General features: G+C 64.1%; 112 protein-coding genes and 4 tRNA genes (2 of these 116 only partly in view). 67 read left to right on the top strand and 49 right to left on the bottom strand.

Annotated features, from left to right (window positions below; all coding sequences use genetic code 11):
- The 3 genes from A6E15_RS07635 to A6E15_RS07625 form a co-directional block, all read left to right on the top strand.
- A protein-coding gene (locus A6E15_RS07635; protein ID WP_076145193.1) for an HAD family hydrolase crosses the window boundary here: on the top strand, positions 1-849 show its 3' portion. Its footprint begins 450 nt before the window's first position; the window shows 849 of its 1,299 coding nt (coding positions 451-1,299); its start codon lies off the left edge, out of view; its stop codon occupies positions 847-849.
- Positions 850-1,148: 299 nt separating this feature from the next.
- Positions 1,149-1,829, top strand: coding sequence for a helix-turn-helix domain-containing protein (locus A6E15_RS07630; protein WP_076145191.1), 681 nt, complete (start codon positions 1,149-1,151; stop codon positions 1,827-1,829).
- 127 nt (positions 1,830-1,956) lie between these two features.
- Positions 1,957-2,874, top strand: a complete 918-nt coding sequence (locus A6E15_RS07625) for a dihydrodipicolinate synthase family protein (protein ID WP_076145189.1) — start codon at positions 1,957-1,959, stop codon at positions 2,872-2,874.
- A gap of 34 nt (positions 2,875-2,908) precedes the next feature.
- On the opposite strand, the gene A6E15_RS07620 is transcribed toward A6E15_RS07625, so the two are convergent.
- Together A6E15_RS07620 and A6E15_RS07615 are read right to left on the bottom strand one after the other, a co-directional pair.
- Positions 2,909-3,124 carry a hypothetical protein gene (locus A6E15_RS07620; RefSeq protein ID WP_076145188.1) on the bottom strand — a complete coding sequence of 72 codons (216 nt, stop codon included), beginning with the start codon at positions 3,122-3,124 and terminating at the stop codon, positions 2,909-2,911.
- Positions 3,125-3,374: 250 nt separating this feature from the next.
- Positions 3,375-3,695 carry a hypothetical protein gene (locus A6E15_RS07615; protein ID WP_076145186.1) on the bottom strand — a complete coding sequence of 107 codons (321 nt, stop codon included), beginning with the start codon at positions 3,693-3,695 and terminating at the stop codon, positions 3,375-3,377.
- 233 nt (positions 3,696-3,928) lie between these two features.
- Between A6E15_RS07615 and A6E15_RS07610 the strand changes: the two genes are divergently transcribed.
- On the top strand, positions 3,929-4,468 hold the full coding sequence (locus A6E15_RS07610) for an HAD family hydrolase (RefSeq protein WP_076148250.1): 540 nt from the start codon (positions 3,929-3,931) through the stop codon (positions 4,466-4,468).
- A gap of 28 nt (positions 4,469-4,496) precedes the next feature.
- Here A6E15_RS07610 and A6E15_RS07605 read toward each other — a convergent pair whose 3' ends face one another.
- Entirely contained in the window at positions 4,497-4,730 is a 234-nt protein-coding gene (locus A6E15_RS07605; protein WP_076145185.1) for a DUF5822 domain-containing protein, read from the bottom strand.
- Between the two features lie 98 nt (positions 4,731-4,828).
- On the opposite strand from A6E15_RS07605, the gene panB reads away from it, so the two are divergent.
- Together panB and A6E15_RS07595 are read left to right on the top strand one after the other, a co-directional pair.
- Positions 4,829-5,641: a 3-methyl-2-oxobutanoate hydroxymethyltransferase gene (gene panB, locus A6E15_RS07600; RefSeq protein ID WP_076148248.1), complete on the top strand. Its 813-nt coding sequence runs from the start codon at positions 4,829-4,831 to the stop codon at positions 5,639-5,641.
- A gap of 170 nt (positions 5,642-5,811) precedes the next feature.
- Positions 5,812-6,012: a DUF7511 domain-containing protein gene (locus tag A6E15_RS07595; protein ID WP_076145183.1), complete on the top strand. Its 201-nt coding sequence runs from the start codon at positions 5,812-5,814 to the stop codon at positions 6,010-6,012.
- 63 nt (positions 6,013-6,075) lie between these two features.
- Here the strand turns inward: A6E15_RS07595 and A6E15_RS07590 are convergent, their stop codons facing one another.
- Positions 6,076-6,852 (bottom strand): alpha/beta fold hydrolase, encoded by a 777-nt coding sequence (locus tag A6E15_RS07590; protein ID WP_076145181.1) that lies wholly within the window; start codon positions 6,850-6,852, stop codon positions 6,076-6,078.
- Positions 6,853-7,079: 227 nt separating this feature from the next.
- Between A6E15_RS07590 and A6E15_RS07585 the strand changes: the two genes are divergently transcribed.
- Both A6E15_RS07585 and A6E15_RS07580 read left to right on the top strand, forming a co-directional pair.
- Complete coding sequence (locus A6E15_RS07585) at positions 7,080-7,382, top strand: DUF7127 family protein (RefSeq protein WP_076145180.1); 303 nt, start codon at positions 7,080-7,082, stop codon at positions 7,380-7,382.
- Positions 7,379-9,643: a CDC48 family AAA ATPase gene (locus A6E15_RS07580; RefSeq protein ID WP_076145178.1), complete on the top strand. Its 2,265-nt coding sequence runs from the start codon at positions 7,379-7,381 to the stop codon at positions 9,641-9,643. The genes A6E15_RS07585 and A6E15_RS07580 overlap by 4 nt, the downstream gene beginning before the upstream one ends.
- Before the next feature lie 77 nt (positions 9,644-9,720).
- On the opposite strand, the gene A6E15_RS07575 is transcribed toward A6E15_RS07580, so the two are convergent.
- From A6E15_RS07575 to A6E15_RS07555, 5 genes are all read right to left on the bottom strand, one after another.
- The gene (locus tag A6E15_RS07575; RefSeq protein WP_076145176.1) at positions 9,721-10,992 is read right to left on the bottom strand and encodes an MFS transporter; all 1,272 of its coding nucleotides are present in this window, start codon (positions 10,990-10,992) and stop codon (positions 9,721-9,723) included.
- 102 nt (positions 10,993-11,094) lie between these two features.
- Complete coding sequence (locus A6E15_RS07570; protein ID WP_076145175.1) at positions 11,095-11,574, bottom strand: peroxiredoxin; 480 nt, start codon at positions 11,572-11,574, stop codon at positions 11,095-11,097.
- A 112-nt stretch (positions 11,575-11,686) separates the two neighbouring features.
- On the bottom strand, positions 11,687-12,706 hold the full coding sequence (locus A6E15_RS07565; protein ID WP_076145173.1) for a DNA replication complex subunit Gins51: 1,020 nt from the start codon (positions 12,704-12,706) through the stop codon (positions 11,687-11,689).
- A complete protein-coding gene (gene priS / locus A6E15_RS07560; protein ID WP_076145171.1) occupies positions 12,703-13,878 on the bottom strand; it encodes a DNA primase small subunit PriS in 1,176 nt (391 codons plus the stop codon). Before priS ends, A6E15_RS07565 begins: the two co-directional genes overlap by 4 nt.
- A 203-nt stretch (positions 13,879-14,081) precedes the next feature.
- On the bottom strand, positions 14,082-14,558 hold the full coding sequence (locus tag A6E15_RS07555; RefSeq protein WP_066295983.1) for a GNAT family N-acetyltransferase: 477 nt from the start codon (positions 14,556-14,558) through the stop codon (positions 14,082-14,084).
- Positions 14,559-14,717: 159 nt separating this feature from the next.
- Between A6E15_RS07555 and A6E15_RS07550 the strand changes: the two genes are divergently transcribed.
- Both A6E15_RS07550 and A6E15_RS07545 read left to right on the top strand, forming a co-directional pair.
- Entirely contained in the window at positions 14,718-15,161 is a 444-nt protein-coding gene (locus A6E15_RS07550) for an archease (protein WP_076148246.1), read from the top strand.
- 109 nt (positions 15,162-15,270) lie between these two features.
- Positions 15,271-18,168 carry an RtcB family protein gene (locus tag A6E15_RS07545; RefSeq protein ID WP_139326572.1) on the top strand — a complete coding sequence of 966 codons (2,898 nt, stop codon included), beginning with the start codon at positions 15,271-15,273 and terminating at the stop codon, positions 18,166-18,168.
- 75 nt (positions 18,169-18,243) lie between these two features.
- On the opposite strand, the gene A6E15_RS07540 is transcribed toward A6E15_RS07545, so the two are convergent.
- Positions 18,244-18,459 (bottom strand): hypothetical protein, encoded by a 216-nt coding sequence (locus tag A6E15_RS07540; protein ID WP_076145170.1) that lies wholly within the window; start codon positions 18,457-18,459, stop codon positions 18,244-18,246.
- Between the two features lie 151 nt (positions 18,460-18,610).
- On the opposite strand from A6E15_RS07540, the gene moaA reads away from it, so the two are divergent.
- The 15 genes from moaA (at position 18,611) to A6E15_RS07465 (ending at position 26,917) form a co-directional block, all read left to right on the top strand.
- Complete coding sequence (gene moaA, locus A6E15_RS07535) at positions 18,611-19,627, top strand: GTP 3',8-cyclase MoaA (RefSeq protein WP_076145168.1); 1,017 nt, start codon at positions 18,611-18,613, stop codon at positions 19,625-19,627.
- A gap of 427 nt (positions 19,628-20,054) precedes the next feature.
- A tRNA-Ser gene (locus tag A6E15_RS07530) sits at positions 20,055-20,137 on the top strand.
- Between the two features lie 72 nt (positions 20,138-20,209).
- Positions 20,210-20,734 (top strand): 30S ribosomal protein S13, encoded by a 525-nt coding sequence (locus A6E15_RS07525; protein WP_076145166.1) that lies wholly within the window; start codon positions 20,210-20,212, stop codon positions 20,732-20,734.
- Positions 20,734-21,258 carry a 30S ribosomal protein S4 gene (locus tag A6E15_RS07520; RefSeq protein WP_076145164.1) on the top strand — a complete coding sequence of 175 codons (525 nt, stop codon included), beginning with the start codon at positions 20,734-20,736 and terminating at the stop codon, positions 21,256-21,258. The genes A6E15_RS07525 and A6E15_RS07520 overlap by 1 nt, the downstream gene beginning before the upstream one ends.
- A complete protein-coding gene (locus A6E15_RS07515; RefSeq protein WP_066295959.1) occupies positions 21,255-21,644 on the top strand; it encodes a 30S ribosomal protein S11 in 390 nt (129 codons plus the stop codon). Before A6E15_RS07520 ends, A6E15_RS07515 begins: the two co-directional genes overlap by 4 nt.
- Positions 21,645-21,647: 3 nt before the next feature.
- Positions 21,648-22,397 (top strand): DNA-directed RNA polymerase subunit D, encoded by a 750-nt coding sequence (locus tag A6E15_RS07510; protein WP_076145163.1) that lies wholly within the window; start codon positions 21,648-21,650, stop codon positions 22,395-22,397.
- A 129-nt stretch (positions 22,398-22,526) separates the two neighbouring features.
- Positions 22,527-22,611 (top strand) — tRNA-Leu (locus tag A6E15_RS07505).
- 128 nt (positions 22,612-22,739) lie between these two features.
- Entirely contained in the window at positions 22,740-23,093 is a 354-nt protein-coding gene (locus A6E15_RS07500; protein WP_006182147.1) for a 50S ribosomal protein L18e, read from the top strand.
- Complete coding sequence (locus A6E15_RS07495) at positions 23,090-23,539, top strand: 50S ribosomal protein L13 (RefSeq protein WP_076145161.1); 450 nt, start codon at positions 23,090-23,092, stop codon at positions 23,537-23,539. Before A6E15_RS07500 ends, A6E15_RS07495 begins: the two co-directional genes overlap by 4 nt.
- Positions 23,533-23,931: a 30S ribosomal protein S9 gene (locus A6E15_RS07490; RefSeq protein ID WP_076145159.1), complete on the top strand. Its 399-nt coding sequence runs from the start codon at positions 23,533-23,535 to the stop codon at positions 23,929-23,931. The genes A6E15_RS07495 and A6E15_RS07490 overlap by 7 nt, the downstream gene beginning before the upstream one ends.
- Before the next feature lie 12 nt (positions 23,932-23,943).
- The gene (locus A6E15_RS07485; RefSeq protein ID WP_006182150.1) at positions 23,944-24,138 is read left to right on the top strand and encodes a DNA-directed RNA polymerase subunit N; all 195 of its coding nucleotides are present in this window, start codon (positions 23,944-23,946) and stop codon (positions 24,136-24,138) included.
- Positions 24,139-24,141: 3 nt separating this feature from the next.
- A complete protein-coding gene (locus tag A6E15_RS07480; RefSeq protein WP_076145157.1) occupies positions 24,142-24,324 on the top strand; it encodes a DNA-directed RNA polymerase subunit K in 183 nt (60 codons plus the stop codon).
- Positions 24,321-25,526, top strand: a complete 1,206-nt coding sequence (gene eno, locus A6E15_RS07475) for a phosphopyruvate hydratase (RefSeq protein ID WP_076145155.1) — start codon at positions 24,321-24,323, stop codon at positions 25,524-25,526. The genes A6E15_RS07480 and eno overlap by 4 nt, the downstream gene beginning before the upstream one ends.
- Entirely contained in the window at positions 25,523-26,329 is an 807-nt protein-coding gene (rpsB, locus tag A6E15_RS07470; RefSeq protein WP_076145153.1) for a 30S ribosomal protein S2, read from the top strand. The genes eno and rpsB overlap by 4 nt, the downstream gene beginning before the upstream one ends.
- Positions 26,330-26,488: 159 nt before the next feature.
- Positions 26,489-26,917, top strand: a complete 429-nt coding sequence (locus A6E15_RS07465) for a hypothetical protein (protein WP_076145151.1) — start codon at positions 26,489-26,491, stop codon at positions 26,915-26,917.
- 53 nt (positions 26,918-26,970) lie between these two features.
- Here A6E15_RS07465 and A6E15_RS07460 read toward each other — a convergent pair whose 3' ends face one another.
- Positions 26,971-27,918: a thiamine-phosphate synthase family protein gene (locus A6E15_RS07460; RefSeq protein ID WP_076145149.1), complete on the bottom strand. Its 948-nt coding sequence runs from the start codon at positions 27,916-27,918 to the stop codon at positions 26,971-26,973.
- Positions 27,919-28,013: 95 nt separating this feature from the next.
- Between A6E15_RS07460 and mvk the strand changes: the two genes are divergently transcribed.
- Complete coding sequence (mvk, locus tag A6E15_RS07455; protein ID WP_076145147.1) at positions 28,014-29,000, top strand: mevalonate kinase; 987 nt, start codon at positions 28,014-28,016, stop codon at positions 28,998-29,000.
- A complete protein-coding gene (locus tag A6E15_RS07450) occupies positions 28,997-29,731 on the top strand; it encodes an isopentenyl phosphate kinase (protein WP_076145145.1) in 735 nt (244 codons plus the stop codon). Before mvk ends, A6E15_RS07450 begins: the two co-directional genes overlap by 4 nt.
- A gap of 120 nt (positions 29,732-29,851) precedes the next feature.
- On the opposite strand, the gene A6E15_RS07445 is transcribed toward A6E15_RS07450, so the two are convergent.
- Entirely contained in the window at positions 29,852-31,396 is a 1,545-nt protein-coding gene (locus A6E15_RS07445) for a TrkH family potassium uptake protein (RefSeq protein WP_076145143.1), read from the bottom strand.
- Positions 31,397-31,582: 186 nt separating this feature from the next.
- Between A6E15_RS07445 and A6E15_RS07440 the strand changes: the two genes are divergently transcribed.
- The 4 genes from A6E15_RS07440 to A6E15_RS07425 all read left to right on the top strand — a co-directional run bounded on the left by A6E15_RS07440 (position 31,583) and on the right by A6E15_RS07425 (position 34,518).
- Positions 31,583-31,828 (top strand): hypothetical protein, encoded by a 246-nt coding sequence (locus A6E15_RS07440; protein WP_076145140.1) that lies wholly within the window; start codon positions 31,583-31,585, stop codon positions 31,826-31,828.
- A gap of 124 nt (positions 31,829-31,952) precedes the next feature.
- Positions 31,953-32,639: a potassium channel family protein gene (locus A6E15_RS07435; protein WP_076145138.1), complete on the top strand. Its 687-nt coding sequence runs from the start codon at positions 31,953-31,955 to the stop codon at positions 32,637-32,639.
- Positions 32,640-32,767: 128 nt separating this feature from the next.
- Positions 32,768-34,318, top strand: coding sequence for a TrkH family potassium uptake protein (locus A6E15_RS07430; protein WP_076145136.1), 1,551 nt, complete (start codon positions 32,768-32,770; stop codon positions 34,316-34,318).
- Positions 34,315-34,518 (top strand): hypothetical protein, encoded by a 204-nt coding sequence (locus A6E15_RS07425; protein ID WP_076145135.1) that lies wholly within the window; start codon positions 34,315-34,317, stop codon positions 34,516-34,518. Before A6E15_RS07430 ends, A6E15_RS07425 begins: the two co-directional genes overlap by 4 nt.
- A 156-nt stretch (positions 34,519-34,674) precedes the next feature.
- Here the strand turns inward: A6E15_RS07425 and trkA are convergent, their stop codons facing one another.
- Positions 34,675-36,006: a Trk system potassium transporter TrkA gene (trkA, locus tag A6E15_RS07420; RefSeq protein ID WP_076145133.1), complete on the bottom strand. Its 1,332-nt coding sequence runs from the start codon at positions 36,004-36,006 to the stop codon at positions 34,675-34,677.
- Between the two features lie 344 nt (positions 36,007-36,350).
- On the opposite strand from trkA, the gene A6E15_RS07415 reads away from it, so the two are divergent.
- From A6E15_RS07415 to A6E15_RS07400, 4 genes are all read left to right on the top strand, one after another.
- The gene (locus A6E15_RS07415) at positions 36,351-37,697 is read left to right on the top strand and encodes a ribonuclease J (RefSeq protein ID WP_076145131.1); all 1,347 of its coding nucleotides are present in this window, start codon (positions 36,351-36,353) and stop codon (positions 37,695-37,697) included.
- Between the two features lies 1 nt (position 37,698).
- Positions 37,699-38,751 (top strand): geranylfarnesyl diphosphate synthase, encoded by a 1,053-nt coding sequence (gene idsA3 / locus A6E15_RS07410; protein WP_076145129.1) that lies wholly within the window; start codon positions 37,699-37,701, stop codon positions 38,749-38,751.
- A gap of 108 nt (positions 38,752-38,859) precedes the next feature.
- Positions 38,860-39,507, top strand: coding sequence for a hypothetical protein (locus tag A6E15_RS07405; protein WP_076145127.1), 648 nt, complete (start codon positions 38,860-38,862; stop codon positions 39,505-39,507).
- A 166-nt stretch (positions 39,508-39,673) separates the two neighbouring features.
- A complete protein-coding gene (locus A6E15_RS07400; protein ID WP_076145125.1) occupies positions 39,674-41,413 on the top strand; it encodes a glutamate--tRNA ligase in 1,740 nt (579 codons plus the stop codon).
- 59 nt (positions 41,414-41,472) lie between these two features.
- Here the strand turns inward: A6E15_RS07400 and A6E15_RS20865 are convergent, their stop codons facing one another.
- The 3 genes from A6E15_RS20865 to A6E15_RS07390 form a co-directional block, all read right to left on the bottom strand.
- Positions 41,473-41,637: a hypothetical protein gene (locus A6E15_RS20865; protein ID WP_175607223.1), complete on the bottom strand. Its 165-nt coding sequence runs from the start codon at positions 41,635-41,637 to the stop codon at positions 41,473-41,475.
- A 44-nt stretch (positions 41,638-41,681) separates the two neighbouring features.
- Positions 41,682-42,167, bottom strand: a complete 486-nt coding sequence (locus A6E15_RS07395) for a DUF456 domain-containing protein (protein ID WP_076145123.1) — start codon at positions 42,165-42,167, stop codon at positions 41,682-41,684.
- Positions 42,168-42,241: 74 nt separating this feature from the next.
- Positions 42,242-44,041: an SLC13 family permease gene (locus tag A6E15_RS07390; protein ID WP_076145121.1), complete on the bottom strand. Its 1,800-nt coding sequence runs from the start codon at positions 44,039-44,041 to the stop codon at positions 42,242-42,244.
- Positions 44,042-44,180: 139 nt separating this feature from the next.
- On the opposite strand from A6E15_RS07390, the gene A6E15_RS07385 reads away from it, so the two are divergent.
- Positions 44,181-44,915 carry an SDR family NAD(P)-dependent oxidoreductase gene (locus A6E15_RS07385; RefSeq protein WP_076145119.1) on the top strand — a complete coding sequence of 245 codons (735 nt, stop codon included), beginning with the start codon at positions 44,181-44,183 and terminating at the stop codon, positions 44,913-44,915.
- Positions 44,916-45,050: 135 nt separating this feature from the next.
- Here the strand turns inward: A6E15_RS07385 and tmcA are convergent, their stop codons facing one another.
- Positions 45,051-47,312: a tRNA(Met) cytidine acetyltransferase TmcA gene (gene tmcA / locus A6E15_RS07380; RefSeq protein ID WP_076145117.1), complete on the bottom strand. Its 2,262-nt coding sequence runs from the start codon at positions 47,310-47,312 to the stop codon at positions 45,051-45,053.
- A gap of 334 nt (positions 47,313-47,646) precedes the next feature.
- On the opposite strand from tmcA, the gene A6E15_RS07375 reads away from it, so the two are divergent.
- The 10 genes from A6E15_RS07375 (at position 47,647) to A6E15_RS07325 (ending at position 57,199) form a co-directional block, all read left to right on the top strand.
- Positions 47,647-49,245, top strand: coding sequence for an oleate hydratase (locus A6E15_RS07375; protein ID WP_076145115.1), 1,599 nt, complete (start codon positions 47,647-47,649; stop codon positions 49,243-49,245).
- A gap of 289 nt (positions 49,246-49,534) precedes the next feature.
- On the top strand, positions 49,535-49,897 hold the full coding sequence (gene rpl7ae / locus A6E15_RS07365) for a 50S ribosomal protein L7Ae (RefSeq protein WP_066295911.1): 363 nt from the start codon (positions 49,535-49,537) through the stop codon (positions 49,895-49,897).
- Positions 49,898-49,908: 11 nt separating this feature from the next.
- Complete coding sequence (locus A6E15_RS07360; RefSeq protein ID WP_006064297.1) at positions 49,909-50,133, top strand: 30S ribosomal protein S28e; 225 nt, start codon at positions 49,909-49,911, stop codon at positions 50,131-50,133.
- On the top strand, positions 50,133-50,489 hold the full coding sequence (locus tag A6E15_RS07355; RefSeq protein WP_076145111.1) for a 50S ribosomal protein L24e: 357 nt from the start codon (positions 50,133-50,135) through the stop codon (positions 50,487-50,489). The genes A6E15_RS07360 and A6E15_RS07355 overlap by 1 nt, the downstream gene beginning before the upstream one ends.
- Positions 50,486-50,950, top strand: a complete 465-nt coding sequence (gene ndk, locus A6E15_RS07350) for a nucleoside-diphosphate kinase (protein ID WP_076145109.1) — start codon at positions 50,486-50,488, stop codon at positions 50,948-50,950. The genes A6E15_RS07355 and ndk overlap by 4 nt, the downstream gene beginning before the upstream one ends.
- Before the next feature lie 257 nt (positions 50,951-51,207).
- Positions 51,208-51,615 (top strand): DUF7344 domain-containing protein, encoded by a 408-nt coding sequence (locus tag A6E15_RS07345; RefSeq protein ID WP_076145107.1) that lies wholly within the window; start codon positions 51,208-51,210, stop codon positions 51,613-51,615.
- A gap of 211 nt (positions 51,616-51,826) precedes the next feature.
- The gene (gene sod, locus A6E15_RS07340) at positions 51,827-52,429 is read left to right on the top strand and encodes a superoxide dismutase (protein ID WP_076145105.1); all 603 of its coding nucleotides are present in this window, start codon (positions 51,827-51,829) and stop codon (positions 52,427-52,429) included.
- A 172-nt stretch (positions 52,430-52,601) separates the two neighbouring features.
- On the top strand, positions 52,602-55,643 hold the full coding sequence (locus tag A6E15_RS07335; RefSeq protein ID WP_076145103.1) for an FAD-binding and (Fe-S)-binding domain-containing protein: 3,042 nt from the start codon (positions 52,602-52,604) through the stop codon (positions 55,641-55,643).
- Between the two features lie 462 nt (positions 55,644-56,105).
- On the top strand, positions 56,106-56,372 hold the full coding sequence (locus A6E15_RS07330; RefSeq protein WP_066295899.1) for a DUF5827 family protein: 267 nt from the start codon (positions 56,106-56,108) through the stop codon (positions 56,370-56,372).
- Positions 56,369-57,199 carry an ATPase gene (locus A6E15_RS07325; RefSeq protein ID WP_076145101.1) on the top strand — a complete coding sequence of 277 codons (831 nt, stop codon included), beginning with the start codon at positions 56,369-56,371 and terminating at the stop codon, positions 57,197-57,199. The genes A6E15_RS07330 and A6E15_RS07325 overlap by 4 nt, the downstream gene beginning before the upstream one ends.
- Positions 57,200-57,220: 21 nt before the next feature.
- On the opposite strand, the gene A6E15_RS07320 is transcribed toward A6E15_RS07325, so the two are convergent.
- Entirely contained in the window at positions 57,221-57,799 is a 579-nt protein-coding gene (locus tag A6E15_RS07320; protein ID WP_076145099.1) for an MBL fold metallo-hydrolase, read from the bottom strand.
- A gap of 171 nt (positions 57,800-57,970) precedes the next feature.
- On the opposite strand from A6E15_RS07320, the gene A6E15_RS07315 reads away from it, so the two are divergent.
- Both A6E15_RS07315 and A6E15_RS07310 read left to right on the top strand, forming a co-directional pair.
- On the top strand, positions 57,971-59,197 hold the full coding sequence (locus A6E15_RS07315) for a helix-turn-helix transcriptional regulator (protein ID WP_076145097.1): 1,227 nt from the start codon (positions 57,971-57,973) through the stop codon (positions 59,195-59,197).
- Positions 59,198-59,317: 120 nt separating this feature from the next.
- A tRNA-Glu gene (locus A6E15_RS07310) sits at positions 59,318-59,392 on the top strand.
- Positions 59,393-59,509: 117 nt separating this feature from the next.
- Here A6E15_RS07310 and A6E15_RS07305 read toward each other — a convergent pair.
- The 9 genes from A6E15_RS07305 to A6E15_RS07265 all read right to left on the bottom strand — a co-directional run bounded on the left by A6E15_RS07305 (position 59,510) and on the right by A6E15_RS07265 (position 66,424).
- Entirely contained in the window at positions 59,510-60,583 is a 1,074-nt protein-coding gene (locus A6E15_RS07305) for a CNNM domain-containing protein (RefSeq protein WP_076145096.1), read from the bottom strand.
- A 196-nt stretch (positions 60,584-60,779) separates the two neighbouring features.
- Positions 60,780-61,208 (bottom strand): universal stress protein, encoded by a 429-nt coding sequence (locus A6E15_RS07300; protein WP_076145094.1) that lies wholly within the window; start codon positions 61,206-61,208, stop codon positions 60,780-60,782.
- Between the two features lie 73 nt (positions 61,209-61,281).
- Positions 61,282-62,196: a universal stress protein gene (locus tag A6E15_RS07295; RefSeq protein ID WP_076145092.1), complete on the bottom strand. Its 915-nt coding sequence runs from the start codon at positions 62,194-62,196 to the stop codon at positions 61,282-61,284.
- A gap of 61 nt (positions 62,197-62,257) precedes the next feature.
- Positions 62,258-62,659 (bottom strand): universal stress protein, encoded by a 402-nt coding sequence (locus A6E15_RS07290; protein ID WP_076145090.1) that lies wholly within the window; start codon positions 62,657-62,659, stop codon positions 62,258-62,260.
- A 91-nt stretch (positions 62,660-62,750) separates the two neighbouring features.
- Complete coding sequence (locus A6E15_RS07285) at positions 62,751-63,212, bottom strand: DUF2267 domain-containing protein (protein ID WP_076145089.1); 462 nt, start codon at positions 63,210-63,212, stop codon at positions 62,751-62,753.
- Positions 63,213-63,312: 100 nt separating this feature from the next.
- On the bottom strand, positions 63,313-63,807 hold the full coding sequence (locus A6E15_RS07280) for an adenine nucleotide alpha hydrolase family protein (RefSeq protein WP_076145087.1): 495 nt from the start codon (positions 63,805-63,807) through the stop codon (positions 63,313-63,315).
- 228 nt (positions 63,808-64,035) lie between these two features.
- Positions 64,036-64,560, bottom strand: a complete 525-nt coding sequence (locus tag A6E15_RS07275; RefSeq protein WP_076145085.1) for a carboxymuconolactone decarboxylase family protein — start codon at positions 64,558-64,560, stop codon at positions 64,036-64,038.
- A gap of 2 nt (positions 64,561-64,562) precedes the next feature.
- Entirely contained in the window at positions 64,563-65,018 is a 456-nt protein-coding gene (locus A6E15_RS07270) for a MaoC family dehydratase (RefSeq protein WP_076145083.1), read from the bottom strand.
- A gap of 83 nt (positions 65,019-65,101) precedes the next feature.
- The gene (locus A6E15_RS07265; protein WP_076145082.1) at positions 65,102-66,424 is read right to left on the bottom strand and encodes an MFS transporter; all 1,323 of its coding nucleotides are present in this window, start codon (positions 66,422-66,424) and stop codon (positions 65,102-65,104) included.
- 182 nt (positions 66,425-66,606) lie between these two features.
- Here A6E15_RS07265 and A6E15_RS07260 point away from each other — a divergent pair, with 182 nt between their 5' ends.
- On the top strand, positions 66,607-67,536 hold the full coding sequence (locus A6E15_RS07260; protein WP_076145080.1) for an NAD-dependent epimerase/dehydratase family protein: 930 nt from the start codon (positions 66,607-66,609) through the stop codon (positions 67,534-67,536).
- Positions 67,537-68,203: 667 nt separating this feature from the next.
- On the opposite strand, the gene A6E15_RS07255 is transcribed toward A6E15_RS07260, so the two are convergent.
- Together A6E15_RS07255 and A6E15_RS07250 are read right to left on the bottom strand one after the other, a co-directional pair.
- Entirely contained in the window at positions 68,204-68,893 is a 690-nt protein-coding gene (locus tag A6E15_RS07255; protein WP_076145079.1) for a hypothetical protein, read from the bottom strand.
- Between the two features lie 2 nt (positions 68,894-68,895).
- Positions 68,896-69,756, bottom strand: a complete 861-nt coding sequence (locus tag A6E15_RS07250) for a DUF4330 family protein (RefSeq protein ID WP_076145077.1) — start codon at positions 69,754-69,756, stop codon at positions 68,896-68,898.
- A 525-nt stretch (positions 69,757-70,281) separates the two neighbouring features.
- Between A6E15_RS07250 and A6E15_RS07245 the strand changes: the two genes are divergently transcribed.
- Together A6E15_RS07245 and A6E15_RS07240 are read left to right on the top strand one after the other, a co-directional pair.
- Positions 70,282-71,355, top strand: coding sequence for an NAD-dependent epimerase/dehydratase family protein (locus A6E15_RS07245; RefSeq protein ID WP_076145075.1), 1,074 nt, complete (start codon positions 70,282-70,284; stop codon positions 71,353-71,355).
- A gap of 196 nt (positions 71,356-71,551) precedes the next feature.
- A complete protein-coding gene (locus tag A6E15_RS07240; protein WP_076145074.1) occupies positions 71,552-72,988 on the top strand; it encodes a sugar transferase in 1,437 nt (478 codons plus the stop codon).
- On the opposite strand, the gene A6E15_RS07235 is transcribed toward A6E15_RS07240, so the two are convergent.
- Positions 72,937-74,304 carry a nucleotide sugar dehydrogenase gene (locus A6E15_RS07235; protein WP_076145072.1) on the bottom strand — a complete coding sequence of 456 codons (1,368 nt, stop codon included), beginning with the start codon at positions 74,302-74,304 and terminating at the stop codon, positions 72,937-72,939. The genes A6E15_RS07240 and A6E15_RS07235 overlap by 52 nt on opposite strands.
- Positions 74,301-75,281, bottom strand: a complete 981-nt coding sequence (locus A6E15_RS07230; RefSeq protein WP_076145070.1) for an NAD-dependent epimerase/dehydratase family protein — start codon at positions 75,279-75,281, stop codon at positions 74,301-74,303. The genes A6E15_RS07235 and A6E15_RS07230 overlap by 4 nt, the downstream gene beginning before the upstream one ends.
- A gap of 155 nt (positions 75,282-75,436) precedes the next feature.
- Between A6E15_RS07230 and A6E15_RS07225 the strand changes: the two genes are divergently transcribed.
- Both A6E15_RS07225 and A6E15_RS07220 read left to right on the top strand, forming a co-directional pair.
- On the top strand, positions 75,437-76,528 hold the full coding sequence (locus tag A6E15_RS07225) for a glycosyltransferase family 4 protein (protein WP_076145069.1): 1,092 nt from the start codon (positions 75,437-75,439) through the stop codon (positions 76,526-76,528).
- Positions 76,529-76,660: 132 nt separating this feature from the next.
- Positions 76,661-78,079 (top strand): AMP-binding protein, encoded by a 1,419-nt coding sequence (locus A6E15_RS07220; protein WP_084177346.1) that lies wholly within the window; start codon positions 76,661-76,663, stop codon positions 78,077-78,079.
- 14 nt (positions 78,080-78,093) lie between these two features.
- Here the strand turns inward: A6E15_RS07220 and A6E15_RS07215 are convergent, their stop codons facing one another.
- The 3 genes from A6E15_RS07215 to A6E15_RS07210 all read right to left on the bottom strand — a co-directional run bounded on the left by A6E15_RS07215 (position 78,094) and on the right by A6E15_RS07210 (position 81,867).
- Positions 78,094-79,554 (bottom strand): sulfatase, encoded by a 1,461-nt coding sequence (locus A6E15_RS07215; protein WP_076145065.1) that lies wholly within the window; start codon positions 79,552-79,554, stop codon positions 78,094-78,096.
- Positions 79,551-80,639, bottom strand: a complete 1,089-nt coding sequence (locus A6E15_RS20285) for a hypothetical protein (protein WP_139326571.1) — start codon at positions 80,637-80,639, stop codon at positions 79,551-79,553. The genes A6E15_RS07215 and A6E15_RS20285 overlap by 4 nt, the downstream gene beginning before the upstream one ends.
- A 115-nt stretch (positions 80,640-80,754) precedes the next feature.
- Positions 80,755-81,867: a glycosyltransferase gene (locus A6E15_RS07210; protein ID WP_076145064.1), complete on the bottom strand. Its 1,113-nt coding sequence runs from the start codon at positions 81,865-81,867 to the stop codon at positions 80,755-80,757.
- Between the two features lie 61 nt (positions 81,868-81,928).
- On the opposite strand from A6E15_RS07210, the gene A6E15_RS07205 reads away from it, so the two are divergent.
- From A6E15_RS07205 to A6E15_RS20855, 6 genes are all read left to right on the top strand, one after another.
- Entirely contained in the window at positions 81,929-82,849 is a 921-nt protein-coding gene (locus A6E15_RS07205; RefSeq protein WP_076145062.1) for an alkaline phosphatase family protein, read from the top strand.
- Complete coding sequence (locus A6E15_RS07200; RefSeq protein WP_076145060.1) at positions 82,846-84,000, top strand: glycosyltransferase; 1,155 nt, start codon at positions 82,846-82,848, stop codon at positions 83,998-84,000. Before A6E15_RS07205 ends, A6E15_RS07200 begins: the two co-directional genes overlap by 4 nt.
- Positions 84,001-84,253: 253 nt before the next feature.
- Positions 84,254-85,075, top strand: coding sequence for an FkbM family methyltransferase (locus A6E15_RS07195; protein WP_245800544.1), 822 nt, complete (start codon positions 84,254-84,256; stop codon positions 85,073-85,075).
- A 9-nt stretch (positions 85,076-85,084) separates the two neighbouring features.
- On the top strand, positions 85,085-86,596 hold the full coding sequence (locus A6E15_RS07190; RefSeq protein ID WP_076145057.1) for an oligosaccharide flippase family protein: 1,512 nt from the start codon (positions 85,085-85,087) through the stop codon (positions 86,594-86,596).
- A 196-nt stretch (positions 86,597-86,792) separates the two neighbouring features.
- Positions 86,793-86,966 carry a hypothetical protein gene (locus A6E15_RS20860; RefSeq protein WP_175607221.1) on the top strand — a complete coding sequence of 58 codons (174 nt, stop codon included), beginning with the start codon at positions 86,793-86,795 and terminating at the stop codon, positions 86,964-86,966.
- On the top strand, positions 86,954-87,175 hold the full coding sequence (locus A6E15_RS20855) for a hypothetical protein (RefSeq protein WP_175607175.1): 222 nt from the start codon (positions 86,954-86,956) through the stop codon (positions 87,173-87,175). Before A6E15_RS20860 ends, A6E15_RS20855 begins: the two co-directional genes overlap by 13 nt.
- Here the strand turns inward: A6E15_RS20855 and A6E15_RS07180 are convergent.
- From A6E15_RS07180 to A6E15_RS07160, 6 genes are all read right to left on the bottom strand, one after another.
- Positions 87,078-87,518 (bottom strand): AbrB/MazE/SpoVT family DNA-binding domain-containing protein, encoded by a 441-nt coding sequence (locus tag A6E15_RS07180; RefSeq protein WP_076145055.1) that lies wholly within the window; start codon positions 87,516-87,518, stop codon positions 87,078-87,080. The two genes, A6E15_RS20855 and A6E15_RS07180, sit on opposite strands and share 98 nt — an antisense overlap.
- Positions 87,519-87,618: 100 nt before the next feature.
- Positions 87,619-90,147 carry an MFS transporter gene (locus A6E15_RS07175; protein ID WP_076148242.1) on the bottom strand — a complete coding sequence of 843 codons (2,529 nt, stop codon included), beginning with the start codon at positions 90,145-90,147 and terminating at the stop codon, positions 87,619-87,621.
- A 51-nt stretch (positions 90,148-90,198) separates the two neighbouring features.
- Positions 90,199-90,363, bottom strand: coding sequence for an HVO_A0556 family zinc finger protein (locus A6E15_RS20850; protein WP_175607220.1), 165 nt, complete (start codon positions 90,361-90,363; stop codon positions 90,199-90,201).
- Between the two features lie 266 nt (positions 90,364-90,629).
- Positions 90,630-91,457 (bottom strand): undecaprenyl-diphosphate phosphatase, encoded by an 828-nt coding sequence (locus tag A6E15_RS07170; RefSeq protein WP_076145053.1) that lies wholly within the window; start codon positions 91,455-91,457, stop codon positions 90,630-90,632.
- 81 nt (positions 91,458-91,538) lie between these two features.
- A complete protein-coding gene (gene glmS, locus A6E15_RS07165) occupies positions 91,539-93,341 on the bottom strand; it encodes a glutamine--fructose-6-phosphate transaminase (isomerizing) (RefSeq protein ID WP_076145051.1) in 1,803 nt (600 codons plus the stop codon).
- A 1-nt stretch (position 93,342) separates the two neighbouring features.
- Positions 93,343-94,521 carry a sugar phosphate nucleotidyltransferase gene (locus A6E15_RS07160; protein ID WP_076145050.1) on the bottom strand — a complete coding sequence of 393 codons (1,179 nt, stop codon included), beginning with the start codon at positions 94,519-94,521 and terminating at the stop codon, positions 93,343-93,345.
- Between the two features lie 215 nt (positions 94,522-94,736).
- Here A6E15_RS07160 and ppc point away from each other — a divergent pair, with 215 nt between their 5' ends.
- The 4 genes from ppc (at position 94,737) to A6E15_RS07140 (ending at position 100,049) form a co-directional block, all read left to right on the top strand.
- On the top strand, positions 94,737-97,427 hold the full coding sequence (ppc, locus tag A6E15_RS07155) for a phosphoenolpyruvate carboxylase (RefSeq protein WP_076145048.1): 2,691 nt from the start codon (positions 94,737-94,739) through the stop codon (positions 97,425-97,427).
- Between the two features lie 109 nt (positions 97,428-97,536).
- Positions 97,537-97,621: transfer RNA gene (locus A6E15_RS07150), tRNA-Ser, on the top strand.
- A 340-nt stretch (positions 97,622-97,961) separates the two neighbouring features.
- On the top strand, positions 97,962-99,620 hold the full coding sequence (locus tag A6E15_RS07145) for a 4Fe-4S ferredoxin N-terminal domain-containing protein (RefSeq protein WP_076145047.1): 1,659 nt from the start codon (positions 97,962-97,964) through the stop codon (positions 99,618-99,620).
- Positions 99,621-99,848: 228 nt separating this feature from the next.
- Positions 99,849-100,049, top strand: coding sequence for a hypothetical protein (locus A6E15_RS07140; protein WP_076145045.1), 201 nt, complete (start codon positions 99,849-99,851; stop codon positions 100,047-100,049).
- A 67-nt stretch (positions 100,050-100,116) separates the two neighbouring features.
- Here A6E15_RS07140 and A6E15_RS07135 read toward each other — a convergent pair whose 3' ends face one another.
- The 3 genes from A6E15_RS07135 to A6E15_RS07125 form a co-directional block, all read right to left on the bottom strand.
- Complete coding sequence (locus A6E15_RS07135; protein ID WP_394329268.1) at positions 100,117-101,718, bottom strand: (R)-citramalate synthase; 1,602 nt, start codon at positions 101,716-101,718, stop codon at positions 100,117-100,119.
- Positions 101,719-101,834: 116 nt separating this feature from the next.
- Positions 101,835-102,215, bottom strand: a complete 381-nt coding sequence (locus A6E15_RS07130) for a DUF192 domain-containing protein (protein ID WP_076145041.1) — start codon at positions 102,213-102,215, stop codon at positions 101,835-101,837.
- Positions 102,216-102,256: 41 nt separating this feature from the next.
- Entirely contained in the window at positions 102,257-102,607 is a 351-nt protein-coding gene (locus A6E15_RS07125; RefSeq protein ID WP_076145040.1) for a transcriptional regulator, read from the bottom strand.
- 117 nt (positions 102,608-102,724) lie between these two features.
- On the opposite strand from A6E15_RS07125, the gene A6E15_RS07120 reads away from it, so the two are divergent.
- Complete coding sequence (locus A6E15_RS07120; protein WP_076145038.1) at positions 102,725-103,306, top strand: DUF7097 family protein; 582 nt, start codon at positions 102,725-102,727, stop codon at positions 103,304-103,306.
- Between the two features lie 28 nt (positions 103,307-103,334).
- Here the strand turns inward: A6E15_RS07120 and A6E15_RS07115 are convergent, their stop codons facing one another.
- The 3 genes from A6E15_RS07115 to A6E15_RS07105 form a co-directional block, all read right to left on the bottom strand.
- Positions 103,335-104,291, bottom strand: a complete 957-nt coding sequence (locus tag A6E15_RS07115; protein ID WP_076148240.1) for an SDR family oxidoreductase — start codon at positions 104,289-104,291, stop codon at positions 103,335-103,337.
- 285 nt (positions 104,292-104,576) lie between these two features.
- Positions 104,577-105,368 carry an endonuclease V gene (locus A6E15_RS07110; RefSeq protein ID WP_076145037.1) on the bottom strand — a complete coding sequence of 264 codons (792 nt, stop codon included), beginning with the start codon at positions 105,366-105,368 and terminating at the stop codon, positions 104,577-104,579.
- Positions 105,369-105,428: 60 nt separating this feature from the next.
- On the bottom strand, positions 105,429-106,373 hold the full coding sequence (locus tag A6E15_RS07105) for a rhomboid family intramembrane serine protease (protein WP_076145035.1): 945 nt from the start codon (positions 106,371-106,373) through the stop codon (positions 105,429-105,431).
- Positions 106,374-106,518: 145 nt separating this feature from the next.
- On the opposite strand from A6E15_RS07105, the gene A6E15_RS07100 reads away from it, so the two are divergent.
- The 3 genes from A6E15_RS07100 to A6E15_RS07090 are packed head-to-tail and all read left to right on the top strand — an operon-like array spanning position 106,519 to position 109,234.
- The gene (locus A6E15_RS07100) at positions 106,519-106,959 is read left to right on the top strand and encodes a DUF5788 family protein (RefSeq protein ID WP_076145034.1); all 441 of its coding nucleotides are present in this window, start codon (positions 106,519-106,521) and stop codon (positions 106,957-106,959) included.
- Positions 106,956-108,752: a DNA polymerase/3'-5' exonuclease PolX gene (polX, locus tag A6E15_RS07095; protein WP_076145032.1), complete on the top strand. Its 1,797-nt coding sequence runs from the start codon at positions 106,956-106,958 to the stop codon at positions 108,750-108,752. Before A6E15_RS07100 ends, polX begins: the two co-directional genes overlap by 4 nt.
- 17 nt (positions 108,753-108,769) lie before the next feature.
- Complete coding sequence (locus A6E15_RS07090) at positions 108,770-109,234, top strand: Mut7-C RNAse domain-containing protein (protein ID WP_076145030.1); 465 nt, start codon at positions 108,770-108,772, stop codon at positions 109,232-109,234.
- Between the two features lie 218 nt (positions 109,235-109,452).
- On the opposite strand, the gene A6E15_RS20845 is transcribed toward A6E15_RS07090, so the two are convergent.
- The 3 genes from A6E15_RS20845 to A6E15_RS07075 all read right to left on the bottom strand — a co-directional run.
- Positions 109,453-109,725: a hypothetical protein gene (locus tag A6E15_RS20845; protein ID WP_076145028.1), complete on the bottom strand. Its 273-nt coding sequence runs from the start codon at positions 109,723-109,725 to the stop codon at positions 109,453-109,455.
- A gap of 475 nt (positions 109,726-110,200) precedes the next feature.
- A complete protein-coding gene (locus A6E15_RS07080) occupies positions 110,201-111,424 on the bottom strand; it encodes a mandelate racemase/muconate lactonizing enzyme family protein (RefSeq protein WP_076148239.1) in 1,224 nt (407 codons plus the stop codon).
- A 157-nt stretch (positions 111,425-111,581) separates the two neighbouring features.
- Positions 111,582-112,273 carry the 3' portion of a PHP-associated domain-containing protein gene (locus A6E15_RS07075; RefSeq protein WP_076145026.1) on the bottom strand. 61 nt of this gene lie beyond the right edge of the window, so 692 of the gene's 753 nt are visible here — the last part of the coding sequence; the start codon falls outside the window, past its right edge — the gene reads right to left on this strand; its stop codon occupies positions 111,582-111,584.

Raw genomic sequence — 112,273 nt, 5'->3', positions numbered from 1 at the left:
AGCGAGATCGTCCATTCGGGGTCCCTCTCGATCGTCTACGAGGCCGGGACCGGCGTGTTCACGCCGGGCCACGGCGCGGCGACGAAACAGTTGCTCTACGAGGACTTAGACGAAACAATCCGCTCGGTCTTCGACGACGTGCGTTCGCGGGTCCTGCCGGAGGCCCCCGAGGAACTCCGCCGGGGCTGTCACCTGCAGGGCAACGAGTTCAACGTCACGATGAAGCCCAACTACGAGACCGGCTCCGCGGCAGCCCGCGAGACCATCGACGAGGCGCTGGTCTATCTCATCGACCTGCTCGCCGACGCCGTCGGGCGGACCCTCGAGGCGTCGACGACCGACGCCGGCATCGATCCGGCCGACGAAAACGGCGACCTGACGCTCGCCGGCCAGACGATCGCCGCCTGGACCCGCGCGTTCTACGCGGCCCAGGACCCCGAGATCAGGGGCGTCCTCGAGAGCGAGGGGGCCTATCCCGACCTCGACGCCGACGCCGTCCCCGACTCCCTCGCGGCGGTCCTGGAGCGCATCGACGTCGCCTACTACGAGGCCGACGCGGCCGAAATCGGCAGCCTCGAGTTGAACAAGGTGATCGGCGTCGAGCGCGCCCTGGAGGTGCTGGGCGTCGACGATCCGTTCGCACTCGTGATGGGCGACTCGAAAAGCGACCTGCGGGTGATGCAGTGGGTCGACGACACCGACGCCGGCATCGCGGCCGCCCCCGAACACGCCTCCCGGGACACTCTGGAGCACGTCCTCGAGACGGACGAACTCGTCTTCGATCGAGGGAAAAGCATCGACGTCCTCCGGACGGTGTTCGCGCTCAATCGGCTGGCCCGGCTGGGCTGAGCGAACAGTCGCGATTGCCGTTTCGTCACGTGATTTTGATCGTCGCAGACGGTGACGTGCCGTCTTAAACGGCCGGAATTCGAAGGCGGGCTCATCAACCGTACTCGAGTCCTCTCTTCTATCAGCACGATCCGGTCGAGCGTGGTTACGAGCGGCTGCCGCGGCCGATTCGGACGCCGCGTCCCACGCCGCAAGCGGATCGGCTGGATACGTATGAGACGACTCGAGTCCTCCCGCTGCCGTGACGGTGACGGCGGTCGCCGAACGGACTCGACCGCGCGTTCCGAGGTGACCTTCCAATGACGACGATCGCAGAACTCTCGCTTTCGACGGACGAGTTCGCACTCGCAGAGACATTTCAGGAACTACCGGCCCTCGAGGTCCGCGTCGAGAGCGTCGTCGCGGAGGGGCCGACTCGGACCGTTCCGCTGGTCTGGTTCTCCGACGTCGACCGCGAGGACCTCGAGGCGGCGCTCGAGGCCGACGCGACCGTCGACGAGTACCGCCAGCTCCTCGGGAACACCGAGGACGGCGACCTGTTCTACCGCGTCACGTACTCGGAGGCGGTCGGTTCGGTCTGTTGTTGCGTCTACGACCACGGCGGGACGGTCCTCGACGCCCGGGTCGCGGACGGCCAGTGGACCCTCCGACTGCTCTTTCCCCACCGCGAGGAACTGTCAGACGCCGTCTCCGAGATCGAGGACCAGGGCGTCCGGATCGACGTCAGGCGCATGGTCGAGGCCGGCACGGACGAGGACCTCGAGACGACGGCGGCCCTGACCGACCCCCAGCAGGAGGCCATCGCCGAGGCCTACCGGCAGGGATACTACGACGTTCCCCGCGAGATTTCGCTCGAGGAACTGGCGAACGAACTCGAGATTTCCCATCAGGCGCTGTCCGAGCGGCTCCGTCGGGCAAACCGCGTTCTGGCGGGCGAACAGTTGGACGAGCCCGCCGGCGAGATGGCGACGCCGAAGTGAATCGCGTCGCGCCCGCTCGAGGCGCGCGACCGGTCGGCCGGCGGGAATCGGAGCGACGCCGCTGTGGCAACCACTGAGCGCAGCGGACGGCGCGTCTTTTTTGCCCGTGCCGGGCGGACGGTCGTCCATGGCTCAGCACGACCCCGGGACCGACGATCCGCTCTCGCTTCGCGGCGTCGTCCCGCCGACAGTCACCGCGTTCCGAGACGACGAGGCCGTCGACTACGAGCGGACGGCCGCCCACGCTCGGTTCGTCGTCGACCGCGGGGCCCACGGCGTCTTTCCGCTCGGCACCAACGGCGAGTTCCCCCTCCTGTCGGGGACCGAACGCGACCGCGTCGTCGAGGCGGTCGTCGACGAGGTCGGCGACGAGGTGCCGGTCATCGCCGGCGTCGGCGCGCCGAGTACCTACCGAACCGTCGCCCGCGCCGAACATGCCGAAGCGGTCGGCGCAGACGGGATCGTCGTCGTCACGCCCTACTACTACCCGCTCGACGGCGACGGGGCGCTCGAACACTACCGCCGGGTCGCCGAGGCGGTCGACCTGCCGGTCTACGTCTACCACATCCCGAGCAAGACCGGCAACGAACTCTCGCTCGAGACGCTCGCTGCCCTCGCGGAGATCGACACTCTCGCGGGCGTCAAGGACTCGAGCAAGGACGTCCCGTGGCTCGCACAGGCGACCGACGCCCACCCGGACCTGACCTTCCTCGCGGGGTCGGACTCCCTGGTCTTTACCGGCCTCGCCGTCGGCTGTTCGGGCGCGGTCAGCGCCGTCGCCAACGTCTTCCCGGAACTGGTCGTCGACTGTTACGAGGCCTACGACGCCGGCGATCGGGATCGGGCCCGCGAACTCCAGAGTCGGATCTTCGCGGTTCGAGACGCCCTCAAGACCGGCGATTCCTACATGTCCGGCGTCAAAACCGCGCTTCGAATGCGGGACTTCGACGCGGGGCCGCTCCGGAGTCCCCTCCGACTCGCGGACGACGAGTCCGCCGCCGAGATGCGCGACCGGCTTCGCGACCTCGAGCTCGCGGGACTCTAAGGCTCCGCGTCGGCGAACAGGAACTCGCGACCGTTCACGCGCCGGCGCGACCCCCGGTCGTGCCGAACGGATACCCGCGTTTGGTCTCTCCCGCCTCGAACCCCTCGAGATGTCCCATCTCGGTGTGTACGAGGAAGTCGTCCTCGTATAGCTTGAGGATCACGTACACCGTCTCGATCGGTTCGGCTCGCTCGTTTTTGAAGTCGACCCCGGTCTCGTCGACGTAGCGGTCGACGTTCGCGACCGTCATCCCGCCGACGTCGAGGTTGACCGGCTCCTCGGGCGTCTCGTCCCGAACCGAGAGATCGAAGCCCTCGACCGAACCGGAATCCGTGCCGTCGTAGTAGACCCGCGCTTTTCAGGTCCCTCCGGCGGCGATCGTCGCGATGTCGGTCGAATCAGTTCGCAGCTCGCTCCCGTTTCCGTCGTACTATAGTAGCCGCTGAAACGATTCACACACTGATCGCAGCGCCGTCGTGCGATCAGGTGTGCAATGACGTTCAGCGGCTACTATAGGTACAGTCGACGACCGCGGTCCCCGACGGACCGTCACCGGTGTTCTCGACGTAGGTATCGACGTACGCGTCCTCGATTTCCCAGCCGATGTCCTCTCGGTCTTTGGTCAACCGTCCGCCGGTCTGCTCGAGCGCGGCCCCACCGGTCAGGAGTTTCGTTTCGTCCCGATCGGCGTCGCCCCCGTCGTCGCTGCTGTTTCCGTTCCCCGAGTCGCCCCCGCTCGCGTCGGTGTCCTCGGAACTACAGCCGGCGATCGTCGCCGAGAGTGCTACTCCCTCACCGAGTAACAGATCTCTCCGTTGCACGGCCGGTCTCGGCACTCGAACATATTTGTTCTTGACATAGTTCGGATCTCCGTTAGGTCCGACCGTCACGGAACCTTTTGTCACGGCGTCGAATGGCTGCCATGAAACTCACCGCGGAACAGGAAGCGGTCCGCGAGACTCTGCCGACCGATCACGGCTCGGGACTGGCTGGCCGGCCGACAAGCGCCGACCGCACCGAAGCTCCTATTCTCCTCTCGCCCGTACCGTCGTCCGTGAGCGACTACGACGCCATCGTCTACGATCTGGACGGGACCCTCGTGGACCTCGCGGTCGACTGGGACGCCGTCGCCGTCGACGTCCGTGAGGTGTACGACGCCGCGAACGTCGAGCCACCGGGCGAGGGGCTCTGGGCCATGCTCGAGGGCGCGGCCGAGGCCGGACTGCACGAGGCGGTCGAGGCGGCCATCGCGTCCCACGAACACGAGGGTGCCCGGGCCTCCGAGCGGCTCGCGCACGCTGACGAGCTGCTCGAGCGGTCGCTGCCCGCGGGCGTCTGTTCGTTGAACTGCGAGCGGGCCTGTCGGCTCGCGCTCGAGGAACACGCCCTCTCGGCGGCGGTCGATGCGGTCGTCGGTCGGGACACGGTCGGGACGTGGAAGCCGGAGCCGGAGCCGTTGCTCGCGACGGCGCGCCGGCTCGAGGTCGAGCCCGAGCAGGCGCTGTTCGTCGGTGACTCCGAGCGCGATTACCGGACCGCAGAACGGGCGGGGATGGACTTCGAGTACGTCGGTGGGAGACCGTCGGGCGTCTGAGTTCGACGGGCGGCCGAACCGGTTCCGGTCACGTCTGCTTCCGTTTGGCGTAGGCGAAGATCACGAGCGACGTGACTAACCAAACGGGGGCCCCCACCCGGATCGCGAACTCGGCCCGATCGGCCCACGACGGCAGGGTCACGGCCGTCGAGAGGGCGACGACGATCGGTGCGCCGACCAGAATGGTGACGACGAACGTCGTCTGCATCACCCAGCCGTAGTCGACCCCGTCGGGCGAGGTCGTTTCGACGCGTTCTGGCACGCGTGAGTATGGCGACCCGGCCCTCTTAAGCGCGCCGGGTCCGGGCGACCGCGACCGAAGAACAACGAGGTTTAATCGTGGGAGGTCAAGCTATGGGTATGCCTACCGTACGGGATGTCAGATCGAAAGCGGGCGAGGAACCGATCACGATGTTGACGGCGTACGACGCACCGACGGCCTCGATCGTCGACGAGGCCGGCGTCGATATCATCCTCGTCGGGGACAGCCTCGGAAACACGACGCTCGGCCACGAGACGACCCTGCCCGTGACCGTCGACGATATGGCCCGTCACACGGGCGCGGTCGCGCGAGCCACCGATGACGCACTGATCGTCGCCGACATGCCCTTCCTCTCGATCGGCGTCGACGAGGCCGCGAGCGTCGAGAACGCCGGCCGGATGCTCAAGGAAGAAGACGCCCACGCGGTCAAACTCGAGTGCGGCCCTCACACCGTCGATCTCACGGAAAAGCTGGTCCGGCTCGGGATTCCGGTGATGGCCCACCTCGGGCTCACGCCCCAGCACGTCAATCAGTACGGCGGCTACCCGCGACAGGGAACCGATCAGGAGGCCGCCGAACGGATCCTCGAGTTGGCAGAGGCCCACGAGGACGCGGGCGCGTTCTCGCTGGTCCTCGAACACGTCCCCTCGAACCTCGCGGCGGAGGTCACCGAGGCCATCGACATCCCGACGATCGGGATCGGGGCCGGCCCGGACTGCGACGGCCAGGTCCTCGTGGTCGACGACGCCGTCGGGTTGAGCGAGTGGACCCCCTCGTTCTCGAAGCAGTTCGGCGACGTTCGCGGAGAGATGGAGTCGGCGATCGACGACTACGTCTCGGCCGTCGAATCGGGCGCGTTCCCCGCCGAAGAACACGGTCACGAGGAGAGCGACCTCGAGGACCTCTACTGACCGGGTTCCGTTCACGGCTCGCGCGGCCGGGCCGGGTGGCTCGCGAGCCCTCGGTGCCCGCACAAGAATATAAGGGTAATAATACTGCATATGATTATAGCTTCGATATAGGGCCAGTGTTTATATGTGAGAACGGGAAAGACGCGGATAGTACGCTGAGGGCCCGTCTCATGTCCGAATCATCGAAACGCTGTGTCGGCGAACGCGAGTCGGCCACCGACCACGGATCGGGACTGCAACACGTCACCGTCGAACACGACAATATCGCAGTGTGTACGATGTTCCCGCAGGAGATCGACGAGGGAGCGATATCGACGGCGTGGCTCACCGCGACGACCGACTCGTTCGTCGCGCTCGAGGACCGGCGATAGCTACCTCCCGCGGGGCGGTCGGCTTGACGTCTCTTGAGCCGGTCGACGGCCGTCGCGTTCCGATCAGTTCTCGAGATCCGCGAGAAACGCCTCGACGACCCCGTTGAACGCGTCCGGTCGCTCGATCATCGCCAGATGTGCTGCGTCCTCGATCTCGGCGCGTCGACCCTCCTCGATCTCGTCGGCGAGGAACTCGTGGAATCTCGGCGGCGTCAGCTGGTCGTGTTCCCCGTAGACTGCGAGCGTCGGGACGGCGATCTCGTCGAGGCGGTCGCGGACGTCGAACTCGTGGCAAGTCAGGAAGTCCCGTCGGGTGACCGCTTGTCCGGTGTCGGCCATCAACTCCATCGATCGCTCCCGGACGTCGGCGTCGGGGTCGTGAAAGAGCCGATCCGGACCGTGCAGGAACTCGATCGCCCGCTCGAAATCCGATTTCAGCCACGTCAACAGGTCGTCGAGAACGCCCAGCCGCGCGCCAGTCCCGGTCAGAACGGCGGCCTCGGGGTCAGCGTCGCGCTCGAGCAGCAGTTGGAGGACGACCGCGCCGCCGAGGGAGTTCCCGACGAGGACCTCGGCTCCGGTCGCCTCGACGACGGCGAGTACGTCGTCGGTGTAGGCCGACAACGCGCTGTAGCCGGCACTGGCGTCGATGTCGTCGGAGTCGCCGTGGCCGCTGAGATCCACCGTGACGATCGGATACCGGTCCGCGAGTCGGTGCTGGCCGGTCCAGACCGTTCGTGATCCCCCGCTGCCGTGGACGAAACAGATCGGCGGTCCGTCGGCTCCCCGGTCGATAACCTCGTACGCCGTCTCCCGGCCGTGATGTGTTACCGCTTGCATACGCGAGAACACGAGGGGGACGGGTATAAAGACTCGAGACTGTTCTCACCGGCGACGAGCCTGTGGCCGTCCCGGTTCGACGAACGCACGCCGGACCGGCGACTCCGTCACCGATCGGACCGATGTGAACTACGAACAACGTACTCTATACGGACCCCACTGCCCTCTTGCGATCAATCGACAAAAGTTTTATATAGTAGCGCCACTTACCTTGGGTTAGTTACAGCATGACTCTCGACCAATTCACCCGCGAAGAGGGGCAGTTAGCCCGTCGGTACGAGTACGACGACGCCACGGTCATGGCCGTCGACTTCGGCACCGGAGTCGAGGACGTCTCGGTCGACGTCGTCGACGACACCGTCATCGTCGTCCTGGATAGCGCGGAACGAAGTTCCGCTGACCATTCGAGCGGCGACGCGCCGCTCGAAGATGATGACCAGTACGAGGTCGAACTTCCGACCGCTGCCGGAGACGCGCACACGTTTATCAAAAACGGCGTGCTCACTATCGAACTAGAGGAGGAACGATGAAGCTCACCGTCAAACCACTGAAACAGAAGGACGCCGGCCGCGGACTCGCCGCGATCGACCGGGTATCGATGAACGAACTCGACCTCGAGAACGGCGATTACATCGTCATCACGGGCAAAGGCGACGGCCGGGCCGTCGCTCGCGTCTGGCCCGGCTATCCCGAGGACGAGGGACGCGGCATCGTCAGGATCGACGGCCGCCTGCGTCAGGAGGCCGACGTCGGGATCGACGACACCGTCACCATCGAACCCGCCGACGTCAAACCCGCGAAGTCGGTCACCGTCGCGCTCCCGCAGAACCTCCGCATCCGCGGGGACATCGGCCCGCTCGTCCGCGACAAGCTCAGCGGGCAGGCCGTCACCGAGGGACAGACGGTGCCGTTCTCGCTGTCGTTCGGGCCGATGGCCAGTTCCGGCCAGTCGGTCCCGCTGAAGATCGCCAGCACCTCGCCCAGCGGCACGGTCGTCATCACGGACTCGACCAGCATCGAGATCTCGGAGACGCCGGCCGAACAGGTCAGCTCGAGCGGCGGCACGTCCGCCGAGGGCGTCCCGAACGTCACCTACGAGGACATCGGCGGTCTGGACGACGAACTCGATCAGGTCCGCGAGATGATCGAGCTGCCGATGCGCCACCCCGAGCTGTTCCAGCAGCTGGGCATCGAACCGCCGAAAGGCGTCCTGCTGCACGGCCCGCCGGGCACGGGGAAGACCCTGATGGCAAAGGCCGTCGCCAACGAGATCGACGCCCACTTCGAGACGATCTCCGGCCCGGAGATCATGTCGAAGTACTACGGCGAAAGCGAGGAGAAGCTCCGCGAGGTTTTCGAGGAGGCCGAGGAGAACGCGCCCGCGATCGTCTTCATCGACGAACTCGACTCGATCGCGGCCAAACGCGAGGACGCCGGCGGTGACGTCGAACGCCGCGTCGTCGCCCAGCTCCTCTCGCTGATGGATGGCCTCGAGGAGCGGGGCCGGGTCACCGTCATCGCCGCGACCAACCGCGTCGACGACATCGACCCCGCGCTCCGCCGCGGCGGTCGATTCGACCGCGAGATCGAGATCGGCGTCCCCGACAAGGACGGCCGCAAGGAGATCCTGCAGGTCCACACCCGCGGGATGCCCCTCCAGGAGGGGATCGACCTCGACCGGTACGCCGAGAACACTCACGGCTTCGTCGGGGCCGACCTCGAGAGCCTGACCCGCGAGGGCGCGATGAACGCCCTGCGACGCATCCGTCCCGATCTCGACCTCGAGTCAGAGGAGATCGACGCCGAAGTGCTGGAGACGCTCGAGGTCACCGAGGCCGACTTCAAGGAGGCGCTCAAGGGCATCCAGCCCTCCGCGATGCGGGAGGTCTTCGTCGAGGTCCCCGACGTCACCTGGAACGACGTCGGCGGCCTAGAGGACACCAAAGAGCGGCTCCGCGAGAACGTCCAGTGGCCCCTCGACTACCCCGAGGTGTTCGACGAGCTGGACATGCAGGCCGCCAAGGGCGTGCTGATGTACGGGCCGCCGGGCACGGGGAAGACCCTGCTCGCCAAGGCCGTCGCCAACGAGGCCCAGTCGAATTTCATCTCGATCAAGGGCCCCGAGCTGCTGAACAAGTACGTCGGCGAGTCCGAGAAGGGCGTCCGCGAGGTCTTCGAGAAGGCGCGGTCGAACGCACCGACCGTGATCTTCTTCGACGAGATCGACTCGATCGCGGGCCAGCGCGGCCGCCAGCAGGGCGACTCCGGCGTCGGCGAACGCGTCGTCTCGCAGCTGCTGACCGAACTCGACGGGCTCGAGGAACTGGAAGACGTCGTCGTCATCGCGACGACCAACCGGCCCGACCTGATCGACTCGGCGCTGCTCCGTCCCGGACGGCTGGACCGTCACGTCCACGTGCCCGTCCCCGACGAGGACGGCCGCCGGAAGATCTTCGGGGTCCACACCCGCGACAAGCCCCTGGCCGACGCGGTCGACCTCGACTGGCTCGCCAGCGAGACCGAGGGGTACGTCGGGGCCGACATCGAAGCGGTCACGCGCGAGGCCTCGATGGCCGCCAGCCGCGAGTTCATCAACTCGGTCGACCCCGAGGAGATGGCCGACACCGTCGGCAACGTCCGCATCAGCAAGGACCACTTCGAACACGCCCTCGAGGAGGTCAACCCGAGCGTGACCCCCGAAACCCGCGAGCAGTACGAGGAGATCGAAGAGCGGTTCGACACCGCCGAACCCGCACAGGAAGAAGAGCAGCTCGGCCGGACCTTCCAGTAAGCGAACTGGAGTCCGTAACCCGTACCGACCGATTCACTTTTCGAGGGCGACTCGAGCGTCGAGCGACGGCGCCGATCTCAGTCGTCGCCCGCGCTCGCGTCCGCCGCGTCGGGCGATCCGCTCGAGACCGGTGTCGGGCCGAACAGCAACCGCACCGCGATCCCGGCACCGAGCAGCGCGATCGCCGCGAGGGTCGCGAACAGCGCCGCCGTCGTCGCGTGGTCGAGCAGGTAGCCGCCCAGCGCGATGCTGAGCGAGCCCAGCCCGAACATGCCGAGGTAGGTGTAGCCGTAGGAGAGGCCCCGCGCGTCCGGCGGCGTGTAGACGGCGACGGCCTCCTGGTAGAACGGCTCGATCGCGAACAGCGCGAAGCCGAGGACACCGCAGTAGAGCAGTATCGGGAGGAGGCCAAGTCCGGACACCGGTACGAACGCGACGGCGAGGGCCGCGAGCCCGACGAAGACCACCGCCAGCCCGCGGGCGACGGGAACGCGGCTCGTCAGCTTCCCCGCGACGTACTGGCCGGCCATCCCCGCGACCAGCAGGGCGACGTAGAAGTAGTCGCCCAGGGAGAGTTCCTCGAGCGCGGCCGGCGGCTCGATCCCCGCGAGCGCGGGCAGCCCGTTCAACAGTTCCGGCAGGTAGGTGAGGATGCCCCGATAGTAGAGGCCGACGATCGTGACGACCGCGAAGACCAGCAGGAACGAGCCGGCGAACAGCGAGCGCGAGGTCGCAACGAACTCGGTCGCCGAGAGCAAGCCGGTCGACTCGCGGTCGTCCCCGACGGCCGCGGTCGGATCGAACCGGGCCCGCAGCCCGTAGAGGGTCGCGACCGCGCCGGGGACCGCCAGCGCGACGGCGACGAGCCGCCAGTCGAGCGCGAGCAGCAGGGTCGCGGTCGCGAAGGGGCCGAGCGCGATGCCGAGGTTGCCGGCGATGCCGTGCCAGGCGAAGACCGTCCCGCGGTCCTCGACGCCGGTGCTTATCAGCGCCAGCCCCGCGGGGTGGTAGACGCTCGCCGTGACGCCCCAACAGACCAGCGCGGCGGCGATGCCGTATATCGAGGTCGCGAGCGCCAGTCCCACGAAGGAGACGCTCATCCCGACCAGACAGGCGAGGACGAGCCGCTTCGGCCCGTAGCGGTCGGCGAGCAGGCCGGCGGGCAACGCGCCGATCCCGAACAGCGCGTAGCCGGCCGCGACCGCGATCCCGGCGACCGCGATCGAGAGGTCGAACGCCTCGAGCCAGACGACCAGGAAGATCGGGATCGCCAGTTCGAACCAGTGGACGGTCGCGTGGGCGAGCATGGCGAAGGCCGCGATCGAGCGGTCGTTGTCGTTCAGCGTCATGTGGTCGATGGATCGATACCGGTCGGTTCGCGGCCGGCTACTTCAGAACTTGGAAACGAACGGCGAGCGGTTCGTCCGGTGGGACGGCAAGCGTCGGCCCGGCTACGGTGGGGCTTCCGCCGAGGCGTCCGCGAGGTCTGCGAGGATCTCCTCGGCGTGGCCCTCGGGGGCGACGTCCTCGTAGACCGCCTCGATGCGGCCGTCGGGACCGACGACGTACGTGTTGCGGAAGACGCCGTCGAAGGTGTTCCCGAACATCCGTTTCTCGCCGTAGGAGTCGTACAGCGTCGCGACTTCGCCGAACTCGTCCGAGAGGAGATCGAACCCGAAGTCGTACTCGTCGGCGAACGACTCGAGGTCGTCGACGGGGTCGTCGCTGATACCGACGACGCCGACGTCGCGGTCCTCGAAGCGCGCGAGCGCCTCGTCGAACCCGCGGGCCTCGAGCGTACAGCCCTCGGTGTTGGCGCGGGGGTAGAAGTAGACGACGAGCCGCTTGCCGTCGAAATCGGAGCGAGCGACGGGGTCGCCGCGCTGGTTTGGCAATTCGAACTCCGGTGCGTCGTCGCCGACGTCGAGCATGCCTCCGAGTTGGCGGGGGCTACTGTAGGCGTTACGGTTTCACACGGTCGGTATCGTGCCGGCCGACCGTCACGGACGGCCGGTAGGCGGGCGGAAAACGGGAGCAGGCTGGTTATTCGAGGCGTTCGGCTGCACCGCGCTCGACGAACGGGGCGGCGTTTTGCTCCGGGAGTTCGACGATATCGTCGCTGGTCAGGGTGTACTCGCGGTCGTCGACGCCGAGGATCGATCCGATGTCGTCGGTGATCCTGACGGTCGTTCGGGCCACGTCGTCGTTCGTCGCCGGTTCGTCGCCCCTCCCGGCGTCTGCGACCGCATCGACCGCGCTGTCGCTCGAGATCGAGAGGTCGTCGGTGCCGGCAGTGGACTCGCTCGCTGTTCCGTCCCGGTCGACTGCACCGTCGCGGTCGGTCGTCGGGCCGGACTCGGAAACGGGGTCCGAACCGGACTCGACGGACGACTCCGGGGGAGTGTTCGAGTCCGAAGAGCCACCCACGTCAGCGGGACCGTCGACCGCCGGTCCCTCGCCGCCCATGACGTCCGCGGGGGAGACACCGCTCGAGTCGCTGCCCTCCGGTGGGGCTGCCGGGCCGGCGGGCGGTTCCTCGGGCGGTGCCGGCGGGGCGTCGGGATCGGGAGCCGACTCGTTCGAGGGAGAACCGGGACGTCCCGCGTCGGCATCGCGGGGCTCCGGGGCGGGGGTGCCGTTCGACGGGGCGGCGTCGCCGCCACCGGTCGATTCCTCGACGCCCTCGAGGACGTCGAGGACACGGCTCTTGTTCGATCCGATGCGGTCGACGAGGTCGTCGAACAGGTCCGCCTCCTCGGCGGTCAGTCCCTCGTCGTCGGCGGGCATTCCGGCGGCGGCGAGGCTGGCCTGCTTGACGAGCTTCCCCATTCGGCGCTCGTAGATCGCTTCGACCACGTCTTTCGCAGTCTCGATCTCGTCGGTCAGTCGGCCGACCTCGGGCGAGGAGAAGGGGTCCTCGGACGCCTCGGCGACTCGGTCGCGCTCGGCCTCCAGGTCGGCGATGTACTCGCCGACCTCCTGATAGAACGAGGGGCGAAGGTTCTGGAGGCTGTCCTTCTGGCGCTCCTTGCTCTGGACCGACCGCAGTTCGTCTAGGTTCATTCTTTCTCCTTCTCGGCGCGGCCGCGTGTCATCAGGAACACGGCGACGTACTCGGGTAGTGACTGGTCACCCTCCGCGACCGTAAAGGTATCTCCTCCGAGTTCGACCTCGCCGCCGTCGGCGACGTCGACGGTGATCTCGTGGCTCTCGAAGGTCTCGGGAACGGCGTCGACGAGGGGATCGAAGTCGGCGATCTCGTCGCGCTCGAGGCGGACGGTTTTCAGGCCGCTGCCGCCGTGGAGGCTGCCCGGCAGGCGGATCAGCCGGTTCGTGTCCGTCGTCACGGGCTCGTCGATCGGCGCGTTGTCGCGCTCGACGGCCTCGCTCGCGAACCGCTCGGCCAACTGCGCGATGGCAGTGTGGACGGTCACGTTGCCCGCCTCGAGTCCCTCGCGGTTGTTGCGGGCGGCGTTCAGCGTCGCCTTCGCCTTCCCCTCGCCGATGCCGTCGAACGACTGTAACCGCTCCAGGGCCGCCTCCTCCTCGAGTTCGAGCAAGTCGTCGACGAAGGCCATGAAGTGGTCGTGGATCCGGGCCCCCCAGCCCCCCTCGGTCCGGAGGGTCCGACGCTCGGTCGGGGTCTTTCGCCCCAGTCCCGCCACGGTCTCGGTCTCGATCAGTTCGTCGAACTCCAGCCCGATCCCTCGGACGTAGTCGACGATCTCGCGGCGGTGTTCCCGCTCTAAGTGCAAGACGTTCTCGTCGCGGACGTGAACGTGATACCCCCGACCACCGGAGAAGACGATCTCGAGGTCCTCGAAGGCGAAGTCGGTCTCGAGGAAATCGAGCAGCCGAAGCAGGGCTGCCTTGCATTTGGCGAGCATCTCGGCGTAGCTGTCCTCGCCAAGCGTCACGTTCGGCAGGTGGTCGGCGTCGAGGTCGAAGACGAGATCGGCCGACTGCCAGTCTTTCTCGTGCATCGAACTCGCGCCGGGATCGCGAAAGCGCCCCGCCGAGAAGTAGACGTGGCGCGGGCGCTTCCGGACCAGAAACTCGGAGAGATCCCCCAGTTCGAGCAGCGAACGGTGGCGGACCATCGTCGTGTCGGGGCCCTCCGTCCACGGGATGTAGCCCCACTCGCGTTCGTTGGCCGCGGGCGGCGGCGTGATCTCCGTCCGTCGGTAGTGATCCCGGAATCGCCCGCGGAGGTAGGCCCTCGTTCGCTCTTCCATACGATTGGCCTACTCGGGGTGGGGCCGGTATAATTGTATTGGACTGGCCGCGCGACGCGTCGGGACGGGGCGGCTCGAGCGGCAGTCGGCCGTCCGCGGTCGCAGGCCCCAAGCGCCGCTCGGTCGTCGGGTCGGGTTGCGGGGCCGTCGAGAACGGACCGTCGGCTGAGGGATCGGTCGTTGACGAGCCGCAGAACCGATCGTTACCGCCGAATCAGATCCGAGATCTTGTCCGTGATCCCGACGTCAGACCCCAGCTTCAGGTAGTAGGCGTCGCCGCCGTCCTCGTAGTAGTCGTCGATCCGGCGCTTGATCTCGAAGCCCAGGTGTTCGTAGAACTGGAGCGCGTTCTCGTTACTCGTCCGGGCGTGACACGTGATGGTCTCGTGGTCGTCGGCCACGCGGGCGACGAGTCGTTTCCCGATCCCCTCGCTGCGATAGCGGGGCGCCACCGCGAGAAAGAGAATGTAGCCGTCACGTCGCACGGCCGCGAACCCGATCAACTCGCCGTCTCGAACGTAGCAGTGGACCTTCGACCGTCGGTACGCGTCGGTAAAGAAGTCGTAGCGCTGTTTGAGTACGCCCTCCTCGCGACGGATCTCCTCTTTGAGTTCCCAGGCGTCGTCGACGAAGTCGTCGCTCCCCGGCGCGACGACGCGACTATCGATATTGACGCTCACTATCACAGTCTACCAGCCTGTTCACTATAATTCCACCGGCAGTTCGTTCTCGGGAAGGTCTGACAACGGGGTATGTCGCCCCGTCGACACGCCGTCGGTGGGGTCGCCCTCGTCGCCGAACCGACGGTCATACCACACTCGCCCGCGAAGGACGGCCACATGGGGTTCGAACTGCGCGATCACACGGCCGACGTCGCGGTCGCTGCGACCGGCGACTCCCTCGAGGCGGTGTTCGAAGCGACGGCCGACGGCCTCACAGCCGCGTCCTGCGACGAAATCCCGCCGGAGTCCGGCGAGCGGTTCTCCCTGACCGTGGCCGCCGAGCGACGCGAGGCGCTGTTGTTCGACTACCTCGGCGAACTGATCTACTTGCGGGACGTCCGCGCCGAGTTACCCGTCGACAACCGGGTCGAAAGAATCGATGCGCCTGCGGACGGGAGCGATGCCGACGTCGAAGCGACTGCGTGGTCCCTCGAGGCCAGCGCCCGTGGCGTCCCGCTGGCCGCGGTCGACGCCCGCGAGGTGAAGGCCGTGACCTACTCGGAGATGCGCCTCGAGTCGGTCGCGGACGGCTGGGAGACCTACGTCGTCTTCGACGTCTAATCCGTCGTTCCGATTCCGTCCGCGAACCGCCGCGATCGGACAGTGAGACGGACTCTCGAGGTCGCTGGCAAGACGAACATCTTTCATCGCCGGGGTCGGATGCTCGGGTATGACTACGTACGACGCCGACGGCATCACGTTGGAGCGGGTGCGCGAGTACGTCTGGGAGATCCCACAGGAGGGGGATATGCGCGTCCCCACGCGAGTGCTCGCCAGCGAGGCCCTGCTCGAGCAGATCGAGGACGACAAGACCTTAGAGCAGATCAAAAACACGACTCACCTGCCGGGGATCACCGACCACGCGATCTGCATGCCCGACGGCCATCAGGGCTACGGCTTCCCCGTCGGTGGGGTGGGTGCCCTCGATGCCGAAAACGGCTGTATTTCGCCGGGAGCGGTCGGCTACGACATCAACTGCCTCACAGGAAATTCGGAAGTCCTCCTCGAACACGGCCGTCGAACCCCGATCGAAACCCTCGAGGACCGCTTCGAAGCGGAGAACGCGGTGGTCGCCGATGATGACCTCACCCCGTCACCGATTCGGCTGTTCACCGAACGCGAGAACGCGACCGTGTACGAAGTAGAGACCGAGACCGGCGACCGTATTACTGCGACTGCGGACCACCCGTTCCGGACGCCCGACGGGATGCAGTCACTCGAGGAGCTCTCCGAAGGCGACGAGGTCCATCTCCAACCGTTCCGCGGCGTTCCCGACGAGAAACCCGAGGATTTCACCGTCCTCAGCGAGGACGATTTCGCCGACGAGAACCCGCAACTCGTCCGCGCGCTCGAGGAGCGTGACCTCCTCCCATTGAAATCGACCGACGACGCGTTCAATCGGTTTCTCAAACTCGTCGGGTTCCATACCGGCGACGGTGCGATCGGAAGCGGCGGACAGACGTGGTTCTACGGGGAACGCGTGGATCTCGAATCCATTCAAAACGATATCGAAGCGATCGGGTTCACGCCCTCGAAAATCTACGAGCGAGACCGATCGCACCAGATCGACGGGAAAACGTTCGAGACGACGGAGTTCAGCGTCCGATCGACCTCGAAGGCCTTCCAGCGCGTACTCCTCGCGCTGGGGGCACCCGACGGACGGAAGATCGAATCCGACTTCACGACGCCGTGGTACTTCGATCGACTGACGAACTGGCAGAAAGCACTGTACGTCTCGGCGTATTTCGGCGCCGAGATGAACGCCCCTGCGGCCCAGCACGACAAGAACCTGTACTGTCCGAAGGTGTCACAGACGCGCGTCGCTGACGTCGCCGACGCCGGTGAGGAATTCATGGTAGAACTGGCTTCCTTCCTCGACGATCTCGGTATCGAGACGGACGAGATCGAACGGTTCGAGACGGACTCGAGTTCGGATCGAGAGACGATCAGACTTCGACTCGGAATCAAAAACGACTCCGAGAACCTGATCGAGTTCTTCTCGACCGTCGGCTACCGCTATAACCACGAAAAGAGGAAAAAGGCAGCCAAAACAATACAGTATCTCAAGACGAAAGAGGCGGTGATCGATCGTCGAGTGACGATCGCTCGCGAAGCGAAAGCGATGGCCGATGGAGGAACGCCAGCGAACGACATCAAATCGCAATTCGATATCAACGAGCGGTTCATCGAGCGGAGCATCTGGGGTGGACGAAGCGGACGACCGCGACCGCCGGCGGAGTTTCCCGGATTCGAGGACTACTGTGAAACGACGGAAGTCGGTGAGGATTACGCTGTTTCCACCCGGATCAGATCCATCGAGACGGTTGACGAAGCGCAAACGGTGTACGATATCGGCGTCGCTCACGATGCGCACAATTTCGTCGCTAACGGGTTCGTCGTCTCCAACTGCGGCGTCCGGATGATGCGGACGAACCTGACCTACGACGAGGTGCAGGGCCACGAGAAAGAACTCGTCGACTCGCTCTTCGCGAACGTCCCGTCGGGACTCGGCGGCGGCGGCATCGTCGAAGCCGGCGTCGACACCGTCGACGAAATCCTGGCCCGCGGCGTCGACTGGGCGCTCGAGAACGGCCACGCCGTCGAGGACGATTTGCTGCACTGCGAGGACGAAGGCATGCGCGAGGGCGCGGACCCCGACAAGGTGAGCCAGAAGGCCAAGGACCGCGGGAAGAACCAGATCGGCTCGCTGGGCTCGGGCAACCACTTCCTCGAGGTCCAGCGCGTGACCGACGTCTTCGACGGCGAGGTGGGCGAGGCCTACGGCCTCTCCGAGGACCAGATCGTCGTTCTCATCCACTGCGGGTCGCGCGGGCTGGGACACCAGACCTGTAACGACTACCTGCGGAAGATCGAGCGGCAACACGAGGGACTGCTGAACCAGTTGCCGGACACGGAACTGGCGGCCGCACCCGCCGGCTCACAGCTGGCCGAGGACTACTACGCCGCGATGAACGCCGCGATCAACTTCGCGTGGGTCAACCGCCAGCTGATCATGCACCGCACGCGGCAGGTCTTCGAGCGCGTGTTCGATCGCTCCTGGGAGGAGATGGACATGCACCTGCTGTACGACGTGGCCCACAACATCGCGAAGAAAGAGACCCACACGGTCGGGGCGGACGGCGAGGAACGGGAACTCTACGTCCACCGCAAGGGTGCGACGCGGGCGTTCCCCGCGGGCCACCCCGAGGTGCCGTCGGCCTACCGCGACGTCGGCCAGCCGGTGATCATCCCCGGCAGCATGGGCGCGGGCAGCTACGTCCTCCGCGGGGGCGAGCACTCGATGGACCTGACCTTCGGCTCGACCGCTCACGGCGCGGGTCGGCTGATGAGCCGTACCCAGGCCAAAAACGAGTTCTGGGGCGGCGACGTCCAGCAGGACCTCGAGGAGCAGAACCAGATCTACGTCAAGGCCCAGTCTGGCGCGACCGTCGCGGAGGAGGCCCCGGGCGTCTACAAGGACGTCGACGAGGTCGTCCGCGTCTCGGACGCGCTCGGGATCGGCGACAAGGTCGCGCGGACGTTCCCCGTCTGTAACATCAAGGGGTAATCGGGGCTCGGGCGTCGCGAATCTCGACGAGCGCCCTCGACGAAGCCGGTCGGGAACTGCATATTGCGGCCGCGCTCACTTCACTCGGAACGGACTGTCGTCCTCCTCGTCCCCGTCGTCGCCCGCAGTCTCGTACGGCTTCCGCGCGGTGATCGTCACCGTCGCCTCGGGGTCGTCCTCGTCGGCCCACGGGCTGTCGTAGGCGGAGATTTCGAGATCGGTCACGTCCCAGCCCTCCTCCTCGACGAGTTCGACCAGCCGCCGCTGGTCCGCGAGCATGTCCTCGTCCATGGGTCGCCGTTCGAGCGCGAGCAGGGTAGACCTTCCGCCGGTCGATGTCGCCGATCCTCGTAGTGGGCTGACAGAGTTTGCGAACCGAAATCGGTTACGTCGGGTCGAAATTCCCGGCGCGTTTAAGCGGATCCGGCTGCAACTCGTTGGCATGCTCACCGACGAGTTCGGGCGGGAGGTAACCGGGGTACGCGTCTCCCTCACCGATCGGTGTAATTTCGACTGCGTCTACTGTCACAACGAAGGGCTGGGGGACACGCGGGGGCCGATGGACCCGCAAGACGACGAGATGTCGGCCGACGACGTCGTCCGCTTTCTCGAGGTCGCCGCCGAGTTCGACGTCGACGCGGTCAAGTTCACCGGCGGGGAACCGATGCTCCGACAGGATCTCGAGGAGATCATCGAGCGAACGCCGGATGGAATGGAGGTCTCGCTGACGACCAACGGCACCTTCTTGCCGGGCCGGGCCGAGGCCCTCGTCGACGCCGGGTTAGAGCGGGTCAACGTCTCGCAGGACGCCCTCGATCCCGAGGACTTCGCCGCGGTGACCAAAAGCGGCGCGTACGAGAAGGTTCTCGAGGGCGTCGAGGCCGCGCTCGAGGCGGGGCTGGACCCAGTCAAACTCAACATGGTCGTCTTCGAACACACCGCGGGTTACGTCCCGGAGATGGTCGACCACGTCGCGGCAAACGACGGCCTCCAGCTACAGTTGATCGAGTACATGCCGGAGTTGACGGGCAAGCCCGAGTGGAACGTCGACATCGAGCGGGTCCACGACTGGCTGGCCGAGCGGGCCGACGAGATCGAACATCGAGAGATGCACGACCGCAGGCGCTACTGGGTCAGCGACGGCTCGAGCGGCGCGGACGATGTCGGCTCGAACGCCGCGGGTCGGGGGATGGTCGAGATCGTCGACCCCGTCGAGAACCCCACCTTCTGTGCGAACTGCCACCGCGTTCGGGTGACCCACGAGGGCTACCTGAAGGGCTGTTTGAATCGCAACGACGACCTCAAGCCGATGGGCGAGATGACCAAACCCGAGATCCGGGACGCCTTCCGCGAGGTCGTCGCCGACCGGGTGCCCTACTACGGGGAGTACATGGTTCGAAACGACGACGGCGAGTGGGAGATCAACGAGAAGTACCTCGAGGAGTACGCCGGAGCCTGAATCCGATTTTATTTCTCACGTTCGAATTTCGAACGTCCTTACCGAGCCCCAGCGGTGAATCCACCCGAGACAAAACGGAACGTTTTGCTATCGTGGCAACAGGGAGTACCCACATCCTCCCCAGCCGATTCGCTCACGCCAAACGGCGTTCGCTCACCCCTCGCGCGGTATCGACGGTCGCCCTCGCTCGGGTCACGGTTCCCTTCGGTCACCGCTCGCTTTTCGAGACCTCACTGCGTTCGGCCTCGCAACGCTCGGTCGACCGCCAGCGCGCGCCACACATAGCAGGCAAAATAGTTGTGCGAGCGACCCACATCCGAACTGGCTGTCTTTCGTTGCCCTTAAGTAGCAGACAGGGGTAGGTCCGAGTGCGATACGTGTAGGGGAGCGATCCCCGAGTCCGAGAGGGCGACGATAGACCGACGGTGTTGTGGTAGCCAAGCGGCCCAAGGCGCATGGTTGCTAACCATGTGGCGTCAAGCCTCCGGGGTTCGAATCCCCGCCACAACGTCGGAACTCAGCTGGCGTTTTCCCGCCAGTCGATTTGCAACGCACGCAGACTAGACACACATACACGACAACATGAGCGCGGAAGAACCTCAAGAGCAAGAAGACGACGAAGATCTCCGCTACTTCGTCCGCATCGGGCAAACGGACCTCGATGGGACGAAGTCCGTCGAGCGCTCGCTCACGGAGATGAACGGGATCGGTCACCGGACCGCCCGACTCATCGCCGAGGAAGCGGGCGTCGACCGGACGGACACGTTCGGTCGACTCGACGAAGACGTGATCGACGAGGTCGTCGAACTCGTAGAGAACTACGCCGAGGTAGTCCCCGACTGGCTCAACAACCGTCAGGACGACTTCTACTCCGGCGAGACGACCCACGAGATCGGCAACGACCTCCAGCTAACCCGTCAGCACGACATCAACCGGATGAAGATGATCGACTCCTACAAGGGCACGCGCCACAAGCGCGGCCAGAAGGTCCGCGGTCAGCGGACCAAGTCCACCGGCCGAACGGAGGGCACCATCGGGGTCAACGTCGAGGAGATCCGCGAGGAACAGGCCGAAGAGGCCGCCGAAGAAGAGGATGAGGGCGAATAATGCCACTCGGCACTGACACCAAGCAATACGAGACGCCGAATCACCCCTACCAGGGTGAACGCATCGCCAGCGAACACTCGCTGATCGACCGCTACGGCCTCAAGAACAAGGAAGAACTCTGGCGTGCCCAGTCCGAGCTTCGCTCCTACCGGCGCGAGGCCCGGGAACTGCTCGGCCAGGCCCAGGGCGACGAGGTCGTCCAACGGCGCTCCGAGGAGTTCCTCGGTCGGCTCAAACGCGTCGGCATCTTGGACGAGGCCGACGAACTCGGCGACATCCTGTCGCTCGAGATCGAGGACATCCTCGAGCGCCGTCTCCAGACGGTCGTCTACCGCAAGGGGCTGGCGAACACGACCCAGCAGGCCCGCCAGTACATCACCCACGGCCACATCGTGGTCGACGGACAGCGTCACCGCGTCCCCTCCTACGTCGTCGACGTCGACGAGGAGGAACTGGTGGACTTCGAGGAGAACAGCCCGCTCGCGGACGAACTCCACCCCGAACGCGCGGAGGGTAATCAATGAGCCAGGACGACGACAAATGGGGAATCGCCCACGTACACGCATCGTTCAACAACACCGTCATGACCGTGACCGACCTCACGGGCGCGGAGACGATCGCCAAGTCCTCCGGCGGGACGGCAGTCAAGCAGAACCGCGACGAGGCGTCGCCGTACGCGGCCATGCAGATGGCCGAGTCCGTCGCCGAGGAAGTCAAGGCCGCGGGTATCACGGGCCTGCACGTGCGGGTTCGTGGCCCCGGTGGCAACCTCCAGAAATCCCCCGGTCCCGGCGCGCAGGCGACGATCCGCGCGCTGGCCCGCTCGGGCATCGAGATCGGGCGAATCGAGGACGTCACGCCGATCCCGCACGACGGATCGCGCGCTCCGAAAGGCAAGGGCGGCTACTAGATCATGACTGCTGAGTACGACGTCGAGTTCGTCGAACGCGAGGACCGCGAAGCGCGATTCCTCGTTCGCGGCGTGACGCCCGGGTTCGCAAACGGCATCCGCCGAGCGATGATCGCCGACGTGCCGACGATGGCGATCGATACCGTCCGGTTCGTCGAGAACTCGTCGGTTATGTTCGACGAGCAACTCGCCCTGCGGATGGGGCTCGTCCCGCTGACGACGCCGCCGGTCGGCGAGTTCGCCGAGGACGACACCGTCACGCTCTCGATCGACGTCGAAGGGCCGGCAACCGCCTATTCCGGCGACCTCGTCTCCGAGGACGACCTCGTCCAACCCGCCGACGAGAACGTCCCGATCATCGAGCTCAAGGACGGGCAGCGCCTCGAGGCCGAGGCCGACGCCGTCATCGACCGCGGGAAAGACCACGCCAAACACCAGGGCGGGGTCGCGGTCGGCTACCGACACCTCCAGCGCGTGGAGGTCGAGGGCGACCTGCCGGAGTTCGAGGACGAAGAGCGCCGGATCATTCGCGGCGTCATCGAAGACGACGGCGAACTCGTTCCCACGAGCGAGTTCGATCACGACCTCTCGAACCGGTATCCGGGCAAGGAGGTCCGCGTCGAGGACGTGCCCGAAGCGTTCGTCTTCCACGTGGAGACGGACGGCTCCTTCAGCATCGAAGAGCTCGTGACTCGAGCGGCGGATACGCTCGAGGCACGCGCGACCGAACTCGAAGACGCAGTACAGCTATAGATATGAACCGACGCCCCCGACCCGAACTGGTCGAGCCGCTCGCCGGTGCCGTCAGCCACGAGGCCGGCGATCGCTCGCCTACTGGAATCGAAAGGGGTTTGAAGGGGCGGCGGATACACGGAAGTGCGAGCAGGGATAGCCAAGTCAGGCCAACGGCGCAGCGTTCAGGGCGCTGTCTCGTAGGAGTCCGCAGGTTCAAATCCTGCTCCCTGCATCCACTTCTTCACCGCCGACCGACACCGATCAGCGGCGATCGGCGCGTCGTCGGCCGGCAGCGAACCGATTCCACCATCGGCGAGACGCTTCCTCGCCTCGCCGAGACGACCGCATTTGGAGGATACAATGAGTAGCAAAACCAATCCGAGGCTCAACGATCTCATCGCCGAGCTGAAGTCGACGTCCCGAGAGCGGGACGCCGACGTCTGGCGAGACGTCGCGGATCGACTCGAAAAGCCCCGGCGCACCCACGCTGAGGTGAACCTGGGCCGCATCGAGCGATACGCACGCGAAGAAGAGACAGTCGTCGTTCCCGGCAAAGTGCTGGGATCGGGCGCACTACAAAAGAACGTCACCGTCGCTGCAGTCGATTTCTCCTCGTCCGCCGAGACGAAGATCGACCAGGTCGGTGAATCCGTACCGCTCGAGCAAGCGCTCGAAGCAAACCCCGAAGGCTCCGACGTCCGGGTGATTCGATGAGTCTCGCAGAGTTCGACGCCGACACCGTCGTCGACGCCCGTGACTGCATCCTCGGTCGCGTCGCAAGCGAGGTCGCCCAGCGCGCGCTGGACGGCGAACGCGTCGCGATCGTCAACGCCGAGGACGCCGTCATCACCGGCGACAAGGAAGACATCTTCGAGACGTACCGCACGCGACTGCAGATGGGGTCGGACCGCGGACCGTACTATCCCAAGCGACCGGACACCATCTTCAAGCGCTCCGTTCGCGGGATGCTGCCGTACAAAAAGCCCCGCGGTCGCGAAGCACTCGACAGCGTCCGCGTCTACGTCGGCAACCCTTACGAGGGCGACGACGACCACGAGTCGACGGTTCTCGAGGGAACGTCGCTGGATCGACTGTCGAACATCCGCTTCGTCCACCTGCACGAAGTGTCCGAACAGTTAGGTGCTAACGTCACATGGTAACCAACACGAGTGGCAAGAAAAAGACGGCCGTCGCTCGCGCCACGGTGCGCGAAGGCGAGGGTCGCGTTCGAATCAATTCCCAGCCGGTCGAACTGGTCGAACCGGAGACGTCCCGGCTCAAGATGCTCGAGCCGTTCCGCATCGTCGGCGAGGACCTCCGCGGCGAGATGGACATCGACGTCCGCGTCGAAGGCGGTGGCATCAGCGGCCAGGCAGACGCCGTCCGCACCGCCATCGCACGCGGGATCGTCCAGCACACCAACGACGCCGAACTCCGCGACGCGTTCATGGAGTTCGATCGTTCGCTGCTGGTCAACGACGTTCGCCAGTCCGAACCGAAAAAGTGGGGCGGCCCGGGCGCTCGGGCGCGCTACCAGAAGTCCTACCGCTGAGGTGATCCAATCATGATGGTACCGGTCCGGTGTTTCACCTGTGGTAACGTCGTCGGCGAACACTGGGAGGAGTTCGACGAGCGGGCCAACGAGGGCGACGAGGACCCCGAAAAGGTCCTCGACGAACTCGGCGTCGACCGCTACTGCTGTCGGCGCATGCTCGTCAGTCACGAGGATCTCGTCGACGTCGTCTCCCCGTACCAGTAACCCATGCAACAACAACACAACCGCTACGAGAAGGCACGCATCCTCGGCGCGCGAGCGCTGCAGGTCTCCTACGGCGCGCCGGTGTTGATCGAGACGGACCAGACCCAGCCGATCCTCATCGCCGCCGAGGAGTACGACGCCGGCGTGTTGCCCTTTACCGTCAAGCGGGGGTACGACCGGAAATGACGCTGATCACCGACGTCCGGCTGCGTCGAGTTCTCGACTCGCGGGGGAACCCGACGGTCGAGGCCGACGTCCTGACCGAAAGCGGCGGCTTCGGCCGCGCCGCGGCACCCAGCGGTGCCAGTACCGGCGAGTACGAGGCCGTCGAACGGCCGGCCGGCGAAGCGATCGCCGCGGCGCGGGAACACGCCGTTCCCCGACTGGTCGGCGAGGTCTACGCGGGTAACCAACGCGACGTCGACGCCGCCTTGCGCGCCGCCGACGGGACCGACGACTTCTCCGAGATCGGTGCCAACAGCGCGGTCGCGATCTCGATGGCCGCCGCCAAGGCCGGTGCCGACGTTCTGGGTGCGCCGCTGTTCCAGCATCTGGGCGGGACGTTCCGCGGCGACAACTTCCCGATCCCGCTCGGGAACGTCGTCGGCGGCGGCGAACACGCCGCCGACGCGACCGACATTCAGGAGTTCCTCGCCGCGCCCGTCGGCGCGCCGAGCGTCGCCGACGCCGTCTTCGCCAACGCTGCCGTCCACGGAACCGTCGCCGACCTGCTCGAGGAACGCGACATCGCCTGCGGGAAAGGCGACGAGGGCGCGTGGGCTCCGTCGATCGACGACGGCGAGGCGTTCGAAATCGTCGCCGAGGCGGTCTCCCGAGTTCAAGACGAGGTTGGCTTCAACGTCGGCTTCGGGCTCGACGTCGCCGGCGCGGAGCTGTACGACGCCGATTCGGGTACCTACGAGTACAGCGACCGGAGCCGCGACACCGAGGAACAGATCGCCTACATCGCCGATCTGGTCGAGGAGTACGACCTCGTCTACGTCGAGGATCCGCTCGACGAGGACGACTACGACGCCTTCGCCGACCTCACCGACGAGGTCGGCGACCAGACGCTGATCTGTGGCGACGACCTGTTCGTCACCAACACCGATCGGCTCGTCGAGGGCATCGATCGCGGCGCGGCAAACAGCATTCTGATCAAGCCGAACCAGATCGGGACGCTGTCCGACGCCGTCGACGCGATCGAACTCGCGAGACGGAACGGCTACGACTCGGTCGTCTCCCACCGGTCGGGCGAGACCGAAGACGCGACGATCGCACACCTCGCCGTCGCGACCGACGCCCCCTACATCAAGACGGGCGCGGTCGGCGGCGAGCGAACCGCGAAGCTCAACGAGCTCATTCGAATCGCAGACGACGCGACATGACAGAAAACGACGCAACCCAAGAAGGGCTCGACGCCGCCGAGGAGGACATCGACGAGGAGCCAGCCGAAGGGGCTGGCCCCGCCGCCGAGGAGGACGTCGAGCCAGTAGACGAACAGCCCGCCGACGCCGAGGGAACGCCCGCGGCCGACGCCGACAAAGCCGACGACGACGCCGAGGAGGACGCCGGGCCGACCCTCGACGACGACGTCATGTCCGACGAGGAGGCGGACCTGCTGATCCCCGTCGAGGACTACCTCGGCGCGGGGGTCCACATCGGGACCCAGCAGAAGACCGAGGACATGGACCGGTTTATCCACCGCGTCCGAACCGACGGCCTCTACGTGCTGGACATCTCGAAGACCGACGGCCGCATCCGCACGGCCGCGGACTTCCTCGCGAACTACGACCCAGAACAGATTCTGGTCACCTCGAGCCGTCAGTACGGTCGCTTCCCGGCGGAGAAGTTCGCCGAGGCCGTGGGCGCACGCGCCCGCACCGGCCGCTTCATCCCGGGCACGCTGACCAACCCCAAGTACGACGGCTACATCGAGCCGGACGTGCTGGTCGTCACCGACCCGATCGGCGACGCCCAGGCCGTCAAGGAGGCCATCACGGTCGGCATCCCGGTCATCGCGATGTGTGACTCGAACAATCAGGTTAGTAACGTCGACCTGGTCGTCCCGACGAACAACAAGGGGCGCAAGGCCCTCTCGGTCGTCTACTGGCTGCTCGCCAACGAGGTGCTCGATCGACGCGGTGCCGAGCCGTCGTACTCGCTCGAGGACTTCGAAAGCGGCGTCTGATTCGGCGATTTCGACACTGTTCGTTTTCCGATCGCTCGCGTCGATCAGCGGCCGCACTGGGGCGGTCGGATCGCGTGTTGGCCGGCGGCGGGCGATCCCTAAATACAGACGTGGAAACTCGCCACAAGGTTTAGTGGGCACGTCGCCGTGTCCGCGACCATGTCCGAACCAGTGTCCAACGAGGCGGTAGACGGCGTCGACCGGTGGGACCGAATCTTCGAGGTACTCGCTGCGGAGCCCCGACGACAGATCATCGACGCGCTGTTGGACGCGCCAACCGGCGAGTCGGTTCCGTTACCGGAAGTCGCGGCGAACCCGAGCGTCGAGACGGATCTCGAGCAGGTACGGCTCCGGTTGCGACACCATCACCTCCCGCTGCTCGAGCGCGAACGGATCGTCGAGTGGGAGGGAGAACCGTTGCGCGCCTACCGCGGCTGTAATTTCGAGGACGCCGGGCTCGTCCTGCAGAGCCTGTACGCGAACGTGGAGGCGTTACCGGACCGGCTGGTCCTGGGCTGTCGAACGCTCGAACGCGAGCGGCGGGGCGGGGATCGGGGAAGCGAACCCAGCGGCTATCGGAGCCACTGAGACGGTTCACGCACTGATCGCGACGTCGTCGCACGATCGGGTTGCAATGACGGTCAGTCGTTACTATCGGCGGCCGCCGACGCGGACCGGGCCGCGAGCAACTCCCCGACCAGTTCGGCGGTCTCGACGGCCGTCGCCCCGAAGACGTAGGTCACTGGTTCGATCCCGAACGCACCCCGATGGTAGGCGACTGCGGGGACGGCACCGCGGTTCGCGAACCGGTCTCCGAGATGTTCGCCGCGGTCCTCGTAGTCGGCGTCGAACTCGAGGGGGTCGATCCCCCGCTCCCGGGCTGCGGCGAGCAGGGCGTCATCGGTAGCGACGTTGACGGCGGCCCGGACGTCCGGGTCGGCGTCGTTGGCGGCGAGGACGGCCGTCGAGACGTGTTTCGACGCGCCGAACTCGGGGTTGGCGGGGATCTCGATCCGGCCGCCCATGGCGTAGATCCGGCCGGGGACGGCGGCGACGTCGGTCTCGTCGGCGGGATCGGGCAGCGACATGCCGACGTTGGTGCCGACGTTCGGGACGGCGTCGGCCATCCCGGGGACCGACGCGAGCGTCCGCGCGGCCGTCCGGACGTTCGCGAGGACGTCCCGCTCGGCGCGCACGTCGGGATCGAGTCCCCGGACACAGAGGTCACAGCCGAGTCCCCGTAACGCGGGCATCTCCTCCTCGTGGAGTTCGCAGATCGGCCCCCGATCCTCGAGGCTGCGAACGAGCGAGAGCAGTTCGGAGAGTGCGTCGTAGCCGTCCATCTCGCCGCCGGCGAGCCCGTCCGCGATCCGGTCGACGGTCGCGACCGTCTCGGGGTCGTCGCGAAAGCGGTCGTCACCGCCGCCCTCGCCGGCGACGTACTTGCTGACTGCGGCCTGCGTGACGCCGAGTTCGGCGGCGATCTCCCGCTGGGTCAGCCCCCGATCCGCGAGTCGGGCGGCCAGCATCGCCCGAACCGTCGGCAGGAACCGGTCGACGACGAGTTCGCTCGGCAAGACCAGCGACATACGAGCGATCAGCGGACGCACCGACATAAGTCCGACTACAGCGCGGCGGCAGCGACACAGACAGCTATTACTCCCCCTCGGACGAACGGCCGGCCATGACACTCTCGAGCGCCCCCGGCAAGGTGTACCTCTTCGGGGAGCACGCGGTGGTGTACGGCGAGCCCGCCGTCCCGTGTGCGATCGAGCGGCGGGCCCGCGTCGAGGTCCGGCAACGGGACGACGGGCGACTCCGGGTCAACGCGGAGGATCTGAGCCTGAACGGCTTCACCGTCGAGTACGGGGCGACGGCCGACGCCCGTCCCGACGTCGACGTCCCCGAATCGCTGGTGACGGCGGCGACCCAGTACGTCGACGGCGCGATCGAGCAGGTCCGCGAGGTCACCGGTGCCGAGGGGGCCGGCTTCGACGTGACCATCGAGAGCGACATCCCGCTGGGTGCGGGACTCGGCTCCTCGGCGGCCGTCGTGGTCGCGGCGATCGACGCGGCCACTCGAGAACTCGGCGTCGCCTTGGATCGCGACGAACTCGCCGAGCGGGCCTATCGAACGGAATCGCAGGTCCAGGACGGTCAGGCCTCCCGCGCCGACACGTTCTGCTCGGCGACCGGCGGCGCGGTCCGGGTCGAGGGCGACGACTGTCGCTCGCTCGAAGCGCCGGAACTCCCGATCGTGATCGGGTTCGACGGCGGCGCGGGCGAGACCGGCCAGCTGGTCGCGGGCGTTCGCGACCTCCGCGAGGAGTACGACTTCGCGGCCCACACCGTCGAGGCCATCGGCGACGTGGTCCGAAACGGCGAGGACGCCCTCGCCGACGGCGACGTCGAGGAGATCGGTCGGCTGATGGACTTCAACCACGGGCTGCTCTCGGCGCTTGGGGTCTCCTCGCGCTCGCTGGACACGATGGTCTGGGCGGCCCGGGACGCGGGCGCGCACGGCGCGAAGCTAACCGGTGCCGGCGGCGGGGGCTGTATCGTCGCGCTCGATCCCACCGAGGAGACCGAGACCGCCCTCTCGTTCACGCCGGGCTGTGAGGACGCCTTCCGCGCCGAACTGGCCGAAACCGGGGTGAAGCGAGTCGAATGATCGTCCTGAAACTCGGCGGCAGCGTCATCACCGAGAAGGACCGACCGGAGACCCTCGACGGCGAAGCCCTCGAGCGGGCGGCGGACGCGATCGCGGCGCTCGAGGGCCGCGAGGACCTCGTCGTCGTCCACGGCGGCGGCAGTTTCGGCCACCACAACGCCAGCGAACACGGCGTCACCACGACGGCGGGGACCCGCGACGCGAGCGCGGCGCTCGACGTTCACGGCGCGATGAAGACCCTGAACCAGTTCGTCCTCGGTCGATTGCTCGAGCGCGACGTCGAGGCGGTACCGGTCCATCCCTTCTCGGCGGGCCACCGCGACGGTGAGGGGGACCTCCATCTGCCGACCGGACAGGTCGAGACGATGCTCGCGGAGGGATTCGTCCCGGTGTTACACGGCGATATGATCGCCCACGCCGGCGCGGGCGCGACCGTCGTCAGCGGCGACGAACTCGTCGCGGCGCTGGCCCGTTCCCTCGAGGCCGATCGGGTCGGGCTCTGCTCGACGGTGCCCGGCGTACTGGACGACGAGGACGCGGTCATCGACCGAATCGACGACTTCGATACCGTCGCCGCGGTCCTCGGAGCCAGCGACGCGACCGACGTGACCGGCGGCATGGCCGGCAAGGTGCGGACGCTGCTCGAGCTCGAGGCCGAGGCGTCGATCTTCGGGCTCGCGTCTCTCGCGTCGTTTCTCGACGGCGAGAACCCGGGAACGACAATCGACTGAGACGGGCCGCTGTCGCTGGGTCCCAGCGCGCCCATGACCTGCACCGGGTGCGCCGGCGTCGGCGAGAGTCCTACGAACGCGGGGAGCGGGATCAACCGAATCGGAGATGTACTGATCCGTTCAGCGGGTCCAGAACCCGCCGGTGAAGAGGACGAGTACCGGAATGATCTCGAGGCGGCCGATCCACATCAGGAAGATCATTAGGAGTTTCGACGGGATCGGAAAGTCCAGATAGCTACCGAACGGTCCAAGGTGGCCGAAGCCGGGTCCGATGTTCCCGATCGTCGCGAGGCTCGCGCTGAAGGCCTCGAGCGGGGAGAAGTTCGCGATCGCGTCGGCCCGACTGACGTCCAGGGCGATCAGCAAGGTTGCGCCGGCGAAGATGACGAGGTACATGAAGGTAAAGCCGAGGACGCCACGGATGGCGTCTTCATCGACGACGTTGCCGCCGAGCCGGATCGGACGGACGACTTCGGGATGAGACGCGGTAACCAGCTCTCGCCGAAGAACTTTGAAGACGATTAGCCACCGGACGACCTTGACGCCGCCGCCCGTCGAGCCGGCACAGCCGCCCACGAGCATCGCGAACAGGAGGACGATCTTGCCCGTCGAACTCCAGTCGACGAAGTCGCTGGTCGCGTACCCCGTCGAGGTCAGCAGGGACGCGATCTGGAATGCACTCTGTCGCAGCGAGTTCTCGAATACGCCTTCGGTCACACCGCCGAGTTCCGCCAGCGCGGGCGCGGTGCCGACGTAGAGCATCCCGGCCAGGAGTGCGGTGAGTCCGGCGATTGCGGTGATGTAGGCGCGGAACTCGGAGTTGCGGACGAAGCGGTGGCCCTCCCCGCTGAAGACGTGCCAGAACAGCGCGAAGTTGGTCCCGGCGATGATCATAAACGGAACGGCGGTCCACTGTACGGCCGCCGAGAAGGCCGCGACGCTGTCGGCTTCCGGCGAGAACCCGCCGGTCGGGAGCGTCGTGAACCCGTGGGCGATGGCGTTGTACAGCCCCATGTTGGGTGCCGCTCCCGCGAGGTGCAGGCCGTAGAGAATGGCGATATAGACGACAGTAAAGGCGAAGTAGACCAGCCAGAGGATGCGAGCGGTCTCCGCGATCCGCGGCGTGAGCTTCTGTAGCTCGGGACCCGGGGCTTCGGATTCGACGAGTTGGGCACCACTGACGGCGATTTCCGGCAAGATTGCAACCATCAATACGATGATCCCCATCCCGCCGAGCCACTGGGTGAGCTGTCGCCACATCATGATCGCGTGGGAGTGGCGCTCGAGCGAAATCTCGCCCAGGACGGTTGCTCCGGTCGTCGTGAACCCGGACATCGACTCGAACAGGGCGTTGACGGGATGGGCGAGCGTCGACTCGGTCCCCCAGCCCGCGATCACGTACGGCACTGCGCCGACGACCGCGACGGCGAGCCACGAAATCGCGACGAACAGCATCGCCTCACGGATCTCCAGGTCCGGTTCGGGGCTGAGCCGCTCGAGGCCCTCCCCGACTGCGATCGTCAGCGCGATCGTCGCGACGAACGGGACGATGGGATCGCTATAGATGAGCGCCACGACGAGCGGGATCACCAGCGGAACGGAGAGATACTTGAGAACGGTTCCGACGAGCGCGACGCTGGCGCGCCAGTCAGTTCGGAGCCGCATGGAACACCCCGCTCGCGGAATCGCATCTGGACACGGTAGTTACCGGATTTCGATTCAGTCCCATTAATCCATCGTAAGACGGTTTCCGCCCGTGACACTATTGTGGCCGGCGGAAATGGCGCCCCGAAGGAGGGATCGATCGGTTTCGTGAGTAGGGTTATATACTGACAGCGCGTAGATAGTACTATGCACGTTCGATTACCAAGCGTTCGCCACCCGCACACGTTCTACGACGTCTTCGGCGTCGTCGCCGCCGCGGTGGCGATCATGGCCCTCGTCCTTGCCGTCCGATACGGGGAGGTGATCCGACTCGAGATGGCCGTTTTCATCACGGTCGTCTTCGTGTGGGCCGGCTGGGCGATCGAACGAATTCTGGCGGAAACCGAGGAGCGATCGAGACGGCAGCGGCGACGGGACTGGCCGTGGAAATAATCGCGTCCCGGTAGCTCCCTCGACGGATTCGCACGGAACCGAGTTCGTGACTGCCTCGTTTGGGGTCACTGGGACGGTCACCGAAGCGATATGTTTTCAACGGTCACGCAAGAACACCGACGCAATGTATATCATCATCGTCGGTGCGGGCGATATCGGCCAGCCGCTCATCGATATCGCGACGCGCTCGGGAAACGAAGTCGTCGTCATCGAGAACGACCCGGAACGGGCGGATCGGGCCGCCGGTGAGTACGACTGTCTGATCCTCGAGGACGATGCAACCGATCACAATGCGCTTCAGGACGCCGGCATCGAGCGGGCGGACGCCCTGATCAGCACGACCGACCGGGACGCGACCAACATCATGGTCTGTCTGCTCGCCCAGGAACACGCGGTCCCAAATATCGTCTCGGTCGTTCACGACCCCGAACACATGAACGTGTTCCGCCAGATCGGCGTCAACACGATGGAGAACCCCCAGGAACTCATCGCCGAGTACCTCTACCGGGCGGTCGCTCGTCCGGCGATCGTCGACTACATGCGGATCGGCGAGCAGGCGGAAGTGTTCGAGATCGAGGTGACGGAAAACGCGCCGATCGCCGAAAAGACCCTCATCGAGGCGGCCGAGGAGGACCTCCTCTCCGAGGACGTCCTGATCGTCGCGATCGAACGCGAGGGAGAGGATCCGCCGGTCACGCCGAGGGGGAACACGCGAATCGAGGCCGACGACCTCCTTACCGTCTATTCGGCGTTCGGTGCGGAACCCGAACTCACGGACGTGTTCGGTCATCCCGAAGATCGAATCCAATGACGGGCGATCGACGCGGGTTCCGGACCGACGCCGGTCGACACCAGCGGTCGTCTTCGGACGGCCCGCCTCGAGCGGGACGGCGACCCGCCACCGTGTCGGCATGTCCGAAGCCGGCGGGGGGGTGACGCATGAACGAGGCGGCACGGACCGTCGGGCGGGATCTGGGGCGGATCTTTCAGGCGCTGGCCGGACTGCTGTTCGTTTCGATCCTCGTCCCGCTCGTCTGGCGGGAGTACTACGCGATTCCGGGGCTGTTCGTCTCCGGGCTGCTTCCCCTTCTCGCCGGGTACGTCCTGACCTCGCGGTTCCGGGGCGCGGCCCAGCCCGGCAAGCTTCACGGGATGATCATCGCCGCAATGGGCTGGTTCTGCGTCGCGATATTCGGTTCGCTGCCCTTCCTCCTCATCGCGTGGACCGTCGAGTTCGCCCCGCCGATTCTCGGCGATCCGTCCCAGACGTCGACGCTCGCGGCGTTTACGAACCCGATCAACGCCCTCTTCGAGAGCATGAGCGGCTTCACCGGGACCGGGCTGACGATGACCGACAACGAGGAGGTCCTCCCGCGGACCCTCCAGTGGTGGCGATCGTTCATCGAGTGGGTCGGCGGCGTGGGCGTGATCGTCCTCACGACGGCGATCCTCGCCCGTCCCGGGAGCGGTTCGCTCACCCTCTACGAGAGCGAGGCCCGTTCCGAACGGATCCATCCGAGCATCGTCTCGACCGTGCAGACGATCTGGTGGATCTTCATCCTCTTTACGTTCGTCTCGATCCTGTTGCTGTGGGTCGTCGGGATGCCGATCTGGGGGGCGATCAACCACGGCATGACGGGGCTGGCGACTGGCGGGTTCTCGATCACCGACAACTCGATCGCCACCTACGACAGCGCGGCCATCGACTTCGCGCTCCTCCCGATCATGCTGCTCGGCAGCATCGCGTTCCCCGTCCACTATCTCATCCTGCAGGGCGACTTGCGGAACCTCTACGCCGACCTGCAGACTCGGTGGGTGTTCATCTACATGGGGATCGGGACGGCCCTGCTCACCGTGTTGGTATACATCGGTGACACGTACGACTCCCTGTTTACCGCGTTCCGGTACGGCTCGTTCCAGTTCGTCTCCGCCGCGACCTGTGCCGGCTTCCAGACCGCCACCGACGCGACGAACGTCGCGCTGGGTCGCTGGCCGGTACAGGCCCAGCTCACCGTCGTGTTCGGAATGGTGGTCGGCGGCGCGGCCGGGTCGACAGTCGGCGGGATCAAGCTGATCCGGGCGCTTACCCTCCTGAAGGGGATCCGGTTCCGTATCGCGGACGTCTTCTACCCCGAGACGGCCGTCCGTCGACTGGAGATCAACGGCCGTCGCCTCAACGAACGCGAAGTCCGCCAAGAGTTCGAAGAAGCGGCGATCATCGCCACGCTCTGGTTCCTCTTCCTCGGGCTCGGGACCTTCGCGCTCCTCCTACTGCTCCCGCAGGGAGAGTACACCCTCGAGAACGTCATCTTCGAGGTGGCGAGCGCACAGGGCAACGTCGGCCTCTCTGCGGGGATCACCGGGCCGGAGTCGCTCCCGACGCTCGGCAAGGTCATGTTTCTCTTTAACATGTGGATCGGCCGACTCGAGATCATTCCCGTGCTGGTGACGCTGCGAGCGATCTTCGACCGCGGGGGGCTCTACCGATGAGGCTCGCGGACGTCCCGGTCGTTGGCGACCTTCTCGAGTCGGGTGCGGAGGACCGGGTCTTCGATTCGCTCCTGCTCGTCGGGCCGGCCCTGATACTCGTCATCGCCGTTCTGGGCCGATCGGCCGTAACGATCGGTCTCGCAGCCGCGTACGTCCTCTTCTTCGTCGCATACGTCCTCTATCGCGGCGTCCGTCACTGACGGCTGGGGGCGGCATCCCCTCGAGCGAGCTACTGATTTCTCACCCACCGAGCGTGGCCGTCGCCGTCGGCTGGGGTCGATCGCGACAGCCGTCGAATCGGAATCGGGACGCGGTGACAGGAGAGGAGACGACACGGCGGAGACGGACCGGTGGGTCTAGATCAGTTCGAGGACGTCATCCAGAGCCGCCGCGTCGACGAAGACGATGACGTGGTCGCCGGGCTGGATCACGGTCGACCCGCGGGGGGTGATGTGGTCGCCGGACCGCGAGACCGCGCCGATGACGATCCCGGTGGGGAGATCGTCAGTCGCATCGACGATTTCACGCCCGGCGAGGACGCTCTCCGGGCCGACCTCGATCTCGATGACCTCGGCGCGGTCGTGTTCGAGCATCGCGATCTTCTCGGTGTTGTCGGTCCGGGTAAACCGGATGATCTCCTCGGCGGTCTCCTCGCGGGGGTTGATCGCGACGTCGATCCCGACGGTCTCGAAGAGGTCGGTGTACTCGGGGTTCTCAATGATCGCGACGGTGCGGTCGACGCCGAGCCGATCGGCCAGCAGCGAGACGAGCAGGTTCTTTTCGTCGCTGTCGAGAGCGGCGACGATGACGTCGGCCTCGCCGACGTGTTCGCGCGCGAGGAACTCGGAGTTGGTCGCGTCGTTTTCCATGACCATGGTGTTCGGCAGCGATTCGGCGAGTTCGCGGGCCCGTTCGTGGTCCCGCTCGATCAGCCGCGGCCGGAACCCGTGGTCCTCGAACTCGCGGGCCACCTGGTAGCCGATCTCGCTGCCGCCGACGATGACGACCTCCTCGGCGTCGTCCGGTTTGGTCGCGACCTCGTCTGCGAACTCGTTGATCGAGTCGGGGCTACCGATGACGACGACCCGGTCGCCCGCCCGAATGTGCGTATCACCTCGAGTCACGATCATCTCGTCCTCGCGGAAGATCGCCGCGAACGTCAGCGAGTCGTAACAGTCGGCCTCGCTGACGGTCAGGTCCGCGATCGGGCTGTCGTCGGGGATATCGAACTCGGCCATCCTGACGAGTCCGCCGGCGAAGGTGTCGACGTCGTGTGCGCTGGGCAGGCCGGAGATCCGGAAGATCGCCCGCGCGGTCAGCAGGTCGGTACAGACCATGAAATCGACGCCGAAGGCACCCTGCGATCCCTGCCAGGTTTCGAGCAACGTCCGGCGGCGCACTCGAGCAATGGTGAATACCTCACCGGCCGCTTTCGCCGCCCCGCAGACGACGGCGTTGGTCTCGTCGTTGTCCGTACAGGCGATGACCAGCCCCGCCTGCTCGAGGCCCGCCTCGCGAAGGACGTCGAGGTCGGTCCCGTCGCCCCGAATCGTCAGCACGTCCAGCGAGTAGGTGAGTTCGTCGACGACGTCCGCGTCGCGATCGACGACGACCACGTCGTGGCCGTCCTCGAGGTTCGCGGCGATCGAGCGCCCGACCTCGCCGGCACCGACGATGATTACGTACACGACGATCCCTCCGAAAGCATGTATCGACCACTGGTTTCGGCCGAATAGAGAAATGAATTACGGTGTCTCGAAGGCCCTGATAGCCTCCCGCGTTCCGCCCGGATCGCCCCGCCGGACGGCCCAACCCACTGCGTTTTTAACGCCCGGGCGTGTAGGAGAGAGCAACGAAACCCGCGGGCAAGTGCGTTCGGGGGCTCACGACGTCGTGAGCCCGAGGGGGACGATCGTCCCCGCGAGCGCATAGCGGGATGGCCGACGCGCTGCAAGACGCCGGGGCCGTACGACTAGGCGTCCGCGGACAGTTTCGATGAGAGTCCATCACGCGGCTTTCAGTGCTACGAACCATGGAAATCGAAATCGCAACCATTGGCGGCTACGAAGAAGTCGGACGGCAGATGACCGCCGTCCGCGCCGGCGACGACGTCGTCATCTTCGACATGGGTCTGAACCTCTCGCAGGTCCTGATCCACGACAACGTCGAAACCGAGCGGATGCACAGTCTCGACCTGATCGATATGGGCGCTATCCCGGACGACCGGGTCATGAGCGACCTCGAGGGCGACGTCAAAGCCATCGTGCCGACTCACGGTCACCTCGACCACATCGGTGCCATCTCGAAGCTGGCACACCGATACGACGCGCCGATCGTCGCCTCGCCGTTTACGATCGAACTGGTCAAACAGCAGATCGAGGGCGAACAGAAGTTCGGCGTCGAGAACGACCTCGTCAAGATGGAGGCCGGCGAGACGATGTCGATCGGCGACCGCAACGAACTCGAGTTCGTCAACGTCACTCACTCGATCATCGACGCGATCAACCCGGTGCTTCACACGCCCGAGGGAGCGATCGTCTACGGGCTGGACAAGCGCATGGACCACACGCCAGTCATCGGCGACCCGATCGACATGAAGCGATTCCGCGAGATCGGTCGCGAGGGCAACGGCGTGCTGTGTTACATCGAGGACTGTACCAACGCCAACAAGAAGGGGCGGACCCCCTCCGAGAGCGTCGCCCGCGAACACCTCCGGGACGTCCTCTACAGCATGGAGGATTACGACGGCGGCATCGTCGCCACGACGTTCTCGAGTCACATCGCCCGGGTGAAGTCGCTGGTCGAGTTCGCCGACGACATCGGCCGGCAGCCGGTCCTGCTCGGTCGCTCGATGGAGAAGTATTCGGGTACCGCGGAACGACTCGACTTCATCGACTTCCCGTCCGACCTCGGGATGTTCGGCCACCGCAAGTCCGTCGACCGGACGTTCAAACGGATCATGAACGAGGGGAAAGAGAACTATCTGCCAGTCGTCACCGGCCACCAGGGCGAGCCCCGCGCGATGCTCACCCGGATGGCCCGCGGCGAGACGCCCTACGAGCTGGACGACGGCGACAAGGTCGTCTTCTCGGCCCGCGTGATCCCGGAGCCGACCAACGAGGGCCAGCGCTACCAGGCCGAGAAGCTGTTGGGCATGCAGGGCGCACGCGTCTACGACGACATCCACGTCTCGGGCCACCTCAATCAGGAGGGCCACTACGAGATGCTCGATGCGTTGCAGCCCCAGCACGTCATTCCGGCTCACCAGGACATGAGCGGCTACTCCAGCTACGTCAACCTGGCCGAGAGCGAGGGGTACAAGCTCGGACGCGACCTCCACGTCACGCGAAACGGGAACCTCATCCAGCTGGTCGAGTGATATGACGAGTCCCGAGGCACGCGAGGAGGCGGTGCTCGAGGCGGTCCGGAAGCGCCGCGAGCTGGTCAACGACGCGATCCCTGAGGAGCTACCGATCCAGCGACCCGAACGGCTCTACGAGGCCTCCCGCTACCTGCTCGATGCGGGCGGCAAGCGGCTCCGGCCGACGGTGTTGCTGACGACCGCGGAGGCGCTGACCGACGTCGATCCGCTGTCGGCGGACTACCGCTCGTTCGACCCGGTCGACGGGAACGGGCCGGTCGATATGATGGCCGCCGCGGTCAGCGTCGAGGTCATCCAGTCGTTTACCCTGATCCACGACGACATCATGGACGACGACGACCTCCGCCGCGGGGTGCCAGCCGTCCACAAGGAGTACGACCTCGAGACGGCGATCCTCGCCGGCGACACGCTCTACTCGAAGGCCTTCGAGATCATGCTCGAGACGGGCGCGAAGTCGGATCGAGTCGTCGACGCGCTCGACGTCTTGGCGACGACCTGTACGGACATCTGCGAGGGGCAGTCGCTGGATGTCACCTTCGAGGAGCGGACCGACGTCTCCCCCGACGAGTACCTCGAGATGGTCGAACAGAAGACGGCCGTGTTGTACGCCGCGTCGGCGTGTCTCCCCGCGATTTTGCTCGGGGCCGACGACGAGACCATCGAGGAACTCTACGGCTACGGACTCGACATCGGCCGCGCGTTCCAGATCCGGGACGACGTCCTCGATCTGACCGTCCCGAGCGACCAACTGGGCAAACAGCGCGGCAGCGATCTAGTGGAGAACAAACAGACCCTCATCACGGTCCACGCCCGGGAGCAGGGCGTCGACGTCGAGAACCTGGTCGATACCGACGACGTCGAGGCGGTCACGGAGGCCGAGATCGACGACGCCGTCTCCGAACTCGAGGCGTCGGGGTCGATCGCCTACGCCGACGAGACCGCGACGGATCTCGTCGAACGGGGCAAGCGCCGACTCGAGGTGCTGCCGGACAACGAGTCCCGCGAACTGCTCTGTGAGCTGGCGGATTACCTGATCGAACGCGGCTACTGATCGTCGATCACGACTCTTTCCGGCGGTCGGCTCACGGACGACTCACCGTTCGATACGGGACTCGATTTCGTCCGGGTCCTTTTGCGAGTTCCCCGCCGACCTGGTAGTATGACTGACGACTCCCCGAACGGAGCCGCACCCTCCCGACGCGAACTGCTCGGGGCGGCGACGACCGTCGGCGCGGTCGCGACCGCCGGCTGTCTCGACTCGGTCCTCGGGACCGCGGACTCGAGCGAGAACGAGATCGAACCCGTCGAGCCGAGCGAGCCCCGGGAGGGGACGCCCGGCGAGTTCTACACGCTCGTCGAGCGAAACGACGTTTCGGTCGAGTCGCTCCGGTGGGACGGGTCGGACCTCGTGCTGGAGTACGAGTCCGGTGCCACGACGGAATCGGAGTCGACGCGAGAGATCGAGATCGTCGCCACGGTCTACAACGAGAACCTCGTGAAAAACGACGCCGACGTCGGGATGCTCTACGCGGAGGTCACGAACCCCTTCGACGGGCAGGCCCACGGCTGGGGCGTCAAGACGGAGTGGTGTGAGCAGTACAACGAGGCCGTCGCCGCCGAAGATGGGACCGAGAGCGACGGTGGGAGTACCGAGACGTCGGCGGAGACCGGCGACGGCGACAGCGGCAGTGACACCGACGGGGCGACCGATAACGAGACCGATGGCGGGGACGACGCTACGGCCGCGATGGTGTTGATGAGCAACGTTCTCAACAGCCGCGTGTACCCCGAGGACCTCGAGGACTGAGATCGGCTGCTGTCCCGATTTCCCGGCACGACCACGGGACGGGGAGCGGTTGCGCCGGAAGTGACTGGTAGCGGTCCGAGAATTCGTCGCGGGCGGCCGCCGGTGCGTGCGTCGGTTGCGGCCCGAATCGCGAGGGTTTTGGCCCGGGCGGAAGTACCGCCCGGTAATGGACGACGACTTACGCGAACGCATCGAGCGCGAGGTCGAGAAGCACGCGCTGTTGAACGCCGTCAAACACGAGAGCGACGCCGACGTCGGTGCCATCATGGGGCCGCTGATGGGCGACAACCCCGACTTCCGCGAACACGGCGACGAGGTCCCGGGCATCGCCGGCGGCGTCGTCGGCCGGGTCAACGACCTCGGCTACGAGGCCAAACGCGAGCGCCTCGAGGACCTCGCGCCCGAGGAACTCGCCGAGATCGAGGCCGAAGAAGAGGAAGACGAACACGACCTCCCCGACCTGCCCAACGCCGACGACTACGACGAGATCCGGATGCGGTGTGCGCCGAACCCGAACGGGCCCTGGCACGTCGGCCACGCCCGGATGCCCGCCGTCATCGGCACCTACCGCGAACGCTACGACGGCTGGTTCTGCGTGCGCTTTGACGACACCGATCCCGAGACCAAGCGGCCGGATCTCGAGGCCTACGACGCGATCCTCGAGGACCTCGAGTATCTCGGCTTCGAGCCGGACGATGTCTACAGGGCGAGCGACCGCCTCGAGACCTACTACGACCACGCCCGCGAGCTGATCGAACTGGGCGGGGCCTACACCTGCTCGTGTTCGGGCGAGGCGTTCTCCGAGTTGAAGAACGCGGGCGAGGCCTGTCCCCACCGCGAGAAAGACGTCGAGACGGTCACCGAGGAGTTCGCGGCCATGATCGACGGCGAGTACGAGAGCGGCGAGATGGTCCTCCGCGTGAAAACCGACATCGAACACAAGAACCCCGCCCTGCGCGACTGGGTCGCCTTCCGGATGATCGATACGCCACACCCCCGCGAGGCGGCCAGCGAGTACCGCTGCTGGCCGATGCTCGACTTCCAGTCGGGGATCGACGACCATCTGCTGGGAATCACCCACATCATCCGCGGGATCGACCTGCAGGACTCCGCGAAGCGACAGGGGTTCGTCTACGACTACTTCGACTGGGAGTACCCGGAAGTCGTCCACTGGGGCCACGTCCAGCTCGACGACTACGACGTGAAGGTGAGTACCTCGACCATCTCGGAGCTGATCGAGGCTGGCGAACTCGACGGGTGGGACGACCCGCGAGCGCCGACGCTCAAGAGCCTGCGCCGGCGCGGTATTCGGGGCGAGGCCATCGTCGAGGCGATGGTCGGGCTCGGCACCTCGACCAGCGACGTCGACCTGGCGATGAGTTCGATCTACGCCGCCAACCGCGATCTGATCGACGAGGAGACGGACCGCCGCTTTTTCGTCCGCGATGGCAATCAGCTCCCCCTCGCCGGTGACCCGCCTGCCGAGGCGAACCCGCCGCTGCACCCCAACCACGAGGAGCGGGGCGTCCGCAAGATCCCCGTCGGCGACTCGGTCATGCTCGAGGCCGAGGACCTCCCCGACTCGGCCGCCGATGACACGCGGCTCTGGCTGAAGGGACTGGGCGGGTTCGAACTCGAGGACGGCGTGTTACGGTACGCCACCGACGATCTCGACGTGGTCCGCGAGGAGGGCGTCGACGTCGTCCACTGGGTACCCGCGGACGACCGCGTCCCCCTCCGCATGCGGACGATCGAGGGCGACGTGCGTGGCCACGCCGAACCCGGCGTCGGCGACCTCGAGCCCGACGAACTGGTGCAGTTCGAGCGGGTCGGGTTCGCTCGCATCGACCGACACGAAAGCGACGACGAGGACGCGGAGACGGTCGCGTACTACGCACATCCCTGATCAGGGCCGATTCCGCTCGATCGCTTTGTGCCGACCAGTCGGTCGGTGACTCCGCGCGATCACTCGAGCAGTTCGTCACCCACGTCGGGATCGGGATCGGCGACGACGCCGTCCTGCCGACCCAACACGCGGGCGTGGGCAGCACAGACAAGCCGGTTCTCCGCCCACGGAACGTGTAACTCGACTGCTGCGGGCCGGTGGCAGTCGGGCTCGGAACAGTTCATCGTCTTGTGTCAACCACACCCACGACTTCAGTGTTTCCCGCGGGTCACAGCAGGAAGACGGCCACGAGAAAACCGAGCAGGATCGTGGCCGTCAGCAGGACCTGAACTGCCGTCGACGCGAGGATTCCGACGGTCGTGTAGACCGCCAACCGGGCGCTGCCCTCGAGTTCCTCGCCGCGGACGAACTCGAGGACGAAGACGGTGCCGAAGAGACCCGCCAGCAGTCCCACCGGGCCGGTGACGAGCATGAGCGCGATTCCGACGACAGCGGCGACGGCGGTGGTCAGCCACGACGCGCCGCCGGCTCGGGCAGCGATCGAGCCGCCGAAGAACTCGACGAGCGCGGTGACGACGGCGATAGCGGCGAGGACGGCGACGGTGACGGCGCTAATCGCAGCCGATTCGGCACCCCACCAGTAGACGCCGAGGCCGGCCAGCGAGAGGAAGCCGCTCGGTACCATCGGGACGGCCGCGCCGACGATCGCACCCGCGAGCAACGCGATCGCGAGGACCAGCACTACGTCGACCATACTGCTCAGAGGGCCGCGAGCGTCAAAGCCGTACCGCCGGCGGTTTCGCGCCGGTCGGTCGACGCGGGTCGCGGTTAGACCCCCCAGAACGTCGCGATCCCGACCGTCGTGACGAGCGCCAGCAGTAACTGGAGCGGGCCACCCACACGGACGAAGTCCCGAAACTGGTACTTTCCCGGACCGTATACGAAGAGGTTGGTCTGGTAGCCGACGGGCGTCATGAAGGCCGTACTGGCGGCGAAGGTCACCGCGAGGACGAACGCGACGGGGTTCGCGTCGAGCCTCGAGGCCACGTCGATGGCCACCGGGACGAGTAACACGACGCTGGCCTGATTGCTGACGACGTTGGTCATCAGGGCCGTCAGCAGGTAGAAGACGCCGAGGACGGCAATTGCAGGGAGGAAGTCCGCGCTCGAGACGACGAGCGCGCCGAGGACGTCTGCACCGCCGGTCTCGGCCATCGCGTTTCCGAGCGGGATGACGCCGGCGAGCAGAAAGATAATGTCCCACTGGACGGCCTCGTAGGCCTCGGCGGGTTTGAGGACGCCCGCGGCCAGCATGACGACGACGCCGGCCAGCGCCGAGACCATGATCGGCACCAGTCCGGTCGCTGCCAGTCCCACGACGGCGAGGACGACGCCGACGGCGAGCGGGAGTTTCGACCGCCGAAACTGCTGGAGCGCGAGGTCGCCGGCGACGATGACGTTCGGATTGTCGGCCAGCCGGTCGACCGTTTCGGCCTCGGACTCGACGAGGAGCGCGTCGCCCGGCCGGAACGTGAACTCGGTCAGCCGTTCGTGCGTGATCTTGCCGCCGCGTCGAACGGCGAGGACTCGCGCCTGGTAGGTATCCGAAAAGCCCGCCGAGTCGATCGTCTCGCCGATCAGGTCCGAGCCCGCCGTCAGGACGATCTCGACGAGCGTCTGTCCCGGGGCGAGCGTCTCGAGGTCCGTTTCGGTCGTCACGCCGGGAACCAGGTCGATCCCGTCGACGTCGAGCAACGTCTGGAGCGCGTCGTCGGTGAGCCGCACCGTGTAGATGTCGTCGGGTTCGACGGTCGTCGACAGCGCGGGGTTCGAGGTGTACCGATCGCCCCGAACGAGTTGGGTGACGTCGGTCTCGAAACTGACTTCCTCGAGCGCGTCCCGAAGCGTGACGCCGACCAGCGGCGAGCCCGTTCGGACGACGAGTTCCGTGAGGTACTCCTCTTTCGTCGCCGTCTCCCGCTCGCTTCGTGCCGTCACGTGTGACGGGGTGAGCCAGTAGCCGACGGTAAGCAGGTACGCCGAGCCGACGGCGAACACGACGACGCCGAGGTGGGTGAACTCGAACATCGAGAAGGGGCGGCCGAGGTACTCCGCGGAGAGGCTGCTCGCGACGAGGTTCGTCGACGTGCCGATGAGGGTGAGCATCCCGCCGAACATCGAGGCGTACGATAGGGGCAAGAGGAGCTTCGAGGGGGAGGTCCCGTTCTCGTGGGCGAGGTCGTTGACCATCGGCATCAGTACGGCGACCGCCGCCGTGTTGTTGATCAGCCCCGACAGCGGCCCGACGATGCCGATCGTCGCGCCGAGTTGCTTGTGTTCGTCCGTGCCGGTGTAGGAGGCGACGGTCTGCTGGAGGCGCTGAATGACCCCGGTTCGACGAACGCCCTCGCTCAGGATCATCATCGCGAGGATCGTGATCGTCGCGGGGTTGGAGAACCCGGCGACGCCGTCGCTCGGTGAGACGCCCGTCCACGGGCCGAGTAGCATCAGGCTCACCATGATCCCGAGCGCCGTGACGTCGATGGAGACCGGCTCGGTGACGAACAACACGAGCGCGACGGCGATGATCAGAAAGACCAGTAACGCACCAGTCGTCAACGGTGCCATCCGGGTGTCCGTACTTCCAGTGTGAACGGTAAATAAGGAGTCTCCCGTCACACAGACTGATACTGCCAGACGATCGGTCCGGGCCGAGCGCCCCGGACGGACCCGACACCATTACGGTCCAGTGACGGAACGTTCACGCATGACTAACGGTGCCATCGTCGTCGGCGCGTCGTCGGGGATCGGCGAAGCGCTTTCCCGGCGGCTAGCGGCCGACGGCTACGAGATCGGGATGGCCGCCCGGCGGACCGAACGGATGCGGCGGATCGGCGCCGAACTGCCGACCACGTCCTACGTCGCGACGATGGACGTCACCGACACCGCGGACGCCCGCCAGGGCTTTTTCGAACTCGCCGAAGCCATGCCGTCGGTCGATCTGGTCGTCTTGAGCGCCGGCGTCGCGCCGGTCAACCGCGACCTCGAGTGGGCGCCCGAACGGCAAACCGTCGACGTCAACGTCCGCGGGTTCACCGCGCTGGCGACGGCCGCGATGGAGTACTTCGAGTCGAATCCCGATCACGCGAGCGAATCTGACGGCCACCTCGTGGGTATCTCGTCCGTGGCGGCCCACATCGGTAACGACGACGCGCCGGCGTACAGCGCCTCCAAGGCCTACGTCTCGACGTATCTGGAGGGGCTCCGCTATCGGGAGGCAGATCGCGACACTGACGTGGCGATCACGACCATCGAGCCGGGGTTCGTCGACACCAAGCTTTCGCTGGGCGGCTTCTGGGAGTGTTCGCCCGAAACGGCGGCGAACCAGATCGCTCGAGCGATCGAGAAAGAGCGGACCCACGCCTACGTGACGCGGCGCTGGCGGCTGCTCGCGTGGGTGCTGGATCTGGCCCCGGAAGGGCTGCGTCGGCGGCTGTTCTGAGCGTCTTTGACGAACTGTGAATCGGCGGATCTAACTCGAGGTCGGAACGGAAGATAGCGTTGTGCTACCGTGGCAACACGGAATTGCCACGCCCTCCCCAGCCGATTCCCTCCCTCCGTTCAGTCGGATATGAGGTCACTCGCCGGCGAACCGCTCCCGGACCTCGATCGCCGCGTCGGCTCCGTAGCGATCCACCAGCGGGCAGAACGCATCGCCCAGCGCGCGCATACACTGGCCGGGAGAGTGGTACTCGAGGCAGTCGGCGACGGACTCCCAGTCCCGGGCCTGCAGGGCTCGCAGGACGAGCAGCCGCTCCTCGCGGGCGGTCAGGTCGACGTCGTCGGGGTCGTCGACGAGGTATCGGACGACGAGGTCGCGGAAGGGTCCGGGGTCGACGTCGAACAGCCCCGGCCCGTAGGCGGCCCCGGCGACGACCCGCCACTCGTGATCGGACAGCGAGAGCGACGGCGCGGCGTTGGCGTCGACGCTCCGGAGAACCGCCCGGGCCACGTCGGGCGCGAGGTCGTCGAGCGAGTCCGAACAAAGGGCCCCGAACCGGTCGGCGAACCACTCGGCGTGGCGGTCGCGGAGCCGCCGGCCCGCGGCCGTCGTCGGCGCGAGCATGAGCGCGGAGTACTCGCCGCTCGAGTCGTTGCGGGTCGTCGAGACGTGGACCGTCCGATAGCCGTTTTCCCGCCAGAACGCGAGCAGGCCGGGGGTCGCGCCGAAGCCGGTGCCGAGCCAGTCGGCGGCGTCCCGGAACTCCTCGCGAACGCGCTCGAGCAACAGCGAGCCCAGCCCCTGCGAGCGGGCCGCGTGGTGGGTCGCGATGCGGACGACCCGCAGGCCCGCGGGCTCGCCGGCCGCCTCGTCGCGCAGCTGGCTGGTCAGCACGTCCGGCAGCATGTTGCCCCGGATCCGGCCGCCCTCGTACATCATCGCGCGGCTGTCGGGCGGCAGGTTTCCCTCCCGGGCGAGCAGGGCGACGCTGACGACGTGGCCGTCCCGTACCAGCGCGCGGGCCTCGAGGTTGGGCGCGTCGAGCAGGCGCGCGAGGTCGTTGGGCTCGGTCCGGTAATGGGCGAGGACGAGCAGGCCGAACGCCTCCCGGAGCAGACGCTCGTCCGCGAGGAGGTCGTCGGGATCGAGCCGGCGATAGTCGACGGAGTCGGGGTCGGCGTCGGCGACCAGCGGCTCGATCGGCGGCCGGGCGTCGAGCAGCAACGCGCGGAAGGCCCACACCTCGACGGGGTCGCCCCCGGCGTACCGGATCGGCTCGACGAGCCGGCAGTCGGTCACCTCGTGGTCGCTTTCGGCCAGCCGGTCCCGGAACCGGACCGAGAAACCCCTGCCGGCCCCCTCGTAGCCGTGGATCGTCGTCGCGAACGCGACCCGATCGGCGGCCAGCAGCGACTCGAGGGTCCCCACGGGGAGCGCGGCGGCCTCGTCGACGAGGACGATATCGGCCGCGTCGATCGCGTCCGCGGCGGCAGTCGGCTCGCGGAACCGGACTGAACCGCCCGCGCTCGTCTCGATCCGGCGGGACTCGACCGTCGTGTCGTCGCCCTCGAGCGTCCGGCAGAGTTCGCCGGCGCGGTCGAACAGTTCCGCTGCGTTCCGGGACGCAGGGGCGGTCACGAGGACGTCCTCGCCGTCGGCGGCGAACGCACCCGCGGCGAGCCCCGCCGCGCTGGATTTCCCCCGCCCCCGGTCGGCCTCGAGGACGACGGCCCGATCGGCCTCGGCGAGCGACTCGAGGGCAGCGACGGCGTCGCTCTGATCGCCAGTCAAGCAGGCCTCGTAGGCGGCGGCCGGGAACCGACGATCCGGCGGTGGCGCGGGATCGGCCGTCGGCAGCCGCGGGGCCGGCTGGGTCAGGCCGTCGGCCTCGATCCGCTCCGACTCGAGGTCGACGATGGCGATACCGCGGTGGGCCCGCAACGTCCCGACGAACCGCCGTCGGAATCGGCCGGTGACGTCGGCCAGTTCGAACGGCGGAACGGCCAGCGAGTCGTCGAACCCGTCGCGTCGGTCCGGCCACGCCTCGAGCGGCGGGACGAGCAAGACGAGGAGGCCGCCGCCGTCGACCGCGCCGACGACCTTCCCGACGGCGTTGGGCCGGAGTTCGTCGTGGGCGTCGACGGCGATCACGTCTCGCGTCGTTCCCAGCAACTCGCCCGCGTTGGCCTGAGGAAGCTGCTCGCAGCGAAGCCGGTCGGCGGGCCCGACCAGCGTCGTCGCCGTGATCGGAACCGAAAGGGTGTCGAGGACCGACTCGAGTCGATCGTACCCGCGCTCGCGGCTCCCCGCGAGGACCAGCACCCGGCGCTCGTTGGCGCGCTCGGCTTCCGCACGGAGTGTTCGCGCGAGCGTAACGACGTCCGCGTCCGCGTTCATACGCCCGCTTCGTGTGTGCCGGTATAATTACTCTCTCATGCGGGAACCGTCGTCGATCGCAACGGCGGCCATCGTAACGGACACCGAGCCCGGGTCCCGCCTCGGGGGCGATGTGGCGGCTCCCGCCGAGTCCGTCGAATCGTGTCCGGTCGGAATGTCAATTTCTGAAAACATATAACTAGTTTATCGTTGCCATGCCGTGAGAACTGCTGTGGACTTTCAATACCACTCGTGTCAAACATCCAATCGTGGTTGAACATGTACGGCAACACGGCTTCGAACCGGTCACGCCGGCGAACCGGGACGGCGATCAGGAACACGGAGGGTATTTCACATGAGTAACGAGCGGACCCAGCGACAGGACGGATCGGAACGGGAAGCGTACTTCGTCGGCGGGGGGATCGCATCCCTCGCCGGAGCCGCGTTCCTCGTCCGTGACAGCGAACTGCCGGGCGAGAACGTCCACGTCCTGGAGAAACTCGACGTGATGGGCGGGGCGCTCGACGGAGCCGGCTCGCCCGAGGAGGGGTACGTCATTCGGGGCGGCCGAATGCTCAACTTCCCGACGTACGAGTGTACGTGGGACCTGCTCGAGACGATTCCGTCGCTCGAGGACCGCGAGCGATCGGTCAAGGACGTCATGGACGATTTCAACGAGGACCATCAGACGTACGCCGTCGCTCGGTTGGTGGGCGACGAGCAGGAGGTCCTCGACGTCTCGTCGTACGGGTTGGAGATGGAGCATCGGCTCTCCTTGCTCCAACTGGTCCTGACGCCCGAGGAGCAACTCGGCGACACGCGGATCGAGGAGTGGTTTTCCGACTCCTTTTTCGAGACGACGTTCTGGTACATCTGGGCGACGACGTTTGCCTTCCAGCCCTGGCACAGCGTCGCGGAGATGCGCCGATACATGCACCGCTTCATGCACGAGTTCCCCCGGTTGAACACCATGGAGGGCATCCACCGGACCAAGTACAACCAGTACGACTCGATGGTCCGACCGATTCGGCGGTGGCTGGAAGACCACGGCGTCGAGTTCCGGGGCGGCTGTGAAGTGACGGACATGGATATCGTTCCCGGCCGGGACGGCAAGACCGTCGAAACGATCCACTACGAGACCGACGGTGCGGCCGAGACGATCGACGTCGAGCCGACGGATCTCGTCTTCGTGACCAACGGGTCGATGACCGACGGCTCGGATCTGGGGTCGATGGCCGAAGCGCCGGATCTGAACACGACTGGGGCCTCCTTCGAACTGTGGAAGAACATCGTCGCGGACAACCCCGAGTTCGGGACGCCGTCGGTGTTTGCCGATCACGTCCCGGAGACGAAGTGGCCGTCCTACACCGTCACGCTCGACGAGCCGGACCTGCTCGAACACATCGTCGAGGTCACCGGCGAAGCGCCCGGGAACGGATTGATCACCTTCACCGAGTCGAACTGGCTGATGTCCATCGTCGTCGCTGCCCAGCCTCACTTCGCGAACCAGCCCGACGACGTGAAGGTCTTTTGGGGGTACGGCCTGTTCCCCGAGGAGGAGGGGAACTACGTCGAGAAGAAGATGGAAAACTGCACCGGGAAGGAGATCCTCGAGGAACTGTGTTACCACCTCGGCTACCTCGACGAACTCCCCTCGGTTCTCGAGGACGCGAACTGTATCCCCTGTACCATGCCGTTTATCACGAGTCACTTCATGCCGCGGACGTCCGGCGATCGGCCGGACGTCGTCCCACCGGGATCGAACAACCTCGCGTTCATCGGCCAGTTCGCGGAGCAGCCCCGGGACGTGGTGTTCACCGTCGAGTATTCGGTTCGGTCCGCGATGAGAGCCGTCTACGACCAACTCGACGTAGATCGGGAGGTGCCCCCGGTGAGTACGCACCAGTACGAACCCGAGGTTCTCGTCGACGCTGCGAAAGCCGCGTTCAGGTAGTCCCCCCGCGGGAACCGTTCCGATCGGCCGGGAGAACGCGACCGCGCTATCCGATCAGATATCGGACTCGAAGTCGGCCCGAACCGGCCCCGTCCGTGCGGGGGAGTCTCACTTCGCCAGCCGTTTGAACACGCTTTTAAGGGGGGCAACGCTATTCGAGTGTACACCCTACGCGGGGTTGATGATGCTCCTAGCTTCACAGGACTTCCGCCGGGATCGGCCCGGCACGGGTACCCAGTGCCCGGACGGCAGGGGAGCGCGAGCCCACGTGTAGGAGAGGTGAACAACCATGTCAGTCTACGTCAATACCGACATCCCAGCCGACCTCGCCGACGACGCCCTCGAGGCGCTCGAGGTCGCACGAGACACCGGACGCGTAAAGAAAGGAACGAACGAAACCACGAAGGCCATCGAGCGCGGCAACGCCGATCTGGTCTACGTCGCCGAAGACGTCTCCCCCGAGGAGATCGTCATGCACCTGCCCGACCTGGCCGAGGAGAAGGGCATCCCCGTCGTCTTCATCGAGACCCAGGACGACGTCGGCCACGCCGCCGGCCTCGAGGTCGGCTCGGCCGCTGCGGCGATCGTCGACACTGGCGAAGCCGAAGACGACGTCGAGGACATCGCCGACAAGGTCGAGGACCTCGACTGAGGTGATCAGAGATGAGTGCTGAAGAGGAAGAAAGCGGCTCCACGCCCGCCGAGGTCATCGAGATCGTCGGCAAGACCGGCATGCACGGCGAAGCCATGCAGGTCAAATGCCGAATCAAGGAGGGCGAGAACCAGGGACGCATCATTACCCGTAACTGCCTCGGGCCGGTCCGCGAAGGGGACGTACTCCAGCTTCGCGAGACCGCCCGCGAGGCCGACTCCATCGGAGGACAATAATGGTCGAGAAACGAACCTGCGACTACACGGGCGAAGAGATCGAACCCGGCACGGGTATCATGTACGTCAAAAACGACGGCTCCGTGCTTCACTTCGTCGACTCCAAGGCGGAGAAAAACTACAAGATGGGGCGCGAACCCCGAGACCTGGAGTGGACCGAAGAGGGTCGTCGCGGCAAGCCGTCCGCACAGGAGGAGACGCCTGCCGACGAGACCGAGGAGGTCGAGACGGAAGCCGACGACGAAGACGACGTGCCCGCCGCTGACGAAGCGGTCGACGAGACCGAGGACGCGGAGGCCGACGAAGCCGAAGAGACCGACGCCGAAGACGCCGAAACCGAGGCCGAGGAAGCATGAGCGATCACGAGCGCACCTTCGTGATGGTCAAGCCCGACGCCTTCGCGCGCGGACTCGTGGGCGAGGTCGTCTCCCGCCTCGAGGACCGCGGGCTCAAACTCGTCGGTATCAAGGTCGAGAACATGCCCCGCGAACGGGCAGAAGAACACTACGGTGAACACGAGGACAAGCCGTTCTACGACGACCTCGTGGACTTCATCACCTCGGGACCGGTCGTCCCGATGGTCTGGGAGGGCCAGGACGCGACGCGTCAGGTCCGCCAGATGATCGGCGAGACCGACCCGCTCGAGGCCGAGCCCGGAACGATCCGGGGCGACTACGCGCTCGATCTCGGTCGGAACGTCGTTCACGCCGCCGACCACGAGGACGAGGGCGCGAACGAACGCGAGATTGCGATCCACTTCGACGAGGACGAACTGATCGACTACGATCAACACGACGCCGAGTGGCTCTACGAGTAACCGTTTCGGATCGAACGGCGGTTTTTCCGCCCGTTCTGTCGGCAGATAGTGTCAGTCACGACTACAGTAGCCGCTGAACGTCATCGCACACCTGATCGAACGACGGCGTTGCGATCAGTGTGTGAATCGTTTCAGCGGCTACTATAACGGAAAAGTCCACGTACATATATTTTCAGACAAACGTAAAGTCTAATGTGGCGGCCGAAGTAGACGGCCGTGGTGGTTTCGAATGGTAACAGACGGTAGGTGGTTCGTGGATGCGTAAACGGGAGGGCGTATCGAACTTACAGGCCGACGCGATGCCGTCGCTGGACCTCGTTTTCGATCTCCTTTCCAACAGGCGACGGCGCTACGCACTGTACTATCTCAACCAGCAGTCCGACGGCGTCGCGACGGTCGCGGCCCTGGCCAAGAACGTCGTCGCGTTCGAGCGGGGCGCCGCCGACGGTGCCGACCGTGACGCGGCGCGGTCGCCGTCCGATCAGGACCCGGATCCCGCCGACGAACGGGGGACCGTTCGAGTCGAACTCCGGCACGTCCACCTCCCGAAACTCGAGGACGCCGGCGTTCTCGAACACGACCGGCGAAGCGAGACGGTGCGATACTGGGGACAGCCGTCGCTCGAGGAGTGGCTCGAGCATGCCTATCACAAGGAGATGTCGTAGGGGCGGCCGTCGGTCGCGAATCGCGAACGGGGGGACGACGATGAGCGATCGGATCGGGGTCGTTGAAAGGTTTAAGTCCGAGTCCGTGGTGGATCCGGTGACGTATCGGTAAATCGCCAGAGGGAGCGGCGATACTTTATGAGGTGTGATATCGTCTCTCTCCTCAAAACTTAACAGGCGAGAAACCGATACGAATCATGAGGTGTATACTATGGCTGACCACGAACTCCCACCACTGCCGTACGATTACGACGCGCTCGAACCGGCACTGTCCGAACAGGTACTGACCTGGCATCACGACACGCACCATCAGGGCTATGTCAACGGCCTCAATGCAGCCGAGGAGACCCTCGCCCAGAACCGCGAGGAGGGCGACTTCGGCTCGACGCCGGGCGCGCTCAGCGACGTCACCCACAACGGCTGTGGCCACTATCTCCACACGCTGTTCTGGGAGAACATGTCCCCCGACGGCGGCGGCGAACCCGAGGGCGATCTCGCCGACCGCATCGAGGAGGACTTCGGTTCCTACGAGGGCTGGAAAGGCGAGTTCGAGGCCGCTGCCGGTGCCGCCAGTGGCTGGGCACTGCTGGTCTACGACCCGGTCGCGAAGCAGCTTCGCAACGTCGCGGTCGACAAGCACGACCAGGGCGCGCTGTGGGGCGCACACCCCATCCTCGCGCTGGACGTCTGGGAACACTCCTACTACTACGACTACGGCCCGGACCGTGGCGAGTTCATCGACGCCTTCTTCGACGTCGTCAACTGGGAGAAGGCCGAAGCGGAGTACCAGACCTGCCTCGACCACTTCGAGTAAGCGACGACCCGGTCGATCCCGAATTTTTATGCGACAGTCCCGGTAGCCGCCGCTGACGGTCCCGACCGGATGGCATCGCCGACCCCGCTCGAGTCGATCGCCCGGCGCTCGCTCGACAGTGACTGTTGATGACTACCATGGTTTAACTGTTCGCGAGACGATTCCACATGCCATGGCTGCCGAGGACAGCGGCGTCGACGCGAGAGGCGAGGATCGAGAGCCGACGCGGCATCAGCCGTCGCTCGAGACGGGAACGGGCGGCGGTGATGCCGGCGGGGAACTTGCGGCCGACTTGCGGACGGCCGTCGACGGCGACGTTCGATTCGACGAGTACACGCGGGTCCTCTACGCGACGGACGGGAGCATCTACGGCGCACAGCCGGCCGGCGTCGTCTTCCCGCGGGACACCGCCGACGTCCGCGCCGCGATGGCGGTCGCGGCCGACCACGACGCGCCGGTCCTCCCCCGGGGTGCGGGGTCGTCGCTGGCCGGCCAGACCGTGGGACCGGGCTGTATCGTCCTCGACTGTTCGCGACACATGGACGACGTCCGCGAGATCGATCCCGACGGCCGGACCGCCGTCGTCCAGCCGGGGGTGGTCCAGGACGACCTCGACGCCGCCCTCGAGCCGTACGGCCTGCAGTTCGCGCCCGATCCGGCCTCCTCGAACCGGGCGACGATCGGCGGCGGGATCGGGAACAACTCGACGGGTGCCCACTCGGTCCGGTATGGGATCACCGACGCCTACGTCGAGGAGTGCGAGGTGGTGCTGGCCGACGGCTCGTTGATCCGTACCCGGGACGTCGTCCTCGACGGACCGGAGTGGGACGAGATCGTCTCGAAAGACGACCGCGAGGCGGAAATCTACCGCATCGTGCGGGCGCTCGTCGAGGACAACGCCGACGAGATCGAGGCGCGCTATCCCGATCTCAAGCGCAGCGTCAGCGGCTACAACCTGCAGAAGGTTCTCAGGGAGCGTGCGGACGGAGCCCGGATCATCAACCTCTCCAAACTGCTCGTGGGGGCCGAAGGAACCCTCGGCGTCGTCGTCGAAGCCACGCTCTCGCTTGTGACCCGACCGGACGAGACCGCGCTCGTCGTCTGCTGCTACGACGACCTGCTCGAGGCGCTGGCCGCCGTCCCCGAGGCGCTCGAACTCGAGGCCAGCGCGGTCGAGTTGATGGACGACGAGGTGTTCCGGCTGGCCGGCGAGTCGGCGGAGTACGCCGAGTACGCGGAGCCGATCCCCGACGGGACCGCGGCGGCGCTGCTGCTCGAGTTCGACTCGGAGGTCGTCGACGACCTGCCGGACGCCGTCGAAACCGCGACGGCCGACCTCGTCGGTGACGGGGCGGCGTTCGACTCGCTCGAGGCGTTCGACGCCGCGAAACAGGACCGCCTCTGGAAGCTCCGGAAGGCCGCCATCCCGCTGTTGATGAGCATGGACGGCGATCCGAAACCCTACCCCTTCGTCGAGGACGCCTCCGTCCCGCCGGCCGAACTGGCGGCGTACGTCTCGGGGTTTCAGGAGATCCTCGAGGCCCACGACACCGAGGCCGCGTACTTCGCTCACGCCGGTGTCGGGACGCTCCATATCCGGCCGGTCCTGAACCTCAAAGAGGACGAGGACGTCGAGAAAATGCGGGCCATCGCCGACGACGTGACCGACCTCGTTCGCGAACACAACGGCTCGTTTTCGGGCGAACACGGCGACGGCCTCGCGCGGACGGAGTTCAACCCCAAGCTGTACGGCCCCGATCTCTGGGCCGCGTTTCGGGAGTTGAAGTCCACTTTCGATCCCGACTGGCGCATGAACCCCGGCAAGGTCGTCTACCGGGACGACGATCCGACCGATCTCCGGGAGCAGTTGCGGTATGGGCCGGACTACGCCTCGCTCGAGCCTCGGACGGCGCTCGAGTTCGACGACGAGGGCAGCTTCTCTGAACTCGTCGAACTCTGTAACGGCTGTGGGACCTGTCGCCAGACCGACGGCGACGTGATGTGTCCGACCTACCGGGCGACCGGGGCGGAAATCGCGACCACGCGCGGCCGGGCCAATCTGCTCCGGGCGGCGATCAGCGGCGAGATCGACCCCGAGGAGCTGTACAGCGAGCGGTTCCAGTCCGAGGTCCTCGACCTGTGTGTCGGCTGCAAGGGCTGTCAGAGCGACTGCCCGACCGGCGTCGATCTCGCGAAGCTCAAGGCCGAAGTCAAACACGGGTATCACGAGCGGGAGGGCGCGAACTTGCGCGAGCGACTGTTCGCGAACGTCGACCGACTGGCGTCGCTGGGGAGTGCGTTCGCACCGGTGGCGAACCGCGCGACGGACCTGCCGGGCGCGCGGACGGTCCTCGAGGAGACCCTCGGAATCGCGGCCGATCGGACGTTACCGACGTTCCGGCGAGAGTCGTTGGTCGAGTGGTTCCAGCAGCGCGGCGGCCCGCGGGTGGCCCCCGAAGACGCGACGGCCGGCGTCGTCCTCTTTCCCGACACGGACACCAACTACTCGAATCCCGAGGTCGGGACGGCCGCCGTCGAACTCCTCGAGGCCGCGGACGTCCGCGTCGCGGTCCCGGATCTCGGCCCGACCGGGCGGGCCGCCTACTCCGAAGGGTTGCTCGAGACCGCGGCCGAACGGGGCCGCGACCTGCTCGACGATCTCGAGCCCTCCCTCGAGCGGGGCTGGTCGGTCCTGTTCGTCGAGCCCTCGGACGCGGCGATGGTCGTCGACGAGTATCGGTCGCTGCTCGCGGACGACCGCGTCGAGCGGCTCGCGGCGAACGCCTACGGAGTCTGTGAGTACCTCGACGAGCGACGGCTGGACGAGGCGATCGCGTTCGACGAGTCGATGACGACGGGGACGCCGGTGACGTTCCACGGCCACTGCCACCAGAAAGCGCGCGGCGCGGACCACCACGCCGTCGGCGTCCTCCGGCGGGCGGGCTATCCCGTCGATCCCGTCGACTCGACGTGCTGTGGGATGGCCGGCAGCTTCGGCTACGAGGCGGAACACTACGATCTCTCGAAAGCGATGGGGTCGATGCTACGGGAGCGACTCGAGGCGAGCGCGGCCGAACAATCGGGCGACGACGGCGAGTCGGTCGTCGCCGCGCCCGGCACCTCCTGTCGGACGCAGGTCGGCGACTTCGAGGGGTGCGATCGGCCGGCCCATCCCGTCGAACTGCTCGCTCGAGGGCTCGACTCGGATAGGTAGACGCTGAGTTGCCGGGTTCGTCGAGTGGACAGCGGCGCGAGCCGTCCTGCTACCGCGGCGACACGGAGGCCACGCCCTCCCCAGCCGGATTACTCCTCACGGCGCTCCGCGCCGTCTGTTCACGGGCTTTCAGCCCGTTCACATGGTATGCGAGGCCGGAGGCCTCGCACGATTCGGACGGTTCGCGGGACCTGCGGTCCCGCGCTAACGCTCGGTCGCGTTGCTCCCGCGCTCATCCAACGGAAGACGCACCGCGTCTTCCGAGCAGTCGCTCGTTTCACTCGCGACAACCTCGCGCAGCGTTACGCCGCGGTTCGCCACGGTGGCGAACCGCGGCCCAGCGCGCGCCACCGCACTCGCGGGGATCGGCTCTCGTCTCGACGCCGGCCGTGCGCAGGTACTCGCGGTCCGGCCCGACTCCCGAACGAATCATTTAGGCGTCGGCCGGCGGTACGAGGGCGTATGCCCGTACCCAAATCGGAGTTCGAGAGTCTCCCGCCGTGTGACTTCTACACCCCCGCGGAACTGCTCGAGGAGGACCGGATGTACACCGTCTACGAGATCGCCCGCATGCTTCAGGGCCTCGAGCCGGACGCCGACATCGACCGCGAGACGGAGGACATCCTGCTCGACTGGGCGATTCCGTGGGTGATGACCAACGCCGAGGACCTCGTGGTCGCCGAACCCCGCGACGAGGACGAACCCGGCTACTACGGCCTGCGGGAATGATCTTGCTCGTGGTCGGTGCCGACCGCGTCGATGCCGGCAAGACCACGTTCTCGGCCGGCCTGCTCGAGCGGACCGGCGCGGTCGGCTACAAGCCCCGCGCCGGCAACGACTTCTGGTTCGACCACGACGACTGTCGTCGAGCCCTTTCCGACGGGCGGCTGTACGGCAAAGACGCCGCGCGGCTCTCGGCGGCCGACGGCCGCGAGCGGCCGCCCGAGCGGCTCAACCCCGTCCACCGGCTGTGGCGGCCCGCTCCCGACGGCGGGACGGGACTGCTCGGCCGCTCGAACCGGGAGTTCGTGGTCGATCGGATCGGTCGCGAGGCCGACGACCCCCTGTTCGTTCGCAACGCCACCGCCGATGTTCCCGATCGGGTCGCCGAGGCGCTCCCGCTTTCCGACGCCGTCCCCGTCGAGACCGTTGCCGAGTTCAACGCCCTCGCCGAGCGGGAGTACGTCCCCGCCTTCGAGCGACTTGCCGCCGAGATCGAGGCCACGGAGGTCGCCGTCGTCGAGTCTTACAGCGACATCGCGCTCCCGCTCGACTCCCTCGAGCCGGCGTCGATCGCGGCCGTCGCGGCCGTCGAACCCGGTCGCGTCCGGCTCTATTCGGGAGACCGCTACTGCCGGGCCTGCGAGGTCGCCAGCTCCAGCCCGCGAGACGGTGCCGTCGAGAAACGCGTCCCCGACGCCCTCGAGTATCTCGATCCACTCGAGCGGGTTCGACTGCCGGCGCTCGGGGCCGACGAACGGAAAGACCCCGCACGGATCGCCGGCGCGTACGCGGACGCGTACGACGCGCTGCTGGACGCCGCCGGCCGGGCGTAGACCGCAAAGAACGCCCGCGGGTCAGGACTGGCGGGCCATCCGCGCCGAGAGCTCGACGTGATCGTACGGATCCGTCGTCACGCTCGGCCCGTGGCCCGTATGCATCTCCTCGAGGTCGGGGTCGATCCGCTCGCGGACCCGGTCGATGCTCTCGATCAACGCCGCGCGGTCGCCTTCCTCGAGGTCGGTGCGGCCGAAGCTCCCGTTCTGGAAGATCAGGTCGCCGGCGAAGAGGACGCCGGCCGGCTCCGAGTAGAAACAGAGGTGGTCGTTCTTGTGGCCGGGCGTATGCAGCGCGACGTAGTCGTGGTCGCCCAACTGAACCGTTTCCTCGTCGTCGATGGCGTGATCGACGCCGTCGATCGCGGTGTCAAAACCCCAGGCGTCGACGCCGAAGGCGTCTCTGACCGCCGCGAGGTTGCCGACGTGGTCACGGTGGGTGTGGGTGAGAATTACCGCCTCGAGATCGTCGACGTGGTCGCGGGCAGCAGCGACGGCGTCGAAGTTCGCACCGGTATCGACGACGACGGGTCGGTCGCCGTCGACGAGGAAGACGTTGCTGGTAAACGCTCGGACGCCCTGCGCGAGATTGGCAATCATAGCCGGCGGTACGCGGTCGATCGGTTTGTGGGTATCGACACGGCGGCGTGGCGTCCGCCACGACAGGTGCGTCGAGTGTCCTGCCGGACCGTCACGGGGTCGACTCCGGCCCCATCGGTTCGGTACCGATATTCACAAGCATTTTTAGCTCCGGCACGTAGTGGGGCATGAATGAATCGGCCGGGCTCCGTCGGACTCGTCGTCCTTCTCGTTCTCTCGTCCGTCCTCGCCGTCGGCGCACCGGCATCGCTTGCGGCCGGCGGGCCGGGCGATACCGTCTCGACGACGACGGCCGAGCCACAGACTGGGGCCGCGATCGCTCCCCAGGACTCGCGGGGGCTGCTCAGACAGGACACGCGGGAGTTCGACAATACGACGTTCGAGATCCGCGTCCACGAGAACGGCAGCGCGACCTGGACGTTCCGTTACGAACAGCGGTTTACCGACGACGAGAACGCGACTCGAACCCGGGAGAACTTCGAGGCCTTCGCCGAGGAGTTCCGGGCGAACGAAACGGGCCTCTACGACCGGTTTACCAACCAGTCACGCGAACTGACTCGAGCCGGCGTGCAAGAGACCGGCCGGGAGATGGAAGCGGCGAACTTCCGGCGATCGGCACGGATCGAAGACCAGTTCACGCCGACCGGGGTCGTCGAGATGTCGTTCACGTGGACGAACTTCGCCGACGTTCAGGACGACCGGATCGTCGTCGGTGACGTCTTCGATGGGGTGCCACTCTCCGCAGAGCAGGCGATCATCATCGAAGCCGGCGGCGATCTGACCTTCCGGTCGATCGAACCCGACGACGCCCGGTACGCCGGCGATTCGCTCGCGGGCGCGGAGTCGGTTCGCTGGAGCGGCGACCGAGAGTTCATCGACGGTCGGCCGCGGGCCGTGTTCGACCGCCCCGATTCGGCCGCCATCGGCGACGGCAACGCGGGGCCGCTCGGGGGAATGGCCGGCGGGGGCCTCGTTCCGTTCCTCGTCGGTGCCCTCCTGATCGTCGTCGCCGTCGCGGCCGCCGTCTGGTATCGACGATACGGCCCCGGCAGCGACGACGAATCGGCGTCCGACGACGCCGAACCGACGGCTCCCGCTGAGGGTGCGGCCGCCGGTCCCGGTTCGACCGCCGATTCAGTCACCGACTCCGAGTCGACCTCCAACGAGGAGTTGCTGACCGACGAGGACCGCGTCGTCAAACTCATCCGCGAGAACGGCGGCCGGATGAAGCAGGTCAACATCGTCGAGGAAACCGGCTGGTCGAAGTCCAAAGTGAGTATGCTACTCTCTGACATGGAAGAGGAAGGCACGATCAGCAAACTCCGCGTCGGCCGCGAGAACATCATCAGCCTCGAGGGGTTCGAGCCCGAGGCGACCAAGTCCCCCTTCGAAGAGTAGGTCGTTCGACACCGATCCGCGTGAGAGGGTTCAACACTCCCGAGACGAAACGGAATGCTTAAACGTCAAACGGCGCTACGATGGAATACACTCGCGACGCGTCGAAACGCGACGCAGCGCGCTCCGATGGTGTAGTCCGGCCAATCATATTGCCCTCTCACGGCAATGACCAGGGTTCGAATCCCTGTCGGAGCATTTCTCCGCAGACAACTCGAGCAGCGATGCCTGCAGGCGGACACCAGTTCCGATCCCGCCGAGGTGGTGACGGCGAGGGAGGTGAACACGAGGCGAGTATGACGATGTCCGTCGGCGTTACGAACGTTTCTGCAGCAAGCCGTCGTTCACGACGAGTGGATCCTCGAAGTCACCGACCAGTGCCTCGAGGGCGTCGGTCGCCGTCAGTAGTCCGACGACGGTCCCGTCGGCTTCGACGAGCGCGAGTTCCTGCTGTGCCGCCTGTAGTTCGTCGATCGCGTCGCTGACGTGCATGTCGGCGGGCAGCGTCATCGGCGGCGTCGCGATGTCGGCGAAGGACGCGTCGCCGTTTCGCAGGTCGTCGATCCGGTCGACGACCGTCGGAGCGTAGACGATGCCGACGAACGACTCGGGGGCCTCCTCGATCAGCGGAAACCGGGTGTGTGGGCTCGAGCCGATCCGATCGACGTTCTCCGCGGTGGAAGCCGTCGTCGAGAGGAAGGTGACGTCCTCGACGGGCGTCATCTCGTCCTCGACCGGCCGGTCGCCGACGGTCAGGGCGTTGATGATCTCCTCCCGGCGGTCGTCCGGGACGTCGCCCTGCTCGAGGACCGACGCGAGTCGGTTCCGGAGTTCGGCACGCGTTTCGATGATCTCCGTCTCGGTCTCGAGCCACGCACCGGTCATCTCGATCCCGAACCGGTGTAGCGTCCACTTCGCGACGGCGTCTCCGAACCAGATCACGGGCGAGAGGAGTTTCGCGAACCAGTACAGCGGGGTGGCCCCGTACCTCGCGACGAACTTCGTTCGCTCGACGCCGAGGTAGGTCGGCGTCTGTTCGCCGTGGGTGAGATGAAGGAGGTTGATGATAACGAACGCGAGGACGGCACCGGCACCCGCGGAGGCGAGTGCGGTGTTCTCGAAGACGGGACGGATGATCGTCGCGAGGGCCGGTTCGGCGATGATGCCGACGGCGATGCTCGTCCCGCTGATGCCCACCTGACAGCTGGTTAGATAGATCTCGAGTTCGTTGGTCATCTCCCACGCGCGCCGCAGCCCCGGTTTGTCGAACTCGGACTCGGGATACTGTCGAACGCGAGTGAGCGCGAACTCGATCGCGACGAAGAAGGCGTTTGCCAGAATGAGAGCGATGCCGGCGACCAACCGAACGCCGATTTCGACGGGTTCCATGAACTGACGATTCGCCGAGAGTTCATATAAAGACGCTGCTACTTTCCGGCGGGTTGGAACGTCGGGGTCCGCCGTCGGCGCTGACGGCACACTCCCACGTCGGTCAATGGCTGGCCGTCCTCGGTCGGCCGACGGGCGTCACTCCCGCAAGCGCCGTCCGCGACGTGAGTCCGTTCCGCGGGGACGGTCGATCTGGTCAGTCGCGGGCGACGATAACTGGAATCGGCGATCGGCGAACCACTTTTTCGGCGACGCTGCCGAGCAAGACGCGCGACATTCGGTCGCGGCCGTGGCTGCCGATAACGATCGTCTCGTAGCCGTCCGTCGTGGCCGACTCGATAATCTCCTGATCCGGCTTTCCGGTCGCGATTTCGGTCTCGAGATCGCGGCCGTGGTCCGCGGCGAGATCGACCGCTTCCTCGAGGATATCGCGTCCCTCATCGCGGCCGCGTTCGGTGGCCGGAACCCGATCCTCGGGGTCCCGAAACGCCATCCAGTACCCGTCCGGAACCGGAACGACGTACAGGGCGGTAAGCTCCGCCTCCGGAAACGTCTCGATCGCGTACTCGAGTGCGTCTTTCGCCGGTTCTGACCCGTCGTAGGCAACGAGGAGTCGCTCACCCATACCGGCCGCTACGACGACCAGCGGTATAATACCGCAACCGTGGTCGAACTGCCGGCAGATCCGTCGCCGCCGCTCAGGCGCCGCTCATCGGAACGCAAACCACCGGCAACTCGGCGTTCCGGACGACGTTTTCGGTCACGCTTCCGAGGAAGTGTCGCTCGAGTCCCGAGCGGCCGTGTGTCCCCATCGCGATGAGATCGATATCGTTGCCGTCGGCGTAGTCCAGGACGACCCTCGCCGGCGGTCCCGTTGCGATCGTACCCGTGAGGCTGCAGCCGCGCTCTCGCGCGCGTTCGCGGACCGACTCGAGGGCGTCCTCCCCGGGACGCTCGAGTTCGGCTAGGATCTCGCCGGGCTCTGCCTGCGGCGAGAACCGTCTCGTGTCGACCGAGTAGATCGCGTGGGTCATCGCGTCGAAGGCGGTCGCGAGCGCCAGTCCCCAGTCGACGGCGACCGCGGCACCGTCGCTGCCGTCCGTCGGCAGGAGGACGTTCCGGACGGTGTCCTCGGTGAGCGGCGCGTCGCTCGCCGCCGGCGGCACGACGAGTATCGGGGCCTCGACGGTCCGGAGGACGTTTTCGGTCACGCTTCCGAGAACGACGCGTCTGACACCCGTTCGTCCCTTCGTTCCCATCGCGACGACGTCGATGTCGTTTTCCTCGACGTAGCGGTCGATGACCCGAAAGGGCCTCCCCCGGTCGGTCGTCGTCGTGACCTCGCAGTCCGGATACCGGTCCTGGACCATCGACGAGACGGACGCGACGGCCGACTCGGCGTCGTCCTCGAGGGCGGCCCGCTGTTCGTCCAGATCCGACTCGAGAACGGACGCGACCCCCTCGATCGCCGACGCGTCGACGACCGAGAGGACGTGAACGGTCGCATCGGCCATCGCGGCGAGATCCGCGCCCCGTTTCGCCCCCACGAGCGCGCCGTCACTGCCGTCCGTCGGCAAGAGAACCGACTCGATCGTATCTGTTGTCGGAGACATCGGGGCGGACTTCGTTTTCCCGCCGATTAATGCTATGGGGGATCGGGGACGCGGCAGTCGGTCACTCGACGAGCAACACCGGGACCGTCGCCTCCTCGGAGACGCGTTTCGACACGCTCCCGCGAACGAGATGGTCGAGTTCCCGATGGCGACCGATGACGATCAGGTCGACATCGCTGTCGGCGGCGTAGTCGAGAATCGCGCGATGACGGAGGCCGTGTGTCACGGCACACGAGACTCGATCGACACCGGCAGCCGTCGCCCGATCGCGGACGTGCTCGACCGCCTGTCTGCCGACGTCCTCGAGATCGCTGAACTCGATGCCGGGCGCGATCGCGGCGGAGTTGACCACGTACAGCGCGTGGAGCGTCGCGTCGTGTTCGGCGGCGAGCGCGATCGCTTCGTCGATCGCCCGTTCGGTCTCCTCGCGCCCGTCGGTCGGAACGAGAATTCGGTCGTACACGCCGTGTCCTTCGTCGACACGACCATTAATCGCTGGGATCGGTGACGGCGTTCGTACGACGGCGGTCGTCTCGCCGCGAGTCGGCCGGCGATCACTCGCCGTCGGGTTGTGGCCCGCCGCCGGTCTGGGCCTCTTCGGCGTCGCCCCAGCCGCCGGCGTCGACGATTTCGAACAGCTTCTCCCAGTTCTCGTCCGACTGGTCCTCGGGAAGTTGGTCGCGGAGTTGCCGGAAGTCCGACTCCGGAACCTGCGTCCGGACGAGATCGACAATAACGCGGGCGTGGTACGCGGCGTCGGACGGATCCGTGTTCTCGATGTCGCTCACCCGCGAGACGAACTCCCGCCAGTCGAACCGCTGGCCGTGTTCGTCGACTGCTCCGGTCAGGTACCAGTCGATTTCCATGGGCAGCGAGGCCGCGAGGTCCTCGGCCGCGCCCTCCGGGAGCCGCTGGCCGAGCGTCACGAGCGTGGCCCTGATCGCGCGGACGGTCTCGCCGGTTCCGGGTAGCTCGAGCCGATGCTGGACGTCGCCGGTAAACTCGTCGAAGTTCATGGGTTCGGTGATCGCACACCGCTCGGCGGCATAAAACCACCCCGTCGAGCCGATCCGTCGAAGGCCGCCGATCGGCCTCTGACACCGGGTATCGCGATCGCTACGTCGAGCCCGTGTCCCGGTAGAAGTCGGGATGGGGATCGAGGGCCTCGAGCGTCGGCGGCGTCGGCTGGCGAACGACGAAGACGTCGTACGATTCGTCGGCGGCGACGTGGACGCCGACGCTCGTCAGCGGCGTCACGACGCGGCCGACGTTGTCGCTTCCGAGGAACACGACGCTCGGATCGTGGTTTCGTATCAGTCGCTCGATATGGCCGGCGAGCCGTTCTTCGGGCGGAAACTCGCGGATCCGTTCGCACTCGAACGCCGCCGACGGCGCGAGCGTCCGGACTCGGTCGCGAAGGCGTTCGACGACCGCATCGACGTCGTACGGTTCGTCCTCGTCGATCCAGCCTTTCTCCCGCGCGTATCCCTTTCGCTCCGGGACGACGACGACGGCCGCGATCCCCTCCTCGAGTGCGGCGTCGTACTCGACGGCTCTGACGAGCGCGGCTTCAGCGAGTTCCGATCCATCGAACGGGACGACGAAGGTCATACGGTTCGTCTCGACGCCGTGGCCAATAACTCCGGTGGTGATCGCCGACCGTTCGGAAAGCCAGCTGCCCGCTCGCGATTTCGCGCCGTTTTCCGTCCGCGGCTTGTTCTGGCCCTACCCAAGCGGGTACCGCGATTTCCTCGACCCGAATCTTCGTTGAGTGTCGTTTCGAATCGGGTCGACAGGAGTCCCGAGAGCGTCGCCGAGCGAGTGACTCGCCGCGGACGGTCAGGGCTGCCAGCCGACGAACGCCTCCTCGGTTGCGACGTCGAACGCATCCAGCACCCGGGCCGTCGCGACGTAGTGAGCGGCTAACATGGCGACGCCGACGACGGTCTCGACGTCGTAGTACTCGCCGAGTCGGTCGTGGTCACCGTCGCGGGGATCGCCGAGGGCGACGCTACGTGCGTACGCGACCAGCGCCGCGTCGCGGTCCGCCAGCGCCGCGAGGTCGCCCTCGCTGATAGCGGTGATCTCGGCGTCGGTCACGCCGGCCTCGCGGCCCAGCCGAACGTGCTGGTGCCACTCGTACTCGTGCTCGAGGGCGCGGGCGGCCGCCAGAATGACTACCTCGCGTTCGCGCGCCGGCAGGACGTCCCAGAGCCGCGTCGAGTAGCGCATGTACCACTGTAGCAGCTCCGGCGCGTTGGCCATCGCTTGGAAGATGTGGGCGTCGCCGACGTCGTTCTCGGTGAACAGATAGCGGTACTCCTCGGGGAGGTCGGCGGCCTCGAGCAGCGGCACCCGGGCCATCCTCACTCCTCCCCGTCGTCCGGTCGGCGGGCGATCATGCCCAGCCCGATCCAGGAGATGACCACGTCGCCGTCCTGGTTGATCCCCTCGAGTTTGCTGTCGACGTAGCCGCGGGTCGGATCGCTCTCGGAGACGCGTTTGTCGACGATCTCGGTCCGGACCGAGAGCGTGTCACCGGGTTTGACCGGCTGCTTCCACCGGAGTTCGTCGACGCCGCGAGCGCCCATACTGGCGCGGTCCTGGATCGGGCCGTCGACGAGCATCCGCATACACATCGCGGCGGTGTGCCAGCCGGAGGCGACCAGCTCGCCGAACGCGGACTCTTCGGCGGCCTCCTCGTCCGTGTGGAACGGCTGTGGGTCGTAGCGCTCGGCGAACTCGAGTACCTCCGCTTTGGTCACGTGGTACTCGCCGAACTCCCGGGTCTCCCCGACCTCGATGTCCTCGTAGTAGCGCATGACGGTGTGGTGTGGTACGTATCGACAAGTAGCTGTGGGCTGAGGCAGGGGCGATAGGGGACGGTTCGGGCCGCCCGGCGGCGTCAGCTCGCCTGCTGGTCGATATCGGTGCCGGACTCGAGGGACCGGTCGGCGCGCGTCCGGACGTAGAGTACGGTTGCACAGGCCGCGGCGAGCAGCCCCGCGGCGGCCGCGATGGCGAACGCGACCTGATAGCCGAACTCGGTGTAGACGCGCGTCCCGTTGACGGTGTCGCCGGTCCAGTAGGCGTCGAGGGCGGCCCCGAGGACGACCGGGAAGACGGCCGCGCCGACCCAGCCCATCGTGTTGACGATTCCGATCACGGTCCCGCTCGCTCCCTCCGGGTGGCGTTCCTTGATGACGGTAAAGGCGAGCGGCACGCCGCCGCGAAGGACCCGGGAGAAGAGGAAGATCGCGCCGACGAGCAACAGGGGGACGGTCCCGAAGACGGCGAAGACCGTCCAGGTCAGCCCGAACACGACCGTCGAGAAGACGATGAGGCCGGTTCGCTTCCCCGATCGATCCGAGAGCCAGCCGAAGGCCGTCGGGCCGATCATGCCGCCGACGTTGCCCACGAGCAGGTAGACCGAGGCCTCGGTCACGGAGATCCCGTGGGTCTGGACGAGATAGGGGATCCCCCACAGGCCGAAGATCGTGATCCCGATCCCGGTCATGAAAAAGAGCATGATCCCCAGCAGCCACGTTTCCGGTTCGCGAACCGCGTCCGAGACGTATCGCTTGAGCGTCGCGGCGTCGGTCACGTCCGGGCGATCCGGCACGTCGTCGATCGGCTCGAGGCCGGCGTCGGCCGGCGAGTCGTGGGAGACGAGGAGGATGCCGACCGCGGCCGCGAGGCCCGCAGCACCGAGGCCGACCAGCGACCCCCGCCAGCCGAGTCGCGAAATGGCGATCGCCAGCGGCGTCGTCGCCGCGAGGCCGCCCAGAATGCCGACGCTGAACGTCGCGCCCGTCATCGTGCCGAACTCGTCGGGGCGAAACCAGTTCGCACAGAACCGCAGCGCCGCGACGAAGAGGACGCTGGCCCCCAGCCCGACCAGCACGCGGCCGCCGAACGCGACCGGATAGGTCGACGCCAGGCCGAACGCGACCGCGCCGGCGCTCATCACGGCGGTCCCAGCCGCGGCGATCGCCCGCGCACCGTACCGGTCCGTCAGGAGCCCCGCGGGCACCTGAAACGCCGCGTACAGGTAGAAAAACGAGGAGTGCAGCAGGCCGAGGCTGGTCGCCGTCGTATCGAACGCGCGCATCAGCTCTCCCGAGAGGACCGCGGTCGACGACCGGTGGAGGCTCACGAGGAAGAAGGCCCCCACGAGCAGTCCCCAGCCGATCCAGCGCCGTCGATACGGGTTCGAAAGCAGTCTCACCGTTTGGGGTATGCTATCATATTTGTTAAAGCTACGGCTCGAGCGGCGGGTCGGCGACACAGAGGCGGCTCGAGCGTCGATTCCCGGCCGGTCGTCGACTGTGCCCGTTCGGGTCGATCGCGGTACCTCGCCGCGCTCGGGTTTTCAAAACACCTATGGGTCGCCGACCTGCGATTCCCGATATGACTCTGGACGATCGGACCGTTCTCGTCACCGGCGGGGCGGGATTCATCGGCTCGAACCTGGCGAACCACCTCGCCGCGGACAACGACGTGACCGTCGTCGACGACCAGTATCTGGGCACCCCCGAGAACCTCGCCGAGGACGTGGAGTTCGTCGACGCGAGCGTCCTCGAGGACGACCTGCCGACGGACGTCGACGTCGTCTTCCACCTCGCGGCGCTGTCGTCCTATGCGATGCACGAGGAGGACCCGACCACGGGCGCTCGCGTGAACGTCGAGGGCTTCGTCAACGTCGTCGAGCAGGCCCGGCGGGACGGCTGTGACACGGTGGTCTACGCCTCGACCTCGTCGATCTACGGCAGCCGCACCGAGCCCTCGCCCGAGGACATGGACGTGGGCGTCAACACCGGCTACGAGGCCTCGAAGCTCGCCCGGGAGCGCTACGGCGAGTACTTCTCGAACCACTACGACGTGTCGATGGCCGGCATGCGCTTTTTCTCGGTCTATCAGGGCTACGGCGGCGCGGAGGAACACAAGGGCGAGTACGCCAACGTGATCGCGCAGTTCGCCGACGACATCGCAAACGGCGAGTCGCCGGTGCTGTACGGCGACGGCACCCAGACCCGGGACTTCACCCACGTCTCCGACATCGTCCGCGGACTCGAGGGGGCCGCGGCGGCCGAACTCGACGGGATCTACAACCTCGGAACCGGGGAGGCCTACGACTTCGAGACGGTCGTCGGGATGATCAACGACGAACTGGGGACCGACGTGGTGCCCGAGTACGTCGAAAATCCCATCCCCGAGGACGTGTACGTCCACGACACCTGCGCCGACGCCTCGAAGATCCGCGAGGCGATCGGCTGGGAACCCCAGATCGACTTCGAGGAGGGGATCCGGCGGGTCTGTGCGCAGTACACCGAAGACTGAGTACGTGGACGCTCGAAGCACTCGCTCTTCTGTGGACCACGACTTGTGCAGCGTTCTTTGACCTCCGACTCGTCGTCCACGACGTGGAGCGTCGCCGTTCCGTCATCGATACGCTCGACTTCCCCGAACAGCAGGATTCGGTCCCCGACGTACTGGTCGGTTCCCGATTCCAGAAGCTGGTCCCCGGTCGGATGCGGCCAGTTGTCGTCGGCCGTCGCCCCGTAGTGAACACAGAGCCCGCCGAGGACGACGAGCAAAACGACGTCGAGCGCAACCCTCCTGCCGGGATGCATGTATCGCCGTCCCACAGGCGTGACACGTGGTCTCCTCGTGGAGTCGCCGGTGGTTCGAGGGCGAGTCCGGGTTGGTGTACTGGTATTCCAGAGGCCCGCTATGCGAATCGAACACAAATACGGTGTGACGACATTCACTGAACGATACATGAGGGCGGCCGCCGGGGAACCCGACCGGGATCGCCGATCCCGGGGGCCCAGCGAACTGGATCCTGGTGGTTTGGAGTTTCGGATGCGACTCGTTGCGGCGCAGACCCACCGGGGAGCGATCGGCTCCCTGCGATCGGGCATCGGAAGACGTAGCCGCCGTTCCGCTGGAACCGCGGTGGCCGACTGCCCGCGTCATCGACAGCGGATTCTGGGTCTCACCGGCTCTAGCATCGGCCATCGTCCGACTCGTCAGCTCCGTCGGTGTCCCCCGTCGTTACCGTCTCCGAAGAGTCCCGCTTCTCGAGGTGCGCTGTCCGGTCCGTCGCCGTTTCGGTCATCGATGCTGCCGTCTGCTCGGTCGATGGGCGAGACTCGGGCGGCTCCGGCGGCTCGAGTGCGCGTGCCAGCAGCGTTACCGGGCGGCTCTCGCGGAGATCCGCGAGCGAGTGAGTCGATCGGAGCGCTGCAGCCGCGGGGACGATCGCGACGAGATGGGCGGCAAACAGCAGCTTCGAGAGTACCCCCAGCAGCGTGAGGCCGACCAACGATACGGCCACCCAAGCGAGCCCGAGGACACCGAGCAGTCGAAGCGGCTCTGCTCGAACAGGTACGGCGAGTGCGGCGACGATGCGGGCGGCCCGGGAATTCACGTACCCCGTCTCAAGTTCGTCTATCGCAGTCTCGAGGAGTCGGACGATCGGCCCGACGGTGTAGGTCTCTCGGAGGTCGATCACGATGACCGCCGGGTCGGGCTCGGCCGTCAGCCACCGGTAGCAGTACGACGCGCGAACGTATCTCCCGATCGTCTCACCGAGTTCGCGAAGCCGACTCCCCTCGAGTGCAGCACCGATTCGGTCCGGAAGGGACGTGAGAACCCCGACGACTCTCGATCGCTCGAGTGCGGCCTCCAGCATGGCTAGTCCGTGATCGGTTCCGACGCGCCGCGACGAGTCAGTTCACCGCTGACGTCGTAGCGATCGGTCCGAAGGGTGATCCGCGAGCCGATATCGAGCGCTCGCCCGCCGAACGTACGCGTCCCGGCTCGGTCGAACGTCACGAGGTCGACCTCGAGGTCGACGGCAACGGTCGACGAACGCTCCGATTCGGTCGTCTCGACATCGGTCACGGTCGCGATCGTTTGCCCGGCGAACCGGTACTCGTCACCGGTCTCCATCGCATCGGCCGTCGACGCCGAGACGTTTGCGTCGAGCCCCACGGTCGTTCGCTCCGTCGTGAGGGCCGTGCCCTCGTCCTCGAGCCGCTGGACCGTGCCCGTAAGGACGTAATCGGCCGTGTCGATCGTGAGCTGTTCGCCGATCCGGACTGGGGTGGTATCGAACTGGAACGCCGTCGCTGACGCCTCGGTCGATGGATACTCGCCATCGATCTCGGCACGGACGATCACGTGACCGTCACCGTCGGTCGTCGGCGAGACGTATACGTCGGTGATCGTCAGGTTGTGTCCGGCCGTGGCGACGACCGCCCGATCGCCTTCGTCGACGGCGTCGGCGACATAGTCCGCTTGCGTTCCCAGGTCGATCGTGGCATACTGTGTCGCCGGCTGGCCGTCGTCGACGGATGCATTAGTGGAGTTGGGAGTCGCTGTACCGTTAGATTCGTTGGACTCCGTCTCGGGCCCGACAGCCCCGTTGCCGCCGCCAAGGACGCCGACGACGGCGACGCCCGCGACCAGCACCGCGACGACGAGACAGGCAGCGAGTGCGTCGACGACGTTGACGACGCCGAAGAGGTTCCCCTCGTCGTCGATCAGCGGCATGGCTCCCTCCAACCGTTCATGCAGGCACAAGTCCGTCCCGGGACTATAGGTATTATCATGTCAGCATTGGCCTCAGTTTTGGGTCGAAGCCCGACAGCACGAAGCCGACACTCGAACCGACGGCGTTACTCACAGCGTCGGGCAGGGAACTGATCGACCTGTTGATTCAGCCAGATCGAACTATCGACGCGATCGGGCTCAAGAGTGGCGAATCGATATCAGCTATCCAGAAGACTGCCACGAAGCCAAACGACGCTACAGGTCAAGGGCGGACTGCGTCTGACCGAGGACAGGGTTTCTCCTCTCGGTTGCGGCCGCTCGCTTGCATCAGCGCCGTATACGACGCGCAGACGGTCGGACGGCTATAGTAGTCGCTGAAACGATTCACACACTGATCGCAACGCCGTCGTTTGATCAGGTGTGCAATGACTTTCAGCGGCTACTATAGTTCGTCTTACTCTGGGTACAAAGTCCGAGCAGTTGAATCAACAGCCTTTTGATCACTTGCTGGAACCCACTACACCGATGGACATTCTCGTCACAGGAGGTGCCGGCTTCATCGGCGGCCATCTTGCCGAGTCGTTCGCGCGTGACGGCCACGATGTAACTGTTCTGGACAATCTTGACCCGTATTACGCTGTCGGGATCAAACGACAGAACATCGAGCTCGGTCGCGCGGCAGCGCGGGAGTCCAACAGCGCTGGTGCCGACGACACACGAGTCGACGGCGGGCAGACACGACTCGAGTACGACGAGACCGAGGTTCCGGCGTCGGATACGGGCGGGAGCTACGAGTTCGCCGACGGTGACGTTCGAAACGCCGACCTCGTCGAGCGGCTGGTCGCCGACGCCGATATCGTCTACCACCAGGCAGCCCAGGCGGGCGTTCGGACGAGTGTCGACGATCCGCGGAAACCCAATGACATCAACGTCGACGGCACACTGAACGTGCTTGACGCGGCCCGCAAGACGGATGTCGAGCGCATTGTCCTTGCGAGTTCCTCCTCGGTCTACGGGAAACCCGAGTACCTGCCCTACGACGAAGCACACCCCACGACCCCCGTGAGCCCCTACGGCGTCTCGAAACTCGCCGGCGAGCAGTACGCGCGCGTCTACCACGAGGTCTACGGCCTCCCGACGGTCGCGCTACGCTACTTCACCGTCTACGGTCCGCGTATGCGGCCCAATATGGCGATCTCGAACTTTACCGCCCGGTGTCTGAACGGCGAGCCGCCAGTCGTCTACGGCGACGGGTCACAGACGCGAGACTTCACGTATATCGACGACATCGTCGGCGTCAACCGGACGCTCATGACCGACGATAGCGCCGACGGCGAAATTCTCAACGTCGGCTCGACAGGCAACATCGAGATCCACACGCTCGCGGAACTCATTCGGGACACGATCGATCCGTCGCTCGGTCTCGAGTACGCCGAGCAGCCGATGGGCGACGCCCAGCACACGCACGCGGATGTCTCGAAAGCCCGCGAACTGGTCGGCTACGAGCCGACGACGTCGATTCGCCAGGGCGTTGCGCAGTACATCGAGTGGTTCCGTGCGAATCGTGACTGGTACGAACCGTTAGTGCTGCAATCGTAACTCCCCGGGATTGCGGGTAGTAGAGGACCGGATTCACTTCGCAAGTGATCTCTGTTCTCCCGATATCTGGTCGAATATAACTAACGACCGTCATCAGGCAATCGACACCCACTCGCTAGAGGATAGAATCAACCCCTCCCCCCACCACAACATATTCAGCAAGTTTATATCATTTCCCTGCAATCGCTTGTATCGAATGTTCACTGGATGGCGATACCGTATTGTCAGTTTGATTGGAGTAATGCTGACGACTGGTATCGCTATTACTGTCGCTAACCATCCGGTGTCTCAACATCTGTTCACCACCTACGTTCCGCTCTTCAATCGCCTCGAGGTAACTCTTCTGACCGGGGAATCGCTGCAATTAGCGTTGTTTCTAAGCATCGGTATCGTTGCTGGCTGTTTATTCCCGCTCTACAAACCCCGTCCCCGTCGAATCCTCGAGACGGTGTTCATCGCACAAAAGCGAGTCGGGGTAGCGGGGCTCGCATTAGCAACACTTGGATTTTTCCAGTGGAGCCATCGATTGCCGCGGGCGACGCTCGTCATGATCGTTGGGATACTGATGCTCTTGATCCCCGCGTGGTTCGTCTGGATCCGCCGTCGACCGACCGGGTCGGACGGACGCACGCTGATCGTCGGCGACGATCTAGTCCAGATCGAACGGATCGCGCCTGAGATCAATGGGTCCGTGCTGGGCTATCTGTGTCCAACTGCCACTAGATGGAACGCTGCCACTGATGGTGGCGTTACCGTACAAAAAGACGATCTCACGGAAATCGAAAGTGAGATTGATACGCTTGAGGAATTAGACTCACTCACTCGACTTGGAGGGCTTTCTCGAATCGAAGATACGCTAGTGGAGTACGACATCGACACCGTTGTACTCGCATTTCATCACCCTGATCGTGCGGAGTTTTTCGGTACACTCGATGCCTGCTACGAGCATGGTGTCAACGCAAAAGTTCATCGTGAGTATACGGATAAGGTACTTGTTTCCGAGAACGCAGTTGGAACGCTCGTCAATATAGAGGTGGAGCCCTGGGACCCATTCGATTATATTATGAAACGAGTGTTTGATATCATCGTTTCAGGAACAGCCCTGTTCGTTCTCTCACCGCTTATCCTCCTTATCGTCCTCGCGATTAAACATGAGGGTGAAGGACCGGTCTTCTTCAGTCAGAAGCGGACATATCTGTACGGCGAAACGTTCCAGATTAAGAAATTCAGAACGTTAAAACCGAAACGAGGGGGTGAGGTCGGTACGGTCATCGAAAACGATCGCCGAACGACACTCGGAACGTTCCTTCGAACGACCCATCTCGACGAAATTCCGCAGCTATGGTCGATTTTGACGGGAAATATGAGTATCGTCGGTCCACGACCGGCACAGACGGAACTGGAGCCCGAGTTCGAAAACGAGGCGATCGAGTGGCGACAGCGATGGTTCGTCAAGCCTGGTCTCACTGGCCTCGCCCAAGTCAACGACGCAACGAGTCAAGAGCCCGCCGAGAAAATCCAGTATGATCTCCAGTACATCCGCAATCAGTCGCTGCTGTTTGACCTGAAGATTTTGATCCGTCAACTCTGGAAGGTCGTTGAAGACGTCACCGAACTCGTCGAACGTGAGTGAGTGGTTTCTAACGACTCGCCGTCACCGAGTCGGAGCACTGGCATCGATGTTTCATCTGGCAGTGTATTCTGTGCATCGAAAACGAAGGGTGCGTTCTTGAGGGCATCGTATTCGAAGGCGTCGTGATCGACCAACAGGAGCGTGGCGTCAGCGTCGGCGATCAGGTCTCGATCGATATGGCTACTCGGTTCGACCGTTTCGCCGGCGATTATCGTGGTATCGACGTACGGATCGATAGCTGTAATAGTCGCGTTCTTCGCACGGAGGTTCTCACAGATCGCCATCGCAGGTGAATTACGAATATCAGCAACGTTCGGCTTGTATGTGAGCCCGAGGACCGTAACCGAAGCGTCTTGAATCGAGTCCCCACGTGCTTTGAGTCCGGTCTCTACTTGATCAACGATGTGGGCGGGCATCGTCTCGTTGATACCATTTGCCTGCTCGACTAATCGAAGCGGTTCGTCGTGTTGGCGTCCCAACCAGGTCAAAAACTGTGGATCGACCGGAATACAGTGGCCGCCGACGCCGGGGCCGGGATAGAACTCCTGAAAGCCGAACGGCTTCGTCCCCGCAGCTTCAATCACTTCCCAGATGTCGACGTTGATTGTTTCGGCGTGGCGAGCGAGCTCGTTAACGAGAGCGATATTCACCATACGATAGGTGTTCTCGAGCGTCTTGGCCATCTCTGCAGCTTTCGTCGACGATACCGGAGCCGTACCGACGGTGACAGCGTTGAACAGTTCCTGTGCAGCGGCCCGCTCCTCGTCGCTGTCTGCACCGACGATCAGCGGAATATCCTCGAACTCGTACCGACCACCGGGGTTGATCCGTTCCGGAACAACGGCTACGAGGGTATCTTCGCCCGGATGCCGACCACCTACACGGAGTGCCGGCCGAACGATTTCGTCGACCGCTCCTGGGAAGACTGTACTGCTACAGATGTACAAAATTTCGCGATCGGGTGCATGCTCACCAACGGTCCGACTCGCCTGCCTGACGGCTTCCATATCGGGCTCACCCCCTTGAACACCCGTCGGGACAGCGACGACGAACGCATCTGCTTCGGAGAGCACGTCTGGATCACTTGCGGGAAGAAAACCGTCGTCGAGCGCCCGTTCGAGTCGCTCGTCGTCGATATCATCGATGTACGAGTTTCCACGCTGCAGGGACCGAATTCGGTCTTCGTCGATATCGAATCCGATGACCTGAAACCCGGCATTCGTGAAGTGACAGGACAGGGGTAGACCGACGTATCCGATACCGACCACCGCGACGGTCGCTGACCGTTCTTCGATCCGCTCTCGAATGCCGGTCATTGAATCTCCCCTTCCGCCCAGAGTTTGGACCGTCGTTCCTCGATCACGTCCTCGAGAATGCGATCCAGTTCCGTTTCCGGATGCCGTCCCAACGTTTCCTCGAGTTTCGTGACATCCGGTTCACGCTGCTGCGGTTCTTCGAAGTTCTCGTCGAAGGCAACTTCGTACGGGATGTGTTTGATTTCGGAGTCGGAGCCCGTGAGTTCGATGATTCGTTCCGCGAGATCGTTGATGCTCGTCGGATGCGGCGAGCCGATGTTGAACACCGAGCCGTAGGCCTCGAGTGAGTGTAGTAGTTGGTACGTCACTCGAACGGCATCTCGGACGTGTGTGAAACTCCGCGTCTGTGTTCCGTCTCCGTAGACGGTCAGTGGTTCACCTGTAAGCGCTTGCTCGACGAACGTCGGGATGACCATCCCGTACTGGCCCGTCTGACGTGGGCCGACGATGTTGAAGTACCGTCCGACGACAACGGGGAGCTCGCGTTTCCGGTTGTACGCGAGCGCCAACGCCTCGTCGACTGCCTTTGCGGAGGCGTAACTCCAGCGGAGGCTCTCAGTCGGACCGAGCACTCGGTCGTCCGACTCCGCGAACGGAACCGCTTCGGACTTCCCGTACACCTCGGACGACGACGCGATAAACACCTGCGTTTCGTCTTCGGCTGCGGTCTCGAGTACCAGTTCGGTTCCGCGTAGGTTCGTCCGCAGGGAGTCAAGCGGTGAATCGATGATCTTCTGGACGCCGACGGCGGCCGCGAGGTGGTACACGGTATCCGCGCGGCCGACCTGTTTCGAGACCACTCGGTCGTCACAGACATCGCCATCGACGACCTCGAGTCGATCCGAGTCCGGCAAGTTGGTTTTCGTTCCCGTCGAGAAGTTATCGAGAACCACGATGTCGTGATTCGTTCTCTCGAGCACGAAATCAACCAGATGAGAGCCGATAAAACCGCATCCTCCAGTTACGAGTATGCGCATTAACTATTCTTCTCTCTATGAATACACCCGCTTAACCGTTCCGGCCTATGCGCGACCGCTTTATAACCTTCCGCAAAGAAATTAATTATAAATGTTTGGACTAGGTTATAATAGATCAGCATACTCATACGTGTTCGATTTAGACTCCCTAACGAATGCGTATTCTTCGCGTCGCACAGAAACTCTATCCCGATACGAAGGGCGGTGGACAGTATCACGTCCACGCGATGAGTCGCGATCAGGCGGCGATGGGTCACGACGTGACCGTCCTAACGGTGCGGTCGGATCCCGACCTCCCCCACGTCGAAACCCGGGACGGGTATACGGTGGTCCGGTACGATCCGGCGGCGACGTTGCTGGGGAACGACATCAGCCCCGGCGTCGCCAACTATCTGGCGACGGCCGACGCGTTCGATGTCGTCCACGCTCACTCGCACCTGTACTTCTCAACGAATCTGGCGGCACTGAAACGCCGTTTCGGAGATCTCCCGCTGGCGATTACGAACCACGGCCTCTACTCGCAAAGCGCCCCCGAGAACGTCTTCCGGCTGTACCTGCGAACGCTCGGTCGGTGGACGTTCGATCAGGCCGACGTGGTGTTCTGTTATACTGACACGGATCGGGAGCGAGTACGGGAGTTCGGCGTCTCGAGTCGGATCGACGTCGTCTCGAACGGGATCGATACGGAGCGGTTCACCCCCGAGGGGGAGCCGAGCGCATCGATCGACGAGACGAGTCCGGTCGTCCTCTTCGTCGGTCGATTAGTGGACGGCAAACGCCCATCAGTGGCGCTCGAGGCGTTGCCGCGGATCCAGCGGGAATACCCCGACGCTCACCTCTATCTGTGCGGTGACGGGCCGTTGCGGGACGACCTCGAGGCACTCGCTCGAGAGTTGGATATCGACGACTCGGTCCACTTTCTGGGCCACGTACCCTACGACGAGATGCCCAAGATCTACCGCAGCGGGGACGCGCTCGTGCTTCCGAGCCGAGCGGAGGGCGTCCCGCGGACGGTCCTCGAGGCCGTCAGTTCGGGACTGCCGGTCGTCTGCTCGCAGCTCGACCAACTCGAGGACCTGGTCGCCGGTCGGGGTTCGCTGGTCGATATCGACGCCGGCGAGTCGATCGCGGCGCAGGTCACCGAGTGGCTCGGAACGGACGAGCGGGTCCCGGGTCTCGACGACGACTACGCGTGGCGGACGACCGTCGAACGGACGACCGAGCACCTCCGCTCGATCGCCTACTGAAGGTAACCCAGGTCCTCGAGTCGTTCTATTGTATCACTATTCATGAACCCATACGTGTCAATTGGGTATTCAAAGCTGCCAAATGCTTCTCAAAGACCGTCTCGAGATTGATTCGGATGTCGTCGATTTTAAATGCGAGAGTCACTACGCCACGGTATGGGTCTTCAGAGTAACTCGGTATTGCAACATATATATGCAGCATCTCCGGCTTTTCTCCAATCTGGCGCAATTTCTGTGCTTGGAGCGCGAATCCGATACCAGCGGTACAACTCTTCATTCCAAAAGTTATCAGAGAGCTATGCTAGACAGCAGTGGGAAGACAAATCGTTCTGGATTGAACATCAACACAAGAAACTTTCTCACATAGTCTCACTCGCTAGAGAGACAACGGAGCACTATCAAACTCTACCGAACGAGTTCGAGTTAGATACGAGTCGGCCACCAGAAGATCAAATGGATGGGTTACCGTTTCTGTCGGGCGAAACGATTAAATCTCAACCGAAAAGTCTCGTATCGAATATAGTCGATCTCTCTGACTGTATTAGTCATAGCACGAGCGGGACCACGGGGACGCCGAAGACGACGTACCATACGCTCGAGTCACAGCGGAAGTACTGGGCAGCGATGAACCGATTTTACCGACGCGGCGGGGTTCGTTATGGAGACCGACGATTGTCGTTTACAGGTAACAAAATCGTCCCGACAGGGGAGACGACCGGTCCATACGGCCGCTATGACCGAGCGAACAACCGTTATCTCATGTCTAGCTACCATCTCGGAGAAAACACTGTCGACGACTATCTCGACGAGATCGAACAGTTCCAACCGGACTATATCGACGGCTATCCTTCCTCAATTAGTTATTGTGCACAGCGGGCTCTCGAGACGAATCGAGACATTCGCATCCCTGCTGCGTTCCCGACAGCTGAAACACTTCGAGAGGAGGATCGAGAGTTGATCGAAGAGGGATTCTCGACGCAGGTGTACAACCAGTATGGGTCGACCGAGAGTGCTGCCCTCATTACGGAGTGTCCGAACGGAAACTGGCACGTCAATCCGGAGATTGGAATCGTAGAAGTTCTCGATGAGGACGGGGAACCGGTTACGGAGGGGGAAATTGGCGAACTGGTATTGACGGGACTGAACAACAAAGCGATGCCGTTGATCCGGTACCGTATCGGTGATATGGCACGAGGTCCGCCGCGGTATGAAGCGTGTGACTGCGGTTGGAATACGCCCGTTATCGAGGAAATTATCGGGCGAGAAGACGAAGTGGTGATCACAGCAGATGGCCGACGGATCCCGATGTTGAGTTATAATGTTTTCAAATACGCCGAAGGCATTGAAGAGTCTCAGATCGTCCAGGAATCCGTTGACGAATTCGTATTACGGATCGTTCCAGGCGATGGGTATACTGACGATCAGGCTGATCTCGTTACGGAAAAACTGAAAGACCGTGTTGGCGAAGATATTTCCGTCGAAGTGAAATTACTTGATGAAATCCCGAAGACGTCTTCCGGAAAGTTCAGGGCAGTAATTAGTAAGGTGTGAGTGCTACACTAGAATTATTGTAAATACCCTAGGTCTTCGAGTCGGGATTTCGTATCTTCGTCCATCGATACACTATCTGTGTCTTCAGTTTGTTCGAATGAGTTGAGCCATTCGTCAAGCGTCGCATCAAACTGACCGACAATATCCTCTTTGGATGCTGTAAGGTCGTTTCGTTCCTGGGGATCACGCTGGATATCATAAAGTTCTTGCGAGCCATCAGATCCACGAATGTATTTATACTGGTCTGTACGGATTGACCGGAGCGATCGATCGTAGTCGTAGACATGTTCGGATAGATCTCCAATTTTTGTTTCCAGAGCATCCATCGACGGTTGTGGTGCCATGTATTCAGCGACAGCGTACTTGCGGGTTTCATCAGCATCGGGATAAAAGGAGATTCCTTGGAACTGTTCGCGTGCATCAGAGGCGTCGATGTCAAGGATGTCCAGAATTGTCGGAGGAATATCAATGAGTTGAACGATATCGTCTATTTCGCAGTCTTCGAAGGAACTGTCACGGACGTAAAGCGGGACGTGTAGCAGGGTATCGTAAAGTGCATACTGATGATCCATCAGGTTGTGGTCGCCGATGTTCTCACCGTGATCGCTCGTGAGGATGAACAGCGTCTCTTCCCACTCGTTCACTGCTTTCAGAAGGTCAATGACCTCCTCAATCTTCTCTTCAAGATAAGCTATTTCTGCTCGGTAGAGCGCACGGAGGACTTCGAAGTCCTCGCGGGACAGTTCAACTCTGCCAGCAATATAGCCCCAGGCGTCTTGAGATACTTCCATCGCCTCCTCGTAGGTAACGCCTTCAGGCAGGTGTTCTTCAGCGTGTGCTTTTGGGGGGCGGTACTCAAGGTGAGGTTCGAGATAATTGACAAACAGGAAAAACGGGCGGGAGTCATCTCTACTGGTGAGCCAATTCTTTATCCACTTGTTAGTGCGGGTAGCCCCATCGTCGTTCGCTCGCCGAAAGAACTGACCATAAATTGCGTTTGTAACATTAGTTACGGGATTGCCTTTGAAGACGGTTTTTGTCGCTTCCCATAACATGTTGAATCCATCGTAAGTCTGTGAGATCTTACCGAGATCGGTGTCCGACTGGACGTACTGCCATGTCTTGTAGAAGGTCTCGAACCCCTGATTGAAGCCGAACTCCTCACTGACCCAGGTGTTATTCGATACGGCGACGGTCTCATAGCCCTCATTTGCGAGGACTTCTGCTAATGTTGTGTGGGTATCATTGAGCTGTTTATGGCCAGCATGGGCCCCATGTTTCGAGGGGGTGGTTCCAGTGAACAGAGAAGCGTGAGAGGGGAGAGTCCAAGGTGCAGACGTAAAAGCATTGTTGATGTTCACTATCTTATCATGATTCTCATCAAGTGACGCGAATGACCCTGAACCAAGAGAGACAGAATCGACACTAGAAGCTCGCATCGTGTCCATAACGATGACAGCAACGTTTCGGTTCATGAGTGCTGAATACTACTCATCCGGATGCAGATGTATTGTGCGATTCCGATACCCCCAAGCAAGAAGATTGCCCAGAGAACCATCTGTCGATGCCGTACTGCCGTTCCAACGTTAACGGTTCCAAGGCCATATAACAATGTCCCGACAACAATACCTAAGATTAAAGCTACCGTCCCTGCCAGCGTTTTCTTGGCGAGAATTCGAGCGCCAGAGATCGCTGCTACCGCATAGATGAGATTCGTTATACTCTCACCCAGTATTACGAAATCCATACTATGGGATATCATCCAAGGGAACGGGGTAAACAAGAAGTACATCGCACCGACCCAGCTAAACGCAATCGCTGGAGGAAGTGTATCTGGAAGAACCGATCCTAAATACCCGGTTCGGCCACGGGAACGTGCTTGACGGAGATAGATAAAGTATTCGAGCATTTGACGTCCGTAAATGACTATGACGGCCAGTGCCGTTGCCGTACCGATTCCAACCGCTGTCGCTGTGAGTTTCTTGTACCGTTGCCACGGCTTCAATACGAGGAACGCAGCGATAACGAGAACCAACAGATAGACCGGCAAGTTATCATCTCGTAGAATAGTCGCAATAGATATGAAGAACGCTGCTAGCGTGTATGTCGAGATCGTATTCAATTTCGGACTTGGAGTTAGAAGCAGTCTCGCAGCACTCGTCAATCCAAATAGAATCATAGCTTCTCGAAGGATCGCTGCGTGAAGGAATAAAAAACTCGGGTAGAAGAGCATCGGAAGAACTGCTAGTACGCCTGCATATCTAGAATGATAGTGACGTACTATTATGTAGACATTATAGACCGCAATTGCGCCAAGAATTGCTATTCCAACTCGAGCATAGATCCGACTCGGGCCCGGTATGATCCAGAACGGAGAGAGCATAGCACCCCACACGTGGTAGATATCGTCGAAGTTTAACGGTGGAATTGATCCACTGAGAACTGTAGTCGCGATCCACTCAGCGTGAATTGCGAAATGGTTTGCATCAGCCTGTGAATAGACATTCAGCGATGTTATCGTCGTAATCAAGACAGATATCAAACGAATGAAGAGCGCCACGAAGAAGACAACAATTGTATCGTGTTTCGACCAATATTTCATAACTATGATTCTAACCTTTGATCCGTGGATTCCCTATACGGTGTGCGTGAGATAGTATTCGATGTTATGGATTTCATGATTCAATGGCCAATCGGTACAGTTGCAAATGATACTCAACGATATCTTCAATGCTAAATAGCTCTGACACTCGATTGAACCCCGCAGCAGCCATCTTTTCGCGAGTATCCTTCTCAGCGAGTTGTTTCATCGCATCGGCGAGATTTTCGGGCGACTCTGGTGGAACAAGATAACCTGTTTTCTCATCAACGACCATTTCCTTGACACCTGGTATCTCAGTCGTTACGAGCGGGAGTTCTGCTGCCATTGCTTCAAGATGTGTTATAGGAAGACCTTCGAATATCGAAGAAGAGACGAAGACATCTGCGAACCCATAATACTCGTAGACTGACGGAACGCGTCCCGTCACGGTTACCGAATCTTCGAGTCCATGTTCAGATACTCGCTCCCGAATTGCATTCTCTTCCTCTCCCCATCCGACAACGAACAGATGTGCATTCGGTTCTGACTCTGTAAGGATATTCATCGCATCTATAAGATCTGTTTGGGCCTTCGCCGGAACGTATCGGGCGATATTGAGATATACGACTGTATCTGGATCAATATCAGCGGAAATTGCCTTCGGGTCAGCTTCCTTTACAGCTTTATTGTACTCTTCGACGTTGAGGCCATTGTAAATAGTACACCAGCCGTCGTCGAGTGATCCGTCGAATCGATGCGAATTGTTCCGGAATGCTCGTTCAACACCTTCAGAAACAGCAACGGTCGCGTCGTCTATTCCCCGCGTCGCCCGTTCGAGCGTTCGCGTAACCGGATGATAGTTCTCAGGAACGTTGTGCTGTGTACTGACAACGGCGTCAACGTCGCCGATACGACTGGCGAGTCGCCCTAACGTCTGAGCATACGGGAGGTGTGTATGAAGAACATCGAATTTTCGGTTTCGGAAGAAGTTTGCCATCCGATAGAGAGCGCGGGGGTCGAATTTAAATGTTGCACCGAAATCAACGACTTCTGCACCGGCATTTTCGAGATTACTCACGAGACTGTCGTCGCCTTCAATGTAACAAACGGTATATGTGACATCATCGTCTGTGTTTTTGATAATATCGAGAATAAGTGTCGGTGCTCCGCCGGGAGCAAGCTGATTAATGAGGTAGCAGACGTGCATTATAGTCTTGTCCAAGGATCAAGTGCAAAACCATATAAAACACGAGGAATCCATTCTGGGTATGTACTCGCTATCGCAACTTCGACGAGGGCTTTCGAACCCGAACCTATTTTTCCGTGAACTTAATCGCTTATATCATCGGCGATTGAACACGCGCTCCTATAATACATCTGGTGTCGATATATTCAAAGAAGATTGGGATAATCTGCTTATTTTGGACGCGTGCCGATATGATATGTTTGAGGAGCATGCGGATTTACCAGGTCAGTTCGAGTCACGCCAGTCCAGAAGTTCAAGCACACGAGAATTTCTCAAGGCCAATTTTCAGGGACGTGATCTTCTAGATACTGTCTATGTTACAGCGAATCCACAATTATATAGGCACCGCGATTGGCTTGATGTCCAGTTCCACGAAGTCCGTCACATCTGGCAACAGGAAGGTTGGGACGACAAATATCAAACTGTCATGCCCGAAACAACTACTGAGCATGCAATAGAAGCCGCTGCTGAACACCCTGATAAGCGACTCATCGTACACTATATTCAACCACACTATCCCTTTCTCATTGACGAAGAAGTCGGATTTGATAACAGCCAACTGTTTCTCAAGCCCGATGAAGCAGCTAGTTGGGATGAAGTAATGAAAGGAATACTTGAAGTCGATAGATCTTCGCTTTGGGAAGCCTACATAACGACTCTAAAACGAGCGCTCCCATCAGTTAAAGATCTCATCAACAATATAGAAGGAAAGTCGGTTATCACTTCTGACCATGGGAATATGGTGGGAGAACGGGCATCACCATTCCCTATCCGTGAGTGGGGTCATCCTCGCGGAATCTACACAAAAGAGTTAGTGAAGGTTCCCTGGCTCGTAGTTGATGGAGAACGCCGGGAGATTCTCGTAGAGGAACAAGTGGAAACTGAGAGTAAAATCGCTGATGATATTGTCGAAGAGCGATTAAAGGACCTAGGATACAAATGAGTGGCATAGTTTTCGTGACGGTTGCTGATCTCTCAAAAACCACCGGAAGTGGGGTAGCTACACGCGAAATTATTAGAGGTATTAGTGCGGTCTCAGATGAGTCACTTGTTGTTCTCTGTCCTGAGCCTAAAGAAGAGGTTCCGGAGCGACTCAAAGAATCTGTCGACAAATTTGTGCTTTTACCAGCAAGGACGAATCCAGGATCACCATACTGGCATCTTAAAGTAGAATTTAGTATCCTTCGAAAACTCTGGCAACTCCTTCGAGAAGAGGATCCATCCCTTCTGGTGACTCGGTTGTCTCCTTCCACAATTTTCCCAGCACCTTTATGCAGGATATTTGATATTTCTCATGTTCTGCTAATCAGAGGTTGGGTTCGGCGATTCGATGAGCGCGGAGAGACAAAGTTTGGTCGATTAATCGAGCAGATAGTTAAAATGAATGTAAGGAACTCTAGTCATGTATACGTTGCGTTCGACGAACTCAAAGAGTGGGTTGACTCATACCGTGATGAATCACAATCGTCAGTCAAAGTACTGCCAAACGCAGTTGATCCCAATCTATTTTCTCCGAAACCTCTTGAGGAGAGTCGCTCCGAAGTCAGGATCAATACAGACAAGTTCGTTATCGGATTTGTCGGGTCGTTAGCCCCACGGCACGAACTCTCTACGTTGTTTAAGGCGGCTGCACGTATCGATAACGTGTATCTCTTAATCGTCGGCGATGGTACACTCCGAGACAACTTAGAACAGTTTGCAACGGACCTTGGAATAACTAATCGTGTGACGTTTACGGGTAGAGTTGATCATGAAAACGTACCAAAGTATATTGCTGCCTTTGATGCCGGCTATGGTGTTGTTAGTCCGGGTAAAGCATCTAATCCGATCAAGTGCTACGAATATCTCTCTTGTGAGCGGCCAGTGATCACAAGCCAGAAAGAGGAATTTGAGTTTGTAAGGGAGATTGATGCAGGTGTTGTTGTTGATTCAGTGTCTGTTGACGAAGTACAAGTGGCTATTGAACGCCTCCAGACACAATCGAGAGACGAACGGCGTGATGCTGGGCGTGTTGGACGATCTTACGTGTGTAAGAACTTCACTTGGAAAGGAATGGCCAAAGGCATTCTTGAGTCCGTCGTAGATAAAAAGTAGACTAAGTTCAAGTATATCGATTGAAAACTACCTATATTGTATGGATCCCACGCTTTTCGTCTCCAAACTAAGAATTATCTTCAGGAACTGTGCTTCAGAAAACATATTTGACATATGGCAAACAGTGGACCCGTAGTATCTTGTTCTGTTTAACAATCAGATAAATGGGACCATCTCCTCTGGCCAGCATGCCAAACCTTACAACGATTAACTTGCATACTTCCCTTAAACCATGGCGAATATGCTATCTATTGTGAATCCAGAAGCACTATTACGGAAAGTAAAAGGCATAATATATAGCGGTCGTACCCGGCATATAATTGATCGAATTGGTCTTGATAAACTCCTCTTTAATCCATACTGGAGATTGGTCCATAAATTTTCAGGAGATGTGCAATCTTATACGATAAATGGGAATAGAATCGAATTCAAAACGGAAACCCTCACCGAATTCATACGTTTCCAGAATCTTGCTGGCGAACGGGCTATCTTAGAGGATTTCCTTAAATCACTTAAGCCAAATGACGTTGTTTACGATATTGGTGCAAATGTTGGCACCTACACTTGTTTTGTATCTTCAAAGGTGGGTGAGAAACAAACAGTTGCTTTTGAGCCGGAGCCGCAGAACGTAAAACGATTGCATGAAAACCTTAAGGTAAACAATCTTAACGCTGAGATCATTGAGGTTGCGCTTTCAAATGCCAGTGGGACCGTTGATTTTGCACTTTCAGGTGATGAAACTGGCGAGGGTGAACATGCGATGGCTACAGGACAGGATACAGAAACGATTGAAGTCGCGATGGAAAGTGGTGATTCAGTTATTGAACAACGTGAATTACCTACTCCAACGGTTCTAAAAATCGATGTTGAGGGTGCAGAAATGTCGGTCTTACATGGCTTGCAGGAAGCAATTCAAGAACACGTTCGGCTAATCTATCTCGAAGTACATCCAGAGAAGCTACCGCAATTCGGAGATACAGTATCTGAAGTGGAAGCATTTCTTGAAAATTCAGGATTTGACATAGAACAGCTCTCGGAGCGCGGTAATGAAATCTTTATTCGAGCAATCAAATAATCACCTGAGATGAGAAGAAATATTCTTCAGGGATTTCTCTCCATTCTCGGAGCACAGGTCACTATATTACTCATTAGTTTCCTAACAACACCATTCCTTGTCAGATTTCTTGGAAGTTCACAATATGGAGATTATGCGTTTCTTCTTTCTATTTTAAGTCTTACAATGATTGTCGCTAATGCAGGTATTTTCGATGGGACGCGAAAATATATCGCAGAGGACAGAGAACAACCAAACTGGATTGAACATGTCTTTGGATTCTATATACGTATGGGTTTTGGGTTAGCTTTAGCTATATCGTTCATATACATGGCCCTCTCGTGGGGTGGATTTTCAAAGCAACTGTTTGGCGAAGATTTCACTGTGTATTTTTATCTTCTTGGAGTATTAATTATCAGTCGTCAAGCGTACTCTGTTGTTCGTGGAGGTTTGATGGGTCTAGGACTTGAAGATCGAAGTGAACCACTGAGCGTCTTCAAAAAGGTCTTTTTTGGCCTTGTTAGTCTTTCACTCGCCTATCTTGGTTATGGGGTTGCCGGAGTGCTTATCGGACATATCGTTGCGAGTTTTACTATCGCAACCATAGCATTTGCTCTACTCCATCAAAAAATGGACAGTAGAGTTGTTTTCAGTCGGATTCCGTCTAGCATTCCGAAGCGAGAATTGCTCTCGTTTAATACTCTTAGTGTAGTTTTGATCCTTTTGACTGCATCACTTTATCATGTCGATATTCTTTTATTGAGATCAATTGTTGGGAGTGAGGAAACTGGATACTACCGTGCTGCGCTCGTTATTGCTGAATTTTTGTGGTTTGTTCCAACTTCACTACAGATGGTTCTCTTACACTCCACTTCGGAATTGTGGGCAGATAACAAAACGGATCAAATCACGAATATCGTGTCTAGGATAACACGATATAATCTTTCGCTCGTTATTTTACTTGCACTTGGGCTTGCAGCCCTTGCTAGTGACATTATACCACTGTATTTTGGCTCTGAATTTGAGCCTGCTGTTCTCCCCTTATTATTGCTACTGCCTGGTGTGCTTGGCTTCGCCCTTGCTCGTCCGATATTTGCTGTAGGACAAGGAAAGGGAGATATCCGAATATTAATCGTAGCAACTGGTGGCTCTGCATTGCTCAACTTTTGTCTGAACATTTTGCTCATTCCACGCTATGGCACTGCAGGTGCTGCGATTGCAACAAGTATCAGTTACGGTTCAATGGCAGTGTTCCATATATTCGCAGCACAGAAAATAGGTTTCAATCCAATATCAAACTTAAAAATAAAAAACATCACAAGTACTGTTGTACTATCTGGGGGGATTATTTTTGGCATTTCCTCAATTATAAATTCGTCCTTTCTTTCCCTTATTGTCGTACCACCTATCGGCTTTGCTGTCTACGTAGCTTTGTTAATAAAATTAATGGTAGTATCTCCACAGGAAGTGGATGAATTCACTCAACACCTCCCACATTCGGTGAGGCGTTATGTTAGGCATTTTATTAATATTGTGGGGTGATGTGTATTTCCAAGACATAATCTAAATATCCTTCTCTGATTCACTCAAGGTCCTCAATATCGAGTACGCCCTCGAGATAGTCCTTCCCTTTCTGACTAACCTGATAGTAGTCCGCTTCATCGACTCTTTTGAGGAGGCCGTTGACCTTGAGTTCGCGGAGTCGCTGGCGAACCGTCGAATAACCGATCTCGTGGCCATGTCGGTTCAGATTCCGATAGAGTGGCTTCGCGGGGTAATAAAAACCCTGAGCGACGGAGACGCAACCGACTACCGACCGATCCTCGAGGCGATCGACACCCACACGGCCAATCTGCGCGAGTCGATCGCGGCCGACGACCGGCTCGAGTCGGCGACCAAATGGGCGCGGTGAAACGCCACTGTCGCGAACTCCAGGTCGAACTCGCCGCGCTCCGGCGACTGCTTGAGACCGACGGGTGTCGCGACTCGACAAGCGGCCCGCGGGCGGGAAGAATCACGACCGTTAGGAGTCTTCTCGAGGCGGCGCTGGAGGCGTTCCGTCATCGCGACGACAGTGACGACGGAGCCGACCGAGAGGAGGGAGGTGAACGTCGTGACTGACTCGACCCTCGAGTCGCGGACGGACGATCTCGGCGCTCAGGTTGACACTCCTGAAGGCGACTCGAGCGGATCGCCAAGGACGACGGCCGGATCTATTACCGACTGCCGGATCGCGAGGGTCCCGACGCAACTCCTCAAGGTCGACATCGTGCGACGAGAGCGTCCGCTGGACGTCGCGGATCCGTACCATCGCCGATTCTTTCTGTCGGAATTCGAGTCCGCCATTATCGTCGAATACGAACTCTACCTCTGTTCCTTCCTCGAGTTTGAGTCTGTCGCGGATCCGTTTCGGAATGGTGATCTGGCCTTTACTCGTGATCGTCGCGTCTTCGATCACGGACATCCCCTTCCATGATCTACGAAGATCTTATGTGTGTCACTTCCCCTACACAAGAACGGAATCGTCACTCATGATCAAAACGGAGCCCTCTCGAGCCGGCGATTCACTCGAGTGCGACAGTGCTCCCGTTCAGTACGTCGTCCTCAGTGACGGTCGCCGTTCGATTACCGACGCTGTACTCGCCGGCATACGGAACCGTCACTGCTGCCTGCCCATCGTCTCCAACGGCAACTGATCGCTCGTAGGTGAACGAGTCGCCCGACACGGAGACCGTCGTACTCGCGGTCACGTTCGATTCCAGCTCACCGGGCATCTCGAGCGTCGCCCCCGGAACCACGGCGAACGCCGCAGCCTCGTCGTCGACGGCCAGGGCCTGGTAGTGAGCCAACCCGTCAGTGCTTTCACCGCCCGCGCCGTGCTCCTCGAGCAACTGCATCTGCGCGCTCTCGGCCGGTGCTTCGCTGTCGACGTCGGTGATCACGACGTAGCCGACCCGGCCGTCGAACTGTTCGTACCGGCTATCTGGATCCGAACTAGCCCGGAACTCTCCGTAATTACCCCGTGCATACCCGTAATTCCGTGACTCGCCGTTCACGAAGTGGTTGTACATACGGTTGTCGCCCCATTCGCTCAACACGTAGTTTTCGGGGTAGGACCGGTTCGCCGTCTCGGCGTGGTCGTCGATCGCGCTGACCGCGTCGATCTTCGCCTCACCGTGTGTCACGTCCGCCGTCAGGCCGGGCACGTAGATCAGGCTCAGCCCGAACACGAGCAGCCCGATCCCGCACAGGTAGCCGATCCGCCGACCGTCCGGCAGCGTGATCGAGGTGTCGATCGATCGCCCGCCGTCCTCGGAACGCAAAGCGTTCCGATGCGGATCGCGCTCGCTTCGCTCGCTCTCACCGTCGGTTCGTTCACCACCGTCGGCAGCGACTGGCCCACGAGCTCGAGCCCCGGCGTCCGATCCGTCCGAGCCGCGGAACGGGACCGGCGTCCGTGCCAGATCGACGACGGCGAGCAACTGGACGACGCCGAGCCCCGTCAGTACGGCCAGCGGGATCGCCAGCTGCCCGGCGAAGCGGACCTGAATCCCCGCCAGTACGAGCAGATACCCCGTGTACGTCCCGACGAGCAACCAGCCGGGCTCGTACCGCCGAGAGACGAACCACGCGACCCAGCCCAACACCGCGAGCGCGAGGTAAAACCCCATCCCGAGCTGGTACATCGGCCCGAAGATCACGAAATACTCCGTCGCAAACAGCGACGCCGTCTCGGTCGCCCCCTCGCGAAAGAACAGATCGTCGACGCGCGTCATCGCTTCCGCCCACTCCTCGGGCTGTAGTCGCTTGAACGCGTAGAGACCACCGGCTCCGACGAGAGCCTCGAGCGCGAGCAACCCGCCGTAATGAAAATCGACGCGCCGCCACAGCTCGCCGACCGCGACGACGGCGATCGCACCACCGAGCACCAGCGCCGGCGTGGTCGCGACGAACTCCGCGTGCCAGCCCCAGCGGTGATGCAGCGCCAGCGAGAGCCAGCTCCCGAGCGCGAGCCCCGCGAGTAACGGCAGGTTCGCGAGGACGGGCGAAACGTTCGCTCGAGCGTCCATCGCGACCCGCAACGCGACGTAGCCCGCGAGCGGGAGCAGCAGTAACGGCGAGCCGCCCCAGGCGTGGATTCCAGCCGCGACCGAGCAGCCGAAGACGAGCGCGACGACCCACGTCAGCGGCGTTCGAAGCTGTGCCCGCACGCTCGCCTGCGGCTCGGCTCCGGCCTCGAGCCGCCGCTGAAGGTCGACGGCGAGCCACGTCAGCGTCAGCAGCGTGATGCCGAGCCAGAAGTACTGGTGGAGCTGGTGGTCGATGAACCCCAACCCCGTGTAGACCGCGTGGATCGGCGTCACGGCGAAGACGAGGACCGAGGAGATCCCGACGCGAACGTCTCGAGTCAGCAGAACAGTGATCTTGTAGATAACGAGCCCGAGCGCGACGGACGCGACGACGGGGAGCCAGGCCGCGACGGTGTCGGCTGCCCCCTGTCCACCGCCGAGTAACTCGGCGACGAACCAGTTCGTCGCGTGGGCGAACGGTCGCTTTATTGCGACGCTGTGAGGGGGATCCACCAGTATCCCGTACTCCGTCGGCCCCGAGGTCTCCGCCACGAGTCGCTCCATCCAGTACCGGAAGTAGTACGGGTCGTTCCCCGGCGACACCACGTACCCCTGCTGGAACACCGACCGATAGGCCGTCATCCGGGCCGCTGCGACAACCAGTAGGGCCCCCAGCAGCGCCGCCAGCGCCCGCGGATCGACGGCGTTCCGGAACTGCTCGAGGCCGAGGTCGACCGTGACCCCGTCGTCTCCCGCCGCCGACTCGAGTTCGTCACCCGTCAGGACCGCCCCGACGACGTCGGCGTCCGCAACCCGATACTCGTCGTCGACCGTTTCGACGATCCCGCGAGAGACGAGTTCGCCGAACGTGCCGGAGTCTAGATCCACATCGTCGAACGTCCACGTCTCGTGGTCGGCGTCGACCGCGAGGGCGGCCTCGAGTGCACCCTCGCCATCCTCATGATCCGCGAGAAACGACGCGGTCGCGTCCCCGAGGTGGTCCGCGTCGTCGTCAGTAGGCATCATCCGGCAGGTAAGTATGCGGGAGTATCATGCTTTCGTTACCGACGCCGCCTACCAGAGTTGCGCGCCCGGCGTCTCGCACGTGTCACAGATCACGGCCGCGTTTCCCTTGTAGCTCCCTCGCACGAGTCGGCCTCGGTCACAGAACGAGCAGCGTTCCCCTTCGAGGGCCTCCAGGACCGGGTAGGTGCCCGTCTCATCGTTCGTCAGTTGCATCTCGGTGGCACCAATTCAGGATTCGTATATAGTCTTTTTGTGCGGACTGAGTCCGCTGCCGAGCCGTTGCGACCGAGACGGCGAAACGGCTTTCAGTAATGAGAGAGCCCCCTCCGCTCGAGCGGATCGGCCACTGTCGACCGTCCGCTTGCGAAAGAGCCTGTTTGCCACGGTGCCGACGGTCGGAGACGGCAGCTATCCTGATACGGGGCAAGCTACCGACGCGTTTCGATACACGGTACTGTTCCGACGGGAGAAACGCTATCTCACACGACGACGGCGACGACGCCCCCGCCGACGATCGCCAGCCCGCCGAGACCGAAACAGACGAGCCAGAACGGGACGCGATCGACGATCCGCATGAGCGCGTCGATCGTCAGGTAGCCGACGACGGCGCTCACTCCGAGAGCCGCCAGCGCCGGGACCGGTTCGATGCCCGGCAGGCCGCCGGCACCCGCCATGGTGAGCGCGGCCGCCCCCAGGCTGGCGGGGATCGACAGCAGAAACGACAGGCGGAACGCGGCCGGTGGATCGTAACTCCGAAAGAGCAATGCGCTCGTCGTCACGCCCGACCGCGAGATCCCGGGGAGGATCGCGACGCCCTGCACGGCCCCGACGAGCACCGAGTCCGAGAGGGTCGGCGCGTCGCGGATACCCATCGAGACGGACTCCGACACCAGTTGGAGGACGCCGGTCAGTACCAGCAGGACGCCGATCGCGGCGATGAAGACGCCGCCGGTGAGCCGACCGGCGAGATCGACCGCGAAGACGTAGAGGGGAATCCCGACGAGGCCGGTCATCGCCGTCGCGACGACGATGTACGACGGGATCGCATTCGCCCCGTCGTAGGCGGCGTCGGGCCGCCAGCTGGGGACCGCCCTGACGGCCGCCGCGATTTCCGCGCGGTAGTACGTCGCGGCCGACAGCGTCGTCCCGACCTGCATGAACAGCGCTAACTGGACCGCAACTCCGGGATCAGTCCCCACGACCGTCAGAAACAGAGCGAGATTTCCCTGGCTCGAGACGGGTAACCACTCGACGATTCCTTGGACGATCCCGGCGAGGATCGCAACGAGCAACTCGATACGGCTCACTGGTCCCACTGCGCCATCGCTATCACTTAAGAAATCCCAATTCGTGTCGCCGTCCGCACCCACCGAATGACCCGACGCCAGTCATTCGACAGTCACGCTTTTCGCGAGGTTCCGCGGTTTGTCGATCGACCGCCCCAACTGGTTCGCGACCCAGTAGGCGACCAACTGTAGCTGGACGTTCGCAAGTACCGACGCGCTCAGTTCGTCAATGGCGGGAATCTCGAGGACGTGGTCGGCATAGCGAGTCACGTCGGATTCGCCGTCAGTGATCGCGACGACGGGCGCGTCGCGAGCTTCGACTTCTTTCACGTTGCCGATCGTCTTCCGGGCGGCCTCGTCGTCACCGGTGACGACGGCGAACACCGGCGTGTTCTCGGTCACGAGCGCGAGCGGGCCGTGTTTCAGCTCGCCGGCGGCGAACCCCTCGGCGTGCCGATACGTGATCTCTTTCATTTTGAGCGCGCCCTCGAGCGCGACCGGGTAGTGGTAGCCCCGACCGATGAAGAAGTAGCCGTCGGCGTCGACGAACGCCTCGGCGACGGCTCTGGCGTCGCTCGTCTCGAGGATCGTCTGAACCTGGCCGGGGATATCCCGGAGCGCCTTGAGGGCCGCACGATCCGAGCCGTCACCGAGCGCCGCCGCCAACAGGTCGAGCGCGAGCTGCTGGCTCGCGAAGGTCTTCGTTGCGGCGACGCCGATCTCGGGGCCGGCCCGGATGTAGAGTGCGTGATCACACTCGCGGGCGGCGGAACTCCCTACGGTATTGGTCACGGCCAGCGTTGTCGCCCCAGCGCGAGCGGCCTCCCGAAGCGCGCGTAACGTGTCGGCGGTCTCGCCGCTCTGGGTGACGCCGACGACCAGCGTGTCCGCGCCGACGGGCACGCGGTCGGTCGCGTACTCGCTGGCGAGAAACACCTGTGCAGGAATGCCGGTCCGCCGGAGCCGTTCCGCGCCGACCAGCGCCGCGTGGTACGACGTCCCGCAGGCGACGAACTGGACCGGCCCGTCGTGGGCGAGACCGTCGAGGTCCTCTAGTGTAACTGTCCCCTCGAGGTCGTCGATGCGGCCGCGGAGACACTGACGGAGGGCCGACGGCTGCTCGTGGATCTCCTTGAGCATGTAGTGGTCGTAGCCGCTCTTTTCGGCGTCCTCGGGATCCCACGCTACGGTTTCGGTCGGTCGATCGACGGGGTTCCCGTCGTCGTCAGTGATAACCGCCTTATTACCGGTCAGCCGTGCGAAGTCCCCGTTTTCGAGATAGCAGACGCGGTCGGTGTGCCGGACGAACGCGGGTACGTCGCTCGCGAGGTAGGTCCCGGTCTCGCCGACGCCGACGACGAGCGGGGAGTCCTGCCGGGCCGCGTACACTGTCTCGGATCCATCGAAGACGGCCGCGATTGCGTAACTGCCCTCGAGCTGATCGATCGACCGGCGGAACGCGTCTTCGGGAGCGGCCCCGCGGTCGAGATACCGGCCGATCAGGTGCGGGACGACTTCGGTGTCGGTCTCGCTGCGGAACGCGACACCGGCCTCCGTGAGATCGTCGCGCAGGCGCTGGTAGTTCTCGATGATGCCGTTGTGGACGACGGCGACCCGACCCGCCTCGTCGGTGTGGGGATGTGCGTTGACGTCCGACGGTTCGCCGTGCGTACTCCAGCGAGTATGGCCGATTCCCGTCAGTGCACCCGCGAGGTCGCCACGAGGAACCGTGTCCTCGAGCGCCTCGAGTTCGCCCTTTGCCTTGTGGACTGCCAGCGACGGTGACGGCACGGCGAGGCCGGCGGAGTCGTAGCCGCGGTACTCGAGGGTCGACAGGCCGTCGAGCACGATGTCGACGGCAGCGGCCCCATCCGGCGCACCGACGTAGCCAACGATCCCGCACATCTCACTGCACCTCCGCCCCACCGTCGATCACGCCTGCCACGCGCGTTCCAGCCGTGAGGTCCGCATTGGGACCGATGATCGTCCCCGGCGCGTAGGTGACGCCACCGTCGTCGTGAACCCGGTCGGCGATCACGGCACCCAGCGGTGCGTCCTCGTAGATAGTGCTTCCCACGCGAACGTCGCCGGGTCCACCGACGACGGTCGAACCGGCGCCGATCCGGACGCGCCGCCCGGTGACACAGTCGACGAGCGTCGCGTTCGCACCGACGCGGGCATCGGCGTCGACGACGCTGTTCTCGACGACGGCATTGGCTCCGATCGTCGCGTTTTCGCCGAGAGCGACGGTCGGCCCGACGACGGCACCGGGCCCGACGACACAGTCGGGCCCGATCACGACCGGCTCGAGGAGTGTCGCCGACTCGTGGACCTGCGCGTCGGGCGAGACTCGACTCTCGACGCCGTCGTTGCTCTCGAGGAGCGTCGCCGTCACGTCGAGGAGATCCCACGGATACGTGGCGTCGATCCAGATCCCGTCGGACGGGATACCGCGGACGGACTCGTCGGCGGCGATCGCATTCGCGAGTCCATCGACAAGCGAGTACTCGTTCAGGTGCGGTTCCGGGCCGCGGAGGTACTCGAACAGGGCCGGCTCGAACGCGTAGACCCCAGCATTGAGGTGATAGCTGCGATCGTCGCGGGGCCGTTCGACGACCTCCGCGATCTGGCCGTCGTCGTCGAGGATCACCCCGCCGTACTCCTCGACGGCCGCGTCTCGAATGAGTCCGAGCGTCGCGATCGCGTCGGTCCCGACGTGTGCTTCGCGAACGTCCGTGATGATCCGCTGGGCAACGAGCTGATCACCGTTGACGACGAGACGAGGTTCCGACACCTCGGATTCAGCGGCTAGCAGGGCGTGACCGCTGCCGAGTTGCTTGTCCTGAATCACGTAGTCGAGCGACGCGTCTCGGTACGTCGACCCGAAATGAGATTGCACGTGTGTCCTGCCGTACCCGACGACGACGGTGATCTCCGTGATCCCGGCGTCGACGAGCGCGTCGAAGACGTGCTCGAGGATCGGTTTGGTCGCCGCAGGGAGCATCGGCTTCGGCCGATGTGTCGTCAGCGGCCGCAGCCGTTTCCCCTCCCCTGCGGCGAGAACCACTGCAGAACGGATACTCATGTCGGTACTGACAGTAGTAGGATGATATTATTCTTGTGGCTGACGTTCTATCCTGCTATCTATTCTCACACGGATGAGACGCGCGATTAGTGAATCGGAACCGTCGTCACCCCAACCCCCTACAGCTACCGGAATACATGGCCCCCGGCCGTCACCGTCGTTCCGTCCGAGTGTGCCACCGAGGGTTTTTCCCGTGGGCCCCGTACGGACGGGATATGCGACTCCACAACAGGAACGTCCGCCAGGACGTCCGCGAACTCGGGGCGTTGCTCGGCGACGTCCTCGAGGGCCAGACCTCACGGCGCGCGTTCGAGACCGTCGAGTCCTGTCGTCGTACCGCGATCGAGTACCGGTCGGGCGACCTCGAGTCCCGGGAGCCGCTGATCGCGGAACTCGAGGGACTGTCGCCCCACCAGCAACGGATCGTCGCCCGGGCGTTTACCACCTACTTCGAGTTGATCAATCTCGCCGAGGAGCGCGAGCGGGTTCGGACCATTCGGACCGCGTCTCAGGAGGGGACCCTCGAAGATAGCCTCGAGACCGCGGCCGCCGAGTTGGGTGAGGCCGACGTCGAGACCGTCCGGCAGGTACTCGACGACGTCCTGATCGAGCCGACGTTTACCGCCCACCCGACCGAGGCCCGCCGGAAGACGGTCAAGTCGAAACTGCGGGAGATCTCGACGTCGCTCGAGACCATCGACGAGCGGCTGCTGACCGACAAGGAGGAGGGGCAGGTCTGGCGGGATATCGACGCGGAGGTCACGAGCCTCTGGCAGACCCCGCAGGTCCGTAATCGCCAGCCAGAACCCGAAGACGAGGCGCGCAACGTCCAGTGGTACCTCGAGAACACGCTGTTCGACGTGGTCGGCGAGGTCTACGACGAACTCGCCGACGCGATCGACGAAGAGGTTCCCGGCAGTCTCGAGATTCCGAAGCTCTTCGAGTTCCGGTCGTGGGCCGGCAGCGACCGCGACGGCAACCCCTACGTCACCCCCGGGGTAACCGCGAACACCCTCGAACGGCAGCGTTCGGTCGTCCTGGAGCAGTACCGCGATCAGCTCAAGCGTCTCTCCGGCGTGTTGAGTCAGGACGGCAGCCGGATCGACGCCGGGTCGGCGTTCCAGGCCTCGCTCGAGGAAGACCGCGAGCGGCTACCGGGTACCGCCCGGACGGCCGAGGAGCGTTACCCCGACGAGCCGTACCGACAGAAGCTCAAGCTGATGCGCGAGCGGCTCCGTCGGGTCGGCGACGTTCGCCCCGGCGGCTACGAGGCGGTCGAGGGCCTGCGCGACGACCTCGGGGTCATCGCCGAGAGCCTCCGCAACAACGGGGCCGAAAGCGTCGTCGACGCCCACGTCGATCCGATCCGGCGGCGGGTCGCGACCTTCGGCTTCTCGCTGGCGAGCCTGGACCTGCGGGACCACCAGCAGGAACACACCGACGCCATCGCCGAGGCCCTCGAGCGGGAGGGGATCGACTACCACGGCCTCTCGGAGGACGAACGCGTCGAGTTCCTGACCGACGCTGTGTTGCAGGACGAGCCCGTGATCGACCTCGAGCGGACGGAGAACCTCTCGGACGACGCCGCTCGCGTCCTCGAACTGTTCGATCGGCTCGCGGCGTGGCAGACCGAGTACGGCAGCCACGCGATCGACACCTACTGTATCTCGATGACCGAGGAGCCGAGCCACGTCCTCGAGGTACTCTTCCTCGCGGATCAGGCCGGCGTCGTCTCCCTGCCCGAACACTCGGGACTCGACATCGTCCCGCTGCTCGAGACCGAGTACGCCCTCTCGGGGGCTCGCCGGATCATGGGGACGCTGTTCGAGAACGAGGCCTACGCGCAGGCGCTGGCGGCCCGCGGGCAGACTCAGGAGATCATGCTGGGCTACTCCGACTCGAACAAGGAGAACGGCTTCCTCGCGGCCAACTGGTCGCTGTACAAGAACCAGCGCCGACTCGGCGAGATCTGCGACGATCACGACGTGACGATGCGGCTGTTCCACGGCCGCGGCGGCTCGATTTCGCGGGGCGGCGGCCCGATGAACGAGGCGCTGCTGGCCCTGCCGAACTCCACCGTGACGGGCCAGGTCAAGTTTACCGAGCAAGGCGAGGCCATCGCCGAGAAGTACGCCAACCCTCGCATCGCCGAGCGCAACATCGAACAGATGCTCAACGCGCAACTGCGGGCGCGCAAGCAGGCGCTGGACCAGCCCGAAGAGGAGGTCTCCGAGGAGTGGGTCGACGCGATGGAAACGATGGCCGACGCCGCCCGCCGGGAGTACCGGGACTTCCTCGAGAGCGACGGGTTCGTCCGCTACTTCGAGCAGGCGACGCCGATCACCGTCATCGAGGATCTTGATCTGGGCTCGCGGCCGGCCTCCCGCAGCGGCGAGCGCACGGTCGAGGACCTGCGGGCGATTCCGTGGGTGTTCTCGTGGACCCAGTCGCGGTGTATCCTCCCGGGTTGGTACGCGCTCGCGACGGGCGTGGACAGCTATCTCGAGGACGGCGGCTCGATGGAAACCCTGCAGGGGATGTACGAGGAGTGGCCGTTCTTCCGGACGACGCTGGACAACGCCGCGCTCTCGCTGTCCCGAACCGAGCTCGAGATCGCCGAGCGCTACGCCGAGATGGCCGACGACGACCTCCGGGAGCGGTTCTTCCCTCGGGTAACCGGCGAGTACGAGCGGGCGACCGACCTGATCACCGAAATCGGCCAGCGCGAGCAGTTACACACCCGCGACTGGCTCGGCGAGAACTTAGAGCGGCGAAACCCCTACGTCGACCCCCTGAACATGCTCCAGGTCTACCTGCTCGATCGAACCCACCGGACCGACATCGAGGAGCGAACGTTGCGACTGACCGTCAAGGGAATCGCCGCCGGGATGAAAAACACTGGGTAACACGCCGGGACTCGAGGCGTCGTCGCCTTCGGGCGATCGATGGCGAACCGTTCGCACGGGGCGGAAAAATCGAAACGGGTAAAAACGTCACTCGAGTAGAGAGGAGTGAGCCGAGATAGCCTAGCCCGGCCAAGGCGGCAGATTCGAAATCTGCTGTCCTCACGGACTCGGGAGTTCAAATCTCCCTCTCGGCGCTTTTGCAGCAACAAACCGATGAGCGCCGCGTGGCGGCGCGAATCAACGTCCGTTGCTGCGAACCGATTACGGACGATTTGAACGAGACGAGTCGCAGCCCGGGAAGTGAGCGGAGCGAACGACCCGGAACGTCTCGGCGGAGTTCGAATCTCCCTCTCGGCGCTTTTGCGGCAGCACAAGACGGTGAGCGTAGCTATTCCTCCGCCATCGAGAACGTCCCGCTCCGGGAGCCGGCCACCCGTCATTTGCAGGCTGGGTATCTTTGCGAGGACCGGTGATAGGAGTGGGAACACGAACCACAATGAACGGTACTCGAGCGACACCGAAACGGTGGCAACGATGAGTTTCGACGACGACACCTCGGACGACGAGGTGTTTCATCCCCTCGGCGAGTCGTGGCAGGACGACCTCGAGGAGATGCTCGACGACACCGAGTACGACACCGAACTCGGGATGGAGATGGGGAGAGACGCCATGCGGGTCACGAAGGGGGAACTCTCGGAGGCGGAGTTCCACGAGCGGTATCACGACGACGTAGTCGCGGAGTTCGGCGAGGACGACCGGCCGATCGCCAGCCCGGACGATGTAGACGACGAAGCGGAGGGTATCGGGTCGACGCTGTTGCAACTCGCCAACGGCGACGGCTCCCGTCGTGAGATGCTCAAAAAGACCGGGGCCGGGCTGGGATTCGCGAGCCTCGGCTGGGGTGCGGTCGATCAGCAGGAGCCGGAACCCGCCGTCGAGGAGACGGGGGAAGTTCAGGATACGGACGAGGGGACCCAGTGGGGGATGACGATCGACCTCGAGAACTGTGACGGCTGTCTCTCCTGCGTGACCGCCTGTAATCAGGAACACAACTGGGATCTGGGGTCAAACTGGATGTACGTCCTCGCCTTCGAGGACGGCGCGGTCGAGTCCCCGGATCCCGACACCCTCGATGTCGATCCCGAGAGCGCCAGGGATGACCCGGCCGTTCACGATTTCAACTACCTCGTCCGCCCGTGTCAGCACTGCACCGACGCGCCCTGCGAGAAAGTCTGTCCGACGACGGCCCGTCATACCCGCGAGAGAGGCGGGATGGTACTGACCGACTACGACGTCTGCATCGGCTGCCGGTACTGTCAGGTTGCCTGCCCGTACGGCGTCAACTACTTCCAGTGGGAGGAACCGGAAACCGACGAGGACGAACTCGATGCGGACATGGTCTACGACTATCGCGACCGGCGCGTCAGCGCTCGCGCCCCTCGCGGCGTCATGTCGAAGTGCGTCTTCGATCCCGCCCGTCAGGACGGTAACTTCGGCGAGGGCAACGTCGGCACGGTCGCCTGCGAGGTCGCTTGTCCCCCGAACGTGATCCAGTTCGGCGACAAGAACAACCCCGCAAGCGATCCCGAACGGTACAGGGAGAACCCGGCTCGATCGCGAACGATCATCAACCTGAATGCGGAGCTTCCGTCCGCGGATTCGGTTTCGTCGTCGCTCGAGGGCGTCAGCGGCGACCTGGACGCGGTCATCGATGCCGTCGACGAGTTCACGAGGCGGCGAATCGCGCTCGCGACGGGGATCCAAATTACCCAAGAGGAGTACGAGGAGGAAGCGCCGCCGGGCGATTCGCTCCCGGACAAGGAAGCGGGTATCCTCGAGGTCGTCAGCGCGATCGAAGACACCGGTCTCGACCTCGAAAGCGACGAGGTGCGCCGAGAACTCGAGCTGCTGCCCGACCAGTTCGAGGGGCCGAGCCAGGACGTCCAGGTCGCCGACACGGCGGAGGTCGCACAGGAACTGTTCGAGGATTACGTCAACGCGCCCCAAAACGAGTTCGAGCTGCTCGCGGATATCGGAACGAATCCGAACGTCGACTACCTCGGCCACCAACCCGGGCCCGAAGCCGAGCAGGTTCGCGGACCGGTCTCGTACGAGGACGTCGGCATGCTCAATAGGCGTCAGGACGCCCTCGAGGAGCGGACCGTCGGCCTCGGGCCGATCGACTCGTCTTGATCTCCCTTTGCCCCGAAAGTGACGGATCCGACGGGAATACTCAGGATGTGCGGTTCCCCGGGCATTACGCGATCCGATGTCACGGAGCGGGTCACAGGCGCGTCGCTATCGACCGATAGCGGTCCGTATGGTTGCGGTCGTCCCGGACACGCCGCACTCGAGACGGCTTACGGGACCGATCCGTTCGAAACCCCACGCATTCAAGCGACTCGAGCCGAACGAGCGACTATGGACCGTCGAAAACGAGCGATCGTCAGCTCGCTCTGGATCGGGGTCGCACTCGTGATGGCGACGACCCTCGATCTCGGTGTGCCAACGTCTGCGAGCGCGGTCGCTCGCCTGTTCGTCGTGGCCGTCGCCCTGTTTCTGGCCGCCGTCTACGCGCTCGACCCGTGGAACGTCGTGAGCGATCCGTTCCGGCAGGACTAGACGCAGCGCCGATGCCGCCGCTCTCCGGTGGATCGAACCGCGAAAACCGAGTCGGCTCCGGAACTCCTCAGTCGTCGGCCGGTGCGAGCGGTTGCTGGTCGGCCGCGAGCAGCCGATCGAGCGCGTCGACCATCGCCGTCACGCTCGCGCGAGTGATGTCGGCCTCGCTGCGGGCGACCGTCACCGAGCGGTCGTCGCGGACCATCGTCACCTCGACGGTGACGACGGCGTCGGTGCCGCCGGTCACGGCGTCGACGTGGTAGGACTCGAGTTCGGCGTCGGCCATCGAGCCAAGCGCCTCGCGGACGGCCGAGACGGCGGCGTCGACGGGGCCGGAACCGGTGCCGCTGGCGACGCGTTCCTCGCCGTCGACGGACAGCCTGACGCTGGCCGTGGGGACCGCCCCGCCGCTGGTGGCAGAGAGGTCGAGCAGGTCGACGACCCGGTCGCGGTCGTCGCCGGTCACGTCCTCGGCGATCGCCAGCAGGTCGGCGTCGGTGACCCGGCGGCCGCGGTCGCCCAGTTCCGTCACGCGGGTCGCGATCTCGGCGACCTCGTCGTCGTCGGCCTCGACGCCGTGTTCCTCGAGGGCGGCCCTGACGCCCGCGCGGCCGGTGTGTTTCCCCAGCGCGAGCCGGCGTTCGCGCCCGACCGTCTCGGGCGCGTAGGGCTCGTACATCTTGTCGTCTTTGAGCGTGCCGTCGGTGTGAATCCCGCTCTCGTGGGTGAAGGCGTTCTCGCCGATGACGGCCTTGTTCGGCGGGAGCTGGACGCCCGTCGCCCGGGCGACGATCTGGGCGAGGTCGTACACTTCCTCCAGGTCGAGCGTCTCGACGTCGTAGACGTGATCGAGCGCGATCGCGACCTCCTCCAAGGCGACGTTGCCGGCGCGTTCGCCGAGGCCGTCGACCGTGCAGTGGACCAGGTCGGCCCCCGCCGAGACGGCCGCGAGCGCGTTCGTGACGCCCAGTCCGAGGTCGTCGTGGGTGTGGGCGCTGACCGGGCCGAGGTCGGCGAGCCGGGAGACGGCCTCGTGGGTGTGTTCCGGCCCGGTGTGGCCGACGGTGTCGGCGAAACAAAAGCGGTCCGCGCCGGCCTCGAGCGAGGTCTCGGCCAGTCGCTCGAGGTAGTCGAGATCCGCTCGCGAGCCGTCCTCCCCGATGACTTCGACCCAGAGGTCGTGGTCTTTGGCGTAGGCGACCAGTTCGGCGGTGTTCTCGAGGTTGTCCTCGCGGGAGGTGCCGACCTTGCCCTCGACGTGGCGATCGCTGGCGGGGACGACGATGTGGACGCCGTCGACGTCACAGTCGAGCGCGAGGTCGATGTCGCCTTTCATCCCGCGACAGAAACTGGTGACGCGGGCGTCGAGATCGAGATCGGTCACCCGCGAGATGGCCTGTCGCTCACCCGCACCGGTACAGGCGCTGCCGGCTTCGATGACCGAGACGCCCGCGCGCTCGAGCGAGCGGGCGATCTCGACCTTCTCGTCCGGCGAGAGCGAGACGCCCGGCGCTTGTTCGCCGTCGCGAAGCGTCGTGTCCAGCAGGCGTACTGTACGGTCCGATGCGATCGTCTGTTCGGGTGAGTGAGTTACAGGCAAGAGTGGTGAATTCCGGGAACTGCGGGTGTCTTCGTCGGAACGGTGGTTATACTCGTCGGAGAATTTCACGCCCAGCCGGGTCGCCCCGACTTCCTCTATCCTCGTCAGATGGCGTATGGCGTGCCATTGTATCCCGTCACAACGTATCACGGTGTCTTAAAACCGCCGGTTCGGATACCGATCCGTCAGGCGTCCTCGAGTCGCAGTCGGTCGCCGGGGTCGACCGCGGCCCCGCGGCCGGCCGGCAACTCGAGGATCAGGTCGGCCTCCGCGCGGGCGACGCTTCGCCAGGGCCGGAGCCGTTCGACGCGCCGGACGACGCCGTCGACGACCCAGACGGCGTCGATGGGGAACGGGACGAACAGCATGTGGAGGTCGCGGGTCTCGGCCGAATCGAAGGGAAACGCCAGCGCGTAGTCGTCCGGGATCGACCGGCGGAACATGAGCCCTCGGGCCCGACTCAGCAACGAGTCCGCGACCTCGACGGTCGTCGCCAGCACCTCGGGGTCGCGCTCGTCGCACCCGGGATCCGCGGCGTCGGGAACGGGCTGGTGGACTACTCGCACGCCCTCGAGTGGGGCCGGCGACGAGAAAAACCCCTCGGCCGTTACAGGTCCTCGACCGTCGCCGCGGTGTCGAACGCCGCCAGTACGCCTTCCTCGAGCAGGAGTCGGCCGAACTCGGTCAGTTCGTACTCGGGGCCGTCGACCGACGGGTCGACGAGGCAGAGCATCCGCTCGGCGAGGACACCGCCGTCGACGAGCGCATCGATCGCGGGTTCGATCGCCGCCTCCCCGCGGTCCAGTTCGGCCGCGATCTCGGGAACGGTCACGCCGTCGTCCGGGTGTGCGTACACCGCGTACGCGACCGCAAACTGCTCGCGGTCGCCGATCGCGTCGACGGCCGCGAGGACGTCGTCGGTCGAGAGGAGGGTGTCGGAATCGTCGGTCGGAAGCACGGTCGGCGGTGACGCGGGCCGGGGGCAAAATCCCATCGACGGCGATGGCCGACGGCCGATCGCCTCGGCCGCACGGCGGGCGATTCAACACCCCCGGGACCCTACGTGTCGGCGACGATGGAGAAAACGCCGCAGGGGACCTCGGTCGGCGTCGACGACCCCTACGAGTTCGCGGGCGTCTGCGATCACCTCACCGGCGAGGGGAAATGTCGGTACGCCGTCGACCACTACGAACACGACCCCGAGTTCGCCCGCGAGCGCGCTGACGACGACTACGAGTGTCCCGTCGTCGACCCCGAGTCCGACTGGTCGTGGGCCGACTGTCCGCACTTCCGGTCGCGAAACCGCGATCGGGAGTGCGTTCGCTGCGGCCTCGCCGAAAAGCGCATGGCCCACGACGACGAGCGGCCGCTGCTCGAGGAACATCACCTCTCCTACAACGATGGACAGCGTCCATCGAGCAATCAGAACGCTCCGCGTTCTGAAGACGACCGCGACGGCGAGACCCTCTCCCACGAGATCACGGTTTATCTCTGTCGCTGGTGCCACTCGAAGGTCCACGACTCGTGGGCGCGGATCACCGACGACGCCGCGCCCGACCCCGACGCGATCGCGGCCCTCGAGCAGCGTCGCGGGCGCGAACAGTCGGAACTGGGGTTCGAGTCGGCGGCGGAGCGATACGACGACTCGGAGCGGTAGGCGGCCGCGTGCGGCCGGCGGACGGCGTTCAGACCAGTTTGCGCAGCAGTCCGTAGAGCCTGTCGCGAATCGAGGCCGGGAGAAACCGGGCGTACAGCCCGTACTGCGCGAGGGGACCGACCGGGTATCGGGCCGGCGGGTCGGGACTGGTCGCCGACTCGAGGATCGCCTCGGCGACGTCCTCGGCCTCGGAGGCGAAGGGGCCGCCGCTGCCGCCGCCGATCAGTTGCGCGTCGTCGTAGAGTTCGTACAGCGACTCGTAGTCGGCCGTCCGCTCGTTCTCCGGGAGTTCCTCGTCGACGCGGTTCGTGAACGCCGTCTCGACCGGGCCGGGCTCGATCAGCACCACGTCGATGTCGAACTCGTCGACTTCGGCCCGCAGCGCGTCGCTCATTCCCTCGAGGGCGAACTTCGAGCCGGCGTACGCGCCCGAGCCGGGCATCGAGATCCGGCCGGAGACGCTCGAGACGTTGACGATCCGGCCCTCGCCCTGGGCTCGCATGTGCGGGAGAGCGGCACGGGTCAGTCGGTGGGGACCGTAGACGTTGACGTCGAACTGCCGGTGGAGGTCGCTCGTCGAGACGTCCTCGAGCGGCCCCATCTGGGCGTAGCCGGCGTTGTTGACCACGCAGTCGATCGCGCCGGCGTCGTCGACGACCGCCTCGACGGTCCGGGCGACCTGCTCGGGGTCGGTGACGTCCAGTTCGAGAGTCTCACAGCCCTCGTCCGCGAGGTCCGCGATGTCGTCGACGTCGCGTGCCGTGGCGAAGACCTGCCAGTCGTCGTCGAGGAAAGCGCGAGCGGTCGCGCGACCGATGCCGGACGAGCAGCCGGTGATGAGTACCGACCGCTTGCGCGTGTAGCGATCGGCGTCGCCTGCGGGGCCTGCATCGTCCGCGGCGGTCTCGCGGCCGGGGTCGTCCTCGACGACGGTCCCGTCGGAGCCGTCGTCTGCTGTCCTCTCGACGTCCGCATCGGTAGCCATACCCGACCGGTTCGTGCGACGATACCTAAGTATCGATGGTTTGTCGCGCTGATCGTACTGTTCGGATCGGATTCGAGTTCGGCCGGCCCTACCGATCGTCTCGAGACGGCAACCGACCTGAAAGCCCCCGAATCGATCGACGAAGCACGACGACGGAATCACCGGAGCGACCGTCGGGAGCGAGGAGCGCACCGAGGCGCGCGAGTCGATCGATCCGGCCCCTTTCAGTCCCACCCGCCGCGGGCGGCTGATCGGGAGGCCGTCGCCGGTGGAGCGGCGAATCGGCTACGCGTCGATCTCCCCCTTGGCCTCGTCGGCGTAGTTGTCGGCGAGTCGGACCGGCTCGGGGAGCTTGTACGAGGTAGTGAGGGCGAGCGCAACGTCGGCCGCCGTCTCGGGACCAACGCGGTGGCCGGGACTGACGTACAGCGGATTGATGTACCGGTTCGGCGAGTCGTACTGGCGCGTCTGGACCGCGTAGCCCAGTAGGGTGCCGTCGGGCGCGTCGACCCGCGAGTTCGACTCGATACCGATCGTCGCTCCCTCCGGGAGGTCGTCGGTGTCCGCTCGAGGGGTGCCACAGAGCAGGCTCTTGGCGACGCCGATGCTGGGGACGTCCCGGACCACGCCCATGTGGGTCGCGATCCCGGCCTGCCGGAAGTGGATGCGGCCGCTGCCGTCGAACAGCAGCAGGTCGGGTTCGACGGCCAACTCCTCGAGCGCCGCGAGGATCGGCCGCCCCTCGCGGAAGGAGAGCAGACCGGGGATGTAGGGGATCTCGAGCGGCGTCACCGCGTGGACGCGCTCGATCACCTCGCCGCCGCGGGTGGCGACCACGGCGCTCAGGGCGCGGTCCTGCTCGCCCTCGGCGTTCGTCAGGAAGGACTGGTCGACGCCGACGACGACCGGCTGCTCGTCGCCGCTCGCCGCGGCCTCGAGCGGGTTCGACAGCACTGTGTGATCGAACGAGAAGTCGTCCTCGAAGGTCGCGACGGCAGCGATCTCGCGCTGAAGGGACTCCATCTCCGCGCGCGAGAGCGAGCCGTCGGGAGCGAGGTCGGGACGGGACTGGTGCATTGGATCGAGGGTAGACGCCGCGCGAAAATCAGTTGCGGGGTCCTGCGACGGGTTCGGGAGTCAGAACCGACCGCGGCCGGGACCGCCCGGACCACCGGGGCCCCCGGGACCGCCCGGACCGCCACCGCCGAACTCGAGGCGACTGGGCGCGCTGACGTTGCGGTTCTGTTTGACGTACTGGCCGTAGGCGAGCCCGATCACGAGGCCGACGAGGTGGGCCATGTGTGCGATGTTTCCGCCACCCCCGGTACTGAGGAAGAAGATACTGAACAGTGCATAGCCACCGGTGAGTACCCAGATCGGAACGGGGAGGATGAAGTAGAGATACACCTTGAGGTCCGGATTCAGGATCGTCAGGACACCCAAAATCGCGAGTGCGGCCCCGCTCGCGCCGACGACGCCCGGGGTGAGCGGGGTCACCATTGCGGTCTGGAGCGTCTGGATGGTAATCTGCCCGAGTCCGGCGAGGGCACCGCTTACCAGAAAGAGAATTGCGAATTTTCTGGATCCGATGTATCGTTCGACCAGCGGACCGAAGAAGAACAGTACGATGCTGTTACCGACGATATGGTAGAAACCGCCGTGGGCGAAGATCGACGTAACCCATGTCCAGACGTATTCGGGATAGTAGGGTCGGAGGACGAACAGAGTTCGCATCGTTTCGGTTCCGAAGAAAGTACCGACGACGAACTGGGCAGCGAACGTGAGCCACATCAGCGCGAGGAACGTGTAGGTCATGTTCCCGCGGAAGTACGCCAGCGGGCCGCCCGGACCGGTGTCGATCGGGAGTTTGTCCACGATTCCGGCGGCCCGGGACGTACTCTCGCCGGAACCGACGCCGTCGTCGAACCCGCTGTCGAAGACGCCCTGCGGGTCGTTCCAGTTCTCGAGTCCCGAGCAGTCGTGATTCTCGGGCAGCCGATGGTCGCCACAGTAGGTGCCGCCGCAGTGACGACAGTTGTACGGCATATTTTCGTCGTTCCCACACACGTCGCACTTCGCCATTGACCGGGGGTATGTGCGGCGTCGCTAAGGGATTTGGGGTTTGTCACTAGTTTCGAAGCGCTGTCAGGTGTGGCGGCGGTCGCCGGCGGTCACTGCCTTCCCGGCGGACTGTACATTTTTGCCCGCCCGGCCCCCATATCCGGGCGTGCAAGAGTACGAGCGCAAGCAACTGCTCGAGCGCGTCGAGCGCGAGGGCGCGACCGTCGGCGCGGACATCCCCGAGACGATCTCGGTCCAGGGCGAGGAGATCGATCTCCGGACCTTCGTCTTCGAGATCAAGCGCCGCGAGACGGTGCCCGCCGGCGAACGCGACCGCGTCGAGCAGGCCAAGCGGAATCTGCGACGCGAGCGACTCGAGCGACTCGAGCGGATCGAAGAGGGTGAGATCAGCCGCGAGGAGGGCGAGGAACTCGCGGGGAGCATCATCGGCATCGACCGGGCGTTAAACGCCCTCGAGAGCCTCGGCCCGACGGACCTCGAGCGCGAACAGCAGGCCAAGCAGGCCCAGGACCGCAAGCGCTGGATGTCCTTCCTGAAGAAGGCGCTGGGGCGGGAGGACGACGGAGCGTCGCGGAGGGGGCGATGACGACCAACGCCGAGATCGCGGCCCGACTCGAGGAGTTCGCCGACCTGCTCGAGGCCGACGACGTCGAGTACAAGCCCCGCGCCTACCGGCGGGCGGCCGAGAACGTCCGGGCCCACCCCTCGCCGATCGCCGACCGGGTCGCGGCCGGCGACCGCGAGGTCCTCGAGAACATCGACGGCGTCGGCGACGCCATCTCGGCGAAGATCGGCGAGTACGTCGAGACCGGCGGGATCGAAGAACTCGAGGAGCTGCGGGGCGAGCTGCCGATCGACATCGCCGACATCACCCGTATCGAGGGCGTCGGCCCCAAGACCGCGGGGAAGCTGTATCGGGAACTCGGGGTCGAGACGCTAGACGACCTCGAGGAAGCGGCCGAGGACGGCGAGGTGCAGGAAGTCAAGGGGTTCGGACCGAAGACCGAGCAGAACATCCTCGAGAACCTCGAGTTCGCCCGAACGGTCGGCCAGCGCCAGCTCCTGGGGGAGGCCCGGCCGCTGGCCGACGACGTCCTCGCGTACCTCGAGGGCCTCGAGGCGGTCGAGCGCTGCGAGGTCGCCGGCTCGATCCGCCGGTGGCGCGAGACGATCGGCGACGTGGACGTCCTCGCGTCGACCGCGGACGGCGAGGCGGTCGTCGAGGGCTTGCTCGCGTGGGACTCCGTCGACGACGAGATCGAATCCGGCCCCGAGAAGGCCAGCGTCCGCGTCGGCGAGAGCCGCGTCGACCTGCGGGTCGTCGTCCCCGCGGAGTTCGGCTCGGCGCTGCAGTACTTCACCGGGAGCAAGGACCACAACGTCGCCCTGCGCAACTACGCGATCGACCGCGGGATGAAGCTAAACGAGTACGGGGCCTTCGACGTCAGCAGCGAGGCGCGTAGCGCCTCGAGCAGTCGGACGGAGTCCGACAACGACGTCGAAGACCACGAGGTGGACCAGCGCGTCGGTGACCGCGTCGCAGGCGATACCGAGGAAGGGATGTACGAGGCGCTCGGGCTGGACTGGATTCCGCCCGAACTCCGGACCGATCGCGGCGAGATCGAAGCCGCGGCGGCCGGGGAGTTACCGGCCTTGCTCGAGCGCGACGATATCCGCGGCGACCTGCACACCCACACCGAGTGGTCCGACGGCAACACCTCGGTCGAGGCGATGGTCGAGGCCGCCGCTGATCGGGGCTACGACTACTTCGGGATCGCCGACCACGCAGAGGGCCCGGGCGTCGTCGGCGACATGGGGCTTGCCGACGACGACATCCTCGAGCAGGTCGAAGAAATCCGCGCGGTCGGCGACGACGCCGAAATCGAGGTCTTCGCGGGGATCGAGGCCAACGTCGACGCCGCGGGCGAGATCGACCTCTCCGACGACGTGATCGACGCGCTGGACGTGATCGTCGCCTCGACCCACAGCGCCCTGAGCCAAGACGCCGAGGCCGCGACCGAGCGGCTCGTCCGCGCCGTCGAGAACCCGGCGATCGACGTGTTGGGCCACCCAAGCGGCCGCCTGCTCAACGAGCGCTCCGGCCTCGAGTTCGACGCGACCGCGCTCGGGGCGGCCGCCGCCGACCACGACACCGCCCTCGAGGTCAACAGCAATCCCCGGCGGCTCGACCTCTGGGGCAGCGCCGTTCAGGCCGCCATAGACGAGGGCGCGGTGATCGCCGTCAACACCGACGCCCATCGGCCCGCGACGCTCGAGTACGTGCGCTGGGGCGTCCACACCGCGCGGCGGGGCTGGGCCGAGCCCGCGGACGTGATCAACACCTGGGAGCTCGCCGCGTTACGGCAGTTCCTCCACTGACACGTCCCCGCTACACCATGCGACTCCTCCTCGATCTCATGTGCGGCGGACTCCGGTCCTATCTGCGGATGTGTAACCACGACACCGTCTACGCGGGTGACCGCGGGCTCGAGGCCGACGACGACCTCCTCGCCGTCGCCAGCGAGGAGGACCGAACCGTCGTCACGCGAGACGTCGACGTGGCGGCCCGCGCCGACGAGTCGGTCATCCTCGAGGCCCGCGACGTCGAGGCCCAACTCGCGGAACTCGACGCGGCGGGCGTCGATCTCACGCTGGCCGACGGCCCCCGCTTCTGCGGGCGGTGTAACGGCCCGCTCGAGTCGGTCGATCCGACCGCGTCGACGCCGGAGTACGCGCCCGATCCGACGGCAGTCGAGACGTGGATCTGTCGGGACTGCGGGCAGCACTTCTGGCGGGGGAGCCACTGGGACCGGGTCGAAGCGACGCTCGCTCGAGTCCGCGACGCCGACGGGACGCAGTAGTACGGGTTCGCCGTTCGGAACGGAGTCAACTACGTGTGCGTGCGTCCCAGCGCACTATAGTAGCCACTGAAAGTCATTGCACATCTGATCGCATGACGGCGCTGCGATCAGTGTGTGAATCGTTGCAGCGGCTATATAGTATCGGTCTCGATCGCCTGCAACTCGATGCGAACACGGTGTCCGTCTCGAGAATACGGGGGATCTCGTTCGCGGTCGGATTACGCGATGGCGATCGCTACACCGGCGAAGAACGCGGCGGCGGCGAGTCCGAGAACGGCCACCGAAGGCCGATCGTTCCCGATCGTCTCCCGTTCGAACGCGTCCCATCCACGCAGCGTTCCGAGACCGATGACGATGGCAGCACAACCACCAACGAGACCGAGGACCGACCACAGCGCAAGTCCGCTTTGGACTAGCGTGCCGGCCGACTGGAAGGCGAGCAATATTCCCGTGATCAACGGCGCAGCGCCGACTGTCCTTTGAGAGGGCATGCAACACGAATTTCGAATCCCAGACACATAATGCTATTTGTTGGACATGATCTATGGGGGAATTTGCTGGATAGGTATTTGCAGTTATTCTCAACGGCCCTTCGTATCGATTCGCGCCGGTGCGATCTGGTATTTTCGCCCCTTTCTGTACCCGAACTGATAGCAGGGGACGGAAAGTGCGCCTGCGATCCATCCAGAAACGAAACAGCCGATTAAGACGAGTAGTGTTGATGTCATGTTAAACATGTGTAGGCCATCTGTATTAACTTGGCGGGGTGGGGGGACCACCCCTCGAACAGGCCATTTCGGAAGCGCCGGCGCGCTGTTCACGCCTCAGGACTCTTCGGTGTGGTCACTGACGATCGTATCCGGATTGTCGTGGACGTAATCCAGGTTATAGCCTACAAAGTTTTTCACCCATCCTAGCTGAAAAATTCAGCACCACCTACTACAATAACTAGTAGTTGCGCGTCGCTCAGTCGAAGCCGTCGGTCCCGGGCAGCAGATGCGCCTCGAGAACGCCCTCGTCCAGTTCGATCCCCAGCCCCGGCTCGGTCGGCACGTCGATGTAGCCGCCCTCGATGAGCGGCCCCTCGCGTGCGAGCAGATCGTCCCACCAGTCCACCTCGAGGGCGTGATATTCCAGCACGTCGGCGTTGGGGACGGCGGCACAGAGGTGGACGCAGGCCATCGTGCCGACGGGGCTACAGACGTTGTGCGGCGAGAACGGGATGTACCGTTCCTCGGCGCGTTCGGCGATCCGTTTCGACTCGGCGAGGCCGCCGCAGGTGGTCGGATCGGGCGTGATCACGTCGACCGCGTACTCGTCGAGCAGGTCGCTCAGTTCGTGGATGCGGAACCGGTTCTCGCCCGTCGCGAGCGGCGTCGCGGTCCGCCGGGCGACCTCCCGCTGGGCGTCGGTCTCCTCCGGCGGGACGAGGTCCTCGAGCCACATGAGGTCGTAGGGTTCGAGTGTGCGGGCGAGCCGAGTTGCACTCTCGACGGTGTAGTCCCAGTGGCAGTCGAAGGCGAGGTCGACCTCGCGCCCGACGGCGTCGCGGACGGCCTCGACGACCGAGACTTTGTGGTCGATCGCGGCGTTGGTGAGTCGGCCGTTGTAGGGATCGGGCTCGTTGTCCCGTTCCATGTCGAGGTCGAACTTGATCGCGTCGAAGCCCATGTCGACGACGCGTTCGGCCTCGGCGGCGTAGGCCTCGGGGGAGTAGGCCGCCGCGTCGGCGTACTCGGTGAACCCGCTGTCGCCGACCGCGTAGGCCTCGCCAGCGTGGCAGTCGCAGTAGATTCGAATCCGGTCGCGGTAGCGCGAGCCCAGCAACTGGTAGACCGGCAGGTCCAGGATTTTCCCGGCGGCGTCCCAGAGCGCGATCTCGATGCCCGAGGCTGCGGTGACGACTTTGCCCGTCGTCCCGCCGTGGCCCGACGTCTCCTGCACGATGCGCCGGAACAGTCGCTCGACGTCCAATGGGTTCTCGCCGACCAGAAACCGGTTCGCGTACTCGATCAGCTCCGGGACGCCGCCCCCGCGGTAGGCCTCGCCGATCCCCGTCACGCCCGCGTCCGTGTGGACCTTCACGAGGTTCCACTCGAAGTTCCCGTCGACGACCGCCGACTCGATGTCGGTGATCTCGACGTCCTGTCCTTCGGGTCGCTCCGTGGCGTGGTTCGAGAAGTCCCTCACCGTCGGTCCTCCCCGTCGACGGCGGTGTCGGTTTCCGAAGTGGACGACGGCGCGGTGGAACGGGACCTCGAGGACATCGTGAGAAATACTGGCACACGCCCACACGTCAAACCACCGGTCGAGCGTCGGTGGCGGAGGCCACGCGGCCCGAGCGGTACTAATAGACGGCGACGTCGTCGAACCGCCCGTCGTAGGCGATGTGCTGTGGATGGGTCGGTTCGGTCCCCGAGAGGAAGAGTCGGTCGACCTTCTTCCAGGTGTTCTCGTAGACGAGGTGGCCGAGTTCCGAGGCGGTCGTCGACCAGCGATACGGCCCATTGTCGTAGATCACGCGGCGGGCGACCCCGTCCTCGAACGCCTCGAGGAGGTCGGCTTCCGTCTCGATGGCGGCCTCGAGGGCGGTGTGAGCGACCCCGACGGACCGCGGGAGGTGCGCGTACGACGACGTGAAAGGCGGCAGCGAGAGGGAGTCAGCGAGGTCCCGGGCGCGTCGGTTGTCCCACGGGAAGTGCCGCGAGTTGAATATTTCGACGGCGTCGATCACGTCGGCGTACCGGCGCAGATCCGACTCGGCGAGGCTCACGTTCGCGAACTCCGGATGCGGGACGAGGACCGTCGCCCCCTGGCGCTCGAACTCGGCCATCGCCGTCTCGAGCGGGATGAAATCGGGAACCGGTTCCTCGAGGCCCAACGCGAGGGCGTGTTTGCGGTTCCGCCACGTCCCGGTGAACACCTCGCGGGCGGGGATCACCAGCAGGTCGTCGTCGGAGTAGGCCGCCGCCCGCTCGCGGATCTCCGGAAGCCGGGTGAAATGCGGTGCGTAGACGATCGCATCGAGGTCGGCCTGCT

The sequence above is a fragment of the Natrinema saccharevitans genome, from assembly GCF_001953745.1.
GTDB classification, from domain to species: Archaea; Halobacteriota; Halobacteria; order Halobacteriales; family Natrialbaceae; genus Natrinema; species Natrinema saccharevitans.
Note: the sequence above shows the minus strand (reverse complement) of the source record. Positions and strands in the feature narration are given on the sequence as shown.

Excerpts from the sequence above, each read along its gene's own strand:
- A6E15_RS07590 (WP_076145181.1), bottom strand. The coding sequence starts at position 6,852 with ATGCAAGCGGTAACACATCACGGCCGGGAGACGGCGTACGAGGTTATC.
- A6E15_RS07175 (WP_076148242.1), bottom strand. The coding sequence starts at position 90,147 with ATGCCTACTGACGACGACGCGGACCACCTCGGGGACGCGACCGCGTCG.
- A6E15_RS07500 (WP_006182147.1), top strand. The coding sequence starts at position 22,740 with ATGAGTAGCAAAACCAATCCGAGGCTCAACGATCTCATCGCCGAGCTG.
- A6E15_RS07235 (WP_076145072.1), bottom strand. The coding sequence starts at position 74,304 with ATGACCGGCATTCGAGAGCGGATCGAAGAACGGTCAGCGACCGTCGCG.
- A6E15_RS07490 (WP_076145159.1), top strand. The coding sequence starts at position 23,533 with ATGGTAACCAACACGAGTGGCAAGAAAAAGACGGCCGTCGCTCGCGCC.
- A6E15_RS07230 (WP_076145070.1), bottom strand. The coding sequence starts at position 75,281 with ATGCGCATACTCGTAACTGGAGGATGCGGTTTTATCGGCTCTCATCTG.
- ndk (WP_076145109.1), top strand. The coding sequence starts at position 50,486 with ATGAGCGATCACGAGCGCACCTTCGTGATGGTCAAGCCCGACGCCTTC.
- A6E15_RS07225 (WP_076145069.1), top strand. The coding sequence starts at position 75,437 with ATGCGTATTCTTCGCGTCGCACAGAAACTCTATCCCGATACGAAGGGC.
- A6E15_RS07280 (WP_076145087.1), bottom strand. The coding sequence starts at position 63,807 with ATGACCTTCGTCGTCCCGTTCGATGGATCGGAACTCGCTGAAGCCGCG.
- A6E15_RS07255 (WP_076145079.1), bottom strand. The coding sequence starts at position 68,893 with ATGCTGGAGGCCGCACTCGAGCGATCGAGAGTCGTCGGGGTTCTCACG.
- A6E15_RS07545 (WP_139326572.1), top strand. The coding sequence starts at position 15,271 with ATGACTACGTACGACGCCGACGGCATCACGTTGGAGCGGGTGCGCGAG.
- rpl7ae (WP_066295911.1), top strand. The coding sequence starts at position 49,535 with ATGTCAGTCTACGTCAATACCGACATCCCAGCCGACCTCGCCGACGAC.
- A6E15_RS07105 (WP_076145035.1), bottom strand. The coding sequence starts at position 106,373 with ATGGCGAAGTGCGACGTGTGTGGGAACGACGAAAATATGCCGTACAAC.
- A6E15_RS07275 (WP_076145085.1), bottom strand. The coding sequence starts at position 64,560 with ATGGCCCGGGTGCCGCTGCTCGAGGCCGCCGACCTCCCCGAGGAGTAC.
- A6E15_RS07485 (WP_006182150.1), top strand. The coding sequence starts at position 23,944 with ATGATGGTACCGGTCCGGTGTTTCACCTGTGGTAACGTCGTCGGCGAA.
- A6E15_RS07430 (WP_076145136.1), top strand. The coding sequence starts at position 32,768 with ATGAACGAGGCGGCACGGACCGTCGGGCGGGATCTGGGGCGGATCTTT.
- A6E15_RS07250 (WP_076145077.1), bottom strand. The coding sequence starts at position 69,756 with ATGCCGCTGATCGACGACGAGGGGAACCTCTTCGGCGTCGTCAACGTC.
- A6E15_RS07300 (WP_076145094.1), bottom strand. The coding sequence starts at position 61,208 with ATGGGTGAGCGACTCCTCGTTGCCTACGACGGGTCAGAACCGGCGAAA.
- A6E15_RS07400 (WP_076145125.1), top strand. The coding sequence starts at position 39,674 with ATGGACGACGACTTACGCGAACGCATCGAGCGCGAGGTCGAGAAGCAC.
- A6E15_RS07090 (WP_076145030.1), top strand. The coding sequence starts at position 108,770 with ATGCGACTCCTCCTCGATCTCATGTGCGGCGGACTCCGGTCCTATCTG.
- A6E15_RS07360 (WP_006064297.1), top strand. The coding sequence starts at position 49,909 with ATGAGTGCTGAAGAGGAAGAAAGCGGCTCCACGCCCGCCGAGGTCATC.
- A6E15_RS07215 (WP_076145065.1), bottom strand. The coding sequence starts at position 79,554 with ATGAACCGAAACGTTGCTGTCATCGTTATGGACACGATGCGAGCTTCT.
- A6E15_RS07425 (WP_076145135.1), top strand. The coding sequence starts at position 34,315 with ATGAGGCTCGCGGACGTCCCGGTCGTTGGCGACCTTCTCGAGTCGGGT.
- A6E15_RS07390 (WP_076145121.1), bottom strand. The coding sequence starts at position 44,041 with ATGGCACCGTTGACGACTGGTGCGTTACTGGTCTTTCTGATCATCGCC.
- ppc (WP_076145048.1), top strand. The coding sequence starts at position 94,737 with ATGCGACTCCACAACAGGAACGTCCGCCAGGACGTCCGCGAACTCGGG.
- rpsB (WP_076145153.1), top strand. The coding sequence starts at position 25,523 with ATGACAGAAAACGACGCAACCCAAGAAGGGCTCGACGCCGCCGAGGAG.
- A6E15_RS07315 (WP_076145097.1), top strand. The coding sequence starts at position 57,971 with ATGAATCGGCCGGGCTCCGTCGGACTCGTCGTCCTTCTCGTTCTCTCG.
- A6E15_RS07405 (WP_076145127.1), top strand. The coding sequence starts at position 38,860 with ATGACTGACGACTCCCCGAACGGAGCCGCACCCTCCCGACGCGAACTG.
- A6E15_RS07450 (WP_076145145.1), top strand. The coding sequence starts at position 28,997 with ATGATCGTCCTGAAACTCGGCGGCAGCGTCATCACCGAGAAGGACCGA.
- A6E15_RS07585 (WP_076145180.1), top strand. The coding sequence starts at position 7,080 with ATGACTCTCGACCAATTCACCCGCGAAGAGGGGCAGTTAGCCCGTCGG.
- A6E15_RS07385 (WP_076145119.1), top strand. The coding sequence starts at position 44,181 with ATGACTAACGGTGCCATCGTCGTCGGCGCGTCGTCGGGGATCGGCGAA.
- A6E15_RS07325 (WP_076145101.1), top strand. The coding sequence starts at position 56,369 with ATGATCTTGCTCGTGGTCGGTGCCGACCGCGTCGATGCCGGCAAGACC.
- A6E15_RS07355 (WP_076145111.1), top strand. The coding sequence starts at position 50,133 with ATGGTCGAGAAACGAACCTGCGACTACACGGGCGAAGAGATCGAACCC.
- A6E15_RS07220 (WP_084177346.1), top strand. The coding sequence starts at position 76,661 with ATGCGAGAGTCACTACGCCACGGTATGGGTCTTCAGAGTAACTCGGTA.
- A6E15_RS07395 (WP_076145123.1), bottom strand. The coding sequence starts at position 42,167 with ATGGTCGACGTAGTGCTGGTCCTCGCGATCGCGTTGCTCGCGGGTGCG.
- mvk (WP_076145147.1), top strand. The coding sequence starts at position 28,014 with ATGACACTCTCGAGCGCCCCCGGCAAGGTGTACCTCTTCGGGGAGCAC.
- A6E15_RS07285 (WP_076145089.1), bottom strand. The coding sequence starts at position 63,212 with ATGAACTTCGACGAGTTTACCGGCGACGTCCAGCATCGGCTCGAGCTA.
- eno (WP_076145155.1), top strand. The coding sequence starts at position 24,321 with ATGACGCTGATCACCGACGTCCGGCTGCGTCGAGTTCTCGACTCGCGG.
- A6E15_RS07525 (WP_076145166.1), top strand. The coding sequence starts at position 20,210 with ATGAGCGCGGAAGAACCTCAAGAGCAAGAAGACGACGAAGATCTCCGC.
- A6E15_RS07440 (WP_076145140.1), top strand. The coding sequence starts at position 31,583 with ATGCACGTTCGATTACCAAGCGTTCGCCACCCGCACACGTTCTACGAC.
- A6E15_RS07415 (WP_076145131.1), top strand. The coding sequence starts at position 36,351 with ATGGAAATCGAAATCGCAACCATTGGCGGCTACGAAGAAGTCGGACGG.
- A6E15_RS07520 (WP_076145164.1), top strand. The coding sequence starts at position 20,734 with ATGCCACTCGGCACTGACACCAAGCAATACGAGACGCCGAATCACCCC.
- A6E15_RS07570 (WP_076145175.1), bottom strand. The coding sequence starts at position 11,574 with ATGCTCGACGTCGGCGACGACGCACCGGAGTTCGAATTGCCAAACCAG.
- A6E15_RS07320 (WP_076145099.1), bottom strand. The coding sequence starts at position 57,799 with ATGATTGCCAATCTCGCGCAGGGCGTCCGAGCGTTTACCAGCAACGTC.
- A6E15_RS07160 (WP_076145050.1), bottom strand. The coding sequence starts at position 94,521 with ATGAGTATCCGTTCTGCAGTGGTTCTCGCCGCAGGGGAGGGGAAACGG.
- A6E15_RS07345 (WP_076145107.1), top strand. The coding sequence starts at position 51,208 with ATGCGTAAACGGGAGGGCGTATCGAACTTACAGGCCGACGCGATGCCG.
- A6E15_RS07515 (WP_066295959.1), top strand. The coding sequence starts at position 21,255 with ATGAGCCAGGACGACGACAAATGGGGAATCGCCCACGTACACGCATCG.
- A6E15_RS07550 (WP_076148246.1), top strand. The coding sequence starts at position 14,718 with ATGGGGTTCGAACTGCGCGATCACACGGCCGACGTCGCGGTCGCTGCG.
- glmS (WP_076145051.1), bottom strand. The coding sequence starts at position 93,341 with ATGTGCGGGATCGTTGGCTACGTCGGTGCGCCGGATGGGGCCGCTGCC.
- idsA3 (WP_076145129.1), top strand. The coding sequence starts at position 37,699 with ATGACGAGTCCCGAGGCACGCGAGGAGGCGGTGCTCGAGGCGGTCCGG.
- A6E15_RS07295 (WP_076145092.1), bottom strand. The coding sequence starts at position 62,196 with ATGTCTCCGACAACAGATACGATCGAGTCGGTTCTCTTGCCGACGGAC.
- A6E15_RS07565 (WP_076145173.1), bottom strand. The coding sequence starts at position 12,706 with ATGAACCTAGACGAACTGCGGTCGGTCCAGAGCAAGGAGCGCCAGAAG.
- A6E15_RS07375 (WP_076145115.1), top strand. The coding sequence starts at position 47,647 with ATGAGTAACGAGCGGACCCAGCGACAGGACGGATCGGAACGGGAAGCG.
- moaA (WP_076145168.1), top strand. The coding sequence starts at position 18,611 with ATGCTCACCGACGAGTTCGGGCGGGAGGTAACCGGGGTACGCGTCTCC.
- panB (WP_076148248.1), top strand. The coding sequence starts at position 4,829 with ATGCCTACCGTACGGGATGTCAGATCGAAAGCGGGCGAGGAACCGATC.
- priS (WP_076145171.1), bottom strand. The coding sequence starts at position 13,878 with ATGGAAGAGCGAACGAGGGCCTACCTCCGCGGGCGATTCCGGGATCAC.
- polX (WP_076145032.1), top strand. The coding sequence starts at position 106,956 with ATGACGACCAACGCCGAGATCGCGGCCCGACTCGAGGAGTTCGCCGAC.
- A6E15_RS07575 (WP_076145176.1), bottom strand. The coding sequence starts at position 10,992 with ATGACGCTGAACGACAACGACCGCTCGATCGCGGCCTTCGCCATGCTC.
- A6E15_RS07120 (WP_076145038.1), top strand. The coding sequence starts at position 102,725 with ATGGAGAAAACGCCGCAGGGGACCTCGGTCGGCGTCGACGACCCCTAC.
- A6E15_RS20845 (WP_076145028.1), bottom strand. The coding sequence starts at position 109,725 with ATGCCCTCTCAAAGGACAGTCGGCGCTGCGCCGTTGATCACGGGAATA.
- A6E15_RS07260 (WP_076145080.1), top strand. The coding sequence starts at position 66,607 with ATGACTCTGGACGATCGGACCGTTCTCGTCACCGGCGGGGCGGGATTC.
- A6E15_RS07460 (WP_076145149.1), bottom strand. The coding sequence starts at position 27,918 with ATGTCGCTGGTCTTGCCGAGCGAACTCGTCGTCGACCGGTTCCTGCCG.
- A6E15_RS07270 (WP_076145083.1), bottom strand. The coding sequence starts at position 65,018 with ATGCGCTACTACGAGGACATCGAGGTCGGGGAGACCCGGGAGTTCGGC.
- tmcA (WP_076145117.1), bottom strand. The coding sequence starts at position 47,312 with ATGAACGCGGACGCGGACGTCGTTACGCTCGCGCGAACACTCCGTGCG.
- A6E15_RS07540 (WP_076145170.1), bottom strand. The coding sequence starts at position 18,459 with ATGGACGAGGACATGCTCGCGGACCAGCGGCGGCTGGTCGAACTCGTC.
- A6E15_RS07305 (WP_076145096.1), bottom strand. The coding sequence starts at position 60,583 with ATGGAACCCGTCGAAATCGGCGTTCGGTTGGTCGCCGGCATCGCTCTC.
- A6E15_RS07210 (WP_076145064.1), bottom strand. The coding sequence starts at position 81,867 with ATGCACGTCTGCTACCTCATTAATCAGCTTGCTCCCGGCGGAGCACCG.
- A6E15_RS07445 (WP_076145143.1), bottom strand. The coding sequence starts at position 31,396 with ATGCGGCTCCGAACTGACTGGCGCGCCAGCGTCGCGCTCGTCGGAACC.
- A6E15_RS20855 (WP_175607175.1), top strand. The coding sequence starts at position 86,954 with ATGGGCGCGGTGAAACGCCACTGTCGCGAACTCCAGGTCGAACTCGCC.
- A6E15_RS07140 (WP_076145045.1), top strand. The coding sequence starts at position 99,849 with ATGGACCGTCGAAAACGAGCGATCGTCAGCTCGCTCTGGATCGGGGTC.
- A6E15_RS07200 (WP_076145060.1), top strand. The coding sequence starts at position 82,846 with ATGAGTGGCATAGTTTTCGTGACGGTTGCTGATCTCTCAAAAACCACC.
- A6E15_RS07480 (WP_076145157.1), top strand. The coding sequence starts at position 24,142 with ATGCAACAACAACACAACCGCTACGAGAAGGCACGCATCCTCGGCGCG.
- A6E15_RS07625 (WP_076145189.1), top strand. The coding sequence starts at position 1,957 with ATGGCTCAGCACGACCCCGGGACCGACGATCCGCTCTCGCTTCGCGGC.
- A6E15_RS07335 (WP_076145103.1), top strand. The coding sequence starts at position 52,602 with ATGGCTGCCGAGGACAGCGGCGTCGACGCGAGAGGCGAGGATCGAGAG.
- A6E15_RS07240 (WP_076145074.1), top strand. The coding sequence starts at position 71,552 with ATGTTCACTGGATGGCGATACCGTATTGTCAGTTTGATTGGAGTAATG.
- sod (WP_076145105.1), top strand. The coding sequence starts at position 51,827 with ATGGCTGACCACGAACTCCCACCACTGCCGTACGATTACGACGCGCTC.
- A6E15_RS07630 (WP_076145191.1), top strand. The coding sequence starts at position 1,149 with ATGACGACGATCGCAGAACTCTCGCTTTCGACGGACGAGTTCGCACTC.
- A6E15_RS07465 (WP_076145151.1), top strand. The coding sequence starts at position 26,489 with ATGTCCGAACCAGTGTCCAACGAGGCGGTAGACGGCGTCGACCGGTGG.
- A6E15_RS07510 (WP_076145163.1), top strand. The coding sequence starts at position 21,648 with ATGACTGCTGAGTACGACGTCGAGTTCGTCGAACGCGAGGACCGCGAA.
- A6E15_RS07190 (WP_076145057.1), top strand. The coding sequence starts at position 85,085 with ATGAGAAGAAATATTCTTCAGGGATTTCTCTCCATTCTCGGAGCACAG.
- A6E15_RS07115 (WP_076148240.1), bottom strand. The coding sequence starts at position 104,291 with ATGGCTACCGATGCGGACGTCGAGAGGACAGCAGACGACGGCTCCGAC.
- A6E15_RS07330 (WP_066295899.1), top strand. The coding sequence starts at position 56,106 with ATGCCCGTACCCAAATCGGAGTTCGAGAGTCTCCCGCCGTGTGACTTC.
- A6E15_RS07110 (WP_076145037.1), bottom strand. The coding sequence starts at position 105,368 with ATGCACCAGTCCCGTCCCGACCTCGCTCCCGACGGCTCGCTCTCGCGC.
- A6E15_RS07205 (WP_076145062.1), top strand. The coding sequence starts at position 81,929 with ATGTACTCGCTATCGCAACTTCGACGAGGGCTTTCGAACCCGAACCTA.
- A6E15_RS07620 (WP_076145188.1), bottom strand. The coding sequence starts at position 3,124 with ATGACGGTCGCGAACGTCGACCGCTACGTCGACGAGACCGGGGTCGAC.
- A6E15_RS07435 (WP_076145138.1), top strand. The coding sequence starts at position 31,953 with ATGTATATCATCATCGTCGGTGCGGGCGATATCGGCCAGCCGCTCATC.
- A6E15_RS07145 (WP_076145047.1), top strand. The coding sequence starts at position 97,962 with ATGAGTTTCGACGACGACACCTCGGACGACGAGGTGTTTCATCCCCTC.
- A6E15_RS20860 (WP_175607221.1), top strand. The coding sequence starts at position 86,793 with ATGTCGGTTCAGATTCCGATAGAGTGGCTTCGCGGGGTAATAAAAACC.
- A6E15_RS07595 (WP_076145183.1), top strand. The coding sequence starts at position 5,812 with ATGTCCGAATCATCGAAACGCTGTGTCGGCGAACGCGAGTCGGCCACC.
- A6E15_RS07580 (WP_076145178.1), top strand. The coding sequence starts at position 7,379 with ATGAAGCTCACCGTCAAACCACTGAAACAGAAGGACGCCGGCCGCGGA.
- A6E15_RS07180 (WP_076145055.1), bottom strand. The coding sequence starts at position 87,518 with ATGTCCGTGATCGAAGACGCGACGATCACGAGTAAAGGCCAGATCACC.
- A6E15_RS20865 (WP_175607223.1), bottom strand. The coding sequence starts at position 41,637 with ATGAACTGTTCCGAGCCCGACTGCCACCGGCCCGCAGCAGTCGAGTTA.
- A6E15_RS20850 (WP_175607220.1), bottom strand. The coding sequence starts at position 90,363 with ATGCAACTGACGAACGATGAGACGGGCACCTACCCGGTCCTGGAGGCC.
- A6E15_RS07495 (WP_076145161.1), top strand. The coding sequence starts at position 23,090 with ATGAGTCTCGCAGAGTTCGACGCCGACACCGTCGTCGACGCCCGTGAC.
- A6E15_RS07245 (WP_076145075.1), top strand. The coding sequence starts at position 70,282 with ATGGACATTCTCGTCACAGGAGGTGCCGGCTTCATCGGCGGCCATCTT.